The sequence below is a fragment of the Candidatus Kapaibacterium thiocyanatum genome, assembly GCA_001899175.1.
Classification (GTDB): domain Bacteria; phylum Bacteroidota; class Ignavibacteria; order Kapaibacteriales; family Kapaibacteriaceae; genus Kapaibacterium; species Kapaibacterium thiocyanatum.
In genome coordinates this window covers 1-115,343 of the sequence record MKVH01000025.1, presented here as the reverse complement: position 1 = coordinate 115,343, position 115,343 = coordinate 1, and the positions used below count along the sequence as shown (strand labels likewise).

Genomic DNA, 115,343 nt, shown 5'->3' with positions numbered 1-115,343 from the left:
TATCTTCTTGCCGACGGACATCATACGGACCGGGACGACGGGAACACCACTGCGATGCGACGCCACGACGGCACCGGGTTTGCATACATGGGCCGGGCCTCTCGGCCCGTCCGGCGTGAGTAGCACGATGGACGTCGCCGCGTTCGCCACGATATCCTGCAATGCTTCCTTGCCTCCTTGCGACGACGAACCTCTGACGACCCGATATCCCCAATCCTCCAGCAGCGTCGCCAGCAACGATCCGTCACCGCTCGAACTGACGAGAGCCACGGGCTTCGAACCACGGAACGCATACCATATGGGAAGCATCTCGCCATGCCAGAAGACGACGATGCAGGGGGCCGTCGGCAACGTTCCCTCGACATGGACACGCCATGTGGAAGCAAGTACACGGATCAGCGCGGAGGTGAGGAAGGACTTCATCACAGTACCATGTCGGCAATGATGTCGGCGGCTCGGGCGCTTGCACCCGGCCCCCCGAGAAGTTCACGGACGTCGTCGCTGGCCGCCCTCAGTTCGGCCCGTCGCTCCTCGTCGTGGAGCAATCGCCGGGCTTCCTGCGCCAGACGTTCCGGCGTGGCGTCGTCCTGGATGTATTCATGGATGATCCGCTCGTTCAGGAGAAGGTTCATCATCGTCACGGAATCGACCTGGACGAGACGTTTGCTCATACGATAGGACAGCCATGACGTCCGGTAGAAGGTCGAGAACGGAAGGCCCAGCAGGGCCGCTTCAAGCGTCGACGTACCGGCCTTGATCAATCCGGCTGCGGACGTGCGCATCGCCTGACGGGCATCGTCGACGATCTTCACATCGCAATCGGCCAGCAGACGATAGGCCTCGTCGGGAAGGAAGCCAGGTCGTGGACATATCACGGACAGTGACGGTTCCAGCGTGCGGAGCCTCTTCACCGTATCGGCGAGCAGAGGCAGATGCCTGTGCAATTCCTGCCTTCTGCTCCCGGGCATGACGACCAGTTGCGAGCCGTCATGGGACAACGGTGGGCAGAAGGCCTCGTCGTCGAGCAGCGGATGACCGACATGGACGGTATCGATTCCGAACTGCGCGAAGAACTCCCGTTCGAACGGAAAGACCACGAGCAGGCGGTTCACGACTTCGGCCAGGCGCCTGCCGCGATCGCGGCCCCATGCCCACAATTGCGGGGCGATATAGTAGGCCACAGGAACATCGGCGCGCCGGGCGTGGTCTGCCAGCCGCATGTTGAAGCCGGGATAGTCGACCGGAATGAAGATCGACGGCCGGGTGCGACGGATGACGTCGGCACAGCGGTCGAGCAGGGCGCGGAAGAATCCATATCGCTTGGCGACTTCCCAGAAGCCGCTCACGGCGAGGTCCTTCAGTGACGCAAGTGAATGCAGGCCCTGGAGTTCCATCGCCGGCCCACCGATTCCCTCGAAGACGACGTTCGGTATGCGCAGCCTGATTTCGGCCATCAGACGAGCGGCATGCAGATCGCCGGACGGTTCGCCGGCGGAAATGAAGATGCGAACCTGATCGGAACGGGTCGGGAACATGAATCGCGCGGTAAATGAGGCATGCAAATTGCCTATATTCGAGCCATTGAACAATCAACTACTACGGGTATTCATCATGAAGCGCCTTTTCTCCGTAGCTCTCGCCGCAGCCGTCCTCGCAGGCTCGGCTTATGCAAATACCTCGATCCGCATCATCCCCAAGCCGACACGTGCCGACATCGACGGACCGGCCACGGAAATGAAGATCAAGCGTTTTCCCGAAGGCAAGGAATTCATCCTTAGCGTCAACAAGAACGAGAACGTATCGCACTTCACCATCCAGTGGTTCAAGGATGGTCAGATCCTGCCCGGCGAGAACGCCCAGGATCTGCGCCGCCCCATCGCGACGGCCGACCTCAACGGCATCTATACCGTCACGATGAGCAGCCCCTGCGCATCGGTCGAAAGCAAGCCCATCCGCGTCATCGTCGGCCGCATGGCCTATCCGATCCAGACGCAGGTCGGTGACGACGTGATCGCCGGCGTCAACGAAACGATGGCCGCAACGTTCGAACTCCGTGAGTGCCAGCCGAATCCTGTCACGGATCGCGCCACGATCACGTTCGTGACGCGCGAAGCATCACCGGTAACGCTCAAGGTCGTCGACCTCAACGGTAACGTCGTCGCCACACTGGTCAACGAGACCCTTTCGGCCGGTCAGCACGAAGTGGTACTCAACACGCGCGAACACAACATGTCGAACAGCCTCTACTACTACGTCCTGACGGCACCGGGATATACGGATTCGAAGCCGCTGATGATGGTGAAGTAAGGCACCGTTCGCTACGGAATGACGATCACACGAAACCCTATCCCGACGGATGGGGTTTCGCATTTATACCCCGATGGCATCGAACGCATGATCATCGACACCACTGGAACATCATGACGACCGGAATGGATCCGTTTCGACATCGATGGCGCGGCCTGCTGCGACGGTTCGACATGAAGGACCTTGCCGCGGCGTTACGTTTCGCCATCCCGGTCTCGGCCATTTCCCTGATCTCGTCCCCTCCGGTATGGGGCACGGCACTCGTCGTCATGGCCGCCTCGGCAACCGGCATCGGCATTACCAGAGCGATCCGTTCCGTCAGGCATGGCACGCAGCCCTCCACTGTCGACATCGATGGCGATGCCTTCGTCATCGGGCCTGTGGCACGCAATGCACGTCCGACGACGATCCCCTTCCGGATCGTACAGCGCTTCATCCTCGATGGCCCCGGGCTGTCGACTGCCATCGAACGGCGTCTGATGGACAACGAAGTACCGGCCATTCCATGGCTCACCATCGAGTACCGTGACGCCCGGCTCAAGATCCTCTACAAGCCGGTCTACGTCATGGCCGATGCCCCGAACTTCCCGATGTTGTGCCGGGCCGTCGCCGATATTCCCGGCGCGAAGCTGATGATATCGCACAAGTACGCCACACGGGACGAATGGCTCGCGGCAGTGGATACCTGCGAGGAATCCATGCTCGGCCGGCGCATCGGACGAGGTGATATCGATGACAGGCATTCGATCACCAAGGAACTGTTCGACGGACTCTGAGCTCCGGCACATCGACCGGGCATGGGGCAGGAAACCTCGTCGCCCCTCACAACCATCGATGGATATTCGCATGGCGATCCACGGTCGCACAACATCCATACTGATACTCCTGCTGTGGGCTGGTATGGCAGCAGGCTGTTCGTTCCTGGTTCGATCGTACGTCGTGAATCATGGCGATACGCCGGCCGTGATAGAGGTGCGGATGATGGATCCGGTCGACGTCGACTCCATGCTGACGGCTATCCGCATCGCACAGGGCACCTATACCATCGAGGCCATCGATGACACCCTTGCCTGGATATCTCCCGATACCGAACGTATCGATTCCACGGCATTCCGTGTGACCGTACCGCCACGTTCGACCGCCGTCATGTGGAAAGCATTCAACACGAGAGGCGTGCGGAGCATGACGATGGGCACCTGCAATCTGCTACCCGGCACATGCAGCCGCAACGAGCGCAGCGGAGGATTCGCGAAGATCCACAAGTACGTCGTTCACATCGGTGAAGGACGATGAACGTCACGGCGGAAACCGAACTCCGCCATAGTGCCCATCTAGCAGGAACGTCGTAAGTTCGAACGTCGATGTTCTCCTTCCTCTCCATATCGCATCGGATATGTTCGCAGGTCATGGCCATGCTGATCATGGCATGCCTGTGCATCGGCATTTCGCGTCCGGTCGTCATCCTCTCGGCATATACCGCGCAACGCGCCACGATCGCCAGGATGCTGTGCGAGCAGCGCACCGTACGCAACAACTGCTGCCAGGGCAAATGCTACGTACGCAAGCAGCTCAAGGAGGAAGATCGCAAGGAGCGTCAGCAACAGCAGCGCGAATCGCGAATCGAGATAACCCCGGCGGTGCATGACGGCAAGGTGACATCCATCGCACCGACCGTCGCTGCCGCATACGACGTCTGTACCCCATCCTATTCCTTCGGGATCGCGACCGGCCCCGACCAGTCGATCTTTCACCCGCCCCGACTTCTCAGCTGACATCAGGGCGCGATCCTTCCGGTTCATCACCATGCCTTCGTGGGAATGAACCTTCCTCGATCCTATTCCATCCACCGAACAACAATCGAACAGTCATGAATCAGATCTCTTCGCTCCGCGCGGCGGCGCTTGGCCTTGCCGTACTCTTCATCATGTCCGGATGCGGCAACCAGACCACCGAACCCTTGAACGATGGCGGTGGAACCGTCGTCCTCGAATTCGACAACGTCGTCGGCCCACAAGAACTCGTGCTCTCCGGTCCGTCCTACGTCAATGCGACGGGTGAATCGTTCACCGTCACCACCTGCAGGTACTTCATCAGCAACGTCGTTCTGCATCGTCAGGACGGAGCCCTGTACACGATTCCGCAGGACTCGTCCTACTTCCTCGTGGACGAGGCCGTGGCGGCATCGCACCTCGCGACCCTTTCGAAGATTCCGGCAGGTACGTATACGTCCATCTCCTTCATGATCGGAGTGGACTCACTCCGTTCCGCCAGCGACGTCTCGCGTCGGACGGGCGTACTCGATCCGGGTGCGGCTGCAGCAGACATGTACTGGGTATGGAATTCCGGCTACATCTTCATGAAGCTCGAAGGTTCGTCGCCCGCCGCTCCCGAAGCACCCTCGGGCGAACGGATGTTCCGCTATCACGTCGGCGGCTTCGGTGGCATCGCTCCTACTCCGACCATCAACAACATCCGCACCGTAAGGCTTTCCATTCCCGGTGAGGGAATGAAGGTCCAGCGGGACAAGAAGACGACGATGCATCTGCTGGCCGACATCATGCGCATCTTCGACGCAACACCGAACGTTTCCATCGCTGCGAATCCGACCGTCATGCTGGCGCCCTTCAGCTCGACGATCGCCGACAACTATGCGACGATGTTCTCGGTGGATCATGTACACTGACCGGACATCCTTCGGCATGATCGTACCGGCGATCCTGCTGCTCTGCTGTCTTGTCGGATGTTCGGGTGAAACGGCTCCTGCGGAAGTAGTGGATCCGATGAGTATCCCCGCCCACTTCCCTGCGCCCGTCTACGACTTCGGGCGGAATCCCGTCACACCTGCGAAGGTAGAACTGGGCAGGGCCCTGTTCTACGACGGACGCCTGTCGCGTGATGGCAGCATCAGTTGCGGCTCGTGCCATCAGCAACAGAGCGGCTTCACACAGCACGGTCATGACGTGAGCCACGGCATCGAAGACAGACTCGGCACGCGCAATTCACAAACCATCCAGAACGTCGCATGGCAGCGAACGTTCTTCTGGGATGGCGGCGTACACGACCTCGACGTACAGCCCCTGGCGCCGATCGCCAATCCTGCGGAGATGGACGAACGCTTCGAGAACATTCTCGAGCGTCTTCGTGGCATCCCTGCATACAGGGATCGCATGCGCCGTGCCTACGGTAACGACTCGGTGACGACGACACGCGTGCTGCAAGCTCTCTCCGCCTTCATGCTCACACTGGTCTCCGCCGAATCCCCGTACGACGACGTGCTTCGTGGGCGACGTTCGTTCACCGCGACCGAAGGGCGCGGCCATGACATCTTCGCGCGCGAATGCGCACCGTGTCATGCCGAACCTCTCACCACGGACGGATCATTCCGCAATACCGGACTGCATCCGAGTTCGCTGGACGACCGCGGACGCGCGACGGTCACGCTACGCCCCGAGGATGCCTATGCCTTCCGCGTACCGAGTCTTCGCAACGTGGAGGTGACAGGACCGTACATGCACGACGGCCGGTACCGGACCCTCGAAGCGGCGGTACGGCATTACGTCCGCAACGTCACGGACATGGAGCATCTCGACCCCCTCCTTCGCAGGGAAGGACGCACGGGTATTCCTCTCACCGACGACGACGTCATGGACCTCGTCGCCTTCCTTCAGACCCTCACCGACAGAACATTCCTGAACGATCCCCGACACGGTGAACCATGAAACACGTTCTGACGATGATCGGTGTGGCGCTTATCCTCTCGTCTCCGGCTCTTGCCTGCGACGTCTGCGGATGCGGCGTGGGTTCTCCATATGCAGGCCTTTCGCCGTATACCGACAGAAGTGCCATAGGCGTTCGTCTTCGATATTCGTTCTTCGAATCCCATCTCACCTACGGTGAACGCTTCCGTTCGACGGAACAGTTCATCCGGTCCGAGCTCTGGACACGTTGGACACTGGCCGAACACTGGCAGATAACGGCGACGGTGCCGTGGTCGAGCAACATGCAACGGATGACGATGTACGGCACGACCGTATCGGAGTCGGGTCTCGGAGACGTTACGGCAGGACTCAACTACGTCCTCTCGAGCTCCGAGGACGAGTGGCGAAGCAGCCTCGTCGCAGGTGCGGGAGTCTCCATTCCAACAGGTACATGGCGTTTCCGCGACACGACGGATCAGGTCGCCAATGCGAACTTCCAGCTCGGTACGGGCAGTGTCGACGCGATGCTCTCGATGATCGGGACGTTGCGTACGACGACGCTCGGCTTCCAGCTCGGGACGGTGGTACGGATTCCGACCGCCAATCCCGACGGCTATCGCTTCGGAACGTCGGCGGCCATCACGGGCTCCGTCTTCCATCTCTTTCCGACGGGGTCGATGACCTTCATCCCCAGCGTCTCGGCGACCTACGAAACGGCAGCAATGAACACATCGTCCGGCGATGTCATCGATGTGACGGGTGGACACGTCCTGTTCCTGGGTGCAGGAGTCGATATCGTCATAGACCCCGTGATGATCACCATTTCGACATCGATACCTGTCGGCCAGGATCTCGGTGGTGGGGCACTCCGCACGAACCCACGACTGACGGGTGGGATATCGGTGCTTCTGTGATATCGCCATCTCGACAGGTGACGGGATCCCCGATCGCATTCGACGCGGCATACTGCAAATGACGACGGCCTCCGGTGGAATCATCCGCCGGAGGCCGTCTCGTTGTCCATATCGTCAATCGTTCATCGAACGATGCAGAGCTGTGTGCCGACGATCGCATCGTGATTGCGGATACGCAGACGATACGTTCCGGATGGGAGCGCCGTCACATCCAGCGATGCGCGACCATCGGCGATGTCCACCATAGCCGAATGGATGGTGTTACCCATCATGTCGATGACGTCGGCCGTCGCCGGGCCAGAGATCTTCGCCATACGGACGGTGATCCGCGTCGATGCCGGATTGGGGTGGATACCACAGGTGACACCGACCGGATCACGACCTTCATCGACCGACACCGACGTACCGGCATACTCGATGTCACCGAGCACCGTCGAGCGTACGAGGCCATAGGTATCGTGCCAGCCGAGCGCCATGCCCCATACGAAGTCTTCATTCGGGAAACGCTCGACGTATTTCTGGTCGGCCTGCAGACGCCAGATGGCTTCGGCTGTCGTGAGATAGACGTCCCCGTTCGGAATCATCATGTAGTCGAACAGAAGCAGGTCCATCGTCATCCCGAGCTTGATGTCGTACACTTCCGGCGTCATGAAACCCTTCGTCGGCCGAGTCAGACGGAGCGTACCTTCATTCTCGTCGCCACCGATGAGGACCATACGGAACGTGTCCCACGACCCCATGCTCAGAATCATACCCGCTGATTCGAGATCCCAGAGTTTGTAGAATGCCGCAGCACCACCCGCATGATACTCGTACAAAGCCTGATTGGCGGTGATGACGAGATCCGATGCCGTGCGTTCCGCCATGGACCACATGGTGACCGTATCGTTACGATACAGCGTGCGCCACGTCGCTCCCGCGTCCGTCGATGCGGCGATGGCATGACGCAGGGTGGTGTAGATCACGTTGCCGCGTACGACGAACCTGGAACCCGAACCCAGCCCGTCCTCATACCCTTCGCATTCACTGATCAGGGTCCATGTCTTTCCGTCGTCGGTGGAACGCAGGATACCCTGTCGTCTGGAGTCGGCGAGGAAGGTACCGTTACCGAGTGCGACGACGTCACCGATCGGGAAGTCTCCCGACGATCGCGGCAACGGCGTTACGCGTACGGGGTCCCACACGCCACTGGCGACGTTACCACGATAGATATCCCCATTCGCCGATGCGGCGACGATGGTCTCGCCACCGATGGCGAATCTCCATACGGGAACGGCATGCAATCCGGTGACGCTCTCTCGCCATGTGGCTCCCTGATCGTCGCTGACTACCGGACCGGACTCATCTACCGCCATGATCCGCGATGACGAGACGGCGAACACGCTCCTGAGATGCATCGGCAGGGAGTCGATCATCGTAGCCCATTCCGTGGCATTGCGCTCGAGATACTGTATCCTGCACTGTTCGTTCCCGAGCGAACGAATGTAGACGATATCGCCGTTCGGCAGGCCGGCCATGCTCTCCGAGAAGCCGAAGCCTTGCTTGAAGGTATGATCGAAGCCCTTGTTCATGTTCTCCCAGGTCGTACCGGCATCGACGGATCTGTAGACCACCGTATCCGCACGAGCGACGACGACGCTTCCGCCCATCGCCCATGCGTCGATCCTCGATTCATCGGGCAACGCCAGTTGGACCCACTGCCCGTCGGCGGTACGCCGATAGAGAAGGTTGTTCCAACTGTCTCCGCACAGGAGACTGCCGTCCGGCCCTTCCGTCGTGCCATTGAAATAGGTGCCGGACAACGTGATCTCGGACGTCCATGTCTCTCCGCGATCATCGCTGCGGAACACGGTCGTGCTGTCGTTCGATGTCATGACGAAGGCGAACACGGTGCCATTCGACGAGCCGAACAGTGCAAGACCGTTTCCCTCCAGAGCCGCGGGCAGGGCCATCTTCGTGAAGGCGGACGACGGACGGATGTTCACCCACATATCGCCATGACCGTTCACCGGATAGAGTACGAGTCTGTCGGCCGCACTGCCACCCTTCAATACCGCCATCCGGATCGACGACTCCGGGTCGACATCCATGACCCTCGCGATCTCTTCCCACAACCCACCCTGGTCTCTCGACAACAGGACGATAGGTCCCATATGTCCATAGATCATGCCGTTGGATCCGAGATCGAGATCCGAGACGGATCCTCCAGCGAGCGGCTGCATGAGTGGCTTCCATGTCATCTGTGCATGCAACGAACATATCGTGACGAACAGCATGGCGAATACGGTCGACATTCGCATCATCATCATCCTCGTAATGGTATCGATGTGTACGTGCACATGATAGTGAATAGCGTGACTATTTCCGAGACGATATTTACTATCGGACATGCTCAATTAATTCAGCATGTTCTCGGCACTTCCATATATGCCACGATGACGACTATATTATTATTCATTCGGGGAGCGCAGATCGGCATAGCGATACCGATCACTATCGTGTCCATGCGATCGGCATCGACGACCGCACGACGGCCATGACGATATAGCCTCCCCTTTTATCGTCCATCGTCCTTCCGCACAATCATGCGCTACCTCTCCTCTTTCTTTCTGTGCAGTCTTCTTTCCTGCATGCCCTGTCTGGCAGCCAGCGGCGATTCCATCCGCGTCGTTACCGTTCCCGCAATTCCCGTCGAAGTCGAACGATTGCCGACCGTCACTCCCATGACGAAGGGACTGCCCGCGTCGATCGTCAACGGACGTCGCACGGACGAGATCGACGTCACGACCGTCGCGGCGAATCTGGCCATCAACAATCCTCGTCAGTTGTTCAACGGTGTGGCGGGCATCAACATCTGGGAGTTCAGCGGTACCGGACTGCAAACGAACGTCGCGGCACGTGGGCTGAGCGCACATCGTTCGTCGGAGTTCGGCGTACGCATGAACGGCTACGATATCGCATCGGACCCATATGGATATCCGGAAGCGCACTTCGCGCCACCGGGCGAGGCGCTGGAGCGTATACAGCTCGTTCGAGGTGGTGGAGGCATCACCTTCGGGCCTCAGTTCGGTGGGACGTTGAACTACGTCCTGCGCGAACCTTCGCAGCGGCCATTCCATCTCGATGCCAACGTGACGGGTGGAACGTATGGTCTGGCAGCCCTGTATGCCGGAGCCGATGGTACGATCGATGACCTGTCGTACCGCGCCTATGTCTCGTTCCGCAGGTCGGACGGCTGGCGACCGATGAGCGGCTACGATGCGTTGTCGGGACATGTCATGCTCGGATGGCAGGTTTCCGACGCTCTTCGTATCAGAGCCGAACTGAGCGGGGCCTCGTTCGTGGAACACATGCCGAATGGCTTGACGGAAGCACAGTATGCCGCGGATCCCCGATCCGCATTCAGACCGCGGGACTGGTTCGCCGCACCACGCATCATGCCTGCGATCAGGATGGATATGCGGATATCGGACGACGTCGAATGGCACACGCATGTATCGGGTCTCATCGGCGATCGCAACAGCATCACGCTCGTCGCATCCACGGCCGTCGCCGATTCGGGAAGCAATGCTCGTCGCGTCAATCTCGATCACTTCTTCAATACCATTCTCGAGTCGCGTCTTCTCATACGCACCTCGCTGCTCGATCGCCCGTTCAGGATCACGACCGGAATCCGGAGTGCCTATACGACGACGCAGCGCTCGCAGGGCAGGGGCGAAGATGGTTCGGATTATACGACGACGTTCACCGCGCAGAAGACGCTGGACCTCGATCTGCGCGCACTGAACATCGCTGGCTTCGCGGAAACGGAGCTGATCGTCGTTCCCGACATGAGCATCGGCGTAGGTGCCAGGCTCGAATTCCTGAGGAACACCGGATCGGGTTCGTATACGAAGGAATTCGGCGCGACATCCGCGACGCCCTTCCTTCCCAGCGCTCCATTCACGCAGCTCGATGCGACCAACAACCGCACCTTCCCTCTCTTCAGCGCCATGGTCGAACTGCGAAACGTCGGCCCCTTCACCTTGTACGGCAATATCGCCCAGGCCTACCGTCCTGCGTTCTATGCGCAACTCTTCCCGTACGACGGCATTCCTACCGACAGCGCGATGCGGCCGTCCGTCGGCTGGACATCGGAATTGGGAGCTCACGGCACGATCGGCAGTATCCTTCACGTGAACGCTTCGCTCTTCTTCCTTCGCTACGACGATCGTATCGGCATCATCCGACCGAACGACGTGCTCTATCCGAACGGTTATCGCACGAACGTTGGAAGAAGCGACCATTACGGACTCGAACTAGCTCTCGATGCACGGGCATGGACGTCGAAGGACGGTAGCGCGGCGCTGACGGTTTTCGCGAACGGCACCGTGATGAAGGCGGCCTACGTGTCCGGTCCGGCGAACGGTCACTCCGTGGAGAACGCTCCGAACGTCATCGTGCGTGGTGGACTATCGTGTCTTCTGCTGTCCGATCTCACTGTCGCGCCGTCCATCAGCTACGTAAGCTCTACCTATGCCGACGCTGCGAATACGGAATGGAAAGCCGATGGCACCGTTGGGAAGATTCCTGCCTATACGGTAGTGGACCTGACGGCGACGTATCGGCTCAGCGGCAACGTGAAGATTTCGGCTAGCGTCAACAACCTGCTCGACGAGCGGTATTTCACGTCGAGGGCCACGGCCTATCCCGGACCTGGTATCCTTCCTGCCGACGGGCGTACGATGTCGGTATCGATCAATACATCATTCTGATCGAACGACGTGCGGGATCTCCGTCGGGGCCCGACGGAGATCCCGCGATGATCGGCGACTTCCATACCACGCGAGGAATTCGCGCAGGGCAATAGCCACCCCATTAGTTCGTCTTTTGCCGAACTAAAAGAACTTCTTATATTCGCACTTCAATCATGTGGGGTACGGAATGGCAGTAGTGAACCTGACAGAAAAGCAGAAGAACCTGATCGAGCGTCTGGGTGTCGCTCATGAAGAGCTCGGGCTCCCGCCCGCGGCGGCCCGGATCGTCGCGCTGCTCCTGGTGTCGGATGACTACGAACTCTCCTTCGAATCCATCCACGAGACCCTGAACATCAGCAAGAGCTCGGCGAGCACGGCCATCAGTCTGTTGCTGACGATGGACAGGATCGAATACTTCACCCGTCACGGCGAGCGCAAGCGCTACTTCCGGGTCAAGGTCGCCAACTCGGAAGAACAGGTGAACGAACGTCTGGACCAGATGCTGCAGCTCAGCACCATCCTGCGTGAGATCATCGACCAGCGCCCGGCATCCACGGCCGAATTCAACGAAAAGCTCGAGAGCCTGATCGGCTTCCTCGACTTCATCCGCCAGGAACTCCCGGTTCTCTTCAAGCGTTGGCAGGCCCGGAAACAGTAAACGGGAACAAGAAACGTCAACGCTGAATCTTTTGTCCAATTGGTTCGGTTAATCCCGAACATTCTGTTTAATTCGAGATCAAGTAATAATCCATGAAAACCTGGCTAAGGACTACCATCGCCATACTCGGCCTGCTGCCGGCGTTAGGCATCGCGGCTTCCGCGCAGCAGGAGATGTCGCTCAAAGCATGCATCGACTACGGCAAGGAGCATAACGTCGGTCTCCAGCGGTCGAGACTGGACATCTCGAAGACGGAGATGAAGGTCATGGAGGGCATCTCCGGCTACCTTCCCCAGATCAATGCCACCGGTACCTTCAACGACAACCTGAAGCTGCCGACGCAGATCATTCCGGGCGCGATCTTCGGTCAGCCCGGACAGAACATCGCCGTCCAGTTCGGTACCACCTATAATGTGACGGGCGGAATCGACGTCCAGCAGGTCATCTACAACCAGTCCATCCTCACCGGCATCAAGGCGGCGAAGGCGTCGCGGGACCTCTCGAATCTCAGCGTCGAGAACGCCGAGGAGCAACTGATCTACAACATCGCCTCGGCCTACTACGGCGCGCAGATAACGGCCATCCAGCGCGATCTGATCATCGCCAACCTCACCAAGGTCGATACGCTTCTGGGTATCACGCAGGCGCGCCTGGAACGAGGCTTCGCGAAGAAAACGGATTACGACCGTCTTGCGGTCAACCGGACCAATCTGAAGACGGAACTGCAGAACCTCGACCTCGCCCAGTCGCAGCAACTGGTGCTGCTCAAGTTCCACATGGGCATGCCGCTCGATTCCGCCATCGCTCTCCCGAAGGTCATGGGCGATGCCGATATCGCCGTACAGTCCGTCAACTCCGACGGATACGCGAACATCACGGATCTGAAGCTGCTGCAGATGAAGATCGAACTGACGTCGCTGAGCGTCGACCAGATCAACGCCGGCTATCTCCCCACGTTGTCGATGTCGCTGCGCATGAACTATCAGGCACAGCAGAACAACGCCAACATCTTCGCCAGCGGCACGAACTGGTTTCCGACGTCCGTCGTCGGCCTCACCCTCAACGTTCCCCTCTTCGACGGGCTGAACAAGATGGCACGTTCCCAGCAGGCCAGGGTGGACGTCATGCAGCTCGAGCTCGACAAGGTGAATCTCGAGCAGCAACTGAAGATGCAAAGCATCAACGCACGGAACAAGATGGAGATCAACCTGGCCGGAGTGACGACGCAACGCAACAACATGGAACTGGCCGACGAAGTCTATCGAACGACGCAATCGCAGTTCCAGGGCGGCATCGTGTCGCTGACGGAACTCTTCAACGCCGAAACGGCATTGCGGGAAGCACAGGTGAACTACGTCAAGTCCGTTCTCGAAGTCCGCGTCGCCGAACTCGACCTGTTGCGCTCGTCGGGCAACATCAAATCGATACATCACTAACATCATTACACCGACACCATGAAACTGAAACGCCTCATCTGGCCTGCCGTGATCATCGTGATCCTGAGCGCCGCCGCCGCGTGGAAGCTCTCGTCCAACAAGAACGTGATGGCGGCCAACGCTGCCATCGCCAACAAGAAAAGCACGGTATTTCCCGTGACCGTCGTTTCTCCCCGGAACGAAACGTTGTCAAGGAACATCGAGATCAACGGACGTTTCACTCCCATTCACCATCTCGACCTCGTGACGGAAGCGGCAGGACGCGTGACGTCGATCGCACTGCGCAACGGCGACGTCGTGCAGAAGGGGCAGACCGTCGTCCAGCTCGACAACGAACAGATCAACATCGATCTGACGCAGGCCAGGGCGACACTCGCCCAGGCACAGATGGACCTGGAGAACTATACGGAAATGCTGAAGCGTAATGCCGTCAACAAACAGGAAGTGAACAACGCGCGCCTGGCGGTGGTGAATGCGGAAACGCGCGTGGCCACGCTCAAGCGACAGTTGAAGGCCACGTCCATCGTATCGACCGTCTCCGGCACCGTCAACAACATGTCTCTCGAAGTCGGCAGCTTCGTCACGGTGGGTAACCTCGTCGCCAGGATCGCCGACCTGAGCTCGCTGAAGATGATCGTCAAGCTCCAGCCTCACGAAGTGGTAAGCGTGAGCAAGGGGCAGAAGGTCCGCATCGTTCCGGACATGTATACGAACAGCTCCTTCACGGGCACGGTGACGTCCATCGGTACGATCGCCGACGGTGCGCGCAAGTACGACGTGGAGATCACCCTGCAGAACAATGCGAAGACGCCCTTGCTCTCGGGTATGACGGGCAATGCCTTCTTCGAGTTCGGCGGCAACAGGACAGCTATGGTCATTCCGGGCAAGTGCCTCGTAGGCAGCGTGCAGGACCCGCATGTCTACATCGTCGAGAACGGCAAGGCAGTTCTCAAGTCCATCTCCATCGGCACGATGCAGAACGATCTCGTGGAAGTCGTCTCGGGCGTCGACCCGACGCAGCAGGTCGTGGAATCCGGACAGCTCAACCTCGCGAACGGATCGCAGATCCAGATCATCAAGTAATCAACACCACAAGAGTCAACACCATGTCCATCACGGAAATCGCGATAAAGCGGCCTTCGCTCATTGTGGTGATCTTCTCCGTTCTCGGTTTTCTCGGGCTCCTGAGCTTCACGAAGCTCAATTACGAGCTCATGCCCAAGTTCTCCATCCCGGTCGTAAGCGTTACCACGCTCTATCCCGGTGCTTCGCCGTCGGAAGTCGAGAACTCCGTCACGAAGCGTATCGAGGACGCTCTCTCCAACCTCGAGAATCTCGACGAGATCCGCTCCACATCCATGGAAAGCGTATCGTCCGTCGTCCTCATGCTCAAGCCGAACGCCAATGCCGACATCGCCATCCAGGACGCACAGCGCAAGATCAACGCCATCGCGTCCAAGCTGCCCGACGATGCCGAATCTCCCGCTCTCGGAAAGTTCTCCTTCGACGAAGCGCCGATCATGCGACTCGGCGTCACGGCCCGCATGCCGTCGAGTGCACTGTTCACGATCGTGAAGGACGAGATCACACCGGCACTTGCGAAGCTCAAGGGTGCGGCCCAGGTCACGATCATCGGCGGTGAGGAGCGAGAGATCAAGATCCAGGTGAATCGCCAGCAGTGCGAAGCCATGGGCATCTCCCTCATGCAGATCGTCCAGGCCGTCCAGAAGGCCAACCTCGAATTCCCTACCGGCAAGGTCAAGAGCGACGAATCGCAGTCGCTGATCCGCCTGCGTGGCAAGTATCTCACGCTCGACGACATCCGGAACGTGATCGTGGCGAACGACAAGGCCACGGGCTCGCCCATCCGTGTGTCGGAAGTGGCCACCGTCGAAGACGGTGTGAAGGATATCAAGACCTTCAGCCGTATCGACGGCGTGAACTCCGTCGGCCTGCTGATCCAGAAGCAGAACGACGCCAACGCCGTCGAGCTGAGCAAGCTCATCAAGAAGGAACTCAAGAACATCGAAGAGATCTACAAGGACAAGGGACTGAAGTTCGACATCGCATCGGATACGTCGGACTTCACCCTGGCGGCGGCCAATGCCGTCCTCTTCGACCTCGCCCTCGCCGTGATCATCGTGGCCTTGTGCATGCTACTGTTCCTGCACAGTCTGCGGAATGCCCTCATCGTCATGATCGCCATTCCGGCATCACTGATCTCCGTCTTCGCCGTGATGTACATGCTCGGCTTCTCGCTCAACCTCATGACGCTGCTGGCCATCTCGCTCGTCGTGGGCATCCTCGTCGACGACTCGATCGTCGTACTGGAGAACATCTACCGACATCTCGAGGATGGTGAGGAGCGGGTGAAGGCATCCATCCGCGGCCGTAGCGAGATCGGCTTCACGGCCGTGGGCATCACGCTCGTCGACGTCGTCGTCTTCCTTCCGATCACGATGGTCGGAGGCCTCATCTCGAACCTTCTGCTGCAGTTCTCCATCGTCATCGTCGTATCGACGCTGATGAGTCTCTTCGTCTCGTTCACCCTCACGCCATTGCTGGCGTCGCGCATCGCGCGCCTCGAGCACCTCGATCCGAAGCGGCTGACGGGACGCCTCGTCTCCGGCTTCGAGCGTATGATCGACAAGCTGGCGGCCGCATACAGCGGTGTCCTGCGGTGGGCACTCGGCCACAAGCGGTACGTCCTCGGTATCACTGTCGTACTGCTCGTCGCCTCCTTCGCCCTCATCGGCAACGGCTTCATCGGCAGCGAATTCGTGAGCCAGGGCGATACGGGCGAATACGTCATCACGCTGGAGCTTCCGCAGAACGCCACCCTCGAGCAGACCAACCAGGCGACGCAGCGTGCCGAAGAATTCCTCTTCAAGGATCCGGACGTCACGCACGTCTTCTCCAGCGTCGGTACCACGACGGGGCAATCCGGCAGCAACGAGGCCACGAACAAGTCCGAGATCAACGTCAAGCTCGTGGACCGCAAGAAACGCTCCCATGCATCGAATATCGTGGCGAAGATGACGAAGCTGAAGCTGGAGGAGATCCTGCCGAACGTCAAGGTGAGTTCGTCGGCCATCAGCATCACGGGTGCGGCCAACCAGGCACCGATCCAGATTTCCGTGACGGGCAATTCCCTCGCCACCAACTTCCGCATCGCGGACAGCGTGATGCAGAAGCTGCGCTCGCTCCAGGGCACGTCGGAAGTGAAGCTCTCCGTGGAAACGGGCAATCCGGAAATCACGGTCAACGTGGACCGGGACAAGATGACGGAGCTCGGGCTCTCGATGGACGTCGTAGGCATGAACATGCAGGCGGCCTTCAGCGGCAACACGGATACGAAGTTCACGCAGGATGGCAAGGACTACGACATCAACATCATGTACGACGCGTTCAACCGCCGGAGCGTCAGCGATCTCTCCCGACTGGGTTTCACCAACAACCGTGGCGAAAGCATCCTGTTGAGCCAGTTCGCAAGCATCGGCCAGAGCACGAGCCCGTCCAAGCTCGAACGCAAGAACCGCATTCCGTCGGTAACGGTGTCGTCGCAGGTACTCGGTGTATCGAGCGGTACGATCACCAGCCAGATGACGCAGTGGGTGAAGGAATCGAACATTCCGCCGGGAACGACGGTTGCGTTCGAGGGCAATGCGAAGAACATGAACGAAGCCTTCGCCAATCTCGGCTTCGCCCTCATCGCATCGATCCTCTTCGTCTACCTCATCATGGTGGCTCTCTACGATTCCTACATCTATCCCTTCGTCGTGCTGTTCTCCATTCCTGTCGCCGTCGTGGGCGCATTGCTCGCCCTGGCCCTGTCGATGCAGCCCCTCAGCATCTTCTCGATGCTCGGCATGATCATGCTCATCGGCCTCGTGGCGAAGAACGCCATCCTGATCGTGGACTTCGCGAATCACAAGAAGGCGGAAGGGCACAACACCATCGAAGCCCTCATCCTCGCAGGCAGGACGCGTCTGCGTCCGATCCTCATGACGACGCTGGCCATGGTCTTCGGTATGATGCCCATCGCCCTCGCCTCGGGCGCGGGCGCCGAATGGAAGAGCGGCCTGGCATGGGTGCTGATCGGCGGACTCACGAGCTCCATGCTCCTGACGCTCGTCGTCGTACCGTCCGTCTATCTCATCATCGACATGCTGAAGCGTGAGATCACGAACAAGCAGGCCAAGCTCATCCTTGAAGACCTGGCCGACGTGGACGACGAGGAAATCGTCCTTCCGAACGACAGTATCACGGCCTGATCGGGAGCGTAACCAACAGCGTTCCCAGGAACGGCCATCAAACGAACACCCGCATCGACACATGCCGATGCGGGTGTTCCATTTCATGCACGATCGGGCAGGGAGGCTATCCTTCCTTCTTCCTGTCACCGTAGAGCGTCCGCGTCCTGATCTTTTCGGCGAGCTCGAGTGCGCGGGCGATACGCGTCTCCGTCCGCTTCGCACTCGTGACGTACAATGCCAGCGAGCGCTGTCGTCCGGGAGTCATGGCGTAGAACCGTTCCGCCGCTTCGTCGTCGAGTTCCAGAACCGCCGTGAACTCTTCGCCGAGATCCACGAGATCCGGTTCGGGATCCGGTCGCATGATGATCTCCACCATATCTCCGAAGCCGGCACGTATCTCGCGCAACAGCGGAATACCGAGAAGAATGAACCTGTCGCCGTCCTTGCTCGACTGTATGGCACGGCGTACGTCGCGTCCGTTCATCGTCACGACGATGCGACGGATGCCGTGTGCGAGATAGTCATTCGCCAGGTCGGTGGGTATCGGCGCATAGTGCTGCTTCATCCCGTAGTCCTGACGGAGGATGGGCGCGGTGAAGCGATGACTGCCGGTCGGTGTTGCCATGCGTCAAGATAGCATGGTCATTCCACATGTTCGGCCGGCATGTGATCGGCTCTCGCACGATTGTTGATGGCCCCTTCGGCAAGCTTCGTCAATCGCTTGTCCGTGGCACCTTCCTCGTCCAGCGTCTTCTGCAGGAGTTTCTCGTCTTCCGTCAGACCGAGCGTACGCGCATACGTACGCACGCATCCGTATCCTGCGATCTCGTAGTGCTCCGCGCGTTGTGCGGCAGCGATGATGCCTGCATCGAGGACGTCGGGATCGCCCTTCATCTTCAGTATCTCGTTCCCTTCGTCGATGATGCCTGCCATCGCTTTGCACGTATGGCTTCCCATCTTGATGTCGAGTCCGTTCAGGATGGTCTGCAGTCTGTCCGCATGACCTTCGGTCTGGGCGAGGTGCGACGTGATGGCTTCCTTGAGTTCGGGCGCGTGAGCTGCCTTGGCCATCTTCGGAAGAGCCTGCATCAGTTGCCGTTCGGCGCTGTACAGGTCCTTGATTTGCTGGACATACAAGTCCTGCAGGTTATTGAGTGACGTCATGGTACTACTCCGGGAAAGTGTGGGAGAACGACATACCGTTACCGGTGGTGGACGTGACCGCCGGACAATTGTTCCCCGGAATCATCCGGCCCCGGGACGGAACGGCTTCTTCGAATTCCTCGTCGCGACGTAACCCGGTTTCAGTACACCGGTTATGCTGCCGTCACCTTCCAGCATCATGACGTCGATGTGGGCGAATCCGTATTCCCGCGCCACCTTCTCGAGGTCGGACATGGAGATATGACCCTTCCTCATCACCGCTTCGATGATCCGTCCGTCCCTTGCGATCATGACGGGCGATCCATCGAGCCAGTCGCGTAATGGACGTATGCGTTCCACGAGGGCCATCGTCCCCATGAGTACGATTCCACTGATGATGCTTCCCATGAAGCCCGCGCCCTGTGGAGTCAAGCCGATATCCATCGACTCCGCGAGCAGGACGATGAGGATGATGTCCTGCGGACCGAGCTCGCCGAATACGCGGCGGCCGATGGCCTTCAGTCCGAGCAGGACGAACCAGAGAAGCACGAAGGTCTGCGCTGCCGTCTGCAATGCCAGTCCAGGTGTGATCATATCTGTCTCCAGATGGAACGGAACATTATCATCGGAGCAACGATATGATTTCCATGGCTGCTGTCGATCAATCACCGGAGTACGACCATGGCAACGACATCGAAAGCCGCGCGGAAGAAGATCGCCAAGGTGATGCGCGAGTTCGGGGAAGGCGATCTGAAGAGCGGGTCGGGACATAAGGTCACCGACAAGAAACAGGCGATCGCGATCGCCCTCGAAGTAGCGAGGGATGCAGGACTGAAGGTACCGCGTCGAACACCATCGGGAAGCACGACGCCGAGAACGACGACGATGCGGAGAAAGTCCACGCGCACGTCGAAGGCATAGACTGTCACAAGCGACGGCAGGCTTCGTCAGTCCGCACCTTCGGACATCATGTCGGGACTGATACGGATGAAGGCTTGCAGGGAGAGCGGCGTTCGGCCATAGATGGGGTCGAGATTCCCGGGCACTACTCCCACCGCACCTTGCAGGCCCGCCCAGAGAGCGGTTTCACCGATCGTGACGAGTGAACGCGAAACGGATAGCGAGATACTGCCGATGTCGAAACGTGCATCGTGTCCGAACATGCTCTCCGGCAGTACCAGTTCGTCGGCGCCTTTCTGGACGACTTCCCCTCTGAAGGAAATGGCCGTGCCCGACGTCAGCAGTGCGCTCTCGAGCAGCAGCGAATGTTCGCGATGGTGTTCGTCGATGTCGTTATATCCCCATGCGAGCGTCGATGCGATCCATGTCGACGATGCGAGTCGTGTGGTATGCATGACCGATGCCGTGGTGCGACGCACGTTGACCTCGGGCTTGAGCACTTCGGGGTGCATGATGAGACCATGAGACACCTGCAAGGCCAGGGTCGACGTGGGATTCCACGACAGCCGTGCAGACCACGAGTCGAACCGCGGCTTGTCCGGAACCCAGCGATCCTCGTCCGGCTCACGACCGGTGAATACCGATCCTTCGAACTTCACCGGGCCGGTACGCAGGCCTGCCGTCGCCACACCGTAGGTGATGTGCGTCGCATCCTGCCAATGATGTCCGAGCGGTGCGTCGGCCGTGAACATGCTCGATATACGGTGCATGAAGGCCGTAGGACCGATGGCCGGTTCACCGGGATAGGCGAGATAGACCGTAGCGTCGACGTCGGGCGAGAACATATGGGTATAGGCGACGGAGAGCTCGGCCAGCACGTCGTGCGGATGCTGCCTGTCCACGAGAGGACGTCCTTCCCAGGACTCACCGGACTGGAAGAGCAGCGGATAACCGTCGCCGGGCATCACCAGCCTGTCGAGCGAAGCCATGATGCTCGTGCGGAACAGGCCGCGGCTTCCTACCGGAGTCTGTGCCATGACCATCGCCCAGTTGGGTGCATCGAACAACGAGGCTCCGCGTGACGTCGTGCGCGTCACGTCCTGTGCGGTATACCTGCCGAAGATGTTACCATGCGCCATGATCATCCACGAGCCTGCATGGCCCATGTAGCCGAACATGGGCGAAGCGTCGGGCATCCATGAGGTTCCCGACCCGTTGCGATTCATCGGCAGCGATCTGGAAAATCCGTGCGACATCATGGATGTATGGTCCATCTTCATGGCATCGGCGGTTCCCATCGTCATATCGCCATGATCGTGATGATCATGATTCTCCTGTGCCGTCATGACCGTCGTGGACATGACGATCATGGCGGCTACCGCCTCGAGCATTCTCCAGCGCATGGCGACCTCCGATCCAACCTGCATTCCTGTCATAATCGTTGGACGTGGAACGGCCCGAAAGGATGCCGGTCAGCGTTCCACGGAGATGTAGACCGCAACGGAATCCGTATTCGCATAGCGTTCGAAGTCCGTCGAGTACCTGCGCCTGTAATCGGCGCCGCTCTCGAAGTAGGCCCATATCTCTCTCCACACCTTGCCGACGACATCGGGTATCGGTCCTTCGGCTTCGAAGACGAGATAGTCACCACCGTTCACGACGACGGTGTGGAGATCGGGAACGTTCCCGACGTCTGCGCTGACCCGCAGTCCGGCGGTAGCCGTGTACGGACCGTTCTGATCGGATTGATAGTCGGAATAGACGCCGTAGACCGTGGAGCCGTCCACCTGGTTCGGAATCGTCGCCATGACGTTCTCTTCGAGGAAACGTGTCCACATGGGTTTGAGTCGCCCGGTATCGGGATTCAGTTCCGTCGCGAGGTCGGTGCGGACGTTCGGTCCTGTGACCTTGAACGATTCGATGGTGACGAACGAAGGAGTCATGAGGGATATCGTATGAATGGACAATATCTATGGTTCGTCGCGAAGCCGGTAACCGTCTACCATGCGCCCTGCACGACAGGTGAGCCGCCGGCGACCGACATCCGCCATGTACCGATAAGATCGACGATACGCTCCACATCCGCCACCGTCATGTGCGTATGCAAGGGAAGGCGAAGCAGGCGGCCGGCATACTCGTCCGTTGCAGGAAGGTGCCGTGGCGATGCCGCGATGCTGCGTCCCATCGGCGACGTATGCAGCGGAATGTAATGGAAGGCGGCACCGACGTCATTGCTGCGCAGATGATTCATGAGCGAATCGCGGAGCTCCTCGCTTGCGAGGATGACGTGCATGAGGTGCCATGCCGGTGCGGCATAGTCGGGTATCGTCGGCAACGTGACGACGTCGGACATCTCTCCATCGCCGAGCAGTTCGCGATAGCGCGATACGAGTCTCTGCCTGTGCCGCTGGATGATATCGCGATCGCGCAACGACGAGAGCAGGAGTGCGGCCAGCGGATCGGCCATGACATAGCTCGAACCGCGTCCTACCCATGTATACTTGTCGACAGTGCCACGGAAGAACTGCTTGCGGTTCGTTCCCTTTTCACGGTAGATCTCGGCGCGTTCCACGATGGATGCATCGGCCGTCGTGAACGCTCCTCCTTCGCCGCAGGCGAAGTTCTTGGAAGCATGGAAGCTGTAGGCGCCCATACCGCCGATGGTACCGAGGGCGCGTCCATTCCACGAGCCACCGAGGCTGTGTGCCGCATCCTCGATCAGGACAGCGCCACAGTCCGAAACGATGGCGTCCAGCGCGTCCATGTCGCAGGCGACGCCTGCATAGTGAACGGCGATGACGGCACGGGTACGTGACGTGATGCAACGCCTCACGTCATCCGGATCGATGTTCATCGTCGACGGATCCACGTCCGCGAAGATGGGAACGAAGCCGGCCTGGACGATGGCGGTTGCGGTGGACGTGAAGGTGAAGGACGGCAGGATGATCTCGTCGCCTTCCTTCCCTTCGATCATGGACGTGGCCAGTTCAAGGGCATGCGTGCATGAGGTGGTGAGCAGGACGTCGGACGCTCCCGTCATGTTCCTGAGTTCTTCCTCTGCCTGCCCGCAGAGCACGCCATCACCTGCGAAGGCGCGACGATCCATACAATCACGTAGAAGATCCCAGGCTGCAGGCGACACGTAGGGATCGGTCAAGGGTAGCATGTTCGGATACTCAGAGCAATGAATGATAGAGGGACAGCCAGCGTTCCATGACGGCATCGGGTGCATGTTCGGCGATGGCCCATGCACGTCCTCGCCGTGCGTGTTCCTGTCGTAGTTCGGGATTACGGACATAGTTCGTCACCGCATCGGCGATGGCCCGGGGCGATCTCGATACGATGGCGAGGCCTCGTCCGTCGGCCAGTTGTTCCGGCGTCCCTCCCCCATCCGTACCGATGACGGGCAGACCGCACATCATGGCCTCGACGACGGAGAGCGCGTACATTTCACCATACGATGCGAGAACGAAGACGTCGAATGCCGACAGAACGCCGGCGAGATTCTTCTGGAAGGGCATGACGCGCAGGTAGCGGCCGTAGCTCCCTTGCGTCTGGTCCCTCAACCAGCCATAGAGCTCCGCGGATGCGGCCTCGTGTACGGGGCGGCCCTCGTCGTCGATACGCTCCACGGTTGGCTCACCGACGACGACGAACAGGACACGCTCCAGTACGTCCACGGGAAGCGACGACAGTGCCTCGACGAATTCGCGCACACCCTTCTGTGGATCGATCCTGCAGGCGAGACCGACGACGATGACGTCGTCCGGCACTCCCCAGGATTGCCGGAGCTGACGACGGGCGTCTTCATCCCTGCTGAACGTCCCGGGATCGCGCATGTAGCGTATCAGCCGTATCCGCTCGGCAGGAATCGGGAAGCCCCGTCGTATCGCATCGTTGTTCACCGACGACGTACTGACGATGGCATCGACATGGCCATAGATGAAGCGATGCAACGGATCGTGCTTGTCCACGGCGATCATGTACAGGGTATTCACGTGCCGAGCGTCCATGCCGACCGTCGCCAGGGATCCCGTCCAGACATCGATGCGCGTATGCGAATGGACGATGGCGTCGCGATGCCGCTTCAGATATCGACGTACGGTACGGATGTCGACAGGGCTGACATGCCGGTTCCGGTGTGCCCGCACCACATCGATGCCCGCATCGCGCAGATCCGTTTCCAGCCTCGTGCCCGCACTGACGACGGCCGTATTCTCCACGCCGCGCCGTTGAAGTTCGCGAATATACTGTGCCGTATACTGCTCCAGACCACCCCACGAACAGGAGGTATTGATATGGATGATGTGGTCGGGCATACGGAGTTGTCGAATAACGGCGGACCGGCTCTGGCCATGCCCGAAATACTGATGCACTGGTCGCTGATCGCTGTGTGATCCGGGCCCCTCAGGCCCGGACAGCGCACGGAATACGCAGATTGTTCACCGGAGTTGCATGCAAGATACTTCAAGTACGGACTACCGAAGTCTTAGAAAGATCTAAGAGTATACCGTCGCGCCCGGGGCGATACCCCCGGTGGATCGGACTCATCGCTTCACGAAGACCTGCCGGAAACACGTGGAGCCCCATCGCGCCACGACGACGCAGGCATCCGGACCGAAGCCCACACACGTCGATGCCCCCCCCCCGGTCGTAGCACTGGGTGTCGTCAGTATCCTCCCCTGTACATCGATGACATCGACCATCCGGGTCTCCTGATCGGAAGGATATCAGGGTGAAGGGATCCCGTCGGTCGTCGATGCACCATGAGTCGAGACATCATGCCGAACATGGGCAGTTACCGGTGCAGTACTGCATCTCCCTTGCGGACGCTGTCGGCGAGATCCTTGATCGTCGTGGTCTTGTAGGACAGTAGCAACGCATCGCGCAGGGCGGCGTATGCATCGTGCATTGGGCATGGACGCTGCGCACTACACTTCTGCAATCCGAGGCCGCATTCGCGGAAGACATCGAGGCCATCGATGCATTTCACGATATCCAGTACCGGACGTGCGCACTGACGCGCCGTGAGATACATCCCTCCGTTCGGACCTTTCGATGCCGAGATGAGGCCTTCCCTGCTCATGGTCTGCAGGACCTTCGCGACGAAGGCTTCGGGGCCACCGATGGATGCGGCGATCTCGCGGACGGTATGACGCGACGACGGATCGTCCTGCGAGGCCAGGAATACGACGGCGCGTACGGCATTGCGACAGGCTTCAGTGAGCATTCGGGAAGATGATGAGTGACCGTGGATCGACGGGCGGGAGAAGCCGCATCATGAAGACGTCGGCAATATTACGAGCCTTCGTGATTGCCTCGTGCGCGATGTCGCCGGTGAACAGACCGGTGACGGTATCTTCCCACAGCTTCAGCCATCGCTCGAACAGATCGTGGTTGAGGGGAAGACCCATATGCCGCTGCAGCGGATTGCCTTTGAAGCCCGGTTCGTTGAGCAGGAGATTGCTCCAGAACGACGTCATGCGTTCCAGGTGCTCGTCCCACGAACCCTTGATACGCAGTGCGAACACCGGTGCGAGAATATCGTCGGCACGCACACGATCATAGAAGGTATGGACGAGAAGCCGGACGTCGTCGCGACTTTCGATACGCCTGTGGGTATGGCAGCCGCAACCGGGATGTGCCGCCTCATCATGATGATCCATGCGGGTCTCGTCATTCGGCTTCATGTGGGTGTCCTTGTTGTACCTGTTTCCTTCGTTTCTTCTCTCCGGAGATCGCACCTACGGTGGCTATCGCCGACCACAGGACGCAACAGAGCATGACGATGACGAGCAGGATATCGATGACGGACGTCGGGTCGGATCCGTGCGTCAGTGACTGCATCACGCCATCGTTCCTGGTCGTGCACGTCGGGCAGGCCTGCACGGGTACGACCGTCGACAGCAGACACGCCGTCATCACGATCGCGTATCGCAGGTATATCGACGGCGCGACCGATGCATACCAGGAACGTTCCGACGCTATCGTCATGGAATCCGTCATGGCTGCGGCCGGCTACGTTTCTTCAGTGCTGCACGTACCTGGTCGACGTCGACCTTCGCGGCCCTGTTTCCCCAGCTCGATCGCTCATGGTTCATGATGGCGACGATCTGTTCGATCTTCAAGGCATTCATCTCCCCGACGGCGGGCATGACGGCATATTCTGGCCGACGGTCGTATCCATCCATGATGATGGACACGAACAGGTCGACGTCGTTGCCCGTCACGACCGGACTTCCTGCCAGCGGCGGGAATGCTCCTTCCAGCCCCTTGCCATCCGGCTGATGGCAGCTCCCGCAGTACGTGGTATAGAGTGCCGCGCCGTCTTCACGGACTTCCTGCTTCGCAGGAGATGCCGTTCGACCGTCACTCATGCGATAGACCGGAGATGCCATCCCCGTCGGAAGATCGTCCTGTCTTCGTGACTGCAGATAGGCCACGAGATCGAGCGCTTCCTTTCGGGCCACGACGACTCCATCGGCCGGTCTGTGCCCTGGAATCGCCACGACGACATCCGATGCCCCGGCCTTCGCCTTGCGTTCGAACAGCCATGGATATCCCGGCATGATACTCGAAGGCACCGTCGCTCTCGGAGCGTAGAGATGCAGGAGATGCCATTCGATACTCGGCTGCCGCTTGCCGATCGACGTGAGGTCGGGTCCGGTACGCTGTGTTCCCATCAATGTCGCCGCATTCGTCCATGCGTCCTGGCGTACGGCCTGGGCATAGTCCGAAGGAATGCCTGGGCGTTCTCCCCACACCTTGTCCATCTCCACGGAACGCACCTGCTGCGTATGGCATGCAACGCACCCCTCGGAAATGTAGACGCGTTCTCCTGCACGCTCACGCTCCGTCATGGGTCGTGCCGCGGGAAGCATGGACGAGGTCCGTTCGTTCTCGAGTGCCGGAAGGATGGCCACACCGATCGTCAGCACGATGAACATGACGGCGACCGAGCCGAACAGCAGGCGATGATTATGCTCGAAGGTTTCCATGTCATCGCATCCTGATGAAATTGACGATGGCGACCAGGTGTGACGTCCACATGAGCGTACCGCCGATGGCCCGCCAGAGCCAGTAATCCGCCATGAGCACCACGCTGTCGATGAACGGCTTTCCGTCGATCCATGACTGTCCCCGTAGCGTTCCGCCGATCATCAACGGGACGGTGTAGAGCAGAAGACCGACGATGGCGAGGGTGAACTGCAGACGTATGGCCGATACGGGCAGCGGTGTGGCGGACGTCCTGCGCAGTACGACGTAGATGCCACCGAACAGGGCGAAGGTGATGATGCCGTACATCGTCATGTGCGAGTGTGCGACGGAGAAGTCGGTGAAGTGCCAGAGGAGGTTCGTCGTCTGGAAGGCTTCCGCCGTACCCTGGAGCGATCCCGTGATATAGAAGAAGACGGCGATCATGAAGAACGGAAGCGTTACCGACCGTATCGCATGACGTCCATGCCCCCTGAAGCAGCTCGCGAAGTTCACCGTACCTGCGACGACCGGGAGTACCATACCGACACTTCCGAGAATTGCCGTGATCTGCAACCACCAGGGTATCGAACTGAAGACGAAGTGATGCGTGCCGATGACGGTGTAGAACAGGATCTGCGACCAGAACGCCACCATGCCCAGACGATGGGAGAAGATGTGCGTTTCGAGTTCGTCCGGTATGAAGTAGTAGAACAGGCCCAGCGTGCACATCATGAACCACATACCCACACCCTGGTGCATGTAGTAGCCCTGGATGATCGTTTCGCCGATGCCGTTCTGTCCGTAGGGCAGGTAGGCCACGATGGAGATGACGAGAACGAAGATGTGGGCCGAGACGATATACCACGAGGAGATGTGGATCGTACCGATCGTCCGTCTCGCCACCGTCATCCACGACGACACGAAGCTCAGTGCTACGCCTGCGGCGAAGAGGATGGCGATGGGCCAGACGTATTCGCGGTACTCACCGCCACCGTTGTTGATACCGGACATCAGGGCGATACTTCCCGAAAGCACGGCGATGTTGATCAGGATCAACGCGGCCTTCAGAAGACCCTTACCCTGCAGTCGAACGCCGCTCACCCGCGGCAGCACGTAGTGGCCCAGGCCCATCATGCCAAGCGAAGCCCATCCCCAGAACACCGCATTGGTGTGGACCGGACGAAGGCGTCCGAAACTCAGCCAGGGAATCGCGTCCATGTCTGGAGCGATGAACTTCATTCCCAGATACTCACCTACCGTCGTTCCGATGACCAGCCAGAACAATGCCGATCCGAGAAACAGCCGAACGATCCTGTCGTCGTCGCTATGCATCAGTATACACCATGCCGTGATTGACGTCCGAACTTACGAAGAACGAACGATATAACGGATAAAATTGTCCGGTATTATTCCACACGCGCTGCTTCACAGTGCCCCGATCGTGGGGCGACCGGATAGTCGTTCCATCATGTGGGGATCGCCACGGTATGGCAGTACCGTCGCGTATATCTTCCCGGTGGTTACAGCGAAACGGGATCCAAGGACCACGTAACCCCCTTCCACCCATGCCGGATCGCGCTCTTATCCCATCCTAATGTGTGTCCTGTACATTGCTTGGCTGTCGACCGGGTCGACATTGTACTATGCGCAACAGGATTGGTATGTCGGAGTCGGAGCGGATTCAACTGAACAATGACCTGGTGGAAGCCCTGGAGCGGGTGCTGCCACCGGAGATGGTGCCCCGTGCCTCGGTGCGCGCACATGCGCTGCTGGCCCGGAACGACATCACGCCACACCGGGCACTGGACGTACTGGCCACGATCCTGCGCGATGCGGGTGTGGAAACAGAACTGGTAAGGATAGACGGTGACATGGTACCCGCGGGCTTCATGGTGGACGCACAGTACCACCTCCGCTACGTGGATGCGGGTGCTCCGGAAGCTCGTCAGGCGCTGGACGAACGCATACTGGTGGTACGCGGGAGGGTGACGTCCTTCCTTACCCGCGCGGCACAACCACCGGCCATACGATCGGCCATGACGCGTACGAACGGAACGGATACCGTGGCGTCCTTCCGTGACGTATGGCCCTTCCTGCGGGCCATCCTGATGGAGGAGCGCTCCAACATCCTGGTGGTGATAGGCTATTCCATCGTGTCCAGTCTGCTGGCCCTGGTGGTACCGATAACGGCGCAGGCGGTAGTGAACGCCGTCGCTCTGGGCGTATTCAACAAACAGTTGCTGGTACTATGTGCCCTGGTGTTCCTGGGCCTGCTCGCCTCGGGCGTGGTGGGTGTACTGGAACGGTGGGTGATCGACCTGATCCAGCGGCGCATCTTCGTATTCACGTCGTTCGCCTTCATCCAGCGCCTGCCGGCCCTGCGCCTTGCGGCCCTGCGCGAACAGTACGCACCTGAACTGGTGAACCGGTTCTTCGACGTGATCACCATCCAGAAGTCGGTAGGCAAGATCCTGCTGGAAGGAATCAACGCCATCCTGGTGCTGACCGTGGGCCTCGTGGTACTGGGCTTCTACCATCCGTTCTTCCTTCTGTACGACGCCATCCTGGTAGCCTTCCTGCCGTTCATCGTATACGTACTGGGTCGTGGCGGCATCGGCGCGGCCATGCGCGTGAGCAAACGCAAGTATGCCGTGGCGGCATGGCTGGAGGAAGTGGCCCGGGCGCACCTGGCGGTGAAGCTCACGGGAGCGCGCTCCTTCGTCTACGATACGCTGGATACGATCGCCTCCACGTATGTGGAGGACCGCCGACGCCACTTCGTGATCCTGGCCCGCCAGATGTTCGGTTCGATGTTCTTCAAGTCCGTGGCTACGGTCGGCGTATTGGGTCTCGGCGGCATCCTGGTGATCGACCAGCAGATGTCCCTAGGTCAACTCGTGGCGGCCGAGATCGTGATCGTGATGATGCTGAACGCAGTGGAGAAACTGATCGGGCAACTCGACCTGTACTACGACCTGGTTGCGGCGGTGGACAAGGTGTCCAGCGTGATGAACAAACCCCTGGAGGACGTGGGCGGTGTGCTCGTGCCGGCCTCCACTACGGGTGGCTCGATCGAGATGCGCGACGTCTGGTTCACCTACGAAGGTGCGGCGCAGCCGACGCTGCGGGGCGCCTCGCTGCTCGTACCGTCGGGTGGACGCATCAGCCTGGTGGGCAACAGCGGCAGCGGCAAGACCACGCTGCTGCACATGCTGCTGGGACTGGAACGTCCGGATCGCGGAATGATCCTGGTGAACGGCGTGGAGGTGCGCAGTGCCGACCTCACGTCACTTCGCGCACGGTTCGGTCTGGTGTCGCCCATCGACCAACTGGTGGACGGCACGATCGAGGAAAACGTGGTACTCGGGCGTCCGATTTCCCACACCGACGTACAATGGGCCCTGCGTATGGCCTGCCTGCACGACGACATCATGGCACTGCCGGACGGTCTGGCCACGGAGTTGCGTGCGGACGGACTCACCATTTCCTTCGGCATGCAACGGCGTATCCTGTTCGCACGGATGATCGTGCACCGTCCCGAAATCCTTCTGCTGGACGAAGCGTTCGACGGGATCGAGAACGCCACCAAGCACCGTATGCTGGAGGCCATTCTGGCCTATCCGTCGTGGACGATCGTCAACGTGTCCCACGATGGGGACGTGGTGCGCAGCACCGATACCATCTATCTCATGCACGACGGACGGATCACACCACCGGAGGACAAGGCCGATGCATGACCGCCACCTGCTTTCGCTCCGCATGGTATCCGTACCACGCACCCTGCGCACGCTGGTGATCACCATCCTCGTACTGGTGGTAGCCGCTGCCCTGTTCCTGGTGTTCGTACCGTGGGTGCAGACCATCCGTGGATCGGGCAAGGTCACGTCCTTCGTCCCCGATGCACGGCCGCAGACGCTGGAAAGCGTCATCTCCGGACGTATCGTACACTGGTTCGTACGCGAAGGACAACACGTGCGCAAGGGCGACACGATCGTGGTACTTTCCGATATCAACGTGAACTTCTTCGACCGCTCGCTGCTGGACCGCCTTACCACCCTGCGCGACCGTACGTTCACGGCGCAGGAGCAATCCATCCAGGTCGCCGTGCAGCGTCGCAAACAATCGGAACAACGTCTGGCACAGGCGCGCGCGCGCATGGACAACGTGGTGGTGGAGGTGGCTACGGCCCGTACACGGTATGCCCGAGCCGATACGCTTTTCCGGCAGGACCTGGCCTCCCGCCGCGACGTGGAAACGGCAACGCTCACCCTGCAACGCGCAGTGGCCGATTCCATCTCCACGGCCGCGGCCGTGAATGCGGCCGTGCAGGACGTGAACGCCTTCTACGCGGAAGAAGAGCGTGTGATCAACCAGGCCTACGTCACGATGCAGGAGGCCGAAGTGCGCCTGGCCAACGCCCAGGGGCGCGTGGGTGCCAGCACCGTGCTGTCACCGGTCGACGGCATCATCGTACGCATCTCCAAGGCCGGCGCCGGACAGACCCTCAAGGAAGGGGAACCTCTGGCGACGGTGGTACCCGCCACGAACGACCAGGCCGCGGAACTCTATGTGTCCGGCATGGACGCAGCCCTCATCGATCCGGGCCGCCGCGTATCCCTGCAGTTCGCCGGCTTCCCCGCATTCCAGGTGTCCGGCTGGCGCGACGTGAACGTGGGAGTGTTCCACGGCATCGTGCGCGTGGTGGATGCCGTGGATGACGGTACAGGACGATTCCGCGTGCTCATCACACCTGATCCCGCTTCGCGTCCGTGGCCCACTTCGCGCTACCTGCGCCAGGGTACCGACGCCACCGGCTGGGTGATGCTGGAGGAAGTGGCCATAGGCTACGAGCTGTGGCGCCAGCTCATGGGCTTCCCGCCCAGGTTCCCCGTACCCGCACAGGAAGGTCCCAAGAGGAACGGAAAGGACGGCAAGGAATGAAGTGGCTGACGACGGCTGTGCTCGCGATCCTTACCACCGTTACTATCCATGCGCAGGAGGTAGTGTACCTGCGCGCCTATCTGGATGCCGTGGAGCGCGCGCATCCGGCACTGCAGGCGGCCTCGTTCGAGGCCGACCTGGCCGAGGCCGAAATCCGCAACGCTCTGGGACGATTCGATCCCGTATTGGACCTTCACTATCAGCATAAGGACAAGGGCGGAACGAACAAGCTGGATCTGCTGCAGGGTTCGGTGGAACTGCCGCTGGACATGCTGTTCGGTCCGAAACTCAAGGCCACCTACAACCGTGGTACCGGTACGCACGTGAATCCCGAGTCGGCTACGGGCACCGGTGGCGATGCCGGTATCGGCATATCGATGCCGCTGTTCCAGGGCATCTTCACGGACACCCGCCGGAACCAGTTGCGCAAGGCCGCTCTCCGACCGGACCTCGCCGCAGCCCAGGTTCGTCTGGAACGCAACACCCTGCTGCGTGCGGCCGCCCTGCGCTATTGGGACTGGGCCGAAGCCGTCGCCGCCGTGGACGTCGCGGACACCGTGGTACGCCTGGTACGTGAACGTGCCGCCATGATGGCCAGGCGTGCCCGTGCCGGCGAAACGTCGGCCATCGATACCGTGGAAATCCTGCAGGAAGTGGCCCGCCGCCAGGGAGAACTGCTACGGGCACAGCGTATCGCCGAGCAGGCCGGAGTGGATGCAGGAGTATACCTCTGGGCCACGGACGGGACGCCCCGTACCTTGAGCGGACGCCCGGAACGTCTGCCGGCGGCAGCCGACACCTCGGTACTTGCAACGATATCCATGACCGCCGTGCAGGCGGCACGCCCCGAAGTACGTCGTACGGACATACTGCAACAGACGGCGCGGCTGGACTCGGGCCTGGCCAATGAATACCTGCGTCCCTTCGTTCAACTGGAAGGCTCGCTGATGCAGTACGACGTAGGGTCGGCCCTCACACCCGACGTGAAGTTCGGCCTCACCATCACGCAGCCCTTGCTCTTCCGCAGCGCGTCGGCGCAGGCCCAGGTGGCCTCCGTGACCGTCCGCCGTGCGGACTTCCAGCGGGCCATCGTGGAGCGTGGCGTGGAAGCCGACGTCGCCAACGCCGCCATCGCCGTGCGACGTGCCGCCGAACGTATGATGGTGGCTACCACCGAAGTAGGCCTTGCGGACCAGATGCTGGCCGCCGAGCGACGCCGCTTCGACGCCGGCGAGTCCACGTTGCTCACACTCAACCTGCGCGAGCGCTTCTATGCCGAGGCCCTGATGCGGCAGGTGAATGCCCGTGCGGACTGGGCCCGTGCCCTGGTAGGACTATCGTGGTCGACGGGAACCATCTAGTGGTCGGCTATGCACTCTCTGGTATGAAGCATTCCGGTTCAGGAACAACGTATTCGGATGGATCGGTTTGTTCAGCAAGGCGGAACATGACACTGCGCAGCGATGCAGCGCTACGCAACGCAGATCCATGCACAGCAAGCCTATACACGGGAGGCCTTCTCATTTCGAGAGGGCCTTTTTGTTTCCCGTTCGAATGTTCGGATCCCAATTCCGAATCTGCTCTCCATCCGTACTCCGTTTTTGCACAGGCGAGGAACCGAGCGGGAAGCCCAAGAGGAGCAGCGGCGGAATCGCGTGAACCCGCATGGATACTGATGAAAGCGGCATGAAATCAGGGAGTTTGACTCGTCTGATTCGTCAGAGGGTCCACGAGGCGTGTGGTAGTGCGGAACGTGGGGCACGGGCCGAAACGAAGAACGCCGAAACCCGCATGAATGCTTGGTTTCGGCGTTGTATTCTTTGCTCCGAAGCAGGGACTTGAACCCCGGACCCTCTGATTAACAGTCAGATGCTCTAACCAGCTGAGCTACTTCGGAATTGGGCTACAAAAATAACACAGGTTCCGGAAATATGCAAAGCGATAACTTTGTCCATGCTGCTGTCCACCGAAGCCATCGTTCTCCATTCCCGGAAATTCGGGGATACGAGCCGTATCGTGGTGCTCTACACCAGGGATCACGGCAAGATCTCCGTCGTGGCCAAGGGCGTCCGCAAACCGTCGAGTCCGTTCGGCAGCGCCCTCGAGCCGCTGGGGCATGCGCGTGTGACGCTGTACTTCAAACGTGGACGCGACCTCCACACCGTTTCGGCAGCCGAATCGATCACACCGCGCCGCCGGATACGCGATTCCTACGACCATCTCCAGACGGCCCTGGCCGTCTGCGAACTGCTCCTGCGCACCCAGGCCGACGAAGAACGGAACGATGCCGTCTTCGACCTTCTGTGCGATGGTCTGAATGCCGTGGAAGACACCCACGATCCCTATGCCACCGGCTTGGCGATCCGCCTGAGGCTGGCCGACGTGATGGGCTTCGGAGTGCCGGACTGCGGTCCGCCGCCACCGAATCCGGCCGTGGCCGTGGATATGGGCAACGGTATGCTCCGCCCGGAAACGCTGGCAGGAACGGGAGGCGTGATCCGCATGTCGAACGCGGCCTACGGCATCCTGCACTCATGCCTCGGAGATGCATCGGCCATTTCTACCACGGTGTCTCCGGCCGATCGCCTGGAGCTCGAGAGTTTCCTCTCCCTCTACTTTTCACATCACCTGGACAAGCGCGTCAGCGGCCGTACCTACGACGTCATGAAGTGAGTCCTTCCCGACATCCTATATTGCGTCATGCTCGGAAATATTGCGTTAACCCTGTTCTTCGTCCTCCTCAACGGATTCTTCGTGGCGGCCGAGTTCGCCATCGTGAAGGTCCGTGCCTCGCAGATCGAACTCAAGGCCCGCGAAGGTAACCTGCTGGCCACCATGGCGCGACATCTGCTGTCGCACATGGACACGTATCTGTCCGCCTCGCAGCTCGGCATCACGCTGGCATCGCTCGGCCTGGGATGGATCGGCGAAAGCGTGGTGTCCAGCATCATCAGCGACATCGCCGGCCTGCTGGGCTGGCATCCCTCACCGGCGCTACTTCACACGGTGTCGGCTTCGATAGCGTTCGTCACGATCACGGTACTGCACATCGTCCTCGGCGAGATGGCGCCGAAATCCCTCGCCATCCGGCGCGCGGAACAGGTCACGATGGCCGTGGCTCTGCCGATGCGCATCTTCTACATCGTCTTCAAGCCGGTGATCTGGTCGCTGAACGAATCGGCCAACCTGCTCCTGCGCATGATCGGCATCGAACCCGTTGGCGAACATGAAGTGCATTCCCCCGAGGAACTGCGCTACCTGATACAGGAGAGCTCCAAGCAGGGCGCCCTGGAATTCAGCGAACAGGAACTGATCGAGAATGTCTTCCAGTTCACGGAAACGACGGCCGGACAGGTCATGGTCCCCCGGTCGCGCATCATCGGACTCGAGATGTCCATGCGGATCGATCAGCTGCTCGACCACGTGATGGAAGAGGGCTATTCGCGTCTGCCCGTCTACAAGGGCAGCGTGGACGAGATCACGGGCATCGTCTATGCGAAGGACCTTCTGACGCTGATGCATCACAAGGACCTCATCATCATCCACGACATCCTCCATCCGGCATACTTCGTGTCGGAGGACGTGAAGCTCAAGAAGCTGCTGCGCGACATGCAGATACACAAGGTCCACATGGCCATCGTCCTCGACGAATTCGGCGGCACGGCTGGACTGATCACGCTGGAAGACGTCATCGAAGAGCTCGTGGGTAACATCCAGGACGAATACGACGACGAAACACCCGTCCTCTCGTCGACGACGGCCAATGACTTCGAACTTCTCGCGTCGGTACACATCGCCGAAGCGAACGAAGTGCTGCCGTTCCCCTTGCCCGAAAGCGAGGACTACGAAACGATCGGCGGCCTGATCAACGCCAGGGCCGGCAGGATTCCCGTACCGGGCGATACGGTAGTCCTCGAACCGTATATCTGTACGATTCTCGAAAGCGCCCCCCGACGTGTCGAGCGCGTGAAGCTCACACTCCAGCAACAATCCCTCTCATCGAACGGCTGATGTTCCGACCTGTCTTCCTCTGCATCGTCCTCTGCGGCATGATGCTCGGCGCCTGTGCGTCGTTGCCGATGCGTATATCGTCCCTGCGACCCTATACGCCACCTGCCGCCGTCACGACGATGAAGGTACCGTATCCGATCCTGTTGTTGCACGGACTTGGGCAGAAGGCCGACGTATGGGACGGAGCGGCCACACGATATTTCTCGAAGGACCTCGGCCTGTCCTTCGGCGGCGTCCTGCGCGTCGTGAACGGCGCGGTGGAATCGTCCATTCCCGGCGGCGGCGACGGCGACTTCTACGTCGTCTCCTTCCGCAACCCGCACGATTCCGTCGGGGCATGGGGACGTGAGCTGGAGACGTGCATCGACCACGTGCTGGCACATACGGGCGCCGACCGCGTCATCCTCATCGGCTACAGTATGGGCGGCCTGGCCGCACGCTCCTACCTCACGAAGCGCTATTCCGATCATCACGTCAAACGCCTCATCACCGTAGGCACGCCGCATCTGGGATCACCCTTCGCACGCGTATGGACGTGGAAGTCGATGATGAAGACCTGTGCGGACAGTTCCAACGTCGTCCTTTCGCCGATATGCAGGGCCGCACTCGCGACGCTCCAGGGCACGGAGGGCGACGTACCCTACGATGCACCGGCCGTGCGCGACCTGCGACGTCCGGAAGACGGTGGCGTCTATCTCCGTCGTCTCGGCAAGCTGGCCCATCCGATGGACATCGAATACGTGAGCGTGATCGGTGAACTCGACATGTTCGCGGAGGCACGGAAGCTGAGCGAGGGATGGATACAGGACATCCTGCGACGGGCCATCGGCGCCGTGGGCAGTGGACTGCCCGCACTGTTCGAGACGGGTGACGGCGTGGTGAGCGCCAGAAGCCAGGACATCATGAACATCGAGTATTTCACGGTCGATCCCGTACGCCGCCGTGCCACGAGAACGGTCAACGTGGGCAGCGTCCACGTCGAACACCTGCGTCAGAGCTTCGAGATCCAGCGCGTCGCGCTCGACGAGAAAGCGGAATACAAGGGATCGGAAGTATGCAGGATCGGAGACCGCCCCTTCCTCGTCGTCTCCTTCACGGATCATATTCCATCGTTGTGCGCATTGCGTATCGATCTGACGACGGATGCGGGTGAACGTACGATCCTGAATGCCGATGCAAGCACAGCCGTGCTGGTACGCACACCGTCGGGGATGGAATCACGCTTCATCGTTCCACTCGATACCGTGCCGTCGGCACTGACGTCGACGACGCACCTCCGCATCGCCATCACGAATACCTTCGGACATGTGGTCACGGCGACGAAGGACTGGTGATATCTAGAGATATCGGAGCCACGCCCTGTGCCTGTTCGCCATCCTGTATCCGTCGTACCATCGGCAGAGTGGATAGAGGGCTGCCACGACGCATATCCAGATGACGTAGACCCACGGAAGTGAGAAGCCGAAGCCGGAAGGAATTCCTCCGAAGCCCGTCGCCACGTCGAACTGCGTCCAGCCATAGCCCATGGCCAGTGCGGCAATCCACGCTGCGGCATGCAGGACGTAGATGTGAAGGATGTAGTAGAAGAGTGGCACGCGGCCGAAGACGACGAGGAAGTTCCGGCGCACGTCATGCGATTCCAGCCATGACAGCAGCAGCAGCGACGGACCGAGCGTCATGCACGTGAACAGCAGTGACGGTGGGTACTTCGTCGTATCGAGGAAGGACATCATCGTCGTGACGGGATCGATATGCATCGTCCAGTGATGCGAGTCGCCGTACAGATTGATGAGGCGCAGCAGCAGGAACAATCCGATGGCCGTGATGCCCATGCGTGCCAGCGTACCTTGCCTGTCCTGTGCCGTCACGCCCTTGCTCCACAACCCTCCGCATGCATATCCTGTCAGCATGATTCCGATCCAGGGCAGGACGGGATAGCCAACGAGGACGACGTGCCCTGCTATCGGCTCGAAGCTCCCGTTGACGTGGAGAATGGACCACAGGACGGAGAACCACGCCGGATCGTCGATGACGATACCGTCGAAGGCATTGTGGACGAAGACGATCAGCAGTCCCAGGAAGCCCACGAATCGCGTGGGAAGCCGTATCAGGAGACCGAGGACGATGAAGCCGATACCGATGGCCCATATCACGGTAAGCATCACCGACGGCCAGTACGGACTGAACGTCCATCCGAAATAGATGACGGTCAGTTCCAGAACGACCAGCCATAATCCGCGCGTCAGGAGGAAGATCGATGCCTTCACGGGATCCGTACGTCGTGCCATGAGATAGGCGCTCGTGCCCGACAGGAATACGAAGACCGGCGCGCAGAAATGTGTGATCCAGCGCGTGAGATAGAGCCAGGGCGTCGTGGTGGACAGGTCCATGGGATCCTGTCCGAGTATCGCTCCATGATGGAAGTAATCCCGCGCGTGATCCAGGGCCATGATGACCATGACCAGACCACGCAGGACGTCGATGGAGATGATACGTTGCACGTACGGTCTATCTGTTCTGGTATCGAGGTACGAATCCCATCTGCTGCCACATGAAGGCGAATTTGTCGGCCATGCCATCGAGCATGGTACTGACGTTGACGGCACCATGACCAGATTTCGTTTCCACGCGCATGAGCATCGGGCGTTGCCCGGCATAGACATGTTGCAGCATGGCAGCGAACTTGAACGAATGTGCCGGCACCACACGGTCGTCGTGATCGGCCGTCATCACCATCGTGGCGGGATAGTCGACGTTCGGGCGGAGATTGTGCAGCGGCGAATATGCCAGCAGGGCCTTGAACTCCTTCTCGTCGGCGACCGTACCGTAGTCCGACGCCCAGTTCCAGCCGATCGTGAAGAGGTGGTATCGGAGCATGTCGAGCACACCGACTTCGGGCACAGCCACACCGAACAGATCGGGCCGTTGCGTCATCAGCGCACCGACGAGCAGTCCCCCATTCGACCTGCCGTTGATGGCGAGCCGCGGCGTGGTGGTGATACGCTGATCGATCAGCCATTGCGCACAGGCGATCGCATCGTCGAAGACGTTCTGTTTCTTCAGCTTCGTACCGGCATCGTGCCAGGGCTCACCGTATTCGCCACCACCGCGCAGATTGGCGATGGCATAGACGCCACCCTGCTCCAGCCATGCGACGAGCAACGGATTGAAGGCGGGCGTCTGGGAGATGTTGAAGCCGCCGTATCCGTACAGGACCGTCGGAGCCGTACCGTCGGCGACGAAGTCCTTGCGGTGCAGCAGGAACATGGGCACACGCGTGCCGTCCTTGCTCGTGACGAAGACCTGTCGCGCCGTGAACTGTCCGGGATCGAATTGTGCCTCGGCCTTCTTCCACACCTTCGACGTTCCCGTACGCAGATCGTACTCGAACGTCGTCGTTGGATAGGTGTAGGACGTATACGAATAATAGATGGTCGTATCGTCATGCCTGCCGCCGAAACCACCTACCGTGCCCAGCCCGGGCAACGTCACGGTGCCGGTCCGCTTGCCGTTCAGGTCGTAGATCGTCACTTCATGATGGACGTCGATCATGCGAATGACGAAGAGCTTGCCACCGGCCATTCCTATGCCGACGATGGGATGCTCTCCCTGTTCGACGACGGTTTCCATCTTCAGTGCGTCGAGCGGTCCGGTGAACCGCACGATACGTCCGCGAGGCGCCCCTTGCGTCGTGGCACCGTAGACCACGTCGCGATGCACGCCCACGATGTCCAGCTGGTCGTCGGTCGAGGAAAAGAGCGTGTGCCAGGCTTCCTGCGGCCTGTCCACATGGCGCACGAAGATGCGGGATCCGCGTTCGCTGCCCTTGCTGGCCCAACGCAATAGCAGATTGCTCTCTTCCGGAACCCAGCAACCGTTGAACTGCAGGGGCTCGTTCGGGTCTTCGTAAACCAGCTTGTCATCTTCCTGCTTCGTACCGACGGTATGATAGTAGATCTTCTGGCCGCGGTTGACGCCGGACAGTTCCGACGTGCCGGCGACGGGAGCGTCGTAACGACTGTAGTAGAAGCCATCCTTCCACCACGAGACGCCACTGGCCTTGACCCACTTGATCACATCGCCCAGATATCTCTTCGTACGGAGGTCCATGACGTGGATCTCACGCCAGTCCGACCCCGCTTCCGTACGCATGTAAGAAAGATACCTGTTGTCCTCGCTCGCATCGTAGGAGTCGAGGCCGATCGTACCGTCCTTCGACCACGTGTTCGGATCGAGTAGCACGACGGGGTCGCCGCCCTTCTTCTGCATATAGAGGACGGAGTGGTTCTGCGTGCCCGTCTGCTTGCGGAAGAAGGTCAGGTCCTTGTGCCGGTTGGGCATCGAGAACTTCGTGTAATCGTACAACTGCGCCAGCCGTGCACGCAACGCATCGCGGAACGGTATGGTGGCGAGATAGGTTTCCGTGCGCTCCCGCTGCATGGCGACCCACTGCATGACCTTCGGATCGTGATCGTCCTCGAGCCAGCGATATGGATCGGCGATGGGGATACCATGAATGGTATCTACCCGTGCCTCGCGGGGAGATGCCGGTAACGGGTGCAACTGTGCCCTGGTAATCGTAGTCATGAAGAGAAGAACGAGAGGAAGAGAGGTGTATCGCATTACGTTCACGTACTTCAGTGGCTCGGCATTACGCCGCGAATAATACGAAAAAGGGGCTCCTTGGAGCCCCTTGCCGTTCATTATCATGTCCTGTTCCGTCAGTCGCGGGGACCACGATCTTCACGGTAACCACGGTCGTCGCGCGGGCCACGGTCATCGCGGGGACCACGATCGTCGCGCGGGCCACGGTCATCGCGGGGACCACGGTCATCGCGGCGCGGGCCACGATCACGATCGCCATAGCCACCACCACGACCTCCACGGTCGTCGCGGCGCGGGCCACGGTCACGATCGCCATAGCCGCCGGAACGTGGAGCGCGGCGTTCTTCCTGTTCGGGATCGTATCCTTCGGGCGGCGTCATGAGGGCCTTGCGGCTCAGACGGATCTTGCCGTCGGGCTGGACTTCGATGATCTTGACGTCGAGGACGTCGCCGACCTTGAGGATTTCGCCGACGGTGGCGACGCGACGGTAGTCGAGTTGCGAGATATGGAGAAGGCCTTGCTTCTTGGGAAGGATTTCGACGAAGGCGCCGAGGCCTTCACGTATTTCCTTGACGGTACCCGTATACACTTCGCCAAGGGCAACCGGACGCGTCAGCGCCTTGATGCGAGCGATGGCGATCTCGGCGCTCTCCGTGTTGACGGCTGCGATCGTCACGGTACCATCGTCTTCGATGTTCACTTCCGCACCGGATTCCTTGACGATACCACGGATGGTTTCGCCGCCAGGGCCGATGACGAGACCGATCATCTCGACGGGAACCATGATGGTCGTAAGCTTCGGAGCGAACGGCGAGATATCTGCATTCGCTTCCGTCATCGTCTTGCTCATCACGTCGAGAATGTGCAGACGCCCTTCACGTGCCTGGTACAGGGCCTTGCGCATGAGCTCGGTGGACAGACCTTCGATCTTGATGTCCATCTGGCATGCGGTGATGCCTTCCTTCGAGCCCGTGACCTTGAAGTCCATGTCGCCGAGGAAGTCCTCGTCACCGAGGATGTCGCTCAACACGGCAACGCGCTCACCTTCGTAGATGAGGCCCATGGCGATACCGGCGCATGCCTTCTTCACGGGAACACCGGCATGCATGAGAGCCAGGGAGCCGGCGCAGACCGTAGCCATCGACGACGAGCCGTTGGACTCGAGGATGTCGGAGACGACACGGATGGTATACGGGAAATCTTCCTCGCTGGGAAGGAAACCTTCGAGTGCGCGTTCCGCAAGATCACCGTGTCCTACTTCACGACGGCTCGTGAAGCCGAAGCGGCCCGTTTCGCCGGTGGAGAAGGGCGGGAAGTTGTAGTGCAGCATGTAGCGGCGCTCGTACGTCGGCATCAGGCCGTCGACGAGCTGCTGATCCGTCTTCGTGCCGAGCGTGATCGTCGTGAGCGACTGCGTTTCGCCACGCGTGAACAGGGCCGAACCGTGCGGACGCGGCAGGACGCCGACTTCGCAGGTGATGGGACGGATCTGCGTCGTGCTGCGGCCATCGAGGCGGCGGCCTTCCGAAAGGATCATCTCGCGCATCTCTTGCGCTTCGACCTTCTTCAGCAGGCCATCGACCACCTTTTCGACCTTCATCGTCGCATAGGCTTCGTTATCGGCTACGATCGGAGCGACGGCGTCGAGAGCGAGCTGACGTACTTCCTTACGGAGCGCACCGCGTTCTTCCTTCGATGAATCGACGCGGATGGCGTTGCGGATCTTGTCCGTAACGGCATTCTTGACCGCACTCGTGAAGTCTTCCGGGAGTTCGGCCTTGACGGCTTCGCGCTTCGTAGAGGCACCGACCATGGCCGCAAGTTCGAGCTGCATGGCGATGAGTTCCTTGATCCACGTATGGGCGAACTCCATGCCGGCAACGAAGTCGTCTTCCGAGATTTCCTTCGACGAACCTTCGACCATGACGATCGACGTAGCGGATCCCGCCACGACGATTTCCATGTCCGATTCCTTGAGTTCGGTGTGCGTAGGATTGATGACGAACTCACCATTCACACGGCCTACGCGCACGCCTGCGATCGGACCATTGAAGGGAATGTCAGACAAGGTGAGTGCGGCCGAAGCACCGAATATGGCCAGCACGTCGGAGTCGTTCTCCAGATCGTAGGAGTAGACCGTGGCGATCACCTGCGTGTCGCAGCGCCAGTCCTTGGGGAAGAGCGGGCGCAGCGGACGGTCGATCAGACGGCAGGAAAGGACTTCCTTGTCCGTCGGCTTGCCTTCACGACGGAAGAAGCCGCCGGGGATCTTGCCTGCCGAGGCCTGCTTCTCGCGGTATTCGCAGGTAAGGGGCAGGAAGTCGATATCGGGCTTGGGTTCGGGTGCCGAACATGCCGTCACGAGAACCATCGTGTCGGCGTAACGCACCATCACGGCTGCGTCGGCGAGTTTGGCGAAGCGTCCCGTTTCCAGGGAGAGCTCCTTGCCATTGATAACTTTCTTTACGACATGCATCGCATGTTCCTTGGGATAAAATTGAATGATGCCTGCATCATGCACCAAGGACGTCCGGTACGAAGTGTCGTGTACGGCATTGTCACCCTGAGGCAGACGGCGTCGTGCGACGTCTCGCTCAGAGTGACACAACACTCGGCATGATGCGTGGATACGATCCGAACGTCCCGAAACGAACGACGGCGCACGCGGCGCCGTCGTTACGCTTGGATTACTTCCGCAGATTCAGGGCTGCGACGACGTCGCGATACCGCTGGATATCCGTCTTGGCGAGATAGGCCAGCAGATTCTTGCGCTTGCTGACCATCATGATCAGGCCACGGCGGCCGTGGTGATCCTTCTTGTGCATGTCGAAGTGCGACGACAGCGTGTTGATCTTCTCGGTGAGGAGAGCGATCTGGACTTCCGGCTTGCCGGTGTTGCTCGCACTGCCACCGTGCTGCTGCACGATCTCTGCGATACGTTCCTTGGAGATCATAGGTACTCCTGTGGTTTGGATTATGGATTACGGGTTAGGTTTTCAACCATTGGATAGAAGTTCGTACGCCGTCGACCTGTCCTCCCGAATCTGCGAGAGGAACATGTCGAGGCTCGGAAATTTCTGTTCCGCGCGGATGAAGTGGCGGAAGGCCACCGTCAGCGTGCGGTCGTACAACATCGTGTCGAGATCGAGGTAATGGACTTCGAGCGTGGTCCGCGAACCGTCGGTGAACGTCGGGCGCCGCCCGATGTTCGCCATGCCGTATACGGTACGGCCATCGATCTCGCTGCTCACGAGATAGACACCGTTTCCGGGCAGCAGCTTGTACGGATCCGGCGTTTCGATGTTCGCCGTCGGAATCCCGAGCTTGGCACCACGTCCGTCACCACGCACGACCGTACCGGTCACCGTATACGGGCGCCCGAGCATTTCGGCCGCGGACGTCACGTCACCGGCCTGCAGTGCCTGGCGGACCTTGGTGCTGCTCACTACCTGTCCATTGCAATAGAGCGGTTCCACGCGTTCGAGGACGAAGCCGAGTTCGTCGCCCAGACGTTGCAGCAGCTCTTCATTGCCACCACGATCCTTGCCGAACATGTGATCGTGACCTATGAAGAAATGCCGTACGCCGATACGTCCTGCGATGTGATCGCGAATGAAGACATCGGGAGGTGTGGAAGCGAACTCGCGCGTGAATGGAATCACGACCGTCATGTCCACGCCGAGGTCCGCGAGCAGGGCACAGCGTTCGTCGATGGACGTCAGCAGCCGGACCGGTTCGCGATCGGGTTTTGCAAGAACGATCTGCGGATGCGGATCGAACGTCACCACCACCGTACGTTCATGTTCGGCCGATGCCGTGGCCTTCATCCTGTCGATGATGCCGCGATGCCCGCAATGAACGCCGTCGAACGTGCCGACGGTGAGAGCCGTGGCGGCGTCGAACGGGATGGCCTCGTCGAATCGTGTAATGATCATGCCGTAGTCAGCGTCCGCAATGCTTCCTGAATTTCACCGATCGTCAGTGCTTCCCGTACGTCGAAGGCTCCGATATGGGTCCGGCGCAACGACCATACGTATCCGCCGCAACCAAGTGCCGTGCCAAGATCGCGTGCGATGGAACGGATGTAGGTTCCTTTCGAGCAGCGAACGTGAGCATGGACGTAGGGCCATTCCACGACGATATCGCCGATGCCGTGTACCGTCACCTGCCGCACCTTCGGAACGAATTCCCGTCCTTCACGCGCCAGATCGTACTGACGTCGCCCGCCGTGACGCACGGCAGCATAGTCGGGAGGTGTCTGTTCGATATCGCCCACGAAGGCCTGCAGTGCCGTACGTACAGTATCCGCATCGAGAGGAAGGGACGCCGCGTCGACCTCGGCAGCACCGCGATCGTCGGTCGCCGTCGTGGCACCGAGCTTGATCGTCACATCGTATGCCTTGTCGGCATCCTGGAAAAGAACGATGTCCTTGGTCGCGCGACCGAAGCAGAGAATGAGGAGACCCGTCGCAAGTGGATCGAGCGTACCGGCGTGACCGACCTTCTTCACCTTCGTCATCCCGCGCAACTTGGCCACGCAGTCGAAGGACGTCCACTCCTCTTCCTTGTCGACGAGCGCTACCGCTCCCGTCGAACGGGCCGATTCCAGCCATGAGGACAGTGCATCGAGAGTGGAGCGCTGAAGCATGGCATGCTCAGGCATCGTCCTCCCCTGTCGCCCCGCCTTCTCCTTGCTCGGCTTCGTCCGCAGGGCGGACGCTATCGAGCAGGGCGTTGATCCGTTGCGCACGGTCGAGGCTGTCGTCGACGTAGAACCGCAGCTGCGGAGCATACCTCAACTGGATCGAGCGGGCAACCTGCGCGCGGAGACGGCCGGCTTCCTCTTCCTCGATATGGGCGAGGACGTCCGTCGGAGTGACTCTCCCGCCGAACACGCTGATGTAGATGCGTGCGGTCTGGAGATCGGGTGACACCCGAACTTCCGTCACGGTGATGAAGCCTGCCGACAGTTCCTCGGCGATACGTTTGAGCGGCGCGGCGAGAGCTTTCATGATCTCGCCGGCAATCCGTTCGGTGCGAATGGACACGTGTTTCCTCCCGACGCCCGAGGCGTCAGGCCAGTTTTCGTTTAATTTCTACCGTCTTGTACGCTTCGATCACGTCACCTTCCTCGATGTCGTTGAAGCCGTTGACACCGATACCGCATTCGTAACCGGTATCGACTTCACGGACGTCGTCCTTGACACGTTTGAGCGATGCGAGCGTACCCTTGAAGATCTCGAATCCGTCGCGCAGGACGCGAATCCTGTCGTTCCGTGTGATCTTGCCCGACGTGACGTAACATCCGGCGATGGTTCCGAGCTTGCTGATCTTGAACGTGGCGCGTACCTCGACGGTACCCGTCGTCTCTTCCTTGATGTCCGGCGTGAGCATACCCTCGAGGGCGAGCTGGACTTCGTTGATACAGTCGTAGATGATCGAATAGAGACGAACATCCACGGACTCCGCTTCCGCGAGCTTGCGCGCTGCGGGCGGTACGTTCACCTGGAAGCCGACGATGACGGCATCGGAAGCCGATGCGAGCATGATGTCGCTTTCCGTGATGGCACCGACCGACTTGAAGAGGATACGCACCTTGACTTCGTTCGTGGAGAGCTTCTGCAGCGAGTCGCTGAGGGCTTCCACCGAACCGCTCACATCGGCGCGGACGATGAGGCGCAGTTCCTTCACGCCACCGGCGGAGATCTGTGCCGAGATATCGTCGAGCGTCATGTGACGCATGCCCTTGAGCTGCTGTTCGCGGCGGAGCTGCTGGCGGCGCGTTGCCACTTCGCGTGCTTCGGCGTCCGTTTCCATCTCCACCAGGATATCCCCGGCGAAGGGCAGACCATCGAAGCCCGTGACCTGGACCGGGAAGGCCGGGCCTGCGGACTCGACCTTGTTGCCACGCTCGTCGGTAAGTGCGCGGACGCGACCGGCGAACTGACCGCAGACGAAGATGTCGCCCACGTTCAGCGTACCCTTCTGGACGATGACCGTCACGACGTTACCGCGTCCCTTGTCGACGTGCGCCTCGATGACCGTACCACGGGCCGCACGGTCCGGATTGGCCTTGAGTTCGAGGATGTCGGCTTCGAGAAGGATCTTTTCCAGGAGCTGATCGACGTTGAGACCGCTCTTCGCCGAAAGCTGGACCGCCTGATACTTGCCGCCCCATTCCTCGACGAGCACACCGTGATCGGCGAGCTGCTGTTTGATACGGTCAGGGTTGGCGTCCGGACGGTCGATCTTGTTGATGGCGACGACGATCGGCACGTTCGCGGCCTGGGCGTGCGAGATTGCTTCGATCGTCTGAGGCATCACCGAGTCATCGGCTGCGACCACGAGGACGACGATGTCCGTGACCTGGGCACCGCGGGCACGCATGGCCGTGAAGGCCTCGTGACCCGGCGTGTCGAGGAAGGTGATACTGCGCTGATTCGGCAATTCCACCCGATAGGCACCGATGTGCTGCGTGATGCCGCCTGCTTCGCCTGCAACGACGTTGGCATTGCGGATGTAGTCGAGCAGCGACGTCTTACCGTGGTCGACGTGTCCCATGATCGTGACGATCGGGGGACGCGGACGCAGGGTTTCGGGATCGTCTTCATCCTCCTCGACTTCCTGCATCGACTTGTCGTCCAGGAATTCGACCTGGAATCCGTAGTCGTCTGCGATGAGGGTGATCGTATCCTTGTCGAGCCGCTGGTTGATGGACACCATGAGGCCGAGGCTCATGCACTTCAGGATGATGTCCGATGCGGACACGCGCATGAGGTTGGCCAGATCCGCGGTCGTCACGAATTCGGACAACCGGAGGATCGTCGACTCGCGTGCGAGTTCCTCCTGGCGGATGGCCTCCTTCTCCTCGCGTTCCATACGACGGCGCTGCCGGGCGTTACGGCGGCTCGACGTGGAGCCTGCCGCGACTTCGATACCGGCCAGCGTCTGCCGGATCGCCCTCTCGACATCGCTGTCGGAGAACTGTTCACGGGTCGACTTGGCGCCTGTCTTGCGTTTCTTCTTGTCGTCCTTCTTCGGTACGCCGCCACCCGGCTTCTTGGGCGGACCGAAGCGCGGTCCGGTCGATCCGGTATTGTTCGATGCGCCTACGGCGGAACGTCCGGCCTTGCCGATAGCATCGCCGATCGTGGCCTTGCCGCTGTTACCACCGCCCCGTTCGCGCTCACCCTGGTTCTTGTCGCGTTCACCACGCTTCGGGCGGGGTTCGGGCTTGGGTGCGAGATCGATCTTTCCGAGCACCGTCAGGCCCTTGAGCTGTACGCCCTGACCCGGCTGGTACTCGACTTCGATGACGCGCTTGCGTTTCTTCTTCTGGCGAGCATCGTCGCCCTCGGCCGCTGCCGCGGCTTCCGGCGCCTGACCCGATGGAGCTGCTGCTGCGGGAGCGGCAGGAGCATCCGCAGGCTTGGCCGGTGCAGGAGGCTCCGGCGCCGTTACCGGCGCTTGTGCCACGGGAGCCGGCGTCTCGACGACGGGCTCGACCTTGGCGACGGATTCCGTAGCGGCTTCCACGACGGGGGCAGCGGGCTGCTCCACCGCGCGTTCCGCCGGTGCGGGGGCCGACGGCTGTTCCCTGACAGGCTTGGGCTGCGGTCCCTTGCGATATCCGCCGAGATCGATCACAGTACCGACGGCCGGACCGGACGGTACGTTCTCGGATGCTGCGTCGGATTCGCCGGCCTTCTCTTCCGCCACGACTGCGCCACCCTGTTCGACGTCGGCCTTGACATCGACGGGAGGTGCGACCGGAGCAGCGGGAGCGGCTTCGGCAACGGGTGCGTGTTCGACGGCGGGAGCGGGCGGTTCTACCGGAGCGGCGGCCTCGGGGGCCACGACTTCGGCGGGAGCGGCATACGGTTCACCTTGCGGCACCAGTTCGCCCTGAGGTTCGATGGAAACGGCACTTCCCTGGTCCATCATGTTCTTGCGAACCTGACGTTGCCGCTCGACCTTCTCGCGTTGCTTTTCGGCGTGCTTGATTTCCTTGGAAAACTTTTCCTCGACGAGATCGACCATCTCGTCCGTCAATACGGCCGTAGCCTTGTTCTCGATGGAGAAGCCCTTCGAGACAAGGTAGTCTACGATCGCATCACGGCCGATGTTGATCGAACTCGCGACCTTGAAAAGTTTCGTTCCTGATGAAGAAGCCATACGTCCTTTAGTAGCCTATTCGCTCTGCACTTCGTGCATTCAATACACTTGATCACTCTTCCGATTCCCCGGCATCGCCGACGACTTCCTCATCGGCGGTACCTTCCTCGGATCCTTCTTCGTCTTCGGCATATACCTGCGGCGTATCCTCGGCATACGCTTCGGCGAGATCGTCGTGCACGTCGCCTTCGTCGGTCGACGTACCATCGGCAGCCACTTCGTCGAGGGCGCGCAGATAGCGTTGGTCCTCGCGCTCTTCGAATTCTTCGAGAATGATGCTGCGGATCTCGACGATCTTGTCCTTCGTCATGAAGGTCAACAGCATCGCCGGGTCGGCCTCGAGGAATTCACGGGCCGTATCGATACCGTTGTTGATGAGACCATCGTACAGTTCACGGCCGAGCTCGTCGCGGAACTCGATGAGTTCGATATCCTCGGCGCCTTCCTTGACGAGAGCCAGGGAATAGCCAGTGAGCTTCGAGGCGAGGCGGACGTTCTGTCCGTTCTTGCCGATAGCCAGGGACACCTGGTCGTCGGGCACGATGACCGTCGCCTGCCGTGTTTCGGTGGACAACTGGATGTCGCGCACCTTGGCGGGCGAAAGCGCGCGGGCGATGAACAGCCGCGGATCGTCCGTGTATTCGATGATATCGATGTTTTCGTTGTTCAGCTCGCGCACGATGGCATGGATACGGATACCCTTCATGCCCACGCATGCGCCTACGGGGTCCACGCGTTCGTCGAACGACGTCACGCCGACCTTGGCGCGCTCACCGGGTTCACGCGCGATGGCACGGATCTCGATGATGCCGTCGTAGATCTCCGGAATTTCCTGCTCGAACAGACGTGCCAGGAAGGAATCGTCGGAACGGGAGAGAATCACGTCGGGAAGACCCGTGGCACCGCCGGAGCGGCGCACTTCCTTGAGGATGGCCTTGACCTGCTGGTTCTTCTTGAGACGCTCGTTCGGAATCTGCTCTTCGCGGGGCAGGCGCATCTCGATCTTGTTGTGCATCACCAGGATGTTGTTGGGACGCACCTGATAGATCTCGCCGATGATCACTTCGCCCACGCGCTTGGCGTACTCGTCGTAGATGTTGTCCTTCTCCACATCGCGGATACGCTGGTTCAGCGTCTGGATCGCCTGGGCGATCAAGCGGCGTCCGAACGAATCGGCGATGTTCTCCAGCGTGATTTCCTCGAGGTACTCGTCGCCCACTTCGATGACTTCACCGGAGAGTTCCAGGACTTGCTGTACCGTGATCTCGGTTTCGGGATCTTCGATCTCCTCGACGACCGTCTTCATGAGGTAGATTTCGATGTCGCCCTTTTCCATGTTCACGATGATGTCGAAGTTGGCGTTCAAGCCGTACTTCTTCTTCACCATGAGGGACAACGTCTCCTCGACGATACCTTGCAACAGGTCACGATCGATGCTCTTCTCGCGGGCCATCTCGTTGAAGGCCTCGATGATGAGCTTCTTGTTGTCGATTTTCTGCTTGACTTTTCGACGTGCCATTGTTCGTAGCCGGTCGCTTGTTTCTGGTTCGTTACTTCAAGTTGAGCACGATACGCGCTTCGGCGATGTCCGAAGCAGGAACCGTGACGTCTTCCGTTCGCCGTTCTTTACCCTTGCCGGTAGTCTGGGAAAGTGTGAGATCGCTCTCTCCCACGGTCGTCAGCGGGCCCTCCAGCACCGTACCGTCGGTCTTCGCCACCCGGACCTTCCGGCCCGCATGCTTGGCGAGCTGCCAGAGGAACTTCACCGGAGTGTCGGCGCCCGGCGAAGACACGTCGACCGCCCTGAGGCGGCCGTACCATTCATCCTGTTCCAGACGTTCATCCATCCCCGTACTGATCGCACGGCATTCATCGTGCGTCACACCGTTCGGCCCGTCGATATCGAGTTCCAGCTTGAGCTGGCGGGCCTGTCCGCGGATTCGCGCATCTACCAGCGTCACCCCTGCCGTACGGCAAAGCTCGTCGATGATGACTCGAACATGGTCGGGAAGCCCCGACGTCTCCACGGATTCGGTATGCAGCATAGGTACCAACAAAAAATGGGCAACCCGCCCATCCTCTATACGAGCAACAAATATAAGAAGAAATCCACAGGCAACTTCCCCGGGGTCTGAAGGGCATTTCGTAACTTCGCCGTTCCCTGGGGGACCCCTCCGGCCTCCCTCCCGCACCTGGCCCTTCCAGGCAGCGTATCATCCGCAAATACAACGACCTAGGTACTCCGATGGGCTTCCGTCATCCCGACTATTTCAACCTCGACGAACTGCTGACCGATGAAGAGAAACTCGTCCGCCAGACGGTGAGCGACTTCGTCGACGACGAAGTACTGCCGATCATCGAAGAACATGCCCGCGCGGGAACGTTCCCCATGCACCTCGTCCGCAAGATCGGTGAACTGGGCCTGTTCGGCATCACCCTCCCGCAGGAATACGGCTGTGCCGGACTGAACAATATCTGCTACGGCCTGGCCATGCAGGAACTCGAACGCGGCGATTCGGGCATCCGCTCCTTCGCCTCGGTGCAGAGTTCACTCGTCATGTATCCCATCTACAGCTACGGCTCGGAGGAACAGAAGCGGAAATGGCTACCCCTCCTGGCCAAGGGCGAGGCCATCGGCTGCTTCGGCCTGACGGAACCCGACTACGGATCGAATCCGTCGGGCATGGTCACGAACGCACGGAAGATCGACGGATGTTACCTCCTGAACGGCGCCAAGATGTGGATCACGAACGGTACGCTGGCCGATGTCGCCGTCGTATGGGCCAAGCTCGACGGTGTCGTACGTGGCTTCCTCGTCGAAAAGGGCATGAAGGGCTTCACCGCACCGGAGATGAAGGGCAAGCACTCGCTCCGCGCTTCCGTGACGTCGGAACTCGTCTTCCAGGACGTCGAGCTGCCCGAAAGCAGCATCCTTCCGGGTGTCGAGGGTCTGCGGGGCCCCCTCTCCTGCCTCACGCAAGCGCGCTACGGCATTTCCTGGGGCGTCGTCGGCGCGGCTATGGCCTGCTACGACAGCTCCCTGAACTATGCCAAGAGCCGCGTCCAGTTCGACAGGCCGATCGCTGGCTTCCAGCTCACGCAGGACAAGCTGGTCTACATGCTCAACGAGATCACGAAGGCCCAGCTCCTCTGCTGGCGCCTCGGCCACATCAAGGACAACGGCACACTGCGTCCGCAACAGGTATCGCTGGCCAAGCGCAACAACTGCGAAATGGCCCTGACCATCGCCCGCATGAGCCGCGAAATCCACGGCGCCAATGGCATCCTCGACGAATATCCGGTGATGCGCCACGCCGCCAACCTGGAAAGCGTGAAGACCTACGAAGGCACGCATGAAATGCACACGCTGATCCTCGGTCAGGACATCACGGGCCTCGCAGCCTTCGCAGGATAACCTGCCCGAAGGTTCGGAATACATCGACTCCGGTCATTTAGCCCCCACATGGTTCCGCACCGTGTGGGGTTTTCGTTTTGCGGCCACGGGATTACCGCACATGTCACGCCGTCGAGGCCATCGCATAGGTTGTCTACGGCATGACGAACGACGCGCGATCCGGCTCCATGACGATCCAGCCGAAAACGTATCGGGATCCCGCAGCATATCCGATCCGTTCGAACGGCTCCCGGGTGAAGCCCTGGTCGAGATGACAGGAGTCCCGGCTCGAGAACGGCGACACATGCATCGAGTGTTTCGAACTGATCCAGGACATCATCCGCAAGTACGAGAACGTGCCGTTCGCATCCGTCCCCGCTGCCGTGACATGCCGGAACGATGATGCAGAAGCGGGGTGTGTGCCGTTCGGCTCACGATACCGTGCCTCGATCACTCCATCGCCTCCATGATTCCGGCGATCTTCAACGTCGTGTTCAGGTTCCTGATCGTGATATCCCGATAGAAGTCGTATTGGGTCAGCGTTCCGACCTCGCTTCTCGTGATCTTGTCCAGCAGGATGGACCAGAGCAGTGCGCCCGGACAGTAGGCGATATCCTCGACGTCCTTCCTGAACGGTATCCGCGCAAGGACATTCCTGTCGTCGATCGTATGCCGCAGGAACAGGACGTAGTATCTCCTGTCCGTACGCGTATGCCAGTCCGCCGGAATCGCTTTCACGATCTTCCGGACCTCGGCACGGCTGCGAACGACGACGGACAGCGTCAGACCGAACTCATCGGCCAGGGCCCGTTCGATCATCGCCTCGAGTTTCCGGCCGTCTTTCTCCTTCGTCTCGAAGAAGGCATTCCCGCTGTTGATGTAGGTCGACACGTTCGAGAATCCGAGTCCGGTCAGGACGGTTCTCAACCGCGCCATTTCCACCTTGTTGTTTCCGCCGACATTGATGCCACGGAGGAGTGCGACGTAGGGCATGATCCGGAGAGTACGTGCTGCGATTCTTCTCGAGGCAAGATACGGTACCAGGGCAATGGAACCCGTCGGAACACCGCAACGCCAAGCCACTCCACCCTGGCATGACGGCCCGAGGGGACGACCACGGGATTGACCGCCATTCGTGTAATTTGTGTTTTATCCGAACGACACGAACGCCCATGACCTACGGCTTCACCTTCATACGGAACGCCATCCACTTCGATTATCCTGTCGTCGAGGCCATCCGCTCCATCCTTCCCCTGTGCGATGGTGTATGGGTCGCCGTCGGCCAGTCCGACGACGGAACGCTCGACCTCATCCGCTCCATCGATCCGCGGAAGGTGCATATCGTGGAAACGACGTGGGACGACTCGCTCCGTGAGGGCGGCAGAGTACTCGCCGTGGAGACCGACAAGGCCTTCGATGCCCTGCCCGCGGATGCCGACTGGTGCTTCTACATCCAGGGCGACGAAGTTCTGCACGAAGACGGATACGATGCCCTGCGATCGGCCATGGCGAGGTGGAAGGACGACCTCACCGTCGAAGGCCTGCTCCTGAACTACAAGCACTTCTGGGGATCGTACGACTACGTAGGCGATACGCGCAACTGGTATCGCCGGGAAGTACGGGTCGTACGGCGCGATCCCGCCATCCGCTCCTGGGCCGACGCCCAGGGATTCCGTTACGACGGACGCAAGCTCAACGTCAAACCGGTCGACGCCACGATGTTCCACTACGGCTGGGTGAAACCTCCGGGGGCCCAGCAGCGGAAACGCATCGAGTTCGAACGCCTGTGGCACGACGACGCGACGGCCGCACGGAAGATCGATGCCTCCATCGAAACGTTCGACTATACCGACATCGCTTCGCTCGAACGCTTCACAGGATCGCATCCATGCGTGATGCAGGAACGCATCGCCCGCATCAACTGGCCCTTCGCGCCACCTCCGCAGCGGCTTCCCTTCAAGGAACGACTCTCCAGAGCCATCGAACGACTCACCGGCCATCGCATCGGCGAATACCGCAACTACGAACTGATCTAGATCACCATCGAGAGCATCTCCATGAAGCCCCTCGCCCATGAATACGCAGGCTACTACGATCAATACATCGACAGGGTGGGCGACGACGCCAACATCCTGACGGTACTGGCGGACCAGATCGGTACGCTCGAAGCCTTCACCTCGACCATCGACGACGACAAGGCACGGTATCGCTACGCCGATGGCAAGTGGAGCATCAAGGAGCTGTTCGGCCACCTGATGGATTCCGAACGCATCTTCGGCTACCGGGCACTGTGCATCGCCCGCGGTGAGACGCAACCCCTCCCCGGCTTCGACGAGGAAACCTACGTAGCCAACGCCATCTTCGACGAACGCAAGCTGGGCGACATCATCGCTGAAATGACGATTCTGCGGAAAGCCAACCTCCTCCTCTTCGCCTCCCTCGCTGAACAGGACGTCGTACGCCAGGGCATCGCCAACGGCAAGCCGGTGACACCGCGCGCGCTCATGTGGATCCTCGCCGGCCATACCGAACACCACCTCGGCGTCCTGAAGGAACGGTATCTCTAGCCCCCCGCGGGCATACCGGCTCGAAACGGGTCCAGCAAGGTTTGTCCGTAGTTTTGCCATCCGACCGGGGCATGGTCACGTTCTTCGTGCAATTCCGAACCATCACCACGCATCACATGACTCAGGATTCAGGTACGCGGTCACGACTCGCGGCATTAACGGTTGGCGCTATCGGCGTTGTCTACGGTGATATCGGAACGAGCCCGCTCTATTCCATCAAGGAATGCTTCTCCGAACACTATCATCTCAAGGCCGGTCCACCCGAAGTCCTCGGCATTCTCTCGCTGATCTTCTGGGCGCTGACGCTCATCATCTGCGTCAAGTACCTCGCCGTCGTCATGAGGTTCGACAACAAGGGCGAAGGCGGCATCCTCGCACTCATGGAACTCGTGAGCCAGCGCAGCGGCACGGTCGGAAAGATGACGCTGCTGTTCGCCATGGGTATCTTCGGTGCGACGCTGCTCTACGGCGACGGCATCATCACGCCGGCCATCTCGGTACTCTCGGCCGTGGAAGGATTGACGGTCGCCGCCCCTGCGCTCGGCTATTCCGTCCTGCCCATCACCATCGTCATCCTCCTGGGCCTGTTCGCCATACAACGACACGGTACCGGTGGCGTGGCGCGTATCTTCGGCCCGTTCATGGTCTTCTGGTTCGCCCTCCTCGGCACCCTGGGCCTCATCTCCGTCATCCAGACGCCTGAAGTGATCGCTGCCGTCAATCCGATGCACGCGGTCAACTTCTTCCTCCATCACGATCTCAAGGCCTTCCTCGTCCTCGGCTCCGTCTTCCTCGTCGTCACCGGCGGCGAGACGGTCTATGCCGACATGGGGCACTTCGGCAAGGCGCCGATCCGACGTGGATGGTTCACCCTCGTCTTTCCAGCGCTGCTACTGAACTATTTCGGACAAGGCGCCCTGCTCCTCCGCGAAGGCCATATCGCCTCCACGGTCAGCAATCCGTTCTACCATATGGTACCGTCGTGGGGCGTCCTGCCGCTCGTGCTGCTCGCGACGATCGCCACGATCATCGCCTCGCAGGCCGTGATCTCGGGTGCCTTCTCCCTCACGTGGCAAGCCCTCCAGCTCGGATATTTCCCGCGGTTGAAGGTGCTGCATACGTCGAGCGAGGAACGGGGACAGATCTACATCCCCTTCATCAACTGGGCGCTCTTCATCGCCACGACGATGCTCGTGCTCGAGTTCAGGACGTCGGGCAATCTTGCCGCAGCGTACGGCATCGCCGTCACCACGACGATGGTCATCACGAGCTATCTGGCATGGTATGCCATGCGACGCATCTTCAACTGGGGCGTACTGCCGACCCTGGCCATCATCGCCGTCTTCATGATGATCGACGGTTCGTTCTTCATCGCCAACGTGGTGAAGATCAAGGACGGTGGATGGTTCCCCCTCGCGATGGCCGCAGTGCTGTTCCTGATCATGTTGACCTGGCACCGCGGCCGCGACCTGCTGCGTCAGGCCATCGAACGACGGAATATCTCCCTCGGCGAAATCGTCTCGCAGCAGATCGACGGTTATTCCATCGTCCCCGGAACGGCCCTGTACATGAGCGGTTATGCAGGCACGGCACCACCGGCACTCGTCTCGAACGTGAAATACAACAAATGTCGGCACGAGACCATCATCCTGCTGACCGTCCAGATCGAAAGCGTCGCCCACGTTCCGCACGAACAACGATTCGTCGTCAATCCCATGCCGCGGGACTTCTATCAGGTCGTCCTGCACTACGGCTTCATGGACCAGTTGAACCTGATGAACGACCTCATGTATCTGCCCGAATTCGACATTCCCGTCGACATCACCGACGCGACCTTCGTGCTCGGTCATGAATCGTTGACCGTAAAGGATGGAACGGGTATGGCGCGCTGGCGCAAGGACCTCTTCGTCTTCATGCATCGCAACTCGCGTACTCCGTCGCGATACTTCGGCATTCCCGTGAAGAGGGCTCTCGAAGTAGGATCCCATATCGAGATCTGATCGACCTCCGGTTCGAAACGACGAGCGGCGACCGTGTGGTCGCCGCCATTCATCATCGATCATGATTCGCATCGACGCACGGCATGCCATGCGTCGACGGGTTCATCACAGCCTGAACAGATATCCGAAGCCGATGCGAACACCGCGTCCTGCGAGCCACGCATAGCCGTCGGCGTCCTTCGACGTATCCAGCGTACTGCGCGTGACGTACTGCACGTCGATGTTCAACCTGCCCTCACCGACGGGAAAGACGACACCCGCACCCATCACGACACCCGCACCGAACGAAGATTCGAGCGGTGTTCCGACCGTGCGCGGACCTCGCCATCCCTGGACCATGGAATAATCATCGTCGATCGACGCGGACATCACGCGATCGAGCATACCACCGAACATCACGTGCACTCCGCCGCCCGACGAATCGAAGGGCAACACGCGCACGCGAAGTCCCGCCTGCAACTCCACCGAACCGAGCGTCAGCGTCGACGTTACCGTACGACTCTCCGCACCGGGATCGACGACCTGGATGCCGCCATCCTTCGACAGCGTTACCTGGCCTTCCGGAAGAACACGCGTAGCGTCGACCTGCTCCAGGCGATAACCCGCACCCACCAGGAACTGTATTCCGTTCGACGGCTCGTACGCTCCCTGCATGCCCAGAAGAAGTCTGACGGGGGCACTGCTGGTATGAACGTCTTCGGGCACCGATACCGCTGCCGTGTATCCGATCACAGGACCCATAAACCATTTCTGCGCGGCCGCCGGAACGGCGATCGCGCAGAACGTAAGCATCATGACCGGCAACAAGCGCAGTGTCACAGAGTATCCTCGGGAACTTCGACCGTGATGGCCTGCTTCGTGCCGTCCTTGTCCTTGACGACGAACAGCACTCCATCGCCGGACTTCTTGTCGGAAAGGATCTTCTTGAGTTGCGACGGCGAGTTCACCGGACGTCCATCGGCCTTGAGGATGACGGTACCCGGACGAAGTCCGCGGCGCGCTACGGCTCCCCGGCCATCGACCTTACCCACCATTACGCCTTCACCGGTCTCGAATTCCTTCTTCGTGGCGGCGGTCAGCGGCTCGGCCGTGAAGCCGAGACCCTTGAACTGCACGGGAGAATCGGACTGCGTCGTCGTCTCTCCGGCCGTCGCTTCCGTCGACGCCACGGCGACGTCGTCACCGTCCATCGCCTTCAGTGTCACCGTCTTCGTGATTTCCTTCCTGTCGCGCCAGATCTTGAGCGTGACCTTGTCGCCTGCGCGGTGCAGGACGATCTGGTTCTGGAGATCGTTCGACGTCTTCACTGGCGAACCATCCACTTCCATCACCACGTCGCCCACTTCCAGTCCTGCCGCTTCGGCAGCACCGCCCTTGACGACCTTGTTGACGAGAACGCCCGATACCTTGCTGAGACCGACGGTCTTGGCCGACGTGGCGTCGACGCTCGTGATCTCGATACCGATATAGCCGCGCTGGATCTTGCCGTCATCCATGAGGTCGAGGGCGACGCTCTTCACCATGTCGATGGGAATGGCAAAGCCGTATCCCTGGTTGTATCCCGTGCGGGAGGCGATGGCCGTGTTGATGCCGACGAGAGAGCCGTTCAGGTTGAACAGACCGCCACCCGAATTACCCGGATTGATGGCCGCATCCGTCTGGATGAAGTTCTCGACGGCGAAGCGGTTGCGTTCCTGCGACATCTCGCTCGAGCCCACGATGCCGATACCGCGGCCGATGGCCGAGACGATACCCGACGTCACCGTCGACTTCAGTCCGAGCGGATTACCTACGGCCACAACCCACTCACCCACGCGAATGTCCGAACGCGAAGCGAAGTGCGCGGGCTGGAAGGAGCCGTCGATCTTCAGTACGGCGAGGTCCGTCAGCGGATCACGTCCGATCAGCCGGGCCTTGTATTCCTTCTGGTCGTTCAACGTCACCTTGATGCCGCCCTCCCTGGCGTTCTCCACGACGTGGTTGTTCGTCACCACGTAGCCGTCGGCCGTGATGATCACACCCGAGCCTGCCGATTCTCCGCCTTCGGGTTCCCGCATGTCGGGCTCGGAACCGTCATCGGGACCGAAGAACCGGAAGAACTCGCGGGGAATGGCCCCACTGCTTTTCCTGGCTTCCGTCTTGACATTGATGGAGACGACGGACTGCGTGACGGCATCGGAAACGGAAACGAACTGGTTGTTCAGTGCCTTGACGAGTTCGGGCTGGTTGACCGGTGCGGACTTCGCTCCGAGGTCGGTCACTCCGGCCGCGAACAGCCGTTCGATGGCGTTGCCGCCGATGCCCGTCATGAGGACGACGCCGAAGACGATGCCCACTCCGATCAGGGCTACCGCCGACAGCATAGGGCGCTTGTTCATTGAAGCTACTCCTTCAGATAAAGAGGCTTGTTGGACGATCTACAGTACTACCGTGTGGGAAAATAACGAACGGGAAGAGCCTTTATTATCGCGACCGCTTCAGGCCATGCCCTGCGTCGCCGTCACCAGCAGGCGTACCTTTTTCCCGAACGTCTCCTCGAGCAGCGTTTTCCTGCGCTCTGCACCCCACAACTCGATGTCCGGCACCCCGGCCGGCGTGGTCAGATAGACTTCGATCGTATTCGTGCCGTAGGAGGCACGGACGCCCTGGACGAATTGCTGCTGCCGGCGGTCCAGACCTTCGCAGATACGGAGGATAGCGGCACAGACGCGCACGAGATGCTGTTCGGATCCGGACAGTATGGCGAACTGGATGTGCTTCTTCTTGGGGTGACTCTTACGGTGATAGCGGGCGATGGTGCCGATGAGCTCGGTCTCGTCGTTGGTGAAGCCCGGCATCGGACTGTTGCGGATGATGTATTCGCTGTGCTTGTGATGCTGCTCGGCGCTGATGTGATAGCCGACGTCGTGCAGCAGGGCCGCCGCTTCCAGTAGCTCGCGCTCACGGTCACCGAGCTTGTGGAGGGGGCGGAGGTCGTCGAACAGGCGCAGGCAAAGGTTCTTCACGTGTTCCGCGTGCTGACGGCGTACGCGGTAGAGTTCGCAGAGGTGATCGACGCTCTGGTAGCGGAGGTGTGAAAGGTGGTGGTATTCGTCGATGTCGCGCTGTTTCTGTACGGTATCGAAGACGATACCTTCGCGCAGGGCATAGCCGCTGATCGTGAGCTCCTGGAGGTTCAGGCCGAGGATCGCCTGTTCGAGGATCAGGGCGCCTCCCAGGATCACGTCGGCACGTTTCGCGTCCATCCCCGGCAGGGCCAGACGCTGCTGCTGCGTGCGGGCCTTCGTGATGTCGTCGATCGTCTGCAGCAGCTCCTGCCGTGTGAATCGCAGGGCGTTCATCGACTCCGGTATGCGTTTGCCCTGACGTGCCATCACCATCGCGGCCACGGCCATGATCGTACCGGAACATCCCACGGCATGCTCGAAGCCGTAGGCAAGGAGCGTCTGGAAGACCGGCACCCAGTCTCCCTTGATGGCGCGGCGGCATTGGTCGATCTGTTCGTCGGTGACGGTCGCCGAGGGGAAGAACCGCTTCGACATCCGGATGTGGCCGAGCTTGGCCGAGTGTACAAAGACCGCTTCACCCTGATAGCCGATGATGGTCTCCGTGGATCCGCCGCCGATGTCGAAGACCATCGTCCGGCGTGTGAGGATCGGCAAGGCGTGCAGCGAACCGACGTAGATGAGGCGGCCCTCCTCGACGCCGCTGACGACTTCGATCTCGATACCCGTTTCCCGGTGCACGCGTTCGACGAATTCGTCCTTGTTCACCGCCTCCCGCACCGCACTCGTAGCCACGGCCCGGATACGGGCATCATGCTGACGTGCTTCCGACGTGAAGCGTTTCAGGGTATCGACACCACGATCCATCGCATCGGCCTCGAGCTTCTTCATGTCGCCGCCGGCGGAACCGAGCCGCACCATTTCCTTGTTGCGTGCGTGGATGCGCAACACGCCCCTGGTGCTGACGGAGGCCACGACCATGTGAAACGAGTTCGTTCCGACGTCGATCGCGGCGATCATGTTCGGCTGTGCCGATGAAGATTGAGCTTCTGCCACGACGCGAAGATACACGTCGCGTGCGTAGATTTCGGCGTGCAACGTTATCTCGTCATCGTTCTGCTCCTCCTCGTGGGCGGAATATTCGTCTACAGCTACATTCTCGGCTTCCTCCGCCGCATGTTCGGCAAGGGACCACGCCGCTGATCATTCGCCCATCGTTCATGGCACAAGCACGTCGCTTCATCTTCCTCGACGTCCTGCGCGGCCTTGCCGCGCTCTGGATGATCCAGGTCCACGTCCTCAACGTCCTGCTCGATCCCGCACTGCGCACCGGATGGTTCTTCGACGGCCTGAATATCAGCAACGGCTTCGTGGCTCCGACCTTCATCTTCTGTGCGGGGTCCGGCCTATGGATCGCCCTGTCGAGGAAGGGAGAGAAGTTCCGTCATCTCACGCCGGAACTCCTCGACTATCTCCGGCGGCTCTCCTACATCCTCTTCTGGAGCTACATGCTCCACGTGCCGTTCTTCTCGCTCGATCGGACGCTCTACGAGCCGGTGGAGAACATCCTTCCGTGGCTGCAGATCGACGTCCTCCAGACCATCGTCTACTCGTCTCTCGCGGTCCTCGTCGTCCATGCCCTGTCCCGCAACCTCCGAACGGCCACATGGATCTGCGGCGCACTGGCCGTCGTCATCATGACGGGTACGGCCTTCGTCTGGCTCGCGGGACCGATCTGGTGGCTGCCGCGTCCGCTCTCCATCATGATCTCGCCGCTGCCCGACTCGCCGTTTCCGCTATTGCCGTGGAGCTGCTATCTCTTCGCCGGCGTGTTCGTCACCGGCATCTTCATGACGTCGACCGACCAGCGGCGTCTGGCGATGCGCATGGCCATCGGCAGCGTCCTGCTCACCGTCGTCATCTTCGCCATCAGGAATCTTCCTCCCATGTTGCCGTGGGATGCCATCTGGTGGAAGACGTCGCCGGGCCTGCATCTCTTCCGCATCTGCGGGACGGTTCTCGGCATGAGTCTCCTCTACCTCGTCGAGGACAGGCTGCAGCACAGCAAGGTGGCCAGGGGTCTGCAGGTCATCGGCAATGAATCGCTCTTCATCTACATCAGCCATCTTCTCATCGTCTACGGCTCGATGGGAGCGATCATCCGTGCTGCGACGGGTCTTTCGTACATGGGCTATGGAGGCGTGGCCATCGTCTACGTCATCATCACCCTGCCTCTACTCGGCATCATGTGGTGGTGGCATGGCTTCAAGCGCGAGCGCCCGGACCTCGCACGGCGTATGCTCGCCGTCCAGGTGTTGTGGATGATCCTCACCTTCCTTCTCCTTCCGGATGATTTCGATCTGGTGAGGATGTTGTTGGGGTAGGAGGGGGGATAGAGTAATTTTCATTGGAAGTAGAAACAGAGTTCGGCAATCGTCAAGTCAGTAAGATATAAGAGTCAAGTCTACGCGTATCTTTTCTCAAAAGAGACCAGCTGTTTCCCTATTTCGTAGAGCCCACCCTGTGAGTATTCGACGTCGTGCAAAGATGTACCGGCTACTGTACTACGCTTCGATTATTGCGACAATCATCGGTGTGATTCTTGGTGCGACACCAGAGTCATGGTATGAAGGCAAGGCGATAACAATCTGCACAATGATAGGTCCAACATGGAGAGTATCACTATTGATCGCAGCAGGATCGATCATACTGATCCAGAATGTTGTCACGTCGCATAGCGTCAGAACCCGAACCATCTATGCCGTCGAAAAGTTACTACAGAAACATCACGAAGACATATTCGGCGGTGAGAAGAATGATCATACAATTAACCGGGTAACATTGTTTGTGTACCGAGAACACTGGTGGCCTTGGAGAATCCATGTCAATCGCAAGGCCCAGGCTACCGTGGGCAAACTGGTTCCATTAATGCGATATGGTCAGCACGTTTCTCATATATCTCCGTTTACGGTCTTCGATCCTCCGTCTTCTCAGACGCGGTGTCATGGGATTGCTGGGGAAGCCTGGTTAAAGGGAGGCACGGCAAGTAGCCTCAATCTGGATCCTATCTCAACACACAGCACAGATCATGAGCTATCCAAGTATGCGCAGGATACTTTTGTCACATTGGAGTTTGTTAAAAGTCGCCTGAAAAAAAACAGGCCAATGTCTCGAAGCATCTACGCTGTAGTTGTGAAAGCAAATGACGAAAACTGGGGTGTCTTGGTCGTCGATTCCACCGAACCGGCAAAGTTCAGTAGACAGACAAAAAACAAGGTCGGTAAGTTTGCGGCAGAGCCTTTGGAAGCCATATTGAGTGGAGGTTCCCAATGACGAGCCAGTGGATAGACTTGGATCCTTCAGAGTTCCTGAAGGATGTCCGGTACCCAGATTCCCCGCTAACGTATACACCGGTCTCGGGAGATATTCCGAGGGCGGTGAGGGCGCTTTCGTCACCAATCCATAGAACGGCATCAATCGAGTTCCTCTATTCCTCTTCAGACGAAGATCATCTCAATGTTGAGATCGACTCCAGCTTTACAGTTACTATTGGGAAGAGATCGGGCAGACTGTACAGCATCACATTCAGATCCAGTTCAATAGGCGATATCAACAACGAACATGAATTATGGACACAGTTCCTAGACGCCTTAAAGGAGGTTCACAACGCTGTTGTGAGGAGTAACCGGCTACGACGCTCCTTCTGGAACGAGCACGGCGGCCCAAGACCGGCTGATCTGAACTATGGCGCTACCGAGCAGGCCATGAATTATCGAAGACTTGAACTGGAAGCGGCTTGGGTAGGCGCGTAGCTGACCTTCCCTATTACCTTGTTGACCTGTACAATACTTGCGGCTTGGTCTCAAACAAAAGCGGTGACGCACCTTCCGGTGCGCCACCGCTCGATTGATTCGAACCCGACGGCAGCTTAGCGGACGACGTTCACCGGAATGGTGATCGTGCCGCGCTGGCCATTGATCGTGACGTAGTACACACCGTTCGCGAGATCGGACGTGACGAGGCGGAACTCGTACGTACCTGCACCCTGCTGCTCGTTGGCGATGAACGTCGAGGCGAGCATACCGAGAGCGTCGACCACGCGGATCGTGACGACGTCGGCGCGGGAGAGTTCGTAGCGGATCGTCGAAGCATCGGAAGCGGGGTTCGGGAATGCACGACCCGTGATGGCCACGGCTTGCGGATTCTCTTCTTCCACACTGACCGCTGGCTGGGCCTTGTACTCCGTGTTCACCGGATCGTAGTTGGCCCAGCGATCGTCCCAACGCTGCATGCCGAAAGCACCGCGATAGTTCACGCGTTCGAAGTAGGCGTTGTCGGCATTACCCGTGAAGCCGGCACCCGTCAGGACGGGAGAGCTGGACCTGGGAGCAGGATTGAATTCGACGCTGGTGGCGAAGGCGTTCTCGAGCTGGGCGACGTCGGGCGACGACTTGTCGATGACGTTGCCGAATTCAGCCTTCGAGATCCAGTTGGCGTCGATGCCTGCCGGAGGCGTGCCGCCGGCGAGGTTGAGCCACGTGCCCTTGACACCATACCACGAGTTGTTGCGTACCTGGACGGAGTCGTTCAGGGCGGCCGTCATCGTGTTGACCTGGGCGATTTCGATACCGCGCGGCCAGCCGAGGAAGATCGAGTTGAAGATGTTCGTGCGAGCGTTACGACGGATCTGTGCAGCGGCACCGAAGCGCGAGCTGAACTGGTTCGCGCCGTTACCGGGCGTCCACGACGTATCCTGGATGGGACCGATCGACGTGACGTTCGAGAAGATCGGCGACGTGAGCGGTTGGTTGGTCGATGCGGTCGCATCGTTGTCCATTTCGAACGTCTGCGACGTCGAAACGTCGGCGATCGTACGATAACGTTGTGCGATGGCGAACTGGACCTTGCCGCTCCAGCCGTTGTCGCCGTCGAAGTCGTCGTCCAGCGTACCGAGAGCGATGAGGTGCCGTGCGTTGACCGTACCACCGAACCATTCGAAGGCATCGTCGTTGGCGTGCGATACCTGGATGTATTCGAGCACCGTACCGCGTCCTACGCCACCGAGCGTCAGACCGTTGAGTTCCGAGTTCGGCTGCGTTGCGATACCGGCGAATTCGATACGGACATACTTGAGAACGCCGCTGGAGTCATCGTCTTCCGTACCGCCGAACCAGCCCTTGCCCGGGTTGGCATCGGCCACGCCACCTTCGAGGGCGGCCTGACCTGCGGGGTGATTCGTGCGAGCCTTGCCGCAGAGGAGAACACCGCCCCAGTCACCACGCGAACGCTGACCGGGAACGGCGCGGCTCGTGAAGATGATGGGAAGGTTGGCCGTGCCCTCGGCGACGAGCTTGCCACCGCGGTTGACGATGAGTGCCGAGTTCGTACCCGGAACACCGCCGAGGATGATGGTACCCGGTTCGATCTCGAGAACGGCACCGTCGTTCACGTAAACGTAGCCGTCGAGACAGTAGACCTTCGTGTTGTGCAGCTTCACACGCGTGGTGATCTCACCCGTCAGCGTCGAGTCGCACGTCACCGGCTCGGGAGCCGTAACCGTGAAGGGTTGATCGTTGATGTCGAACTTCGTCGGGTCTTCGACCATCGTCATCCTGATGTACCCCGTCGTCGTGACGTCGGCCGGACGGAAGACGATACCGCCGGCGAAGGCACCGCGGCGTGCAGCGCTGTCGAGAACGTTGGAGAGACCGGGCAGAGCGGCCCACGGACCGTCCTGCGACTTGCCGAATTCGAACTTGAAGTGCTTGCGATACGTACCCGTCGTGTCCCAGCGGACGTCGACGGACTGACCTACGCGGAAGGTCCTGTTGCTCGTGCCGGGTTCGATGAGGCGCACGACGGGATCGACGACGCCCGAGATGATCGTGAAGGGTACGTTGCTGACGTCGTAGATCGTGTTGTCCGATACCAGCGACATCCTGATGTAGCCCGTCGTCGTGAGCACGTTCGGAACCGTGAAGCCTTGCGTCAGCTTGCCGCGCGTTGCACCGGCATCCGTGACGTTCTCGGCACCGGCGATCGCCGTCCACGGACCTGCGGGCGTCGTACCGAATTCGAACTTGAAGTGATTGCCTGCACCACCGGTCGTGTCCCACGTGATATCGACCTTGGCACCCTGGACGTAGGTTTCGCCGGCAGCCGCACCAGGCGTGAGGATGTGTACGAGCGGTTGTGCACGGTATTCCGTGTTGACGGGATCGTAGTTCGTCCAGCCTTCGTCCCAGCGTGCTTCCGTGGGCGAGAATGCACCGCGATAGGCGACGCGTTCGAAGAACGGATCGTCGATCGGCACACCGTTGGCCGTATTCGTGAAGGAAGCCGTCGTGAGGAATGTGGCGACGGGAAGGGGCCTGGGCGAGAAGGTGACGTCCGTCGCGAACGGATTCTCGAGGAAGGCCGCATGAGGATTGCCCTTCTCGATCGTGTTGTTGAATCCGGCCTTGGCGATCCAGTTGGCGTCCATGCCTACCGGGGGCGTACCACCGGCGAGGTTGAGCCACGTGCCCTTGATGCCGAACCACGAGTTCTGACGAAGGCTGAGCGTATCGTTGAAGGCGACGACCATCGTCGGGACCTGGGCGATTTCGATACCGCGCGGCCAGCCGAGGAAGATCGAGTTGAAGATGCTGGCGCGAGCGTTACGACGGATCTGTGCAGCGGCACCGAAGCGCGAGCTGAACTGGTTCGCGCCGTTACCGGGCGTCCACGACGTGTCCTGGATGGGACCGATCGACGTGACGTTCGAGAAGACGACGGACGTCTTGGGGCTGTTGAACGAGCCCGTCGCATCGTTGTCGATCTCGAAGCTCTGCGACGTCGACACGTCGGCTACCGTACGGTAGCGTTGTGCGACGGCGAACTGGACCTTGCCGCTCCAGCCGTTGTCGCCGTCGAAGTCGTCGTCCAGCGTACCGATGGCCACGAGGTGGCGTGCGTTGACGGAGCCGCCGAACCATTCGAAGGCATCGTCGTTGGCGAAGGAAACCTGGATATAGTCGAGCACCGTGCGGCGTCCTACGCCACCGAGCGTCAGGCCGTTGAGCTCCGAGTTCGGCTGCGTTGCGATACCGGCGAATTCGATGCGGACATACTTGAGGATACCGCTGGAATCGTCGTCGTCCGTACCACCGAACCAGCCCTTGCCAGGGTTGGCATCGGCCACGCCACCTTCGAGAGCGGCCTGACCTGCAGGATGGTTCGTGCGGGCCTTGCCGCAGATGAGTACACCACCCCAGTCACCACGTGCACGTTGACCCGGTGCGGCACGGCTGGTGAAGATGATCGGGGACGTCTTCGTGCCTTCGGCGATGAGCTTGCCGCCGCGGTTGACGATGAGTGCGGAGTTGTTGCCGGGCGTGTCGCCGACGATGATCGTGCCCGGATCGATGACGAGCTTGCCGCCATCGTTCACGTAGACATATCCCTGAAGACCGTAGATCTTGTTACGATGCAGATGAACCGTGCCCGTGATCTCACCCTTGATGATGGAATCGGGAACGATCGTCTGCGGCTGGATGATCGTGAAGGGATTGTCGGAAATATCGAAGACGTTAGGGTCGCTGATGAGCTCCATGCGAATGTAGCCCGACGTGGTAGCCACGGCAGGAACACGAAGGCCGCCGGCGAAAGCACCGCGGGTTGCGCCGCTGTCCAGAACATTGTCTGCGCGTACGAGCTGCGTCCACGGTCCTGCGGGTGATGTACCGAACAGGAAGCGCCAGCGGGCGCGGGACGTACCCGTCGTATCCCAGCGCAGGTCCTGCGAAGTGCCCGGTCGGAACGTTTCGCCGCCGTTGGGAGAGATGAGGGTGCACTGCGTCGGGCTTTGTGCCGATGCAGCGGACCATCCCAACAGGACGAAGACCGCAGCAAGAATCAGTCGTTGCATGATCGACTCCGAATGGTTGACAAGGTTAGAGAGGTTATTGAATCTTGTATCCGAAGCCGAGCGAAACGCTGCGGCCACGAAGGTTGGACTGGACGAGTGAACCTTCCTGCTCCCACTTCAGTGGCTGGTTGAGCAGGTCACGAACGGCGAGCTTGATTTCCCAGCTTTCGCCGACGGGCTGGATGATGGAGAAGTCGACGAGATCCCGCGGCAGTTCGTAGACGTGAGGATTGCCCTGGAACGTCCCCACCTGATTCACCTGGATGATCCGCTTGCCGTAGGTGTTGTATCCAAGCGTGACCGATGTACGCGAATCGGGATTCACATAGTAGAGCGCGAGGTTGATCGTGTACGGCGACTGTCCCCACATCGGACGCGTGTCCTGCACCGTGGCCTGGAATACCGTGAGTTCGGAGCGGATGAGCGCTGCGTTCAGCGACAGCATGAAGTTGTTGAGAGGGTTGGCGATGAAGCCGAGCCCCTGACGTATTTCGAGTTCCACACCGTAGTTGTGGGCGGCGCCCGAAGCGTTGGCGAAGGAACGCACGACCTCGCTCTGCTGCGGGAAGAGCGTTTCCTCGATCGCATTGTCGAAGCGCTTGTAGAAGAGGCTGGCCGAAAGGACCTGACCCGGTGCCGTGAAGTATTCGAAGCGGACGTCGTAGTTCTGGATGAGCGTACGGCGCAGGTTGGGATTACCCGCGATCGTGGCCTGCTGCTGGAAGTCGAAGAACTGGAACGGTGCGAATTCACGCAACGACGGACGTGCCAGCGTCTGCGATGCCGAGAGGCGGACGTTGATGAGATCCGATGGCTTGACGACGACGTTGAGCGAAGGCAGGACGTCGAGCAGATCCTGATCGACATGGACGGGATTGTCCGTCACCGAGAAGCTGTTGAGTCGCTGGATGCTCTTCTCGATGCGAGCACCCGTGATGAAGCGGACATCGACACCGGCGATGGACACGGGGAAGTCGACCATCGCATAACCGGCGACGAGATTTTCCTGTGCATCGTAGGTATCGCTGAGCTTGGAATCCTCGGAATAGCTGAGACGATTGGTCGAATAGTTGGAATCGGCGAAGATGGGACTGAGGTCCGGCACTACGTCGTTGTCCGGAATCACCATCTTGTCGGCCATGTCGTTGTCGAAGCTCTGTACGATGGTGATGCTGCGTGCCTTGAAGACGCGCGAGCGGTTCTCGACGAGACCACCGACCTTGATCTTGAGGTCAGTGGTAACGGGAAGCTGGAAGTTCAGACCGCCCGTGATGGCATTGTCCTGGAGATTGCTGAAGAAGCGCCCCGCGCGCGATCCGGCACCCTGGGGTGTGAGGTCGAACGCTGCGAAGAGCGGTTGACCCGAATCGGCCGTGTTGCGCATGAACTGCAGACGGCGGAAATCCGGCTCGTCACGTTCGGACTGCGAGTAGCCGACGCGCCAGTCCACCAGTGCATTATTGAAGGGGAGGTTGTGTTCGCCGGATACCGTACCGCTATAGAGGGTCTTGTCCACGAACTGGAAGCTGAACAGTCGCTGCACGATGGACTGGGCGTAGTTCTCGCCGGAGAGATAGACGTTCTCGAAATCCGACGAGCGGTTGTAGACGTTCTTGAAGCTGATCGTCGTCGACGTACCGATACGGTAGGCCATATTCACAAGACCGCCCCAGCTTACGGAGCGGCTCGCCTGCGTGCCCTGGAAGCGGAAGAGATAGTCCTGCGGATTGGCCAGCAGGCCGCCGCGGACGATGTTGTTCAGGCCGTAGCTGTTGCCGTAGGACATGGAGGCGACGAGGCCGAACTGATCACTTTCACCGGTGCTGAAGAGGTCGCTGTACGTCACACCGAAGCTGCCGTTCGGAGCTGCGGTAGTGGAACCCGTTGACCAGAGATTGTTGTGGAAGGAGCGGCCGAGGCCGTTCAGGCGATCGATCGATTCCTGGTTGCCGGCACGCACGTCACGGAGCAGCTCGTTCATCTCGAGACGCGATGCGGGGAACCCTGCAGGCAGGGCCCGGCTGCCGTCGTCGATACCGAGCCAGTCCGTCTTGCCTCCTTCCGTCATCAGGAAGCGATCTGTCTTGAGCGTCACGTTGTCGTTGTAGCCCGACGAAGCGCTGAACTTCACGCTCGTACCGCTCGGGAAGTCGATCGTGTTGAGCTGGACCAGGCCACCGGCGAAGTTGCCGGGCAGGTCGGGCGTGAAGGACTTGGCTACGTTGGCGTTCTCCAGCAGCTCGCTCGGGAACATGTCGAAGGCGAACGACTTCTTGTCGGGCTCCGTAGAAGCCAGCGAAGCACCGTTCAACGTCGTGTTGCTGTAACGGTCGCTCACGCCGCGGACGTAGACGAACTTGTTGTCCACGAGCGTCACACCGGAAACGCGCTTGAGCGATTGGCCGGCGTCGCTGTCCGCGAGCTTGGAGATTTCTTCCCGTCCGATCCCGTCGCTCACCTGGGCGGCATTCTTCCGCGTGGCGAGCAGGGCTGCGGCGTTGTCGTTGACGCGCGTGGCCTCGACGACGACTTCCTTGGCCGACGACTTGGTGACGGAAAGGACGACGTTGATGGTTGCCGTCTTGTCAGCGGTCACGGCGACCTTCTCGACGGTCTTCATGCTGTAGCCGACATAGGAGAACTTGAGGGTATAGGAACCGGGCGCAATGTTCTTGATCCTGAAGGTACCCTTCGTGTCCGTGTAGGCACCTTTTTTGTTTTCTACCACCTGTACGGTGGCACCACGCAATGGTTCGCCTGATTCTCCATCCGTAACTTTGCCGGCGATGATTCCCGTTTGTGCCCAGACGAGAACCGGCGTCATGAACGTCACAAGAAGTATGGCGACCGATGTACCGAAGTGTTTCAACACAACCTCTACGATGAACTGAATGACCAAACAACTATCCCCTGTTGCTTGCGATCGCAAAACTATCGGCGGCCTGTTAGGTGGATGTTACGTCCGTATTACCAAGACATTACACGTCCTTGCAGCCCTGTTTCTGTGCGTCACGGCACTATATGGCCGAATGCCCGGGCATTCCGGAACGCCCCTCGGTGGGCAACCGGAATGGAAGGCGAACTCCGTTGCCGATCAGGGACTTCCGGAAATCCCCCTGCTGATGGGATCGATCACGCTGGATACGGCGGACAAGGCGCTGTCGATCGGAAAGGTCGAGGCAGGCGTAGCCCTCGGGCTCGAAGTGTCGGGAAAGTATCGTCTGGTGTCCAGCTTCGAACGCGACTCCGTATTACGGTCGCTGAAGCGGACGTCCGAGGTGACCCTGGCCGAGGCATCGCATATCCTGAAGACGAATGCCATCGTCTTCACGAACGTGGCACGTATCGCCAATCTGATCCGTACGGAAGTCATTCTCACGGACGGGCTTCCGGAGGGTATCACGACGTCGGGCATCGGCTATGCCGTCCTCCGTCATCATGACAACGTCACCGAGAAGGTCATGGCGGACCCGGCCATCCTGGCCTCGTTCCAGCGCGCCTTCGCCCTGTGCATCGCCGATTCGACACTGTTCGCGAATGCCGAAGGTTCCTTCCGCGTCGTGCCGACGGAACTCGTGAGTGTCGGCGGCATCACGTTCAAGGACCTCGGCGGTGGAGAGCAATGGTCGTTATTCAAGGAGAAGGTGACGGTATCGTACGACGCCGTGCAGACCGTCGCCCACGCATTGCAGGATCTCGACCGCTATACGGTGACCGACATCGAGACGCGCGACTCGATGTACGCCCTTGCGGGAATGTTCCTCGTCGAGAACTACAATTCGGCGACGGCAACGGAGCTGAAGATCCTCCGCATGTTCGAAGTGAAGGACATCATCACGGGGTCGATCACGAAGTCCGGCAACGAAGCCGTGATCGAGCTTTCGCTGAACCGTATCAAGGAGAACGATACGGTACACAGGTTGAAGTCCGCGAGCGTGACGTTGACGAAGGATTCCAAGGTCGCGCTTCGGGAAGCACTGCACGAGGCCCTGACAGGACTGCTCGGCCCGGTCAGTGCACCACGGCCCGAAGACCGCTGAGCGTACCACCCCTGCCCGTCCACAGACGCACACCATAGACACCGGAGCTGAGCGTACTGACGGGAATGTCGAGATCGGAAGATCCGGCGGGAACGGTCCGCAGGGTTTCCCGCACGACGACGTTGCCCGTGGCATCGGTGATCTCGTAGGAAAGGAAGTCTTCCTTGTCCGTATCGACGTGGACGCGGATGATGTCCGTCGATGGGTGCGGAGGTTCGAACCGCATGACGGGCACGGTACCGAGACGGATCAGGAATCTCGGTCCGCAGACATCGACGATCAGCGAACCCGGATCGGTCGATACGACGATCTCTTCCTTGCGCTGCGCCGCGATCGTGCTGTATGGCAGCACATCCGTGAACAGGAAGGGCGTACTGTCCGGCAACGCCGCGAACACTTCACCGCGCAGGATGCAGAGCACGCCCGGCTCACCGATGCGTTCACCGTCGCGACGCATGGTGATATCGATCTTGCCCGGTGAATAGGACGTGCTGACGACACCCGGACGCATCGATCCGGACAGGATGGTATCGATGACGTAATGAAGGTAGGAGAACTCGATACGTATCCGCACGGAGTCGAGCTCGGCAGCACGTGTATCGACGTCCCAGTAGACCGGCATCTCCAGCCCTTTCACCGGTGCGGTCTGATAATCGTTCATGTGCAGGACGATGCGGTGCGTCGGCGGTACCGTGTCGGAAGGAACGACGACCTCGCCTTGCAGTTCGACGACATGAACGATCTCGCAATCGGCGATCTCCGTGATCACGAGACGGGCAGGATAGGATCCTGGTGCGGACGCCAGCAGCCGTACGTCCATCGTGCGTCGGTCGCCAGCAGCAACGATGGTGTTCACGAGAGCCATGTCGCACGACCACGGCGATGCCGGCGGATCGATGCGGATGGACGTGATGCGATGTTGCCGGTCACCCGTATTGTCGATGTTCACCGTGCGTGTCGCGGGAACGCCCGTGTCGACGACTCCCGCATCGATACGTTGCGGTGTGACGTCGAGGCGCGCGGAAGAAGCCACGACCTGGATGTCGAACGTCGCTTCCGTGCCGCACGTACGTGAGCGTACGGTCACCTTCTCCGTCCACCTGCCGTTCTGGACCTGGGCCGGCGTGCACGTGACGAGCAGCGATGCTTCGCCACCTGCCGCGATCTGCACCGCACCGGGTGCGACGGATATCCCTGCGATACCGTCCGTGCGGACGACGTCGAACATGTCGTTCAGCGTACCGGTATTCTTCACGGCAACGCTGAACTGGCGCTCGTGGTCGCAGGCGAAGACGGTATCGAAGTTTACGATCTGCGGGTCGGTCGACGGACGTGCATCGTCGAACCTCGCCGTCAGCGGAATCGCGATGGAACGGTCCCCCGGCTGGAGCACGAGTTGCAGCGAGGTGGTGACGACACCCGGCATGGTCGGCACAAAGCTGACGACGATCGCCCTCGACCCGCCCGGCGGCAACACGAAGGATTGCGTCGGTGTGACGATCGTCAGCCGTTGATCCGTCGGCGCGAGAACGGGTATACCTATCGTGAGGGGTTGCTGTCCCTTGTTCGTGATGACGACGCTGTCCGTGACGGCTTCGGCGGTACAGCGGACGGACATGTTCAGCGAGCGCTTCGACAGATCGACGTCCTGCGAATACGATTGCAGCGTAACGGGAATACTGTCGGACGAGCGGCATCCTTCTTCGGCTTCCACGACGAGGAAGGCCGAGTGCGTGACGTCTCCGTTGCCCGTCCATACGACCGTGACGATCAGACTATCCGCTGAAGACAGCGTCTTCGGCAATGTCTCGTATTCGAGCGAGGCATCGGGATGCGGAGGTCTCAATGTGATCCTGTCGATGGTGGCCGACGGAGCCTGCAGGATCCTGACGGCGGCCGTCTGGCGGGAGGTCGTTCCGGACGGCACGGAAATGTTGAGCGATCGTGGCTGGATGTCGACGCGCAGTGCCACTACCCGCACCTTGACGATGACGTCGAGAACGGTATCGCAGGGCGATACCCGAAGCTGTAATGTGTCGACGTGATCGCCCGGTTCCGATGCCGTATATCTCAGGTTGAAGACCCGCTTCTGCTTCGCGTTCACGAAGAACTGCAGGGATGGGAATCCCGTCAACGCCGATGGCCGCTTTCCTACCGTAACGGAGGCCGTGGCGACACCGCTGTTCTCGAACGCCACTTCCCGTTCCCCTACCTGGCCGATGCACAGCGTACCCAGATCGATCGTCGACGGCGATACCGACATGACGACCTTCCGTGAGGCGGCGCGCAGTGCGATGTTCCACGGCGTCATGATACCGCGTGCGCGGGTGAAGTCGTCGTGTTCCAGTACGAGGTTCGCGTTGTCGAGAGTACCGACGGGAGTGTAGAGGACGTAGAGTGTATCGGCCTGCCCGGTACGGATGGTCACCGGGGGCCGCACGGCACCACTCGACCATTGCAATGCCGAGAAGGCAAGCGTTCCGAGTCCTTCGAATCGTACACCGGATATGGTCAGCACATCGTTGCCCGTATTCCGCACGGGAATGCGAAGGGTATCGAAGCTCCTGCAGGCGGCGTCGGTCTGTGCGGATGCGACGGACGAGAAGATCGGCGAGAGACCATAGACGCGTACGGTGATGAACGTGTCGCGCATGCATGGAGCGAGACGCACGAGGAAGCGTGCCTGATGCCATCCCGTATCCTGCAGAGTGGCACGAATCGTCGTCTCCGTCACACCCGAACCGACGAGGGCGGGCATGTTGGCGTTGAGCGAAATGGTGGTGTCGCCACTGATGCGCTGTATACCGACGATCGTTTCGTACGAGGGCAGACGCGATCTCCACAGCAGTTGCCGGTCGACCGGCGCACCCGCACGAGCGTTGTAGGTGACCAGGGTATCGGCGGGGAATGCACTCCAGTCCCGCCTGTCACCCGTCAGCGTGACGATGAGTATGGCGGAAGGATTGCCGAAGGTAATGGTGAGCACGGCCGTATGCAGGCCCGGACGTCGTGCGCTGTATTCGATGATGACGGGGAGGTTGGCACATCCCGATATCGTCGGCAGTACGGGCGTATCAATCCTGAACAGATCGGCGTCTGGTCCTGTGATGGTCATCGACCACGGAGATGCGAAGAAGTTGATGTTGCGCACACGGATCGTATCGCGCATCGTGGAGTCCGGACAGACCCCTGCGAAGACCAGGGCCGAATCCGATACCGTCCGCAACGGAGGAGCGAGTCGGTAGACGCCGTCGCCGACGACCCATCCCGTACTGTCGTCGATGAAGAAGATGTCGTCGAGATTGTTGTTCTGTTCGATGCCGCAGTTGCGCAGTTCCCACGTGTTGCCGGCATCGCCGGTGTAGTAGACGCTTCGATTGTATCCCGATGCCCAGCCGATACGAGGCGTCACGAGGTATGCTCCGAACATCTGCTGGCCGGTATTGAAGTCGCGCCACGTCGTACCGTTATTGTCCGTCGTGCGTACGCCACCGCCGGCACCACCGCCCGTCCCGCCTTCGCACGTCGTCCCCGAGCCCGGAACGAAGATGCTCGCACCGTTCATGGCGAGTTCCTCATGCCAGGGCGACGTGGCCCCCGTCCGCACATGCGGCGCCCAGGTGGCCCCGTCATCGTCGGACATCCAGATGAGACCGCTGCCGACCGCGTAGACGACTCCTGCGGGAAAGCCCGGAAGCCACAGGGGATCGGCCATCTTGGAATTCTTCTCCGACGAATCGACGAACTTCGTCCAGTTCATGCCACCGTCGACGGTCCTGAGGAAGACATTGCGGCCACACGTGCCACCACCCGTCACCCATCCTTCCGTTGTGTTCCGGAACCAGCCACCCCATATGCTCACGCTGTCGGGACGGAGATCCGTCGTCCATGTATGCCCGCCGTCCACGGACTTGTAGATGCCGCAGGGGCCACTGCAGTATCCGAGGTTCTCGTCGAGGAACTGGACCCACTCGAGATGGCATCCGGCGTTCTGCTGTTTGACCGAGTCTCCGCGCCAGGACCTGCCGCCATCCGTCGTGCGGATCACGTAGCCGAAGTGCTGATCCACGGCCCATCCGTACTGTGGATTGGAAGGAAGGAAATAGATGTCGAGGTAGTAGCCCTTGTCGAAGGGTTTGGGCACGTCCACGCGCTCCCAGCGCTGTGCCAGGACGGCCAACGATGAAAGGGCGAACAGGGTCACCAGCACTATGGCGCGGCGTACCGACATGAGGTCATAACATAGCATTTTTTCTGGGAGTTGCGACGTTCTCCACGTGGAACGTCGGCATGCTATCGGGAATGACCGCGGACGGGCTGGAAGGTTTCCGTCATGGGTGCGACGACAGGCACGACACGACCTCTCCGGGATATCGGAGATGTTCGTTCAGGGATACGAATCGTCGCTGAGGCTACTTACCTTCTGAACGTATCCTCGCGTGCGGGACTCGTGGAGACCCACGTGACGCGAGTCTCGAGAAGGCGTTCGATCGTCTCGACGTAGGAACGGGCTTCGGCCGGCAGCGCATCGAAGGAAGAGATCCCTTCGATGTCGGATTTCCAGCCCGGAAGCGTGATGTAGTCGCAGGTGACACGTTCGAGGGTACGGACGTCTGCGGGAAAGAGCTTGGCAGGCTTGCCGTCGACGGAGTATCCGGTGCAGATGCGGATTTCGTCGAGGGCTCCGAGAACGTCGAGCTTGGTGAGTGCGATTTCCGTGATGCCGTTCACCATCAGCGAATACTTCAGTGCCGGAATGTCGAGCCATCCGCAGCGCCGCGAGCGGCCCGTGGTGGCACCGAATTCATGACCTTCACTGCGCAGCAGATCGCCCGTGGCATCGTGCAGTTCCGTGGGAAACGGGCCGTTGCCGACGCGCGTGCTGTAGGCCTTGACCACGCCCATGATGGACGTGATGCTGGTAGGCGGAATACCGAGGCCGGTACACGCGCCACCGCTGGTGGGATTCGAGCTCGTCACGAAGGGATACGTGCCATGGTCCAGATCGAGCAGTGCGCCCTGGGCTCCTTCGGCGAGAATGCTCTTCCCGTCCTTCAGCGCCATGTTCAGCAATGCCGTCGTATCCGTGATGTAGGGATCGATGTGCGTATCGAAGGCGAGATACTCTTCGATGAGAGCATCGACGTCGAGCGGCTCCTGGTCGTAGATGGCCTGGAGCAACTGGTTCTTCTCTTCGAGGTTCGTGCGGAGCTTGTCGCACAGCAGATCGCGATCGAGGAGATCGACGATGCGGATACCGATGCGCTGGGCCTTGTCGAAGTAGGCCGGTCCGATGCCGCGCCCCGTCGTACCGATGGACCCGATGGATCCTGCCTGCTTCTCGCGAGCCGCATCGAGCATCTTGTGATACGGCATGATGAGGTGGGCCTTGTGCGAGATGTGCAGGCGGCCACTGATGTTGACGCCCATGCTCTCGAGCATGTGGATTTCGTCCATCAGTGCCACGGGATCGATCACGACTCCGTTGCCGATCACGCACTGCACCGCAGGGTGCAGGATACCGGAGGGAATGAGATGCAGGATGTACTTGCGGTCACCATGGACGATGGTGTGGCCCGCGTTGGCTCCGCCCTGATAGCGGGCGACGATGCTGGTTCCTTCGCTCAGCAGGTCGACGATCTTGCCCTTGCCCTCGTCTCCCCACTGTGCGCCTACGATGATGCGCACGCTCATGGTCAGGCTCCCGTACCGACAGCTTCGTCGACGGAGGCATAGGTCTCGAAGACCGCCGACAGATGCGTCATTTCCAGGAGTGAGCGAACCTTCTCCGGAATGTTGGCCAGACGAAGTGTGCCGTTGTATTTCTTCACGGTGGTAAGCGAGCTTACCAGCATCCCAAGGCCGGAGCTGTTCATGATGGTGACGCGTGCGAGATCGAAGATCGTGACGGACGTTCCGGAGGCTGCCGCCTCACGGACCAGTCCGGCGAGTTCCACGGCTTCGGGGCCTCCGATGGCCTGCTCTCCGAAGCTGATCACGGTCACGCCGCTGCGCGGCTGCTGGGTTGCGAACGTTGACATTGTTGTAGCCGGTATTATGCCTTGGCGACGACGCCAGACGTTTTCCCCTGCTTGCGGCGCTCATCGAACCAGATGACGAAGGACGAAGCGATGTAGATCGACGAATACGTACCGATCACGATACCGATGAACATCGTGAAGGCGAATCCTTCGAGTACTTCGCCGCCGAAGAAGACCATCACGAGCAGTGCCGCGAGGACGGCGATACCGGTGATGAGCGTACGGCTGAGCGTTTCGTTCAGGGAGAGATTGATCAATTGTGCGAGCCCCATGCCCTTGTGCTTTTCCTTGTTCTCGCGGATACGGTCGAACACGACCACCTTGTCGTTGATCGAGTAACCGAGAATCGTGAGGTAGGCGGCGATGGAGTTGATGTTCGTTTCGAGGTTGATCCAGCCGAGCTTGTTGAAGAGCACGGAGATCACGAAGGCCATGAGAACGTCGTGGACGAGCGCGACGATGGCGCCCAGACCGTAGACGAATTCGAATCGGAAGGCGACGTAGAGAACGATGATGACGGCCGCCGCGATGAGGGCCCACAGCGAGTCCATCTTGAGTTCGTCGGAAACCTTGGCATCGATCTTCTCGGACGACAGGATGACGACCTGGTCACGCGAGAACTGCGTGGAGAGCTGGTTGACGATGGCCTGCGATACGCTGTTGCCCTTGTCGCCGTTGGCTGCCTTCACACGGATGAGGTACTGTCCGGGGCCGCCGAAGCTCTTGAGCTCCGCACCGGCATAGCCGATCTTCTCGAGCGACGCGCGGACGTCGTCGATGGTCGCCGTATTCTGCTTGAACTGTACGGCCACCTGCGTACCACCCACGAAGTCGATACCGTAGTCGATACCGAGAAGGAAGACGGCAATCAGTCCGACGACGTTCAGCAGGAGCGAGGCACCGATGAATGCGTTCCTGCGGGAAACGAAATCGATGTTTGTTTTCTTGATCAGATCCATGTCGTGTGCCTCTTATGCCTTCTTTTGGCCAAAGTTGAAGGTGGTTGCGCCACCGGCGATAATGATCTCGAAGATCGCCCGCGTAACCAGTACAGCGGTGAACAGCGTCATGACCACACCGATGATCAGCGTGAGCGCGAAGCCCTTCACAGGACCCGTGCCGAGATAGATCAGTACGATCGAAGACAGGATGTGCGTGATGTTGGAGTCGATGATGGCGCTCATGGCCTTGGCATAGCCCTGTTCGACGGCTGCCTTCAATGTGCGCCCCGCCGCCATTTCCTCACGTATCCGCTCGAAGACGAGAATGTTCGCGTCCACGGCCATCGCCACGGAGAGGATGATACCGGCGATACCGGGCAGCGTGAGCGTACCTCCGAAGGCGGCCAGTGCGGCCACGACGAGAAGGACGTTCATGAGCAGGGCGACGTCGGCGACGCCACCACCCAGTGCATAGTAGGCGAGCATGAAGAGGATGACGATGGCGAAGGAGATCACGCTCGTCGTGACGCCACGACGGATGGAGTCTTCACCGAGCGACGGACCGACGACACGTTCTTCGATGATCTTGACCGGAGCCTTGAGTGCACCGGCCTTGAGAACGACGGCCAGCAGGTTCGCCTCTTCGGCGTTGGCCATACCGGTGATCTGCGATGAACCGTTCGGAATCTTGTTCTGGACGTTCGGCGCCGAGTGCACGCGACCATCGAGGACGATGGCGATGCGCTTGCCGATGTTGGCGCCCGTGATCTGTGCCCACTTTTCGGCACCTTCGGCATTCATTTCCATCAGTACGACGGGCTGGTTGGCAGCCTGGTCGAAGCTGGGGAAGGCTTCCACGACGGCATCGCCCGTGAGTTCCGGCTCCTTGGCCACACCGTAGACGTCGTAGACCTTGGCGCCCTGCTTGGCGAAGAAGTCATCCGTCTTGGCACCGACGACGATGTCGAGGTCGACGGGCATGATCTTGCGGATGTCGGGGCGCTCGAGGATGGAGAGTACGCGCGGCAGGAGCTTCTCGTCGATGATGAAGCGGTACTGCGCGTTCTCGGGGAAGTCCTCGGGCTTCACGCCGACGAAGCTGAAGGGCTGGGCACGCTCGTTGACGATGATCGTGGACTGGATCATGCTCGTGAAGGGATAGTCGGCGCGGTAGCGGCGACGTGCCTCTTCTTCGGGCAGACCTGCATAGGGATCAGTCGGCGTCTTCTTGGACGTGTCCACCTTGGCGCTGTCTCCCTGCCTGGCGGAATCGGCCTTGGCGATGGCAGAGGAATCCTTGGCCGTAGCGGTCGAATCCTTGACGGCAGACGTATCGACGGCCTTGGCTTCGTCAGGAACATGTCCCTTGAGCACTGCGTCGATGGTCATGAAGGTGCGGAGCAGCTCGCGATTCATCAGCACGCGCTTGAATTCAAGGCGGGCCGTGGTCTGGAGCAGCGTGCGGATTTCCTTCTCGTCCTTGACGTCCGGCATTTCGATGAGGATGCGGCGTGCACCCTGCTTCTGGATGTTCGCTTCGGAGACTTCGTACTTGTTGATCCGTTGCTTGATGACCTGCAGGGCCTGGTCGACGGCACCGTCGACGTCGCGGCGAAGCTTCGCGATCACGGACTCGTCCGTGGGATCGGCGGCGTTCGTGACGGTGAAGTACTGCAGCAGCGAACGGTTGGTAGCGCGGAAGTTCTTGAGGAAGGTGTCGAGGACGTCGAGATCGGTGTTGTTCGTCTCGGCACGCGTCTTCGAGATGACGTCGCGGAAGGCATCATCGATGCTCGACTGGTCCGCCGACTCTTCGATCATGCGGAGCACGTCCACTTCGAGTGTCACGTACATCCCGCCGCGAAGGTCGAGACCGAGCTTCAAACGTCCGTTGCGGGCTGCCTGATAGGCCTCGCCGTACGAGCGTTCCCATTGCTCCAGCGCCGCGGAGTCGCCGGCCACCAGGGCGCGTTCCTTGTCCAACCTGTAGAAGTTGAACGTCGGCCACAACATATAACCGGCTGCCAGAATCGGCAGGATGATGAGCAGGTACTTACCCAGGTTCTTCTTCAAGGACTCCTCCTGACTGACATGCTTCGTACGCGGCGACCGGTTAGAACACAGGCCGCCCATTGCCCCATTGCGAAGGACAAAAGGACTGCGAATATAAGAGAAAGTTGCAGACAGACGACAGAGAATACGGACATCCCTCGCCACCGCCTTCATCTGGTTATTTTTGCGAATGCTCGACTACCGCAAATATCCGATCCCCCGCATCAGGCACCATACGAGCCCTCAGCTCTATCTCCCCGTTGCCCAGCATCGTACGATTCCGGAGTGGTATCCGCCGCTCATCGACCAGGCACCCTGGGAGTCGTGGTTCGCCAACGGCCGGCCCGCCGACGTCCTCGACATCGGATGCGGGCGCGGAGGATTCCTGCTCCAGCATGCCCTGCACCGGCCCGGCCAGAATGTGCTCGGCATCGAAGTGCGTCACACTCTCGTGAACTGGATCAACAACGTGATAGCGGGCGAGGAGATTCCGAACGCCCGCGCAGCATGGTATTCCGTGGTCAACGGCCTGGGCTTCATCCCCGATGCGTCCATCGATCATGCCTTCTATCTCTTCCCCGATCCATGGCCGAAGAAGCGTCATTACAAACGGAGAGCGTTCTCACCGGAATTCCTCGCCGAGGTATGGCGTGTACTGAGACCGGGCGGGCGGCTCTATCTTGCCACGGACCGGCCGGACGTGGACGAATTCCAGCGCCATGTACTCGGTTCCATGCCCGGAGTCGTCATCCGCGACGTCGTCGTCGAATCGGACTGGCCGTTCCCCTTCGTCACGGACCAGCAGGATTTCTGTCATCGCAAGGACATTCCGTACGTACGGTACATGGCCAGCCTTGATCCTACGTCGTAGTTTCGCAGTCAATCCATGCGTTCACCCGCCTCTTCCATCCTGATGCCCGACGTTCTGCTCGTGGGCTACCGCAACGGATTCTTTCCGATGGCCGAGGAGCGTTCGGGACGTATCGTATGGCATCGTCCGGACCCGCGGGCCATCATCCCGCTCGACGACGTCCATATCAGCCGTTCCCTGCTGAAGACCCTGCGCAAGCGTACCTTCCGCATCACGATGGATACGGCATTCAGGGAGGTGATCACGCAGTGCGCCGACAGGGATCAGTCGTGGATTTCTCCCGAGATCATCCAGGCGTATTGCGATCTCCATGAATCGGGTCATGCCCACTCCATCGAGTCATGGGTAGGGGAGGAGCTCGTGGGCGGACTGTACGGCGTATCGTTGGCCGGCGCCTTCTTCGGCGAGTCGATGTTCAGCCGCCGCAGCGATGCCTCGAAGGTGGCGTTCGCACATCTCATCGCAGTCCTCCGCCTGCGTGGCTTCCGCCTGCTCGACACGCAGTACATCAACGACTTCACCGAGTCCCTCGGTGCCGTGGAAATTCCGGATGCCATCTATCAGCTCATGCTCGCCGACGCACTCGACACGCCGGCAATCTTCTCGGACATCTCGGAAACCGATGCCCGTGACTAGATCCTTCATGACCATGGCATGTGCCGCCCTGCTCTGTGTCGCCTGTGCCGCTCCGCGGCCGGATCGCGCGGCACAGGACTGTCCACCACCGCCACCACCGCCTCCATGTGCACCGACGTCGTTCACGACGGTACTCTTCGATACGTCGTCGGCACGCTTCCCCCACTGGAAGATCAGCATCGTCGACGGCGCCAGCGGCAACGGACATCAATGGGGCCTCATGCCCGCCGGACGTACCGCTACCCTGCTCGTGAACGGAGATAACGCAGGCATCGCCACCTATCACACCGTTACACGCACGTCCGTGACGTCGGTGGATACGGCCCGTGCGAGTGCGGCGGCACCCGTGATGCTCACCTGCGTCATGCCGGACAGGATCATGGGCGATGCGGCCATCCATCCCGCGACGATCTCGAACGGCACCGTCACCTTCGGCGAGCCGCTCGGCCGCCCCGTCAACCTCGACGTCTACTGGGACGGTCATCCCGTCGTCGTGCCGGCGAGTGCACAGGGCAGCGAGATCATGGTCTTCGCATCGGACCGGCCGGGATCGTACGGCGGCACCGACCTGTGGTATACCGTTCGCAACGGCGAAGCATGGAGCGAGCCCGTCAACCTGGGTCCTGCCGTCAACACACCATGCGACGAACTGTCGCCGTCGTTCGCGTCGGATGGCAGGAAGATACTCTTCGCATCTGCAGGCCATGCCACGGCCGGAGGATACGACATCTTCCAGGCTGCCGTCGAACGCCCGCGAAAGGATTCCATCGCTCTTTCCGATGTTCGCAACATCGGCCTGCCCGTCAACACGGCTGCGGATGAACTGTTTCCCTGGATGCCATCCGACTCCATCCTCTATTACGGTTCGTCGCAACGCAGCGGAGACTTCGATGTCTACGTCCTCCATCGCGTCGATCGCGTGATGGAACGACGCGTGAAGAAGGACACGCTGAAGGACGACAGGAAGAAGCCGGAAGACATCGCACGTCGGGAGGAGCTGGCGAAGAAACCCCGGACGACGATCAAGGGGCGCGTCGTGAACGAGAAGACGAGCGAGCCTGTCGTCGATGCCGAAGTGACGGCACGCGACGAAGCGTCGAAGCAGGTCCTCTCCTCCACACGAACGGATACGGCCGGCGACTACACGCTCTCCGTCCCTACGGACACGCCCATCGAGGTATCGGCACAGTCGGGCAAGCTCTTCTACGACCGCACGGTGACGACCATCCCCAAGGAACAAGCGAACGATACCGTTCGTATGGAGAAGCCCCTGCATCTTCCCATCACGTTGTTCCTGCGCGTGAACTTCCCGACGGCGATCTTCGATGCACCGTATCAGAATACGCTGGACTCCAACGGAACGGAGACCAGCCAGACGTGGCAGAGCGCCCTCGACATGCTCGTACGGAACATCGAGCTGTCGGGCGATCAGCTTCAGCGCCTCATCCTCATCGGGCATACGGACGACGTCGATACGGATGTGAACAATCTCAAGCTCGGACGGCAGCGCGTCGACTTCATCATCGACCAGCTCGTCCAGCGTGGTGTGGACCGCAGTCTCCTCGAAGGACGTTCGGCAGGCGAACGCCTGAAGCCGGACAAACGCAAGGGTGAATCACTGGACCAGTGGCGCAAACGGTCGCGCCGCGTGGAACTCGTCAAGATTCTTCGATAACCATTCGCCATGAAGCACATCTCCCCCCGCACCGTTCTTCGCGCCTTCCTCTACGGTATCACAGGTATCGTGGTGGCGGTGGCGATCTACGTGATGGTCGTGCTGAGTGATGGACTCCCCACCCTCGAACAACTCGAGAATCCCAAACAGGATCTCGCCACGCAGGTCTTCTCGTCGGACGGCGTCCTGCTCGAACACTTCGCCACGACGAGGCGTACGTCGATTCCCTTCGACAGTATCCCGCGGAACTTCGTCAATGCCCTGATCGCCACGGAGGATCGTGCCTTCTACGAACACTGGGGCGTCCACACGATGCGCATCGTCAAGGCCACGGTGAAGAACATCCTCGCCATGCGCACGAAGGAAGGCGCCTCGACCATCACGCAGCAGCTCGCACGCAATCTCTACTTCACGCAGGAGCAGACGCTTGCGCGGAAGATCCGCGAGGCGTGGACGGCACTCCAGATCGAACGCACCTACACCAAGAACGAAATTCTGGAGATGTATGCCAACACCGTCTACTACGGTCGCGGTGCCTACGGCATCCAGGTGGCGGCCCAGGTGTACTTCAACAAGCAGCCGATGGAATTGTCGACCAGTGAATGCGCCTACCTCGTAGGACTGTTCAAGGCTCCGGAGAAGTACAACAGCGACGACAGCGCGGGCATCGCCCGACGCAATCTCATCCTCGGCATGATGCACGAAGCGTCGTTCATCAACGATGCACAATGGGCACGCGCCACCAGCGAACCCCTCGCCAAACCGTCGCCCGCGCAGATCTCGCGAGGCATCGCCCCACACTTCGTGGAGATGATACGACAGCAGCTCGGCAGGGACGGCGACGGGAACGACAAGCTGAAGGGCTATGACCTGTACCGGGACGGCCTGGTGATCCATACGACGCTGAATGCGTCGATACAGCGTTATGCCAATCTGGCCGTGGCGGAACATCTCGGACAGTATCAGCAACTGTTCGACAAGAACTTCTCGTGGAAGTCCAAGGGTGCATTGCTGAACAGCCTGCTCGAACGGGCCATCGTCAAGAAGAGCGACTACATCTCGGCCACGCCGGATCAACGCAAGCGCATCATGGAGCGGTACAAGCGCGACCGCAAGTTCGTCGACTCCGTCAAGCGTGATGCCACAACGATCCAGACAGGCCTCGTCGTCATCGATCCCCGCACGGGCGGCATTCTCGCCATGGTGGGCGCATCGCCGCAGAGCATGCGCAACAATCCCGCCGCGCGATACTCCCTCAATCACGTCACGCAGATCCGGCGTCAGCCCGGCTCGTCCTTCAAGCCCTTCGTCTATGCGGCCGCCCTCGAAAGCGGGCTCACACCGGACTCGCCAATCGAGAGCGGACCGTTCTCCATCGTCCTGCCGTCGGGAGACGTATGGGCCCCCGCGGGATCGAGCAAGAACGGCGGCCCCATGCCCCTTCGTACCGCGCTGAAGTTCTCCACGAATTCCGTGGCGGCACGACTCATCACGGAGCATACGTCGGCCTCGAAGGTCGTCGGCCTCTGCCAGCGCATGGGCATCGTCTCGCCGCTGCGCCCCGTTCCGTCCATCGCTCTCGGAAGCGTGGAAGTGACGCCGCTCGAAATGACGAACGCCTACGGCATCTTCATCAATCAGGGCGTCGCCGTTCCCACGGCCGCCATCACGCGTATCGAAGACCGCATGGGCAACGTGCTCTACGAAGCTCGCCTGCCCTCCACGGTGAGCGATGCCATCAGCCCGTCCGTCGCACGCAGCATGATCTCCATGATGCGCGGCGTCGTGGATGGCGGCACGGGCTCCAGCATACGACGATTCTTCAAGTACGATGCCGCAGGCAAGACGGGAACGACGAACGACTTCGCCGATGCCTGGTTCATCGGCTACACGCCTCAGCTCGTAGCGGGTGTATGGGTGGGCTTCGACGACCGGCGCATCCAGTTCACCGGCGACTACGGCCAGGGCGGGCGCGCAGCCGCGCCCGCATGGGGGCGGTTGATGCAGAAGGTCTACGACGACGCCAACCTCGGCTACAGGCAGACGCGCTTCGCAGTGGAGAAGGACTCGGCGGATACGACGAGTCCGGACATCATCAACATGCCGCCTGCCGAAGAGATACAGGATCCGCCACCTCTGCCACCGAACAAACCATGAACTGGACGTTCACCAGCAAGGCCACGCTGCCCGTCGGCACGCTCTATGGCATCGGCCGCAACTACGCGGCACACGCACGTGAGATGGGCGCGGCCGTTCCCGACGACCCCATCGTCTTCATCAAGCCGCCCTCCTCCTACGCTCCCGACGGCAGCATCGTGGCTCTGCCGGCATGGTCGGACAACGTCCATCATGAAGTCGAACTCGTCGTCGTCATCGGCATCGATGCGGAGAACGTGACGGTCGACGATGCGTACAAGGTCATCGCCGGCTACGGCATCGGCCTCGACCTCACGGCACGCGACGTACAGGCTACGGCCAAGCAGCGCGGAGAACCATGGGCAGTGGCCAAGGGATGGAAGGGCTCGGCGCCCGTATCCCATATCGTGCCCGCGGATGCGGCAGGCCCAGGACCATGGACGATCGCACTCGACGTGAACGGCGAACGCCGCCAGCATGCGTCGACGGCGACCATGGAACGTACGGTCGCCGAGATGATCTCCTACCTGTCCCGCATCTTCACGCTGCGCATGGGCGACGCCATCTTCACCGGAACGCCGGAGGGCGTCGCGCAGATCCGCCGGGGAGACCGGGCCGTCGCTACACTCGACGATCTTACCACACTACGGATATCCTTCGCATGAGACGTTCCCGACTTATTCTCATCGCGTCGTCGATCGCCGCAGTACTGCTCGTCGGTTGCGGTTCTATCACACGTACGGAGAAGGACGTGTATACGATCACGAAGATCGACACGACCGTCATCGAGCAGGTCCGCAATCAACCGGGCGAACGCGACAACGGCATCATCTATCCTTCGTCGCGCACGATCGTGATGGAGCGCAACATGGTCCAGCGCGACAGCGTCGTCGAACGCGAGTATCCCAACTTCATACGCCTCGGACTGTTCGAAGGTATCGGACTCATCGGTTCCGGCCTCGGCGGCGAATCCGTCAACGCCGGCCTCTTCGGTCTCTACTTCGACATCGACCGCATCCTCACGCAGAAGAGGCAGTCGACGGAAGGCAACATCTTCAAGGGATCGATCTACCGCTTCGGTATCGGCGAGTGGAAGCTGCACTGGTTCGACGACGAGCCCGGCTGGTCGTACGGATTCACGGCATGGGAGCTGCTCAGACCCGACGACGACCTCGCCCACTACCTCAACGGTGCGGGCGTGCTCAACATCAAGAAGCGCTGGTACCTGAAGAACACGATTCCCTATCTGGCCCTTTCGGCGCAGGCGTCCTTCGCCTTCCTGCCGTCGCAATACGTCAACCTGTCCGGCTCCGCGGAACTGGGCAGCATCGGCGGCCTCAACCTGCGCCTCTACGCAGGCTATGCCTTCGGCATGTCGGGCTTCGTGGCCCCGGGATCCTTCGTGAACTTTCCCTACCTCGGCATCGGTGCATCGGTACTCGACTTCCTCAACAAGGACGAGGAACTGAACGTCGAATGGAAGTACCACGAACATTCATCGTGGGCCATCGGCCTCGCCGAATTCATGCTCGTGGGTGCGAACACCGACGCTTCGCTGTTCGCACCGAACAAGACGGGAAGCGCCAAGCCTGCCGTCACCGGTTTCACGGCACGGTTATGCAACGCCACCATCGCCCTTCCCTTCCTCGACTACAAGCTGTCGCTCGGTACGTCGCTCATCAACGTCGTCGCACCCGGCAACGTGGCCTTCGGCATCGGCGTCCTCCCGATACGCGCTAGCATCGTCCTGCGCCCGATCGGCCCCGACTTCGTCGTGGAGCCCTTCGCCGAATACAACTACGCGCCGTCGACCTTCACGCATGCAGGTGCACGTCTGACCCTTCCCGTGAATACGGAACTCAACGTCCTCCTCACCGTCGGCTACGTCTCGGGCTCGACGGGCAGCCTCCGCGGCTACGACTGGGGCGGAGAACACGTCAACAATCCCCTGAGCTTCGACGCCTTCTACCTCGGTATCGGCGTCACGCTGTGGGAACGCCTCTTCCATCGCGAAGAACTGCGCTACGGCCGAAACCTTCCTCACGAATGAAGCACCGCCTCACCATATCGCTGCTGACGGCCTGCATCGTTCTCGCCGGCTGTGCGGATGCACACCGGTTCGGACTGCATCGCAATTCCGGCTGGCCCATCGAAGGGCTCATCCACGGCGACTACCGCAACGTCGATGCATCAGAAGATCACATCCTCAAGCTCGGACCGTCGGCGAAGGCGAGTATCAGGGTCAAGAAGCTCACCGACGGCGTCTTCTACAGCAACTTCCTTCTCGGCCCCGGATCGCAGGTCACGTTCCGTACGCGAACGACGCCCTATGACCGCGACGCCGGACGCGACGACGGCATCGTAATCACGATCGGATCGGACCGCACATCCGTCACGAACAACGGCACGATGAGGACCGTCGCCACACCGATTCCGGGCGACACACTCGCACGGCTGGAGATCGTGAACGACGGACGGTGGACGGACGTCACCGTCGCCTGCATCCACGTCGGACGCTTCCCGTCGAAGCATCCGAGCACCGAATGGATCCTCGTCGATACCGATGCGACATCACACTGCACCCTGGTCAATCCCAGGTTCGACATCAAGAACAACGACTAACACCCTGGACAATCATGCAACGCATTACCATCGTTGGAGCCGGTCTCGTAGGATGCCTATTGAGCGTCATGCTCGCGAAACGCGGATACAAGGTGCGCCTGTTCGAACGACGTCCGGATATGCGCAATGCCACCATCAGTGCGGGACGTTCGATCAACCTCGCGATGTCCGACCGCGGCCTGCGCGCACTCGAACTGGCGGGCATCGCGGACGACATCCGGACCGTGGCCATTCCCATGCGCGGCCGTGTGATGCACGACGTCGCAGGCAACCAGACCTTCCTCGCCTATGGCGTCGGCGATCAGGCCATCAACAGCGTCTCGCGCGGTGAACTCAACAAGGTCCTGCTCTCCTGCGCCGAACGGCATGGCGTCGAGATCACCTTCTCCGTACGCTGTACCGATGTCGACGTAGACGATGCCCGCGCCGTTTTCGAGAACGTCCATACCGGTGAACGCATGACCGTCGACGCTGACATTCTCTTCGGTGCCGACGGGGCCTATTCGGCCGTCCGCGAGAAGATGCAGAAGACCGACAGGTTCGACTATTCGCAGACGTACCTGCAGCACGGATACAAGGAGCTGCACATTCCGCCGACGTCGACGGGCGGCTTCGGTATCGAGAAGCACGCCCTGCACATCTGGCCGCGTCATTCCTACATGATGATCGCCCTGCCGAATCTCGACGGCAGCTTCACCTGCACGCTCTTCTTCGCCCACGACGGATCGCCCTCCTTCACCGAACTCACCACGAAGCAGGACGTGGAGCGGTTCTTCGACGAACAGTTCCCCGATGCCAGGGCCATGATGCCGACGCTGATCGAGGACTTCTTCTCGAATCCCGAATCATCCCTCGTCACGGTCCGCTGCTCTCCCTGGATCATGAAGGATCGCGTGGCGCTCATCGGCGACGCAGCGCATGCCATCGTACCGTTCTACGGTCAGGGCATGAATTGCGGCTTCGAAGACTGCCGCATCCTGATGGAATGCCTCGATCACTGCAAGGGCGACTGGGCCGATACGCTCCGCACGTATCAGGACCTGCGCAAGCCTGCCGGCGATGCCATCGCGGACCTCGCCCTCGACAACTTCATCGAGATGCGGGACAAGGTGGCCGATCCGGCCTTCCTCCTTCGCAAGAAGATCGAAGCATGGCTCCATGCGCATTACCCGGCCAGGTTCATCCCCCTCTATACACTCGTGACATTCTCGTCGGATACACCCTATAACGAGGCACAGCGCATCGGACGCGAACAGGACGATCTCATGCAGCACATCATGTCGCTTCCGGCCGTTGCGGCGGACTGGCAGTCGGAGGAAGCTGCGAAGCTGATGCATGACATCATGAAGGCAAGGCCCGACATCGTCGTGGCGTCGGGATCTCCGGGAAAGAACTGATCCGTCGTCAACGTGCGACGACGAAGGGGACGGAAAGCGTCTGGACAGGTGTGATGAGACGTGCCACATAGGCACCGTTGGCCAGCGATCCTGAAGGGATCGATAACGTTTCGTTGACGTACCGCGATGCGACGCCCTGTCCGTCGTGGAATGGACGGTCGAACGACCGTGTCATCACGGGATTACCCTGTACGTCGACGATGGCGAGGTCGTAGGTTCCCGGTACCGTCATACCGATGGTGACGACCAGATCGTCAACGACGGGATTCGGTGCGATCTGCAGCAATGCGGGCGCGAAGAAGCGCACGACGCGTGCATCGCCATAGCAGAGCGGATCGACCTGCAACGAACCGTCCTTCACCTTCGTGACGGGTATCTGCTCCGCATCGGTCCACGTCACGCCGACGATCCTGATCGGCGTGGCCTTCACGACGGACGAGAGCGTCGTCCCGACAAGTGTGGCGAGAACGCGGGAACCGCCACGGACGTTCGCACCTGCGATCCTGAGCGTGATCGTCCGGACGTTGTTGACGAGATCGACGACATCCGTCATCCTGTCCGCCCCGAAGATCGTATCCACAGCGAATACACGATTGTCGAGCGACAGTACGACGTGGGCCAACGATACCTTCAGCGTGGCCGTATCAGGCTCGACGAGGCAGTAGAGCGGTATGCCGAAGCCGCGAGCACCCACACCGGCCACGGTGTCCGGAACGGAGAACGTGACATAGACGGGATTGACGGTCGCCTTGCATTCGACGACGCTCGTGTCCGCACACGGGGCCGTGCTGTTGATCACCATCGAGCCGCTGTACGGCCTGTCCTCTGCGGCGATGAATTCCACTTCGAGGTCGAGCTGCTGTCCCGCAGGCACGGTGACCGGAAACGAATCCGGGCGTACAAGCGTGAATCCGCCGGGCATATCGATGCTGCCGATCGTCAGATCCTCGTCGTCCGTATTGCGGAAGACATGCGTCTTCCGGTATGGTACGTCGAAATCGCACATACCGAAGTCGAGCACGCCACCGACGCTGTACGACGTCGTATTCCGCGAGACGACGACGCTCCGCGAGACGTGCGTGCAGCCGCCACTGTCGACGGCGATCATGACGTACGATCCGGGATCGCTCACGAACCGTCGCGGAGACGTCGCGCCATCGCTCCATCGATAACTGGCGAATCCCGGCGACGCATCGATGAAGGTAACCGCACCTTCGCACAATGCCGCGTCACCATCTACGGTCAGCGAAATGCTGATCGGACGTTTCCACGCAAAGGGAACCGTGACGACTCCTTCGCCACCGGGCTCGGCACCGAAACCGCTTCTATAGACTTCATTGCTTTGCACCAGGTGCGTTCCAGGCAGGCCGCCCCGAAGGTCCGTCGTCAGCGATGCATGAGAACGCGTGAGGATGACCGCTCCACCCGCTCCACCACCGCCCGGACCGTGAGCATTGTACATGGCATTGGTGCTGCCGCCGTTACCACCGGTGCAGGAAATCACGAGCGATCCTTCCACCGTATCGGCGTCGACGACGACCGTACCGCCTGCACCGCCACCACCGCAACCATCCTCACCGGCAAGAAGCGTGACATGCGCACCGTTCGCATTGATGGTATGACCGTTCCCGACGATACGCCTGGCCTTGATGACGACGAGTCCACCACCGGCCGCACCGCCGGTGCCCTGGACATCGTTCTGATGCCCGCCGCCACCGCCACCGCCGAGGAAGAATCGCTGCTTGCCGTTGAGCGTATCCAGCGCACTACCGCCATAGCCACCGACGGCCGGAAAGAGATGACAATAGAGATTGGGATTGCCGCCGATACCGCCACGTGCGGCATTACCACCACCGCCGCCGCCTGCATTGTTGCCGTTGCCGCCCCCACCGCCCGACACGGCGGGACCGCGTCCGGCGCCGGCATTCGTCGGCGGCTGGAAGATGCCCTCGCCTTTTTCCGCGGACAGACCGACGGCCCAGTTGACGACGAAGTCGCCGACATCGCACCGGCTTCGCGGAATCGACGTCCTGCCGCCACGGAAGCCCGCTCCGTCGACAGTGATGTCGGCAGCGAAGGCCAGAGCTCCGCGCACTTCGATGACGAGCACACCGCCCGTCGTGCCGTTCCAGGGTTTCGCGGACAACGGTCCGCCGATAATGATGTCATCGTAGACCGGCACGCGGACGAGCTGCACCATGCCGGATGGGGAATAGTCGTGGACCATGCGTGTAGTGAAGGTCACGAGGTCGCCATCGATATGATCGATGGTCAGGAATTCCGTCGCACCTGCGCCGTTGATGGCGAGGATCGTTCCATAGGTACTGTCGTTCACGACGGAGGCGAGCGCACCCTTCATCTGCGTGAGCAGGACGCGGCTGCCGGCGGACAACCCCTGAGTCGATTCCACGCGAACCGTACTGTCGCAGGGAAATACTTCCTTGACCTGGACGTAGTCGTTGACGATACCGCTGATCGACGGCTGGGCATAGCTCACCCCGATGGAACAAACCATCAGGAACAGCATGGACATGATCGATCGGATAGTACGACGTCGCAACGGGAACATGAGGTCGGCCCGGCGTGGAACATCTTGCCGCGGACATGGCCAACCAAATGGCGTGCCATACGACGGAGATGCCGGGAATACTGGTGTAAGAGATTGCCGGGGCGCAACTTAGCAATTCCTGTCGAGTCATCGGCGTTACGATCTGCCCATGCGGTGTAACGTTCGATCCACACCTTTTCCACCGTAAATCGCGATTTTTACCCATGCTTATCCCCAAACGCCTGCCCAGACACGCCGTCATCGGCATCGTTTCACCGGCCTCACCACAGCGAGACCCCTCGAGACTCGACCGTGGCATCCGGTATCTGGAATCGCTCGGCTACCGTGTGGAACTCGGTCGTGCGGCACGGCGGAGCCATGCGGGCTACCTCGCCGGTACGGACGAGGAACGGCTGTCCGACCTGATGGACATGTTCACGAACGACGGTATCGACGCCATCATGTGCGCACGCGGAGGCTACGGCACGATGCGTCTGCTCGACGACATCGACTACCGCATCATCAGGCGTCATCCGAAGATCTTCGTCGGGTTTTCCGATACGACGGCACTGCAGCTCGCCATATGGAAAAAGACATCGCTCGTCACGTTCTCGGGCGCCATGCCGAGCGTCGACATGGCCGACACGTTCGACGGGGAAAGCGAGGAATGGTTCTGGCGCGTGCTCACATCGGCGAAACCCCTGGGGCCGTTGAAGCAATCGCTTCCGGTCACGATCCTGCGGCGCGGTGCCGCGGAAGGACGTCTGCTCGGCGGCAATCTGAGTGTCTTCGTCTCGCTGCTCGGCACGCCGTACATGCCTGCACTCGAGGACAATGTTCTCGTTCTCGAAGACGTAGGCGAAGAGACCTATCGCATCGACCGCATGCTGACGCAGCTTTCCCTCGCCGGCATTCCATCGTCATGCGCGGCCACGGTCTTCGGCCAGTTCACGCAGAAGGTCGTACGCGGCTCGTCCACGCAGACGCGGGACATCGGGGAAGTCCTGACGGAATATGCAGCACGTTCGACGGGACCCGTCCTCGGCAACCTGATGTATGGCCACGAGCAGAAGAAGCTCACGCTTCCGATGGGAATTCGCGCATCGATTTCCGCGCGCAGCCGGTATCTCAGACTCGTCGATGCTGCCGTTCGCTGACGACGCGCGGTGCGGGACATCGAGCGCTTCGATGTCCGAACGACGTGTGCAGACTCAGGATGCCGTCAGCATGGCTTCGGCCGTCGACGCGAGGACGTCGGTCATCGTCTGCAACGATGCGCCGTGCACCTGGTCGCTGACGAGACCGTGGACGATGCGGTAGAACGGTTCATCGCGCCACAGCGAACCATAGAGGACGATGTCCGGAGGAATATCTGACGTATCGCTGCATACCGTCGTGATGAGTCGCGCAAGTTCGCGTGCGGCTTCACCCCTGATATGCATGGCGACGGCATCGCCTTCCGCGGCATAGGCGAAGACGGCATGGGCGAGGCGTGCGCAGCGATCGATCGACGTCGTGCGCAATTTGTTCTGGAGTGTCGGCACATCGGCCGGATCGGCCATGAGGAAGGCGGCGACGGGTCGTATCAGCAGGGTCGAGGGTCCGCGTCCATCCAGCATCCACGCGACTGCGCGCAAGGCTTTGCGCCCCATCCAGAAGCCGCTGCCCGCATCGTCGATGCGGGGGCCCCATCCACCCACCCTGATCTGTCTTCCATCACGGGCGATACCGAGAGCGATGGCCCCCGTCCCTGCAACGAGAACGACGCCGGGCCTGCCGTTGAGTGCTGCGAGTTGTACCAGTTCGATGTCGCTGACCACGGTGATACGGGGCACGGTGTCGCCGACGTAGCGTGACCATGACAGGTCGAGATCCTCGGTATAGGAACGACGTTCCTCCTGCGACCATACACCCGACATGCCCACGAGGAGTATGTCGGACGATGCGATGTTCAGATGCGTGGTGACAAGCCAGGAGCCGAGGTAACGGCACAGTTCATCCGTACGCGTGTCTCCTGCGGCTGGTTTGCAGGACGGCAGTTCCGTGCGGCCATGCTCGTGTGTGCCCGTGAAAGCGGCGCAGGCCGTGGTCGAGCCTCCTCCGTCGACGACGATGATCATCCGGCCTTCGGCGGCTGCCACGAGCCGCGCTTCCAGGATTGCAGTTCGATCGTCACGCTGCCGACGTAGACCTTCATCTTGGCCTTGATCGGAATGCGGGCTTCGTCGTCGGAGAACCATCCTTCGAAGCGTCCGGTAAGACCGTAGATCCCTGTCCAGTTCGCATCGCCGTTGAAGTAGACGGTACGTACGGGATAACTGGCGGCATCGATATCGACGGCTTCCTGCTTGCCCTGGAAGTTGATCACCGTGCTAACGGTGTCTTCCATGATGACGGTGGGCATACGATAGCTCTTCTTCGAATACAGCATGGACCTCGCAGCGAACAGCAGCGAACTGCCATCGTTGAAACGCTTCTTGATCTCGGCCGTCTTCGACGATACCTTCTGCTTGTCCCTGTACTTCTCCATCGTCAGCAGCTTGTTCGTATAGTCGAACAGATACTGATCGAACTCCCACTTGTCGTCGACCTGCGTATTCGCATTGAACTTGTAGGAGAACGTCACCGTCGTATCCACCCAGCTCTCGTAAATGGAGTGAAGCGATACGAAGGGAATGTTCGGATGGGAGTTGATGTAGACCTTGACCTTCGCGACGCGGCGTCCGTCGAGCGTCGTATACGGCTCGACGACGGACTTGACCGTACCGAGCGTGATGTTGAGGTAGGACACGCGGAACGTAAGCTCTTCACCTGGATAGAGGAAGGACTGTGCGGACGCACGTGTGAGACCGGCCGTCAGCATGATGATGCCGACGACCGCCAGACGGATCATGGTGTTCATGTGTGGTGTTTCTGTCTGTAAAGGACGCAAAGTTAGCGAAGCTTCGCGATCTTCTTCGCTTCGGGGAAGAGATCGAGAGCCTTCTTCGCCTGTTTGTCCACATCCAGCATCACGGCCGTATAGCCGTTGTTGTTGAAGATGGAGCGGCCGATGTACGCCTTGATGACGGTGCGGATGAAGTCGTCATCCTGCTTGAACTCGGCATCGTTCCATTCAACGTCCTTCTGCCTGGCAAGTTCCTTGAGCTGGGCGATGACGTCGTCACCGATGGTGAAGCTGCGGACGTACTTGCCTAGATCTTCGCCGTAGACGGCACGGATATCCTTACCCTTGACCTTCATCAGATTGTCGGCCGTTTCCCAGTACAGGTTCTTCGCACGGAGCTTGCGGGCGAGCATGGCGATCGTATCGCTCTTCACCACGTAGTCGGGCGTGATGCCACCACCGCCGAAGACGGTACGGCCACCGGCCGTCTTGAACGTCGGACGCTTGTGCGTGGAATCCTCGCTGGCATCCTTCTCGTGCTCGATGTTGTCTCCTTCTTCCGCTTCCACACGGCCTTCGCCGCGATAGTACTTCGACTTGTCGTCGTACGGACGCTGGATGAGGCGACCCGACGGCGTATAGTAGCGCGAGATGGTGAGGCGATAGGCCGAGCCGTCGCCGAGCTGGTACTGACGCTGGACGAGCCCCTTGCCGAAGGATGTTTCGCCCACGACGAGACCGCGATCGAGGTCCTGGATGGCGCCGGAGACGATCTCGCTCGCGGATGCCGAACCACCGTTCACCATGACGATGAGCGGAATGTCCTCGAATTCACCGCCAGGTGTCGACCAGAAATCTTCGTCGAATTCGGCGCGACGTCCCTTCGTGTAGACGATCTTCTTTCCTGCCGGAATGAATTCGTCGGCGATACGGAAGGCCTGGTCGAGATAGCCGCCCGGATTGCCGCGAAGGTCGAGCAGCATCTTCTTCATGCCGGCATCGCGGAGCCTGCGCGCATTCGTGAGCAGCTCTTCGTACGTCGTGGCGCTGAAGCGGTTCGCGGCGATGTAGCCGACGTCCGTCCCCTGGATGATGAAGGAGGCGTCGACACTGTTGATCGGAATCTTGTCGCGCTTGATGTCGAATACGAGCAGTTCCGATTCGCCCGGACGCTTGATGTGGACCTTGACGATCGTACCCTTCGGACCACGCAGCTTCTTTGGAACCATGTCGCGTGTGATCTTCACGGCCGAGGTGTCGTTGATGCGGACGATCTTGTCGCCCGCCTGGATGCCGAGAGCTTCGCTCGGACCTCCGGAGATCGGGGAAACGATCGTGATGGTGTCGTTGATGATGTCGAATTCCACGCCCACGCCCTCGAACGACCCCTGGAAGTCTTCCTGCACCTTCTGCATTTCCTTGGCAGGGATGTAGACGGAGTGCGGATCGAGCTCGTCGAGCATGCCCTTGATGGCGGCTTCCGTGAGCTTCTGCGTGTCGACTTCCTCCACATAGTTCTTGGCTGCCATGTTGAGGACTTCATTGAACTTGCGGACGTTCTCGAAGACGTTGTCGCCCGAGATCGCGGGCTGGACATAGACGCCGAGGCCGATACCGACGGCCACAGCCGCCGAAACCAGCAATACGAGTCGAAGGGAGGTCTTCTGCATGGGAAGCATGGGAGCTTGGGGGAAAACGGACGAAATGGGACGTCAAAAGTAACGGATTACCGTCTGATCACGATGACGGCCGATGTGGTACCTTGATTGTGATCGACGAGGCAGACATAGGTTCCATCGGGCACGTCACCGACCGATACGCTCAGGGCCTTCGTCATCGGCCCTCTGTACGTGTACCGCGCAATTTCGCCACCCGTGACGTCGACGATACGCACCACCGCACCGTCCACGGAATCTCGCAGGACCAGCACGACGGCATCGGTAGCCGGCTGCGGAGAGACGGCCATCCGACTGGCCTTCCAGACATCGGTATTCAGGGGGACGTTGCAACCCGACACGCCTTCGAAGACGACGACACTTCCACCTCCCTGTACGGAGACGTTCTTCTCGCTGCATCCGAACCGGAAACGCATGGTGTCGGCGTCGTTCAGGCTGTCGGCCGCAACCACGGGTTCGTAGCATACGGTCAGGAACCGTTCCTCGCCCGGCGGAACCGTGATCGGGAACTGATGCTGGGGCACGGAGAACCGGATATTGAGATCGAGTCGTGCCTCGTCGAGCGTGATGGATCGCGTACCGTAGTTGCGTATGGCCACGTCGCGGCAGTGACGCCCCCCTACGGGCGATACCGGATACGGGAAGGTCGTCGTCCTTCCCCGTTCGCCGAGGAAGCTGAGGGTGAAGCCGGGAATAGTATCGATGAAGACTTCGCGATTGCCTGCCGAATCCACGGCATCGACGCCGTAGATGGCGTCCTCGAACGGATCGATGACGGTGATGACGTAGCTGATCTCGTCGGCGGCCGTGGTCCGCACATCGGCCGTGCAGTTGCGCAGGACGTCCGTCATGACGGTTACGTTCTCCAGACCGAAGTCCGCTTCGGAGCGCTCCGTCACGGTCATGGTCACGCTCGTCGAACAGGGATCGGTCGTTGTCGCGACCGTCGGCTTCGACCTGTCCATCCGTGCCCGGATATCGATGGCGGCGACGGGGCGTGCAAGGCAGGTGTCGCCGATGAGCAAGGTATCCATCCCTTCGCCTTCTTCATCCACACGGCGGCAATACCGAATGACGGTCCGCCCTCCCGGAGCGATGTCCAGAGGCAGATCCGAGATATCGATGGCCGTACCACTCGTGAAACGAAGGGTCGAGATCTTCTGTGGCCAGGCTCCGTAGTTGTGCAACACGATACTGTCGCAACGGCCACGACCGACGGGGAGCACCCACGTCTTCGCCAGCGGCGTAGGTTCGCTTCCCCGGCCGTCGACGCCGACGGTGAAGCCCGGGATGGCGATGGTGCGGCGCGTGCGTTGCTCTACATCATCCATCGCCTCGATGGTGATGGCTCCATCCGCATACGGATTGTCGAGACCGATGGCCATGCGTACGATGGACTGCGGCGTGCCGATCGACGGCATCGTATAGCGGACGTTCGTGTCCGAACCGGGAACGACGGCGATGGTGCGGATGCGCGAATCTCCGAGAACGGAGTCCGTGACCACGACATCGCTACCGGAACATGTCGGCTCGTCCGAGATCTTCGGAGGATAGGTGTCGAGCGGGCGGAAGGCCATGCCGCCGATATAGCCATAGGAATTCGCGACGCCGTAGCCGTAGACGTAGATACCGAACGTCGTATCGGCCGAGATGGTATGCACGCCGTCCAGCATCCGCAGCGTCGCATATCCGAATTCCGAAGATCCGATGCGCTTCCACTGCGCGTTGACGGGCCTGCCGTCGAGCTGGAGGTTGATGTTCAGCGGTGCCGTATTCGCTGGTCCGATAGGAATCACGACGTTGAGGTACTGCTCCTTGTAGACGGAGTCGATGACCGTCGGATTCGCCGGATTGCCGTCGAAGCGATAGGCCTGGGCGTTCATGAACCGGTAGGACCTCATGAACTGTTCGGCCGGAGGGACGAGCATCATGAGCGGATCGCCGATACGGCTGCCGCTCTGCTGGCCACCGGGGCTGGACGACTTCTTGTACTGGGCCACGAGGGCAGGACGCGACGTGGTGACGTCCAGTGCCTCGACGAGGGCTCCTTCATGGAACTGGCCGGCACCGAGCAGTGCCACCTGGGCGCCGTTGACGACGACGGCCGTGGAGTCGAAGGCAGCCAGAACGCGATAGAGATCGTTACCGTCCGGCAATTCGTCGGCCGAGGGTGCGAACGGCGTCAGGAAGGCGCTCTTGCCCCATGTCCTGATCGGATTGATCTGCTCCACCAGACAGTCACGCGACCCTAGCGAATTGGTCAGGGCGATGGGAAGCGTCGTTCGCTGATGCCCGCCGAAGACGGCGACAGGTTTGTTGGCGCGTACCACCGATCCGGTGAGATCGCCGAATGCTTCGATACGGGGATTCTGCTGTACGAGGAAGGACTGTCCTTTGGACAGGACCGTCGTCATGGGCTGGCGCGTCGCGTTGTTGATCGTGGCCGACGACGGTACGATCTCCACTTCGGTATTGTCCTCGACGGCCACGACGGCGAACTGGCTGGGCGTGGTATTGCCGCTCATGCTGCCGAGTGCCGTCATCTTTGGATCGGTCGTATAGGCCATCACGACGTAGTCGTCGCCGAGGGCATCCGTGGGCAGTACGAGAAAGGCATCGCTGGTGAGCTCGGCCTGATTCATGGCATAGACCGTGACGTCGTTATCGGCTTCGATATGGACGGACTGGTTGGCGGGGATTTCGCACTGGCTGGACGGGATGTCGATATCACCACCGGTGTTGAATCCACGCAGCTCGTAACCGCTGTAGAAGCGGTGCGTTTCGTGGAGCTTCGAAGGATCGACGATGTTGAACGTTTCCACGTTCGCCCGGCCCGCTTCGTCGTACCACGTGATCGTACCGGACGTCGGGCGCTCGGCGCCGATGTAGATGTAGAGCTGGTGCTCGAGCTGGCGAAGGGGTTCGATCGGAAGGTTGCTGGCGGTATTGTGATAGTTGGGCAGGAAGGTGAACCAGAAGTCACGGCCCTTGCTGTCCGGATACGACTGCGCCACGAGAGCCGTCGCCCCTATCATACCGGCCACCATCATCACCACGAAGCAACGGATCGACATGACCGCTCCCGCTCGAATGTATATAACTACCTGTATGCCCTTGCCACCCTATGCATTCCGCCCATGCACGAAGCGCAACGTACCGTCCGCATCGTACATGGCGATCGCCGCGCGTCGTGGAGTGACGCTCAGCATGGCGAATCCTCCGTTGGTGGCGGCGAACAGCGAATGATCTCCGAACGCCGTGTCGCGTGCACCGCCTCCTGCGCCAGAAACCACGCACAGGAACGTATCCGAAGGATGGGCGATGACCTGCAGATCGTGATCGTGACCACAGAGATACATGGCCACGCCATATCTGTCGAGCAGGGGTTTGATATGGGTGATCATCCAGGCCTGATCACCGTAGGCACCCGCCGACCGCAGCGGATGATGTCCTACGACGATCTTCCATGCGGCCTTCTCACTCCCGAGAGATTTCTGCAGCCACTGTACCTGCTCTTTCCAGCCCTCCGTACGCTGCAGGATCGCCTGCGTGTCAAGAGCGAAAACCGCCAGTTTTGTTTCAGCGTCGATCGCGATTTCCGTCCGGTAGTATCGGGCCGGCATGTGCCAGCGCGTGTCCCGCTTCCCGTATTCGATCTGGGCGTCGACGTTCTTCCTGTAATCGTGATTACCGAGCACGGCCCACCACGGAACCTGGAGATGACGGCCGGTATAGATATCGGCGAATTTGCGCTTCCACTGCGGATCGTCGGCACTGTCCACGCCATTGGGATAGATGTTGTCTCCCGTGCTGATCACGGCCGTGATACCGCCCGCCTCGCCGGCGACGCGTTCCATGGAAGCCGCGATCTTCTTCTGCAGCGAACCGGCCGTGCCCCAGTCTCCGAGGACCAGGAATCTCACCAGAGGCTCGCTGCCGAACGATGGCGGCACGGGCACCGGCAACGGGCGCGCATTGCGCACCGTACTGGGTCCACCGGCAACGATACGGGCCGCAGGCAGGGCGGCCAGCAACAACGTCAGCAGTTCTCTTCTGTTCATACGTCTCCAAAGTACGATATTCGCGGTGTGCGTAAACTCTCCCATTCCGAACTCGTCGACCGACGTCTGTCACCTGATGAAGTCCCTTCCATTCGTCGGCACCCGGTGACCGTCATCCTGCAGGATATCCGCAGCATGTACAACGTGGGATCGATCTTCCGTTCCGCCGATGCCTTCCGTATCCAGCGCCTCGTCCTCACCGGTTATACACCGGCGCCGCCGCGTGCGGAAATCCACAAGACGGCACTTGGGGCCGACGACACCGTACCGTGGGTCGCCATCCGGAATACCATGGAGGCCATCGCACTGATGAAGGCCGATGGACTGCGCATCTTCGCCGTCGAACTGACGGACAGTCCCCGGCCGATCGATACGCTGGTCGCCGCCGACTATCCGTGCGCTCTCGTGCTCGGCAACGAGATTTCCGGCGTTTCCAACGACGTCCTTGCCGTCTGCGACGGCGCACTCGAGATTCCCATGCACGGCGTGAAGCATTCCCTCAACGTCGCCGTCGCCGCAGGAATTGCCATGTATGCCACAACGAGGTCCCTATGAAGATTGCCGTACCCGATCATCCCCTCTACGCACCGATCCTCGGCAACGTCGACGACGTATGCCAGCGCCTCGGCTGGACGCTGATCCGCGCCTCGGAGCCGGAGTGCAGCCGACTCCTTCTCGCGAACATGGTCGACATGGCCCTCGTATCGCCCATCGGATACGGCATGGGCGTGACGCTCGTGGACTACCGGATCATCGCCGGACCGTGCGTGCAGCTCCACGACTACACCAACGTCGTCGGCATGTCCTTCGCCGAACATCTCACCGGTATCGACAGCGTGTCGTCGCCCACGCCGAACGACTTCCTGGTACGCATTGGAGCCATCGTCCTGGCCGAAAAATTCGACGTCGAAGTGCCTGCCCTGTCCCAGGGCACCGGCGATTGCACCATCGCCTACGTGGGAGAGACCGATCATCCGGCGATGGACGTCAGCGAAGAATGGTACGATCTCACGGAGGAAGCGCTCGTGGCCGGTCTGTGGGCCTGCCGCGTCGAAGCCGACGTCGATACCGTCGAGGATGCCGTCCGTCTCATCGCCGGCTCGCCGCCTGCCGAACGGCCGATCGGCGAGAACGTCCCGGCCGAAGGCGACCATTTCCCTCGCGAGGGGCGTATCACCTACGTATGGAACGAAGACACGGAGGAAGCGATGGAAACGACGATGCAGATACTCTTCTTCCATCAGGTCTTCACGGACCTGCCGGCTGTGAAGCTGTTCGGCCGCGATCCATGGGGCGAAAGCTCCGAGAGCTGATACGGCCGCGGAACGCGAAGAAGCATCCGTCCCGCACCTGCATGGTAGGGTAATTGCGGCCACGTCCGGTATCTTTGCAGTCCATTCCATCCACGCACGGAGACCGACATGCAGTTGTACGTCGACAGCGCCAATCTCAAGGAAATCCAACATGCGGCTTCGCTCGGAATACTGAGCGGCGTCACCACCAATCCGTCCCTCCTCGCCAGGGAAGATCCGTCGGTCGACATCAAGAAGCTCATCCTCGACATCCACAAGAGCGTAGGTGGCCATCTGAGCGTCGAAGTCGTGAGCGTGGACACCGACGGCATGCTGCGAGAAGCCGACGAGATCCTCTCGTGGTTCCCCGACGCCACCATCAAGATCCCCTTCATTCCCGAGGGCCTCGCCGCCGTCCGGAAGCTGGCCGACCAGGACATTCCCACGAACGTCACGCTGCTCTTCACGCCCAACCAGGCCCTCATCGCCGCCAATGCAGGTGCCACGTACGTGAGCGTCTTCCTCGGAAGGCTCGACGACATTTCGACGGATGGCATCCAGGCGGTACGCGATACGGCCGAGATCTGGGACGTCCAGGGACTCGAATCGCAGATCATCGCGGCCTCGATCCGCAATCCCCTGCATCTTCTCGAATGCGCAAAAGCTGGCGCGCACATTGCTACCGTTCCCTACAAGGTACTCATGCAATCCATGAAGCATCCGCTGACCGACGCCGGTCTGGACGCCTTCCTGAAGGACCACGAGAAGATGATGGCCGCCAAGGCCTGACCCACCAGCTTAGGACCATACATGCCCGCGATCGTCGACAAATCGGCCAAACGTGCGGAGATCATCCGCCATGCTGCAGAAACCTTCTCCCGGACCGGCTACCACGCCACCAAGATGCAGGACATCGCCACGCAGGCCGATATCGGCAAGGGCACCATCTACGAATATTTCCGAACCAAGGAAGAGCTCTTCCTCGCGATCTACGACTCGTGGATGACCGAATTCGAAAGCATCGTCAGGCAGCGTGTGGACGCTGCCGACGATGCCATGAGCAAGGTGGACGCCATCCGCGGCAGCGCCGTCGAATTCTACGAATCGCGGGCAGGCCAGGCCCCTCTCCTGCTGGAATTCTGGGCCCATGCACTCCGTACCGACAACACGGTCTTTCTTACGCGCGTGCAGCGCACGCGCCAGTTCCTCCACGAGCTGGGAACACAGCTCACGCAGCAGCTCGTCCATTCCGGCTGGTTCACGGACGTCGACGTGGAGGCCTTCACGCACCTGGAATCGGGGATATCGGACGGTATCTTCCTGGCCTGGCTGCTGGATGGACGTCAGTTCCCGCTGGCCAAGGCCTATACCTTCCGGCAGAGCGTCATCGGCCTCGGCCTTCTGTCCGATACCGGCCGCAACGTCCTCTCCGAGCGCCTTTCTGCCAAACTGAAGCGCGGATTCTGAGAAGGGAATACCCCCTTTCCCCTAGCGAGGCCAGCCCGGCCGCAGATACTGCTTCAGCGCCTTGTACGGCACCGTGATCGTCGTCGTCCCCATCACATAGGGACCGACCTCGTAGGTATTGTAGTGAAAGACGAGGCCTTCCCTGCTCGGCATCCAGTTGACGGCCAGCGTAAACTTATCATCCGGAAACATCCATCCGGCATCGCTGAGACTGGATTCTTTCGTTATTTCGCGTTCGCTACGGAACATTCGTTCGGCTTCGGCAATCAGGGTAGGGGTATAGGTTCCGGCAAGAACGCTATCGAGCGTCAGCAGACGTCCAGTCGAGGGGGAAAAATTCAGATACCGTTCGAAGTGGTTGGGGTGAGCTCCGCCCATGTTCTCGTACGATCGCACTGTGACAACCAATAGGGATGGGGTATTGCGGAGGATATCCGCCGACCGTTCAACCATCCAGCCGCCTGGTGTGTCAGGGAAGTCAGTGGTGAACTTCCTGTATTCGGCCACCAGCGTATCCACGAATGCCCGCGCATTCGGTGGAACCTGTTCCGTGATGAACGAGTTGCCCAGGAGGACAGCGTCGATGGAATCCTGTATGAGCTTCCCGGGTCCTGTCGTATCCGTCACGGTGATACCGGCGATGTCGATGGTCACACTATCGGTCGAAGAAACCACGGATATGGTAGCGGCTTCGCGGTGAACGAGACGATATGGTATCCAGTGCAGAGTGTCGGTGATATCGTACGCTTCCGGCCTTCGTCGTTCATTGGCACAGGACGTTCCGAGAAGTGCCGTCAGGATGGCGAACAGGGCGATGGGATATGGGGTCATGGTCGAAAATAGCACCGACCATTTTCGCCAGCCGCTCTTCAATTGACAATTCTCTTCATTTATTTCGAGTGTATTGCACATGGCCGCACAAAACGGTTCTCGACTGGCTCGTATCGGGGTTTTCTACGATGGCAATTATTTCCTGCACGTCAGCAACTACTACGCCTTCAATCATCCCCGCAACAGCCGCATCAGTATCGCCGGGCTGCATGAATTCATACGGCACACTGTCGCAGCGGAAGAAGGCGCGGACGTACGTCTGTCGCAGATCGTCGACGCCCACTTCTTTCGTGGGCGCATGCCTGCCCAGGAAGCACAGCAGCGCGGAAACCTCCTGTACTACGAGCGTGTGTTCGACGACATCCTGATGTGGGAAGGCGTCATCACCCACTATCTACCCCTCCGCAACATCGGTGGCCGCCGCGAGGAGAAAGGCATCGACGTATGGATGGCCCTCGAAGCCTTCGAACTCACGATCAACAAGCAGTTCGACGTCGTCGTGCTGATCACGTCGGATGGCGACTACGTGCCCCTCGTACGCAAACTCAACACGGTCGGCGCACGCGTCATGGTGCTGTCGTGGGACTTCGAGTTCACGGACAACGAGGGCAACCGCATCATCACCCGTACGTCGCAGGAACTCCTCGAGGAAGTGACGTATCCCGTGGCCATGCACGAACTGATCGAGAACAGGGCACGGAAGAACGACTCGCTCATCAACAATCTCTTCGTCAACAGCGATGCACGCCCCCGTTCGCAGCAGCAGGCACAGCAGAACAACACGTTCACGCCGCCACCGGCCCCGCCGGCCCCACGCGTCCCGGTCCCGGCGGCGGGAGACGAACCCGACGTAGTGGAAGGACAACGCGACGAAAGCGACATCCTGAGCCTGAAGAACGGGTACGGCTTCATCCGGTACCGCCCGAACAATCTCTTCTTCCATCACACCGATCTCATCGATTCGGATTTCAACGATCTTCGCGAAGGCGACACCGTCGAGTTCAGCATCGGCTTCAACAACGATGGCGAGCCGGTAGCGAAGCAGGTGAGTCTGATCCTCGACAACTGATCGTTCGGAGCAAGGTGTGATTCGTTCGAAACTGCCGGCCGTGGGTACCACCGTGTTCTCGGTGATGACCGGCCTGGCACAGGAACACGGTGCGATCAATCTCGCCCAGGGATTCCCGGACTATGCATGCGACCCCGTCCTGGTCGACTTCGTCGGCCAGGCGTTGCGGGACGGATACAACCAGTATGCACCGATGCAGGGCGTCCTTGCCTTCCGCGAGGCCATCGCGCGGAAGTATGCGGTGATGCACGACGTCACCGTCGATCCCGCGACGGAGCTGACCATCACACCGGGTGCTACCGCCGCACTGTTCACGGCGGTTACGACCGTCGTGAGACCGGGCGACGATGTCGTCATCTTCGAACCTGCCTACGATTCCTATGGTCCGGCCGTCGTCGCCAACGGTGGCCGCGTCCTCCCCATCCTGCTGAAGGCGCCGCACTATCGTCCGGACATGGATGAGCTGCGCGCCATGATCACCCCTGCGACGTCGATGATCATCATCAACTCGCCCCACAATCCGACCGGAACGACGTGGAGCGACGGCGATCTGTGCGCACTCGCCGACGTCGTCGACGGTACGGACATCGTGATCCTGAGCGACGAAGTCTATGACCATATCGTCTTCGACGGGCAACGCCACCATTCGGCGGCGTCCATCGACGGCCTGAGGGAACGCTCTTTCGTCGTCACGTCCTTCGGCAAGACCTTCCACACCACCGGTTGGAAAATTGGATGCTGTCTGGCACCACCGGCGCTGACGAACGAATTCAGGAAGGTACACCAGTTCCTCTCCTTCAGTGTCCATACACCGACGCAGGTGGCGCTCGCACGCTACATGCAGGACGAAACCACCTATACACAGGTAGGAACGTTCTTCCAGCACAAGCGCGACCTTTTCCGCTCGCTGCTGGAAGGCAGCGCATGGTCCATCCTTCCCTGCACGGGATCGTACTTCCAGCTACTCGGATACGACGGCTTCTCCCGTGAAGGCGACATGGATCTGGCCGTACGATTGACGAAGGACATCGGCGTGGCGTCGATCCCGCTCAGCCCCTTCATCTCCGTGAACGATGGGCAGCCTTCGGCTGCATTGAGATTCTGCATCGCCAAGGAAGACGCAACGCTGGAGCGCGCGGCGGAACGCCTGCGTCAGGTAGCGGGCATCGCATCCGAAACGTGACCACTCCTTGCGGTCGGTGAACGACGATCAGGCATTCGGCACGACGTCCACGCGTATCCCATCGTCGATGGAGCGGCAACGATCGATCATCGCCTGGACGGATTCACGCGTCTGCGCCGCATAGTTGTCAAGCACCGTATTGACCAGCCCCGGATCGTCGAAGAACACCGTATAGGAAGCCACGCTGTCGGCCACACCTTCGTTGCGTTGTATCTCAGCGGCGAGAGCCGTGCGAATGCGGTTCGAGGCCTTCTCGAAGTCCTCTTCCGTACACGTATATCCCTGGATGGCTTCCATGACGGCTGCGGCGAGCTGGTCGGCCGTCACGGATTCCTCATTGGCGTGGGCGTAGATCGTGAGAAGCGACGTGTTGGCCCGGCGGTCGAAGAAGGCCATCGCCGACGATGCGATACGCAGATCGTTGACAAGATGCTTGTACAGCGGGGACGTCCGCCCCGATCCCAATACCATCGCCGCGATCTCGGCCGAATAGCTGGCCGTATCGAAGATGCCCGGCATGTGGAAGGAAATGAAGACAGCCGGCATCGGCACGGCGTCGGGTACCACCGAATGCGCACCGAACACCCGCCATGCATCGTCGTAGGACGTGCGCTCGATAGCCGCCGATGGCGATACGATATGACCGAAGTGGCGCTCGGCCATGTCGAAGGCGACGTCTGGTGTGACGTCGCCGGCCACGACGAGGGCGGCATTGGACGGCCGGTAGTACTTCTCGTAGAACGTCCGCGCATCGTCCATGGAAACGGAGGCCACATGTTCCGAAGATCCATAGACCTCCCAGTGATAGTGACAGTCCGGCGTGTAGGCGGCTTCTTCCGTGGCCGTCCTCCATCGTCCGTACGGCTGGTTCTCCACGTTCTGCTTGATCTCTTCGATCACGACGCTTTTCTGTGTGGTCAGGGCATGGTCGGTGATCATGAAGTCGCGCATCCGTTCGGCTTCGAGCCAGAAGCCGAGCTCCACCTGATGCGACGGCAGGTTGATGAAGTACGTCGTGTGATCGAAGGTCGTATAGGCATTGTTCGATCCACCGGCCTTCGTGCAATACAGATCGTACTGCTTCTCCAGTCCCGTCGACGTATTGTCGAACATCAGATGTTCGAACAGATGGGCCAGGCCCGTCCGTGCAGGCCATTCATCGTGCGATCCGACGCGATAGGTGACGTTGACGGTCACGGTCGGCGCACCATGGTCCGGACATACGACGACTCGTAATCCATTGGAAAGCGTACGGCGGTGGATATCGACGGTAGGCATGGGGGTTCTCTGACGAATGGTTGACCCCAAAGATAGGAGGATGCGGGATATGAGCGGAGGATAGCCACATAATTCCCGATTGAGGCACAGGTTCGAGACCGGCGGGTACGGGGAGTCACCCAAGCGTAGCATTTGTTCGCGGTTTGGACGGCGGTATAGCGTTGGCGACGTCCGCGTTCCTGTCGGAGCTTCCAATCCATCTTCGTATCGGGAGATGGAATACCGATGCTACGGAGCACTCCGCTTCTTCTTCGTCAACGGGATGAATCCACAACGTAGTCGATTCTCATCCAGTCGTTGACGCGAATGATCCATCCACATACCGGGACATGAGGTCCATTTGATGGTTCCATCAACATACTGGAACGCTACCCGGAGTTCATGTGTATGGAATGCGAACCAGAGAAAGAGCAGCAAGGAGACCCCAACTACACCCCTAATGATGGCACGATCTCGCGCGATCTGCGCATTAGCACCTACCCGTCGGCAAACCTGCCGGATCGAGCTCCGAATTGTTCAGGAACGTTTCGAGCATACTGGCCAATCCTCCGATTTCTGTCGAATCATGGTACCAGCATTGATCGATCATGACCGGGTCGCGCATCCATACCTTCTTCGTACCGAGTATCGGAAACCTTGGTCGTTTCTCCCATTCCAGGTCCTTCCGCATCAAATGCGTCGAGACATTCGTCGCCTGAAACTTCCACTGGCCGGTACTTGCTAGAGCAATTCTGATTCCATCCAAATGTTCCCATTCACCATCACATTGAACTTGCCGCCATGTACTGATTCTATCGATCAGCCCATCATTCAGGATGATCGGGTTCTCATTCAGGATTCCACGCATAACTCGTGAGTATACTTTTTCGGCAATAACAGGAAGGTACAATGGGCCTCCATATGCCGTCACAACGACATCGGTCTTCATTAGCACCTTTGCACTCTCAGCATATTTTTGCTCGAAGCAAGTCCACCAGTCCTCACTCTCTTCATCAATTGCTCCGACGGATTTTCTCTCGACATCATTCTTTGCAGCTTCATTCGGAAGTATCGAAGAGACCTCCCAACCGGGATTGTCGAGAGTACTGATTCTCAGAACGATAGACTCGCCCTCCAACGTAGTTTCAATATTGTCAATTAGAAATTGCGCTAGCTTCTCGAGCGGTTGTATCACTGCATTTGTGTCATTCATAATCTACTTTCCGTTGATGATTTTCGCGGCTTCGTCCAGATCTATCTGTGCTGCTGAGCCGAGACGAGACACCTGTCACAAGGGCACCGTTCATGATCATGTCATAGTGTAGTACCGTCGCTAAACGCCTCTCATCCCATACTGGCACAGAAAGTTCATCCACACATTGGAACACGAGGTCCAAATGCCCGGCTGTAGCAGGCCAACGAACGGTTCGCTTCTTCGTTACCGAAGGGAATGATCGTTCATATCATGACAACGAACGCGAGCAAGAATCCCACTATCAAGCCATTCCTCGAGTGCTTGACGGTTCCATCAACATATTGGAACGCTACCGGCGCCGTCTCGTAGTCCGACTCCTTGCCGAGGACTTCAGAACATCATCCACACATTGGAACACGAGGTCCAAATGCCCGGCTGTAGCAGGCCAACGAACGGTTCGCTTCTTCGTTACCAAAGGGAATGATCGTTCATATCATGATACGAACGCGAGCAAGAATCCCACTATCAAGCCATTCTTCGAATGCTTGACGGTTCCATCAACATATTGGAACGCTACCCTTGATGGTTCCATCAACATATTGGAACGCTACCACGGTTCCATCAACATGTTGGAACGCTACCATCAAGCCGTTCTCCGAATACGCGCGAAACATCAGGGCGTTGGAACATTGTTCGGCAAACCAGCCGGATCGAGCTCCGAATTGTTCAGGAACGTTTCGAACATATCGGCAAGACCACCAATATCTGTCGAGTCATGATACCAGCACTGATCGATCATCACCGGGTCACGCATCCATGCTTTCTCCGTACCAAGCATTGGAAACATTGGTCGTACTTCCGACTCCATTTCTTTCTGCAACAAGTGTGTCGAGACATTCGTCGCCTGAAACTTCCATTGACCGGCACTTGTCAGTACAATTCTAATCGCTTCAGAATGCTCCCACTCACCATCACATTGCACTGACAGCCATGCGCAGAGATTATCGATAATAGTATCATTCAAGATGGCGACATTCTCGTTCAAGACCCCATTCACCACTCGTGCATAGACCTTCTCAGCAATAGTAGCAAGGTATAGTGGACCACCATATGCCGTCACTAGAGCATCAGTCTTCATTAACCTTTTTGGGCTCTCAGCATACACTTGTTCGTAGCAGGTCCACCAATCCAAGCTGTTATCATCAATCGTTCCGACAGATTTCCTATCGGCAACAGTCTCATGCATGAGTACCGACGAGACTCCCCAACCGGGATTATCAAGTGAGTTGATCGTTAGTACAATGAGGTCTCCAGTTGGCACAGCTTCTATTTTGTCGATCAGATATTGCGCCAACTGCTCAAGCAATCGTGTCACTGCATTCATGTCGTTCATGGATTATTTTCCGTTGATGATTTTCGCGGCTTCGTCCAGATCTTTCTGCGTTGCTGAACCAGGACGAGGCACCTGCGACAAGGGTAGGTTCACGATCGTCCACAATGTAATACCGTCGATCAACCGCCTCTCATCCAGTCGCTGGAGTGGGAAATCTCCATCAACATATTGGAACACCACCCTACCGGGCGTTCATACACTGTTCGGCAAGCCCGCCGGATCGAGCTCCGAATTGTTCAGGAACGTTTCGAGCATATCGGCGAGACCACCGATATCTGCCGAATCATGGTACCAGCACTGATCGATCATCACCGGATCACGTAGCCACGTCTTCCTTGTACCAAGTATTGGGAATCTGGGTGGCTTTTCCCTTTCTATTTTCTTCCGTAGGAGATGCGTCGAGACATTGGTTGCCTGGAGTCTCCACTGGCCCGTGCTTGTCATTACGATTCCAATCCCTTCAGAATGCTCCCAGTTGCCATCACATTGTACTAACAGCCAGGAACTCAGGTTAGAAATCAGCTCATCACTTAATACGACGACATTCTCGTCCAGTGCCCCGTTAACAACTCGAGAGTATACTTTTTCAACGATGATAGGGAGATATGATGGCCCTCCATATGCGGAAACAATGGCTTCACTCGCCATCAATACCTTTGAACTTTCACCATACTCTTCTTCAATACAGGTCCACCAGTACTGGCTTTCTTCGTCAAAAGCCCCGACTGATTTACTTCCGCTGCCAGTCCTCGCGATTCCTGGGATGAGTATCGAGGAGATCATCCATCCAGGATTATCAAGAGTATTAATTTCCAAGACAACACTACTATCCGAAGACTGAGATTCGATCTTGGTCAATAGAAATTGCGCTAACTCCTCAAGCAGTTGCGTCACGGCACCTATGTTGTTCATACACTACTTTCCGTTGATAATTTTTGCAGCCTCATCTAGGTCTTTCTGCGTCGCGGGACGTGGGTGATCGATCTTTTTGGGATGAGCAACACCAGTTTGAGGATTAGTGTTCCATTCCAAATCATGTACGTGCGGTGTTCTGACATTCCCATGAGCACTACCAGTCAGGTGCAGCCATCCATTCGACAACTCGACTTCTGCTTTGCCATGTTTTTCCCTAAGCTTGGCAGCCTGCTCCTGCAGACTCAACGGTTGCGCTTCACTGTCCGGTTCGGACTCCGCACCGGCTTCCTCAGCATCGTCGATCCTCGTGTCGCCGGGCACGATCGCAGCGAATATTATTAGAATTCCGCCACTCACTACCAATGCCGTACTAACCGCTGTCACAAGATACGTCGCTACACCAGATCCAATGACAATGGTACCTGCTGACGCTTCCTGCGAAGTATTCGCCGACGATATTGCCTTCGGGTCCTTCTTCTCGGACTTCGATTTCGACTTCGCCGCATACTGTGGCTGCTGAGCCACCAGTGTCGCGTTCCAGCCCAGGCGATCGATCATCTCCCTGGATGTCATCGACCTGCTCTCATCACTGCTGAAGGCATCCAGCATGAAAGGGTTGTACGGCCATGCTCCACCGGTCTTGCCACCCGGTGTGCCACCAGTACCGCCAGTACCAGTGCCGCCACCGCCGACCGGTGTTCCGGCATAGCCACTCGGATCCGCGAAGTTGATGGGATCATGATGACTGTAGATGTACGGCGACGTTCCCACTGCCATGCCCCACAGCGCATCCACACTGGTGAAGCCCCCTTGCGTCTTGCTGTACTTCCGCGCACTCATGTCCATGAGGCGTTCGTGGTACAGCGGCGTGTTCAGGATGACGTTGTACTGCGGCGCCGTCTCGTAGTCCGTTTCCTTGCCGAGATATCCTCTTCTCTGGTCATTCGCCACAGCCACATCGACACCGAACGGAAGGTAGTCACGCACCTTCTGGTACGCGTTCTTCCCTACCACGTACCGCTCCGAGCCCTGGATGTCCGTACCCACGAAGCGCGACACCATATTGCCGTTGGCATCGCGTTCCCAGACGATGTTCAGACCGTCCACACCGTAGGAACGGAACTCGACGGGATAGAAGAAGACGCGGCGGCCGGGGCCTCCGTCGCAGTCGCCACGACTGATCTGACGGCCGTGATAGACGACCTGCTGTTCGTCGCCGGTACCCAGAAGGTAGTATGTCCATGGGAAGACCTGACCGCAGGTCGAGTCCGATGTGGGCGAGAGGACGAGACGCTTGATCTCGCGCTCGCCCGACGGCGAGTACGAATACTGCCACTCCATCTTGCCCGAGAGCGAGAAGGAGATGGAGAACGGCGGCATCAGCCCGCACGTGGGGCCCGTCGGCTGATCCGTCGCCTGTGTCTGCATCTTGACGAGACGATCATTGTAGCCGTAGTGGAACCATTCCTTGGAGAACGGCACGGTAGGCGCCGTGCCCTGCGGACGCAGATAGCGATAGTTCAGGGCGCCGTCGCGGTTGTACGTCTGGTCGTCCGTCAGAATCTCGCCGTTGACGCTCGGAGCGATGTCCGTCGGCGCATTGGTCGCCGATACCGGGAGCGGCGCATAGGTATACCCTGCCACCACACCCGTCTTCGTCGTCTGCGTGCGGCGGGCGATCTCGTTCACGTCGTACGTCTCGCTCTTCCACGGCGTGAGGTTGTGGTCCACGTCGGCCGTGACGAGCCGCCCGGCGTTGTCGTACGTGTACGTGTGGTCGTAGACGTCGCCGTCGAGCAGCGTGCTGCTGCGCTGCGTGATGCGGCCGCCGTTGTCGCGCGTGTAGATGTCGCTCGAGCTGACGGGGTCGAGGTCCCACGAGTGGTCCTGCTGCTGCAGGCGCCAGCGGGGATCGTACAGGTATGTGGTATTGAGTTCGCGGTTCAGGTCGTCGGCATCGTGATAGACCTTGCCCGTAAGGTTGCCTATGGCATCATACGTATACGTCACGCGCGGCGCGCCGACGGGACGGGTGATGAGTGCGGGCTTGACGATGCTTCCCGTCGTGAACCCCATACCGTTATTGGGCGGGTTGACGCCATCGTAGGCGGGCGTCACGTGCGACGTCATCTCGGCCACACGACCGTTGTCGTCGTAACCGTACCATGTGGCATACTGGCGGAGGGCGTCGACGACGTGGATGCTGGTGATCTGGTCCGACGAGTTGTACGAGTAGTAGACGGCATCGAAGCCGAGAGCCGGCGTGAGCTTGATCACGCATTCCACGCGGCCGCGTTCGTCGTAGCTGTAGACGCGGTAGCGATACGCCTCGTACGGGTGGTCGCGATAGGCGATGGCGGCCACACGACCTGCCTGGTTGCGAACCGTACCGGTCTTCGAGAGCGCGTTCCATTGCGTCGGACTCGGGAAGCTGCGCCAGAAGGAGCCGCTACCGCCGAGCGGCATCTGGTCGTAGGAGATGGCCTGACGTCCGTTGTGCGGGTTGTCGGTGAAGTCCTCGAAGTCGTTCGCCGCCGAGACGGGACCGTAGGGAGCCGCATCGTTGAAGACACAGATGTCGATGGGCTTGATGATCGTCCGCTCGAGGGCGTTGAAGGGAAAGAGCGCTTCGTAACCGGGACGTACACTACCCCATTCGAACAGGCAACCGGCCGCACCTGCCCTGTTGTTCGGCGAGAGGACAGGCAGAAGCGGATAGATGCTGGGAGGTGTCGGATATGCCACCGACCCGGAGAACAGCGACGGATTGACGGTAGGCCGGACATAGGTACTACCCGTCCCGGTGAGGTTGATGGTCGACGAGTCGAGCCCATTGAAGGCGCTGGAACTCTCGAAGACGGCCTCGCCGATGGCCGTCATACGACCCAGGTCGTCGTACTGATAGAACGTCACGGCATCGCCGGCATGGCCATCGCCCGGCGACTGCGTCCGCTTCTGCGTGAAGCGCACCTGACCCACGTTATTGTACTTGGCACGTACGGCGCCGAAGTCGGGATGCGTCACCGACGTGACGTTCCCCCACCGGTCATAGTCGTAGTCGATATCCTGTCCCGCAGGATTCGTCACCGTCACGAGCTGGTTCTTCGTGTTGTAGGTATACGTCGTGACGAGGTCGAGGCCACCGCTGTCGACGACGACGTAGCGCGTACGCCCAAGGCCATCGACATACATAGCGGTATGATTGCCGTTCTCGTCGATGGACTTGCTCTTGTAGCAGATACCGTAGAAGCCGGACGGCGAGGCGACGAGGGCGCTGGCAGCGGCCAGCGTATCCCATCCTTTCTGCGTCGTGTTGTCCTGGAAGGTGATGGTGTTCAGGCCGTATTGCTTGTTCGTCGTCGTTACCGTATTCGACGAAATGTCCGTGACACCGGTCACGTTGTTCATGCCACCCATCTGCGTGGTGACGAGGCGCGTAGCCGTACCGCTGAAGGGATTGCCGTCGATGGTCCAGCTCTTGGCCGAGTGATTCGACGGCAGGTATTCGCCGTAGTTCTTGCCGT

General features: G+C 60.0%; 91 protein-coding genes, 1 tRNA gene and 1 pseudogene (1 of these 93 running past the window's edge). 43 read left to right on the top strand and 50 right to left on the bottom strand.

The genetic code is table 11. The annotated features are described in order from the left end of the window. Positions 1–423, bottom strand: partial view of a hypothetical protein gene (locus BGO89_13100; GenBank protein OJX56270.1) — the 5' portion only. Its footprint begins 168 nt before the window's first position; 423 of the gene's 591 nt are visible here — the first part of the coding sequence; the start codon lies at positions 421–423; the stop codon falls past the left edge of the window. Then, positions 423–1,535 (bottom strand): lipid-A-disaccharide synthase, encoded by a 1,113-nt coding sequence (locus BGO89_13095; GenBank protein OJX56269.1) that lies wholly within the window; start codon positions 1,533–1,535, stop codon positions 423–425. Before BGO89_13095 ends, BGO89_13100 begins: the two co-directional genes overlap by 1 nt. Before the next feature lie 76 nt (positions 1,536–1,611). On the opposite strand from BGO89_13095, the gene BGO89_13090 reads away from it, so the two are divergent. From BGO89_13090 to BGO89_13060, 7 genes are all read left to right on the top strand, one after another. Next, a complete protein-coding gene (locus BGO89_13090; GenBank protein ID OJX56268.1) occupies positions 1,612–2,307 on the top strand; it encodes a hypothetical protein in 696 nt (231 codons plus the stop codon). A gap of 113 nt (positions 2,308–2,420) precedes the next feature. Further along, a complete protein-coding gene (locus BGO89_13085) occupies positions 2,421–3,083 on the top strand; it encodes a hypothetical protein (GenBank protein OJX56267.1) in 663 nt (220 codons plus the stop codon). Positions 3,084–3,141: 58 nt separating this feature from the next. Further along, the gene (locus BGO89_13080) at positions 3,142–3,600 is read left to right on the top strand and encodes a hypothetical protein (protein OJX56266.1); all 459 of its coding nucleotides are present in this window, start codon (positions 3,142–3,144) and stop codon (positions 3,598–3,600) included. A 68-nt stretch (positions 3,601–3,668) separates the two neighbouring features. Next, entirely contained in the window at positions 3,669–4,079 is a 411-nt protein-coding gene (locus tag BGO89_13075; GenBank protein OJX56265.1) for a hypothetical protein, read from the top strand. A gap of 95 nt (positions 4,080–4,174) precedes the next feature. After that, on the top strand, positions 4,175–4,990 hold the full coding sequence (locus BGO89_13070) for a hypothetical protein (protein OJX56264.1): 816 nt from the start codon (positions 4,175–4,177) through the stop codon (positions 4,988–4,990). Positions 4,991–5,006: 16 nt separating this feature from the next. Next, positions 5,007–6,026 (top strand): hypothetical protein, encoded by a 1,020-nt coding sequence (locus BGO89_13065; protein OJX56263.1) that lies wholly within the window; start codon positions 5,007–5,009, stop codon positions 6,024–6,026. Continuing rightward, on the top strand, positions 6,023–6,919 hold the full coding sequence (locus BGO89_13060; GenBank protein OJX56262.1) for a hypothetical protein: 897 nt from the start codon (positions 6,023–6,025) through the stop codon (positions 6,917–6,919). The genes BGO89_13065 and BGO89_13060 overlap by 4 nt, the downstream gene beginning before the upstream one ends. A 122-nt stretch (positions 6,920–7,041) precedes the next feature. Here BGO89_13060 and BGO89_13055 read toward each other — a convergent pair whose 3' ends face one another. Then, positions 7,042–9,258, bottom strand: a complete 2,217-nt coding sequence (locus BGO89_13055) for a hypothetical protein (protein ID OJX56261.1) — start codon at positions 9,256–9,258, stop codon at positions 7,042–7,044. Between BGO89_13055 and BGO89_13050 the strand changes: the two genes are divergently transcribed. The 6 genes from BGO89_13050 to BGO89_13025 all read left to right on the top strand — a co-directional run bounded on the left by BGO89_13050 (position 9,259) and on the right by BGO89_13025 (position 18,023). Then, on the top strand, positions 9,259–9,459 hold the full coding sequence (locus BGO89_13050) for a hypothetical protein (protein OJX56260.1): 201 nt from the start codon (positions 9,259–9,261) through the stop codon (positions 9,457–9,459). It begins immediately after the preceding gene. Between the two features lie 90 nt (positions 9,460–9,549). After that, on the top strand, positions 9,550–11,673 hold the full coding sequence (locus BGO89_13045) for a hypothetical protein (GenBank protein ID OJX56259.1): 2,124 nt from the start codon (positions 9,550–9,552) through the stop codon (positions 11,671–11,673). 169 nt (positions 11,674–11,842) lie between these two features. After that, on the top strand, positions 11,843–12,313 hold the full coding sequence (locus tag BGO89_13040; protein ID OJX56258.1) for a hypothetical protein: 471 nt from the start codon (positions 11,843–11,845) through the stop codon (positions 12,311–12,313). A 92-nt stretch (positions 12,314–12,405) separates the two neighbouring features. Beyond that, the gene (locus BGO89_13035; GenBank protein ID OJX56257.1) at positions 12,406–13,749 is read left to right on the top strand and encodes a hypothetical protein; all 1,344 of its coding nucleotides are present in this window, start codon (positions 12,406–12,408) and stop codon (positions 13,747–13,749) included. 18 nt (positions 13,750–13,767) lie between these two features. After that, the gene (locus BGO89_13030; protein OJX56256.1) at positions 13,768–14,832 is read left to right on the top strand and encodes a hypothetical protein; all 1,065 of its coding nucleotides are present in this window, start codon (positions 13,768–13,770) and stop codon (positions 14,830–14,832) included. A gap of 23 nt (positions 14,833–14,855) precedes the next feature. Beyond that, entirely contained in the window at positions 14,856–18,023 is a 3,168-nt protein-coding gene (locus tag BGO89_13025) for an acriflavin resistance protein (protein OJX56255.1), read from the top strand. Between the two features lie 106 nt (positions 18,024–18,129). Here the strand turns inward: BGO89_13025 and BGO89_13020 are convergent, their stop codons facing one another. From BGO89_13020 to BGO89_13010, 3 genes are all read right to left on the bottom strand, one after another. Beyond that, complete coding sequence (locus BGO89_13020) at positions 18,130–18,630, bottom strand: hypothetical protein (GenBank protein OJX56254.1); 501 nt, start codon at positions 18,628–18,630, stop codon at positions 18,130–18,132. 17 nt (positions 18,631–18,647) lie between these two features. Next, positions 18,648–19,169 carry a hypothetical protein gene (locus tag BGO89_13015; protein ID OJX56253.1) on the bottom strand — a complete coding sequence of 174 codons (522 nt, stop codon included), beginning with the start codon at positions 19,167–19,169 and terminating at the stop codon, positions 18,648–18,650. An 81-nt stretch (positions 19,170–19,250) separates the two neighbouring features. Further along, the gene (locus tag BGO89_13010) at positions 19,251–19,742 is read right to left on the bottom strand and encodes a hypothetical protein (GenBank protein OJX56252.1); all 492 of its coding nucleotides are present in this window, start codon (positions 19,740–19,742) and stop codon (positions 19,251–19,253) included. Between the two features lie 87 nt (positions 19,743–19,829). Here BGO89_13010 and BGO89_13005 point away from each other — a divergent pair, with 87 nt between their 5' ends. Further along, positions 19,830–20,069, top strand: a complete 240-nt coding sequence (locus tag BGO89_13005; GenBank protein ID OJX56251.1) for a hypothetical protein — start codon at positions 19,830–19,832, stop codon at positions 20,067–20,069. A gap of 26 nt (positions 20,070–20,095) precedes the next feature. On the opposite strand, the gene BGO89_13000 is transcribed toward BGO89_13005, so the two are convergent. From BGO89_13000 to BGO89_12960, 9 genes are all read right to left on the bottom strand, one after another. Next, positions 20,096–21,451: a hypothetical protein gene (locus tag BGO89_13000; GenBank protein OJX56382.1), complete on the bottom strand. Its 1,356-nt coding sequence runs from the start codon at positions 21,449–21,451 to the stop codon at positions 20,096–20,098. A gap of 69 nt (positions 21,452–21,520) precedes the next feature. Further along, positions 21,521–21,991: a hypothetical protein gene (locus tag BGO89_12995; GenBank protein ID OJX56250.1), complete on the bottom strand. Its 471-nt coding sequence runs from the start codon at positions 21,989–21,991 to the stop codon at positions 21,521–21,523. Between the two features lie 56 nt (positions 21,992–22,047). Beyond that, positions 22,048–23,214, bottom strand: coding sequence for a dTDP-4-amino-4,6-dideoxygalactose transaminase (locus BGO89_12990; GenBank protein ID OJX56249.1), 1,167 nt, complete (start codon positions 23,212–23,214; stop codon positions 22,048–22,050). A gap of 10 nt (positions 23,215–23,224) precedes the next feature. Further along, entirely contained in the window at positions 23,225–24,367 is a 1,143-nt protein-coding gene (locus tag BGO89_12985) for a hypothetical protein (protein ID OJX56248.1), read from the bottom strand. A 479-nt stretch (positions 24,368–24,846) separates the two neighbouring features. Further along, positions 24,847–25,278, bottom strand: a complete 432-nt coding sequence (locus tag BGO89_12980) for a hypothetical protein (protein ID OJX56247.1) — start codon at positions 25,276–25,278, stop codon at positions 24,847–24,849. Continuing rightward, the gene (locus BGO89_12975; protein OJX56381.1) at positions 25,268–25,714 is read right to left on the bottom strand and encodes a hypothetical protein; all 447 of its coding nucleotides are present in this window, start codon (positions 25,712–25,714) and stop codon (positions 25,268–25,270) included. Before BGO89_12975 ends, BGO89_12980 begins: the two co-directional genes overlap by 11 nt. Positions 25,715–25,724: 10 nt before the next feature. Beyond that, entirely contained in the window at positions 25,725–26,054 is a 330-nt protein-coding gene (locus BGO89_12970) for a hypothetical protein (GenBank protein ID OJX56246.1), read from the bottom strand. Next, positions 26,051–27,046 (bottom strand): cytochrome-c oxidase, encoded by a 996-nt coding sequence (locus BGO89_12965; protein ID OJX56245.1) that lies wholly within the window; start codon positions 27,044–27,046, stop codon positions 26,051–26,053. Before BGO89_12965 ends, BGO89_12970 begins: the two co-directional genes overlap by 4 nt. Position 27,047: 1 nt before the next feature. Continuing rightward, the gene (locus BGO89_12960; protein ID OJX56244.1) at positions 27,048–28,358 is read right to left on the bottom strand and encodes a hypothetical protein; all 1,311 of its coding nucleotides are present in this window, start codon (positions 28,356–28,358) and stop codon (positions 27,048–27,050) included. A 311-nt stretch (positions 28,359–28,669) separates the two neighbouring features. Between BGO89_12960 and BGO89_12955 the strand changes: the two genes are divergently transcribed. From BGO89_12955 to BGO89_12945, 3 genes are read left to right on the top strand one after another with little or no spacing between them, the layout of a single operon-like run. Then, complete coding sequence (locus BGO89_12955; GenBank protein ID OJX56243.1) at positions 28,670–30,763, top strand: hypothetical protein; 2,094 nt, start codon at positions 28,670–28,672, stop codon at positions 30,761–30,763. Continuing rightward, entirely contained in the window at positions 30,756–31,967 is a 1,212-nt protein-coding gene (locus BGO89_12950; GenBank protein OJX56242.1) for a hypothetical protein, read from the top strand. Before BGO89_12955 ends, BGO89_12950 begins: the two co-directional genes overlap by 8 nt. After that, positions 31,964–33,328: a hypothetical protein gene (locus BGO89_12945; protein OJX56241.1), complete on the top strand. Its 1,365-nt coding sequence runs from the start codon at positions 31,964–31,966 to the stop codon at positions 33,326–33,328. Before BGO89_12950 ends, BGO89_12945 begins: the two co-directional genes overlap by 4 nt. 459 nt (positions 33,329–33,787) lie before the next feature. On the opposite strand, the gene BGO89_12940 is transcribed toward BGO89_12945, so the two are convergent. Then, positions 33,788–33,864 (bottom strand) — tRNA-Asn (locus BGO89_12940). Positions 33,865–33,920: 56 nt separating this feature from the next. Here BGO89_12940 and BGO89_12935 point away from each other — a divergent pair. Genes BGO89_12935 through BGO89_12925 form a run of 3 tightly spaced genes read left to right on the top strand, consistent with a single transcriptional unit; the run spans position 33,921 to position 37,312 of the window. Then, entirely contained in the window at positions 33,921–34,640 is a 720-nt protein-coding gene (locus BGO89_12935) for a DNA repair protein RecO (GenBank protein ID OJX56240.1), read from the top strand. Positions 34,641–34,667: 27 nt separating this feature from the next. Beyond that, positions 34,668–35,978 (top strand): hemolysin, encoded by a 1,311-nt coding sequence (locus tag BGO89_12930; GenBank protein ID OJX56239.1) that lies wholly within the window; start codon positions 34,668–34,670, stop codon positions 35,976–35,978. Then, positions 35,978–37,312: a hypothetical protein gene (locus BGO89_12925; protein OJX56238.1), complete on the top strand. Its 1,335-nt coding sequence runs from the start codon at positions 35,978–35,980 to the stop codon at positions 37,310–37,312. Before BGO89_12930 ends, BGO89_12925 begins: the two co-directional genes overlap by 1 nt. A gap of 3 nt (positions 37,313–37,315) precedes the next feature. Here BGO89_12925 and BGO89_12920 read toward each other — a convergent pair whose 3' ends face one another. The 10 genes from BGO89_12920 to BGO89_12875 form a co-directional block, all read right to left on the bottom strand. Next, a complete protein-coding gene (locus tag BGO89_12920; GenBank protein OJX56237.1) occupies positions 37,316–38,479 on the bottom strand; it encodes a hypothetical protein in 1,164 nt (387 codons plus the stop codon). Between the two features lie 7 nt (positions 38,480–38,486). Further along, a complete protein-coding gene (locus tag BGO89_12915; GenBank protein OJX56236.1) occupies positions 38,487–40,601 on the bottom strand; it encodes a hypothetical protein in 2,115 nt (704 codons plus the stop codon). A gap of 98 nt (positions 40,602–40,699) precedes the next feature. After that, the gene (locus BGO89_12910) at positions 40,700–43,060 is read right to left on the bottom strand and encodes a polyribonucleotide nucleotidyltransferase (GenBank protein ID OJX56235.1); all 2,361 of its coding nucleotides are present in this window, start codon (positions 43,058–43,060) and stop codon (positions 40,700–40,702) included. 211 nt (positions 43,061–43,271) lie between these two features. Beyond that, entirely contained in the window at positions 43,272–43,538 is a 267-nt protein-coding gene (locus tag BGO89_12905) for a 30S ribosomal protein S15 (GenBank protein ID OJX56234.1), read from the bottom strand. Between the two features lie 42 nt (positions 43,539–43,580). Then, positions 43,581–44,519 carry a riboflavin biosynthesis protein RibF gene (locus BGO89_12900; GenBank protein ID OJX56233.1) on the bottom strand — a complete coding sequence of 313 codons (939 nt, stop codon included), beginning with the start codon at positions 44,517–44,519 and terminating at the stop codon, positions 43,581–43,583. Further along, positions 44,516–45,232, bottom strand: a complete 717-nt coding sequence (locus BGO89_12895; GenBank protein ID OJX56380.1) for a tRNA pseudouridine(55) synthase TruB — start codon at positions 45,230–45,232, stop codon at positions 44,516–44,518. Before BGO89_12895 ends, BGO89_12900 begins: the two co-directional genes overlap by 4 nt. A 7-nt stretch (positions 45,233–45,239) precedes the next feature. Next, positions 45,240–45,632: a ribosome-binding factor A gene (locus tag BGO89_12890; GenBank protein OJX56232.1), complete on the bottom strand. Its 393-nt coding sequence runs from the start codon at positions 45,630–45,632 to the stop codon at positions 45,240–45,242. 25 nt (positions 45,633–45,657) lie between these two features. Continuing rightward, positions 45,658–48,759 carry a translation initiation factor IF-2 gene (locus tag BGO89_12885; GenBank protein OJX56231.1) on the bottom strand — a complete coding sequence of 1,034 codons (3,102 nt, stop codon included), beginning with the start codon at positions 48,757–48,759 and terminating at the stop codon, positions 45,658–45,660. A gap of 52 nt (positions 48,760–48,811) precedes the next feature. Next, a complete protein-coding gene (locus tag BGO89_12880; protein ID OJX56230.1) occupies positions 48,812–50,278 on the bottom strand; it encodes a transcription termination factor NusA in 1,467 nt (488 codons plus the stop codon). Positions 50,279–50,309: 31 nt separating this feature from the next. Further along, the gene (locus tag BGO89_12875) at positions 50,310–50,804 is read right to left on the bottom strand and encodes a hypothetical protein (GenBank protein ID OJX56229.1); all 495 of its coding nucleotides are present in this window, start codon (positions 50,802–50,804) and stop codon (positions 50,310–50,312) included. 200 nt (positions 50,805–51,004) lie between these two features. Here BGO89_12875 and BGO89_12870 point away from each other — a divergent pair, with 200 nt between their 5' ends. Next, a complete protein-coding gene (locus tag BGO89_12870) occupies positions 51,005–52,174 on the top strand; it encodes an acyl-CoA dehydrogenase (GenBank protein OJX56228.1) in 1,170 nt (389 codons plus the stop codon). A 133-nt stretch (positions 52,175–52,307) separates the two neighbouring features. Here BGO89_12870 and BGO89_12865 read toward each other — a convergent pair whose 3' ends face one another. Together BGO89_12865 and BGO89_12860 are read right to left on the bottom strand one after the other, a co-directional pair. Beyond that, positions 52,308–52,607, bottom strand: coding sequence for a hypothetical protein (locus BGO89_12865; GenBank protein ID OJX56227.1), 300 nt, complete (start codon positions 52,605–52,607; stop codon positions 52,308–52,310). Next, entirely contained in the window at positions 52,604–53,146 is a 543-nt protein-coding gene (locus tag BGO89_12860; GenBank protein OJX56226.1) for a hypothetical protein, read from the bottom strand. Before BGO89_12860 ends, BGO89_12865 begins: the two co-directional genes overlap by 4 nt. Positions 53,147–53,325: 179 nt before the next feature. Here BGO89_12860 and BGO89_12855 point away from each other — a divergent pair, with 179 nt between their 5' ends. From BGO89_12855 to BGO89_12845, 3 genes are all read left to right on the top strand, one after another. Then, on the top strand, positions 53,326–54,189 hold the full coding sequence (locus BGO89_12855; protein OJX56225.1) for a glycosyl transferase: 864 nt from the start codon (positions 53,326–53,328) through the stop codon (positions 54,187–54,189). 15 nt (positions 54,190–54,204) lie between these two features. Then, positions 54,205–54,720, top strand: coding sequence for a hypothetical protein (locus BGO89_12850; protein ID OJX56224.1), 516 nt, complete (start codon positions 54,205–54,207; stop codon positions 54,718–54,720). Positions 54,721–54,836: 116 nt separating this feature from the next. Further along, positions 54,837–56,720: a hypothetical protein gene (locus BGO89_12845; protein OJX56379.1), complete on the top strand. Its 1,884-nt coding sequence runs from the start codon at positions 54,837–54,839 to the stop codon at positions 56,718–56,720. A 105-nt stretch (positions 56,721–56,825) separates the two neighbouring features. Here BGO89_12845 and BGO89_12840 read toward each other — a convergent pair whose 3' ends face one another. The 3 genes from BGO89_12840 to BGO89_12830 form a co-directional block, all read right to left on the bottom strand. After that, the gene (locus BGO89_12840) at positions 56,826–57,539 is read right to left on the bottom strand and encodes a hypothetical protein (GenBank protein OJX56223.1); all 714 of its coding nucleotides are present in this window, start codon (positions 57,537–57,539) and stop codon (positions 56,826–56,828) included. Then, positions 57,536–59,098, bottom strand: coding sequence for a hypothetical protein (locus tag BGO89_12835; protein OJX56222.1), 1,563 nt, complete (start codon positions 59,096–59,098; stop codon positions 57,536–57,538). Before BGO89_12835 ends, BGO89_12840 begins: the two co-directional genes overlap by 4 nt. 99 nt (positions 59,099–59,197) lie before the next feature. Beyond that, positions 59,198–60,745, bottom strand: a complete 1,548-nt coding sequence (locus tag BGO89_12830) for a hypothetical protein (GenBank protein ID OJX56221.1) — start codon at positions 60,743–60,745, stop codon at positions 59,198–59,200. Positions 60,746–60,945: 200 nt separating this feature from the next. On the opposite strand from BGO89_12830, the gene BGO89_12825 reads away from it, so the two are divergent. The 3 genes from BGO89_12825 (at position 60,946) to BGO89_12815 (ending at position 63,537) form a co-directional block, all read left to right on the top strand. Beyond that, on the top strand, positions 60,946–62,109 hold the full coding sequence (locus tag BGO89_12825; protein OJX56220.1) for a hypothetical protein: 1,164 nt from the start codon (positions 60,946–60,948) through the stop codon (positions 62,107–62,109). Between the two features lie 163 nt (positions 62,110–62,272). Continuing rightward, positions 62,273–63,058: a hypothetical protein gene (locus BGO89_12820; GenBank protein OJX56219.1), complete on the top strand. Its 786-nt coding sequence runs from the start codon at positions 62,273–62,275 to the stop codon at positions 63,056–63,058. Then, positions 63,055–63,537, top strand: coding sequence for a hypothetical protein (locus BGO89_12815; GenBank protein OJX56218.1), 483 nt, complete (start codon positions 63,055–63,057; stop codon positions 63,535–63,537). The genes BGO89_12820 and BGO89_12815 overlap by 4 nt, the downstream gene beginning before the upstream one ends. Before the next feature lie 116 nt (positions 63,538–63,653). On the opposite strand, the gene BGO89_12810 is transcribed toward BGO89_12815, so the two are convergent. Both BGO89_12810 and BGO89_12805 read right to left on the bottom strand, forming a co-directional pair. Continuing rightward, on the bottom strand, positions 63,654–67,634 hold the full coding sequence (locus tag BGO89_12810) for a hypothetical protein (protein ID OJX56217.1): 3,981 nt from the start codon (positions 67,632–67,634) through the stop codon (positions 63,654–63,656). Between the two features lie 34 nt (positions 67,635–67,668). Further along, entirely contained in the window at positions 67,669–70,503 is a 2,835-nt protein-coding gene (locus BGO89_12805; protein OJX56216.1) for a hypothetical protein, read from the bottom strand. Positions 70,504–70,663: 160 nt separating this feature from the next. Here BGO89_12805 and BGO89_12800 point away from each other — a divergent pair, with 160 nt between their 5' ends. Continuing rightward, positions 70,664–71,674, top strand: coding sequence for a hypothetical protein (locus BGO89_12800; protein ID OJX56215.1), 1,011 nt, complete (start codon positions 70,664–70,666; stop codon positions 71,672–71,674). Here the strand turns inward: BGO89_12800 and BGO89_12795 are convergent. From BGO89_12795 to BGO89_12775, 5 genes are all read right to left on the bottom strand, one after another. Further along, positions 71,646–75,905 carry a hypothetical protein gene (locus BGO89_12795; protein ID OJX56214.1) on the bottom strand — a complete coding sequence of 1,420 codons (4,260 nt, stop codon included), beginning with the start codon at positions 75,903–75,905 and terminating at the stop codon, positions 71,646–71,648. The genes BGO89_12800 and BGO89_12795 overlap by 29 nt on opposite strands. A 185-nt stretch (positions 75,906–76,090) precedes the next feature. After that, positions 76,091–77,368, bottom strand: a complete 1,278-nt coding sequence (locus BGO89_12790) for an adenylosuccinate synthase (protein OJX56213.1) — start codon at positions 77,366–77,368, stop codon at positions 76,091–76,093. 2 nt (positions 77,369–77,370) lie between these two features. After that, on the bottom strand, positions 77,371–77,715 hold the full coding sequence (locus BGO89_12785; GenBank protein ID OJX56212.1) for a hypothetical protein: 345 nt from the start codon (positions 77,713–77,715) through the stop codon (positions 77,371–77,373). 14 nt (positions 77,716–77,729) lie between these two features. Further along, positions 77,730–78,674, bottom strand: a complete 945-nt coding sequence (locus BGO89_12780; GenBank protein OJX56211.1) for a protein-export membrane protein SecF — start codon at positions 78,672–78,674, stop codon at positions 77,730–77,732. A 12-nt stretch (positions 78,675–78,686) separates the two neighbouring features. Next, on the bottom strand, positions 78,687–80,729 hold the full coding sequence (locus BGO89_12775; GenBank protein ID OJX56378.1) for a protein-export membrane protein SecD: 2,043 nt from the start codon (positions 80,727–80,729) through the stop codon (positions 78,687–78,689). 169 nt (positions 80,730–80,898) lie between these two features. Between BGO89_12775 and BGO89_12770 the strand changes: the two genes are divergently transcribed. Genes BGO89_12770 through BGO89_12735 form a run of 8 tightly spaced genes read left to right on the top strand, consistent with a single transcriptional unit; the run spans position 80,899 to position 90,045 of the window. Continuing rightward, positions 80,899–81,579, top strand: coding sequence for a hypothetical protein (locus tag BGO89_12770; protein OJX56210.1), 681 nt, complete (start codon positions 80,899–80,901; stop codon positions 81,577–81,579). A gap of 15 nt (positions 81,580–81,594) precedes the next feature. Beyond that, positions 81,595–82,215: a leucyl/phenylalanyl-tRNA--protein transferase gene (locus BGO89_12765; GenBank protein ID OJX56209.1), complete on the top strand. Its 621-nt coding sequence runs from the start codon at positions 81,595–81,597 to the stop codon at positions 82,213–82,215. A 13-nt stretch (positions 82,216–82,228) separates the two neighbouring features. Then, positions 82,229–83,890, top strand: coding sequence for a hypothetical protein (locus BGO89_12760; protein ID OJX56208.1), 1,662 nt, complete (start codon positions 82,229–82,231; stop codon positions 83,888–83,890). 9 nt (positions 83,891–83,899) lie between these two features. Further along, positions 83,900–86,047, top strand: a complete 2,148-nt coding sequence (locus BGO89_12755) for a hypothetical protein (protein ID OJX56207.1) — start codon at positions 83,900–83,902, stop codon at positions 86,045–86,047. After that, positions 86,044–86,691, top strand: coding sequence for a hypothetical protein (locus BGO89_12750; protein ID OJX56206.1), 648 nt, complete (start codon positions 86,044–86,046; stop codon positions 86,689–86,691). Before BGO89_12755 ends, BGO89_12750 begins: the two co-directional genes overlap by 4 nt. Next, complete coding sequence (locus BGO89_12745; protein OJX56205.1) at positions 86,688–88,076, top strand: hypothetical protein; 1,389 nt, start codon at positions 86,688–86,690, stop codon at positions 88,074–88,076. The genes BGO89_12750 and BGO89_12745 overlap by 4 nt, the downstream gene beginning before the upstream one ends. Further along, positions 88,073–88,648, top strand: coding sequence for a hypothetical protein (locus tag BGO89_12740; protein OJX56204.1), 576 nt, complete (start codon positions 88,073–88,075; stop codon positions 88,646–88,648). The genes BGO89_12745 and BGO89_12740 overlap by 4 nt, the downstream gene beginning before the upstream one ends. A gap of 14 nt (positions 88,649–88,662) precedes the next feature. After that, entirely contained in the window at positions 88,663–90,045 is a 1,383-nt protein-coding gene (locus BGO89_12735; GenBank protein ID OJX56203.1) for a kynurenine 3-monooxygenase, read from the top strand. Positions 90,046–90,052: 7 nt separating this feature from the next. Here BGO89_12735 and BGO89_12730 read toward each other — a convergent pair whose 3' ends face one another. Continuing rightward, entirely contained in the window at positions 90,053–92,578 is a 2,526-nt protein-coding gene (locus BGO89_12730; protein ID OJX56202.1) for a hypothetical protein, read from the bottom strand. Positions 92,579–92,817: 239 nt separating this feature from the next. Between BGO89_12730 and BGO89_12725 the strand changes: the two genes are divergently transcribed. Further along, complete coding sequence (locus tag BGO89_12725) at positions 92,818–93,750, top strand: hypothetical protein (protein OJX56201.1); 933 nt, start codon at positions 92,818–92,820, stop codon at positions 93,748–93,750. 54 nt (positions 93,751–93,804) lie between these two features. On the opposite strand, the gene BGO89_12720 is transcribed toward BGO89_12725, so the two are convergent. From BGO89_12720 to BGO89_12700, 5 genes are read right to left on the bottom strand one after another with little or no spacing between them, the layout of a single operon-like run. Continuing rightward, entirely contained in the window at positions 93,805–94,734 is a 930-nt protein-coding gene (locus BGO89_12720) for a hypothetical protein (GenBank protein OJX56200.1), read from the bottom strand. Next, positions 94,710–95,495 (bottom strand): hypothetical protein, encoded by a 786-nt coding sequence (locus tag BGO89_12715; protein ID OJX56199.1) that lies wholly within the window; start codon positions 95,493–95,495, stop codon positions 94,710–94,712. The genes BGO89_12720 and BGO89_12715 overlap by 25 nt, the downstream gene beginning before the upstream one ends. 32 nt (positions 95,496–95,527) lie before the next feature. Then, positions 95,528–97,159: a peptidase gene (locus BGO89_12710; protein OJX56198.1), complete on the bottom strand. Its 1,632-nt coding sequence runs from the start codon at positions 97,157–97,159 to the stop codon at positions 95,528–95,530. A 47-nt stretch (positions 97,160–97,206) separates the two neighbouring features. Next, positions 97,207–100,230, bottom strand: coding sequence for a hypothetical protein (locus tag BGO89_12705; GenBank protein ID OJX56197.1), 3,024 nt, complete (start codon positions 100,228–100,230; stop codon positions 97,207–97,209). Between the two features lie 48 nt (positions 100,231–100,278). Beyond that, positions 100,279–100,854 (bottom strand): hypothetical protein, encoded by a 576-nt coding sequence (locus BGO89_12700; GenBank protein OJX56196.1) that lies wholly within the window; start codon positions 100,852–100,854, stop codon positions 100,279–100,281. 381 nt (positions 100,855–101,235) lie between these two features. Between BGO89_12700 and BGO89_12695 the strand changes: the two genes are divergently transcribed. The 4 genes from BGO89_12695 to BGO89_12680 all read left to right on the top strand — a co-directional run bounded on the left by BGO89_12695 (position 101,236) and on the right by BGO89_12680 (position 103,976). Continuing rightward, entirely contained in the window at positions 101,236–101,772 is a 537-nt protein-coding gene (locus tag BGO89_12695) for an RNA methyltransferase (protein ID OJX56377.1), read from the top strand. Beyond that, positions 101,769–102,530 carry a hypothetical protein gene (locus tag BGO89_12690; protein ID OJX56195.1) on the top strand — a complete coding sequence of 254 codons (762 nt, stop codon included), beginning with the start codon at positions 101,769–101,771 and terminating at the stop codon, positions 102,528–102,530. Before BGO89_12695 ends, BGO89_12690 begins: the two co-directional genes overlap by 4 nt. 108 nt (positions 102,531–102,638) lie before the next feature. Beyond that, positions 102,639–103,298, top strand: a complete 660-nt coding sequence (locus BGO89_12685) for a fructose-6-phosphate aldolase (protein ID OJX56194.1) — start codon at positions 102,639–102,641, stop codon at positions 103,296–103,298. Between the two features lie 21 nt (positions 103,299–103,319). Further along, a complete protein-coding gene (locus BGO89_12680) occupies positions 103,320–103,976 on the top strand; it encodes a hypothetical protein (protein OJX56193.1) in 657 nt (218 codons plus the stop codon). Between the two features lie 21 nt (positions 103,977–103,997). Here the strand turns inward: BGO89_12680 and BGO89_12675 are convergent, their stop codons facing one another. Continuing rightward, positions 103,998–104,807, bottom strand: a complete 810-nt coding sequence (locus BGO89_12675) for a hypothetical protein (GenBank protein OJX56192.1) — start codon at positions 104,805–104,807, stop codon at positions 103,998–104,000. A gap of 79 nt (positions 104,808–104,886) precedes the next feature. Here BGO89_12675 and BGO89_12670 point away from each other — a divergent pair, with 79 nt between their 5' ends. Both BGO89_12670 and BGO89_12665 read left to right on the top strand, forming a co-directional pair. After that, positions 104,887–105,876: a cold-shock protein gene (locus BGO89_12670; GenBank protein OJX56191.1), complete on the top strand. Its 990-nt coding sequence runs from the start codon at positions 104,887–104,889 to the stop codon at positions 105,874–105,876. A 19-nt stretch (positions 105,877–105,895) separates the two neighbouring features. After that, positions 105,896–107,059: a methionine aminotransferase gene (locus BGO89_12665; protein ID OJX56376.1), complete on the top strand. Its 1,164-nt coding sequence runs from the start codon at positions 105,896–105,898 to the stop codon at positions 107,057–107,059. 27 nt (positions 107,060–107,086) lie between these two features. Here the strand turns inward: BGO89_12665 and BGO89_12660 are convergent, their stop codons facing one another. From BGO89_12660 to BGO89_12640, 5 genes and pseudogenes are all read right to left on the bottom strand, one after another. Continuing rightward, positions 107,087–108,337, bottom strand: a complete 1,251-nt coding sequence (locus BGO89_12660; protein ID OJX56190.1) for a hypothetical protein — start codon at positions 108,335–108,337, stop codon at positions 107,087–107,089. 469 nt (positions 108,338–108,806) lie between these two features. Beyond that, positions 108,807–109,529: a hypothetical protein gene (locus tag BGO89_12655; protein ID OJX56189.1), complete on the bottom strand. Its 723-nt coding sequence runs from the start codon at positions 109,527–109,529 to the stop codon at positions 108,807–108,809. Between the two features lie 655 nt (positions 109,530–110,184). After that, the gene (locus tag BGO89_12650; GenBank protein OJX56188.1) at positions 110,185–110,904 is read right to left on the bottom strand and encodes a hypothetical protein; all 720 of its coding nucleotides are present in this window, start codon (positions 110,902–110,904) and stop codon (positions 110,185–110,187) included. Between the two features lie 192 nt (positions 110,905–111,096). Continuing rightward, a complete protein-coding gene (locus BGO89_12645; protein ID OJX56187.1) occupies positions 111,097–111,816 on the bottom strand; it encodes a hypothetical protein in 720 nt (239 codons plus the stop codon). A 3-nt stretch (positions 111,817–111,819) separates the two neighbouring features. Then, positions 111,820–115,343 (bottom strand): annotated as a pseudogene (locus BGO89_12640) (hypothetical protein).

What these genes read in the sequence shown, in the direction of transcription:
- BGO89_12985 (OJX56248.1), bottom strand. Translation starts at nt 24,367, where the DNA reads ATGCCCGACCACATCATCCATATCAATACCTCCTGTTCGTGGGGTGGT.
- BGO89_12910 (OJX56235.1), bottom strand. Translation starts at nt 43,060, where the DNA reads ATGCATGTCGTAAAGAAAGTTATCAATGGCAAGGAGCTCTCCCTGGAA.
- BGO89_12680 (OJX56193.1), top strand. Translation starts at nt 103,320, where the DNA reads ATGCCCGCGATCGTCGACAAATCGGCCAAACGTGCGGAGATCATCCGC.
- BGO89_12900 (OJX56233.1), bottom strand. Translation starts at nt 44,519, where the DNA reads ATGATCATTACACGATTCGACGAGGCCATCCCGTTCGACGCCGCCACG.
- BGO89_12650 (OJX56188.1), bottom strand. Translation starts at nt 110,904, where the DNA reads ATGAACGACATGAATGCAGTGACACGATTGCTTGAGCAGTTGGCGCAA.
- BGO89_12955 (OJX56243.1), top strand. Translation starts at nt 28,670, where the DNA reads ATGCGCAACAGGATTGGTATGTCGGAGTCGGAGCGGATTCAACTGAAC.
- BGO89_13035 (OJX56257.1), top strand. Translation starts at nt 12,406, where the DNA reads ATGAAAACCTGGCTAAGGACTACCATCGCCATACTCGGCCTGCTGCCG.
- BGO89_12810 (OJX56217.1), bottom strand. Translation starts at nt 67,634, where the DNA reads ATGCAACGACTGATTCTTGCTGCGGTCTTCGTCCTGTTGGGATGGTCC.
- BGO89_12715 (OJX56199.1), bottom strand. Translation starts at nt 95,495, where the DNA reads ATGAACACCATGATCCGTCTGGCGGTCGTCGGCATCATCATGCTGACG.
- BGO89_12710 (OJX56198.1), bottom strand. Translation starts at nt 97,159, where the DNA reads ATGCTTCCCATGCAGAAGACCTCCCTTCGACTCGTATTGCTGGTTTCG.
- BGO89_12685 (OJX56194.1), top strand. Translation starts at nt 102,639, where the DNA reads ATGCAGTTGTACGTCGACAGCGCCAATCTCAAGGAAATCCAACATGCG.
- BGO89_12960 (OJX56244.1), bottom strand. Translation starts at nt 28,358, where the DNA reads ATGCATAGCGACGACGACAGGATCGTTCGGCTGTTTCTCGGATCGGCA.
- BGO89_12835 (OJX56222.1), bottom strand. Translation starts at nt 59,098, where the DNA reads ATGAACAAGCGCCCTATGCTGTCGGCGGTAGCCCTGATCGGAGTGGGC.
- BGO89_12990 (OJX56249.1), bottom strand. Translation starts at nt 23,214, where the DNA reads ATGCTACCCTTGACCGATCCCTACGTGTCGCCTGCAGCCTGGGATCTT.
- BGO89_12815 (OJX56218.1), top strand. Translation starts at nt 63,055, where the DNA reads ATGACGAGCCAGTGGATAGACTTGGATCCTTCAGAGTTCCTGAAGGAT.
- BGO89_12875 (OJX56229.1), bottom strand. Translation starts at nt 50,804, where the DNA reads ATGCTGCATACCGAATCCGTGGAGACGTCGGGGCTTCCCGACCATGTT.
- BGO89_12795 (OJX56214.1), bottom strand. Translation starts at nt 75,905, where the DNA reads ATGTCGGTACGCCGCGCCATAGTGCTGGTGACCCTGTTCGCCCTTTCA.
- BGO89_13050 (OJX56260.1), top strand. Translation starts at nt 9,259, where the DNA reads ATGATAGTGAATAGCGTGACTATTTCCGAGACGATATTTACTATCGGA.
- BGO89_13080 (OJX56266.1), top strand. Translation starts at nt 3,142, where the DNA reads ATGGATATTCGCATGGCGATCCACGGTCGCACAACATCCATACTGATA.
- BGO89_13075 (OJX56265.1), top strand. Translation starts at nt 3,669, where the DNA reads ATGTTCTCCTTCCTCTCCATATCGCATCGGATATGTTCGCAGGTCATG.
- BGO89_12800 (OJX56215.1), top strand. Translation starts at nt 70,664, where the DNA reads ATGCCCGGGCATTCCGGAACGCCCCTCGGTGGGCAACCGGAATGGAAG.
- BGO89_12670 (OJX56191.1), top strand. Translation starts at nt 104,887, where the DNA reads ATGGCCGCACAAAACGGTTCTCGACTGGCTCGTATCGGGGTTTTCTAC.
- BGO89_12930 (OJX56239.1), top strand. Translation starts at nt 34,668, where the DNA reads ATGCTCGGAAATATTGCGTTAACCCTGTTCTTCGTCCTCCTCAACGGA.
- BGO89_12790 (OJX56213.1), bottom strand. Translation starts at nt 77,368, where the DNA reads ATGAGCGTGCGCATCATCGTAGGCGCACAGTGGGGAGACGAGGGCAAG.
- BGO89_12950 (OJX56242.1), top strand. Translation starts at nt 30,756, where the DNA reads ATGCATGACCGCCACCTGCTTTCGCTCCGCATGGTATCCGTACCACGC.
- BGO89_12995 (OJX56250.1), bottom strand. Translation starts at nt 21,991, where the DNA reads ATGACTCCTTCGTTCGTCACCATCGAATCGTTCAAGGTCACAGGACCG.
- BGO89_12945 (OJX56241.1), top strand. Translation starts at nt 31,964, where the DNA reads ATGAAGTGGCTGACGACGGCTGTGCTCGCGATCCTTACCACCGTTACT.
- BGO89_12825 (OJX56220.1), top strand. Translation starts at nt 60,946, where the DNA reads ATGGCACAAGCACGTCGCTTCATCTTCCTCGACGTCCTGCGCGGCCTT.
- BGO89_12765 (OJX56209.1), top strand. Translation starts at nt 81,595, where the DNA reads ATGCGTTCACCCGCCTCTTCCATCCTGATGCCCGACGTTCTGCTCGTG.
- BGO89_12980 (OJX56247.1), bottom strand. Translation starts at nt 25,278, where the DNA reads ATGCTCACTGAAGCCTGTCGCAATGCCGTACGCGCCGTCGTATTCCTG.
- BGO89_13085 (OJX56267.1), top strand. Translation starts at nt 2,421, where the DNA reads ATGACGACCGGAATGGATCCGTTTCGACATCGATGGCGCGGCCTGCTG.
- BGO89_12785 (OJX56212.1), bottom strand. Translation starts at nt 77,715, where the DNA reads ATGTCAACGTTCGCAACCCAGCAGCCGCGCAGCGGCGTGACCGTGATC.
- BGO89_12820 (OJX56219.1), top strand. Translation starts at nt 62,273, where the DNA reads ATGTACCGGCTACTGTACTACGCTTCGATTATTGCGACAATCATCGGT.
- BGO89_13020 (OJX56254.1), bottom strand. Translation starts at nt 18,630, where the DNA reads ATGGCAACACCGACCGGCAGTCATCGCTTCACCGCGCCCATCCTCCGT.
- BGO89_12895 (OJX56380.1), bottom strand. Translation starts at nt 45,232, where the DNA reads ATGCTTCAGCGCTCCACTCTCGATGCACTGTCCTCATGGCTGGAATCG.
- BGO89_12760 (OJX56208.1), top strand. Translation starts at nt 82,229, where the DNA reads ATGGCATGTGCCGCCCTGCTCTGTGTCGCCTGTGCCGCTCCGCGGCCG.
- BGO89_12915 (OJX56236.1), bottom strand. Translation starts at nt 40,601, where the DNA reads ATGCGATACACCTCTCTTCCTCTCGTTCTTCTCTTCATGACTACGATT.
- BGO89_13030 (OJX56256.1), top strand. Translation starts at nt 13,768, where the DNA reads ATGAAACTGAAACGCCTCATCTGGCCTGCCGTGATCATCGTGATCCTG.
- BGO89_13065 (OJX56263.1), top strand. Translation starts at nt 5,007, where the DNA reads ATGATCGTACCGGCGATCCTGCTGCTCTGCTGTCTTGTCGGATGTTCG.
- BGO89_12740 (OJX56204.1), top strand. Translation starts at nt 88,073, where the DNA reads ATGAAGCACCGCCTCACCATATCGCTGCTGACGGCCTGCATCGTTCTC.
- BGO89_12705 (OJX56197.1), bottom strand. Translation starts at nt 100,230, where the DNA reads ATGTCGATCCGTTGCTTCGTGGTGATGATGGTGGCCGGTATGATAGGG.
- BGO89_12965 (OJX56245.1), bottom strand. Translation starts at nt 27,046, where the DNA reads ATGGAAACCTTCGAGCATAATCATCGCCTGCTGTTCGGCTCGGTCGCC.
- BGO89_12730 (OJX56202.1), bottom strand. Translation starts at nt 92,578, where the DNA reads ATGTCCATGCTGTTCCTGATGGTTTGTTCCATCGGGGTGAGCTATGCC.
- BGO89_13010 (OJX56252.1), bottom strand. Translation starts at nt 19,742, where the DNA reads ATGATCACACCTGGACTGGCATTGCAGACGGCAGCGCAGACCTTCGTG.
- BGO89_12830 (OJX56221.1), bottom strand. Translation starts at nt 60,745, where the DNA reads ATGATCGCCGCGATCGACGTCGGAACGAACTCGTTTCACATGGTCGTG.
- BGO89_12725 (OJX56201.1), top strand. Translation starts at nt 92,818, where the DNA reads ATGCTTATCCCCAAACGCCTGCCCAGACACGCCGTCATCGGCATCGTT.
- BGO89_12770 (OJX56210.1), top strand. Translation starts at nt 80,899, where the DNA reads ATGCTCGACTACCGCAAATATCCGATCCCCCGCATCAGGCACCATACG.
- BGO89_13045 (OJX56259.1), top strand. Translation starts at nt 9,550, where the DNA reads ATGCCCTGTCTGGCAGCCAGCGGCGATTCCATCCGCGTCGTTACCGTT.
- BGO89_12690 (OJX56195.1), top strand. Translation starts at nt 101,769, where the DNA reads ATGAAGATTGCCGTACCCGATCATCCCCTCTACGCACCGATCCTCGGC.
- BGO89_12845 (OJX56379.1), top strand. Translation starts at nt 54,837, where the DNA reads ATGACTCAGGATTCAGGTACGCGGTCACGACTCGCGGCATTAACGGTT.
- BGO89_12780 (OJX56211.1), bottom strand. Translation starts at nt 78,674, where the DNA reads ATGGATCTGATCAAGAAAACAAACATCGATTTCGTTTCCCGCAGGAAC.
- BGO89_12925 (OJX56238.1), top strand. Translation starts at nt 35,978, where the DNA reads ATGTTCCGACCTGTCTTCCTCTGCATCGTCCTCTGCGGCATGATGCTC.
- BGO89_13095 (OJX56269.1), bottom strand. Translation starts at nt 1,535, where the DNA reads ATGTTCCCGACCCGTTCCGATCAGGTTCGCATCTTCATTTCCGCCGGC.
- BGO89_12645 (OJX56187.1), bottom strand. Translation starts at nt 111,816, where the DNA reads ATGAACAACATAGGTGCCGTGACGCAACTGCTTGAGGAGTTAGCGCAA.
- BGO89_13005 (OJX56251.1), top strand. Translation starts at nt 19,830, where the DNA reads ATGGCAACGACATCGAAAGCCGCGCGGAAGAAGATCGCCAAGGTGATG.
- BGO89_12970 (OJX56246.1), bottom strand. Translation starts at nt 26,054, where the DNA reads ATGACGGATTCCATGACGATAGCGTCGGAACGTTCCTGGTATGCATCG.
- BGO89_13015 (OJX56253.1), bottom strand. Translation starts at nt 19,169, where the DNA reads ATGACGTCACTCAATAACCTGCAGGACTTGTATGTCCAGCAAATCAAG.
- BGO89_12905 (OJX56234.1), bottom strand. Translation starts at nt 43,538, where the DNA reads ATGATCTCCAAGGAACGTATCGCAGAGATCGTGCAGCAGCACGGTGGC.
- BGO89_13040 (OJX56258.1), top strand. Translation starts at nt 11,843, where the DNA reads ATGGCAGTAGTGAACCTGACAGAAAAGCAGAAGAACCTGATCGAGCGT.
- BGO89_13025 (OJX56255.1), top strand. Translation starts at nt 14,856, where the DNA reads ATGTCCATCACGGAAATCGCGATAAAGCGGCCTTCGCTCATTGTGGTG.
- BGO89_13070 (OJX56264.1), top strand. Translation starts at nt 4,175, where the DNA reads ATGAATCAGATCTCTTCGCTCCGCGCGGCGGCGCTTGGCCTTGCCGTA.
- BGO89_12880 (OJX56230.1), bottom strand. Translation starts at nt 50,278, where the DNA reads ATGGCACGTCGAAAAGTCAAGCAGAAAATCGACAACAAGAAGCTCATC.
- BGO89_12655 (OJX56189.1), bottom strand. Translation starts at nt 109,529, where the DNA reads ATGAATGACACAAATGCAGTGATACAACCGCTCGAGAAGCTAGCGCAA.
- BGO89_12660 (OJX56190.1), bottom strand. Translation starts at nt 108,337, where the DNA reads ATGCCTACCGTCGATATCCACCGCCGTACGCTTTCCAATGGATTACGA.
- BGO89_12755 (OJX56207.1), top strand. Translation starts at nt 83,900, where the DNA reads ATGAAGCACATCTCCCCCCGCACCGTTCTTCGCGCCTTCCTCTACGGT.
- BGO89_13000 (OJX56382.1), bottom strand. Translation starts at nt 21,451, where the DNA reads ATGCGCTGGAGAATGCTCGAGGCGGTAGCCGCCATGATCGTCATGTCC.
- BGO89_12885 (OJX56231.1), bottom strand. Translation starts at nt 48,759, where the DNA reads ATGGCTTCTTCATCAGGAACGAAACTTTTCAAGGTCGCGAGTTCGATC.
- BGO89_12860 (OJX56226.1), bottom strand. Translation starts at nt 53,146, where the DNA reads ATGCCCTACGTCGCACTCCTCCGTGGCATCAATGTCGGCGGAAACAAC.
- BGO89_12935 (OJX56240.1), top strand. Translation starts at nt 33,921, where the DNA reads ATGCTGCTGTCCACCGAAGCCATCGTTCTCCATTCCCGGAAATTCGGG.
- BGO89_12675 (OJX56192.1), bottom strand. Translation starts at nt 104,807, where the DNA reads ATGACCCCATATCCCATCGCCCTGTTCGCCATCCTGACGGCACTTCTC.
- BGO89_12975 (OJX56381.1), bottom strand. Translation starts at nt 25,714, where the DNA reads ATGGATCATCATGATGAGGCGGCACATCCCGGTTGCGGCTGCCATACC.
- BGO89_12870 (OJX56228.1), top strand. Translation starts at nt 51,005, where the DNA reads ATGGGCTTCCGTCATCCCGACTATTTCAACCTCGACGAACTGCTGACC.
- BGO89_12855 (OJX56225.1), top strand. Translation starts at nt 53,326, where the DNA reads ATGACCTACGGCTTCACCTTCATACGGAACGCCATCCACTTCGATTAT.
- BGO89_12750 (OJX56206.1), top strand. Translation starts at nt 86,044, where the DNA reads ATGAACTGGACGTTCACCAGCAAGGCCACGCTGCCCGTCGGCACGCTC.
- BGO89_13060 (OJX56262.1), top strand. Translation starts at nt 6,023, where the DNA reads ATGAAACACGTTCTGACGATGATCGGTGTGGCGCTTATCCTCTCGTCT.
- BGO89_13090 (OJX56268.1), top strand. Translation starts at nt 1,612, where the DNA reads ATGAAGCGCCTTTTCTCCGTAGCTCTCGCCGCAGCCGTCCTCGCAGGC.
- BGO89_12735 (OJX56203.1), top strand. Translation starts at nt 88,663, where the DNA reads ATGCAACGCATTACCATCGTTGGAGCCGGTCTCGTAGGATGCCTATTG.
- BGO89_12745 (OJX56205.1), top strand. Translation starts at nt 86,688, where the DNA reads ATGAGACGTTCCCGACTTATTCTCATCGCGTCGTCGATCGCCGCAGTA.